This window comes from Pseudomonas sp. LBUM1659, assembly GCF_059716045.1.
Map to the genome: position 1 here is coordinate 2,921,009 of NZ_CP166797.1, position 115,343 is coordinate 3,036,351.

Annotated in this window: 83 protein-coding genes and 4 pseudogenes (2 of these 87 running past the window's edge); 34 read left to right on the forward strand and 53 right to left on the reverse strand. The window is 58.7% G+C overall.

Going from position 1 to position 115,343, the window contains the following annotated elements:
• Positions 1 to 129, reverse strand: partial view of an antibiotic biosynthesis monooxygenase family protein gene (locus ACA048_RS13255; protein ID WP_497629513.1) — the beginning only. Its footprint begins 165 nt before the window's first position; only the first 129 of its 294 coding nucleotides appear in the window; its start codon is at positions 127 to 129; the stop codon falls past the left edge of the window.
• Between the two features lie 123 nt (positions 130 to 252).
• On the reverse strand, positions 253 to 1,686 hold the full coding sequence (pdxR, locus tag ACA048_RS13260) for a MocR-like pyridoxine biosynthesis transcription factor PdxR (protein ID WP_497629514.1): 1,434 nt from the start codon (positions 1,684 to 1,686) through the stop codon (positions 253 to 255).
• Between the two features lie 205 nt (positions 1,687 to 1,891).
• Here pdxR and ACA048_RS13265 point away from each other — a divergent pair, with 205 nt between their 5' ends.
• The 3 genes from ACA048_RS13265 (at position 1,892) to ACA048_RS13275 (ending at position 3,963) form a co-directional block, all read left to right on the forward strand.
• Complete coding sequence (locus tag ACA048_RS13265; RefSeq protein ID WP_497629515.1) at positions 1,892 to 2,332, forward strand: carboxymuconolactone decarboxylase family protein; 441 nt, start codon at positions 1,892 to 1,894, stop codon at positions 2,330 to 2,332.
• A gap of 87 nt (positions 2,333 to 2,419) precedes the next feature.
• Positions 2,420 to 3,340, forward strand: coding sequence for a LysR substrate-binding domain-containing protein (locus ACA048_RS13270; RefSeq protein WP_497629516.1), 921 nt, complete (start codon positions 2,420 to 2,422; stop codon positions 3,338 to 3,340).
• A 101-nt stretch (positions 3,341 to 3,441) separates the two neighbouring features.
• Positions 3,442 to 3,963: a GNAT family N-acetyltransferase gene (locus tag ACA048_RS13275; protein ID WP_497629517.1), complete on the forward strand. Its 522-nt coding sequence runs from the start codon at positions 3,442 to 3,444 to the stop codon at positions 3,961 to 3,963.
• Position 3,964: 1 nt separating this feature from the next.
• Here ACA048_RS13275 and ACA048_RS13280 read toward each other — a convergent pair whose 3' ends face one another.
• From ACA048_RS13280 to ACA048_RS13290, 3 genes are all read right to left on the reverse strand, one after another.
• Positions 3,965 to 4,657 carry an aspartate/glutamate racemase family protein gene (locus ACA048_RS13280; protein ID WP_497629518.1) on the reverse strand — a complete coding sequence of 231 codons (693 nt, stop codon included), beginning with the start codon at positions 4,655 to 4,657 and terminating at the stop codon, positions 3,965 to 3,967.
• A gap of 100 nt (positions 4,658 to 4,757) precedes the next feature.
• Complete coding sequence (locus ACA048_RS13285; protein ID WP_497629519.1) at positions 4,758 to 5,693, reverse strand: halovibrin HvnC; 936 nt, start codon at positions 5,691 to 5,693, stop codon at positions 4,758 to 4,760.
• A 98-nt stretch (positions 5,694 to 5,791) separates the two neighbouring features.
• Positions 5,792 to 7,144, reverse strand: a complete 1,353-nt coding sequence (locus tag ACA048_RS13290) for a hypothetical protein (RefSeq protein ID WP_497629520.1) — start codon at positions 7,142 to 7,144, stop codon at positions 5,792 to 5,794.
• A 254-nt stretch (positions 7,145 to 7,398) separates the two neighbouring features.
• Between ACA048_RS13290 and ACA048_RS13295 the strand changes: the two genes are divergently transcribed.
• The gene (locus tag ACA048_RS13295; protein WP_497629521.1) at positions 7,399 to 7,908 is read left to right on the forward strand and encodes a hypothetical protein; all 510 of its coding nucleotides are present in this window, start codon (positions 7,399 to 7,401) and stop codon (positions 7,906 to 7,908) included.
• A gap of 124 nt (positions 7,909 to 8,032) precedes the next feature.
• Here ACA048_RS13295 and ACA048_RS13300 read toward each other — a convergent pair whose 3' ends face one another.
• From ACA048_RS13300 to ACA048_RS13335, 8 genes and pseudogenes are all read right to left on the reverse strand, one after another.
• Entirely contained in the window at positions 8,033 to 10,387 is a 2,355-nt protein-coding gene (locus ACA048_RS13300; RefSeq protein ID WP_497629522.1) for a tetratricopeptide repeat protein, read from the reverse strand.
• Between the two features lie 134 nt (positions 10,388 to 10,521).
• On the reverse strand, positions 10,522 to 13,023 hold the full coding sequence (locus ACA048_RS13305) for a fused MFS/spermidine synthase (protein WP_497629523.1): 2,502 nt from the start codon (positions 13,021 to 13,023) through the stop codon (positions 10,522 to 10,524).
• A gap of 190 nt (positions 13,024 to 13,213) precedes the next feature.
• Positions 13,214 to 14,748 (reverse strand): annotated as a pseudogene (locus tag ACA048_RS13310) (arylsulfatase).
• A gap of 127 nt (positions 14,749 to 14,875) precedes the next feature.
• Positions 14,876 to 15,898 carry an HAD family hydrolase gene (locus ACA048_RS13315; protein WP_497629524.1) on the reverse strand — a complete coding sequence of 341 codons (1,023 nt, stop codon included), beginning with the start codon at positions 15,896 to 15,898 and terminating at the stop codon, positions 14,876 to 14,878.
• Positions 15,895 to 17,117: pseudogene (locus ACA048_RS13320) on the reverse strand (BatD family protein). Before ACA048_RS13320 ends, ACA048_RS13315 begins: the two are co-directional and overlap by 4 nt.
• Positions 17,118 to 17,140: 23 nt before the next feature.
• Positions 17,141 to 17,485, reverse strand: a pseudogene (locus tag ACA048_RS13325) (hypothetical protein); the annotation flags it as partial.
• 1 nt (position 17,486) lies between these two features.
• Positions 17,487 to 18,473, reverse strand: a complete 987-nt coding sequence (locus ACA048_RS13330) for a vWA domain-containing protein (RefSeq protein ID WP_497629525.1) — start codon at positions 18,471 to 18,473, stop codon at positions 17,487 to 17,489.
• Positions 18,460 to 18,684 (reverse strand): annotated as a pseudogene (locus tag ACA048_RS13335) (DUF4381 domain-containing protein); the annotation flags it as partial. The gene ACA048_RS13330 and the pseudogene ACA048_RS13335, both read right to left, overlap by 14 nt.
• A gap of 138 nt (positions 18,685 to 18,822) precedes the next feature.
• On the opposite strand from ACA048_RS13335, the gene tpx reads away from it, so the two are divergent.
• From tpx to ACA048_RS13370, 7 genes are all read left to right on the forward strand, one after another.
• Entirely contained in the window at positions 18,823 to 19,323 is a 501-nt protein-coding gene (gene tpx / locus ACA048_RS13340; protein ID WP_477801307.1) for a thiol peroxidase, read from the forward strand.
• A gap of 179 nt (positions 19,324 to 19,502) precedes the next feature.
• Positions 19,503 to 20,819 carry an MdtA/MuxA family multidrug efflux RND transporter periplasmic adaptor subunit gene (locus ACA048_RS13345; RefSeq protein WP_497629526.1) on the forward strand — a complete coding sequence of 439 codons (1,317 nt, stop codon included), beginning with the start codon at positions 19,503 to 19,505 and terminating at the stop codon, positions 20,817 to 20,819.
• Positions 20,816 to 23,920 (forward strand): MdtB/MuxB family multidrug efflux RND transporter permease subunit, encoded by a 3,105-nt coding sequence (locus ACA048_RS13350; protein ID WP_497629527.1) that lies wholly within the window; start codon positions 20,816 to 20,818, stop codon positions 23,918 to 23,920. The genes ACA048_RS13345 and ACA048_RS13350 overlap by 4 nt, the downstream gene beginning before the upstream one ends.
• On the forward strand, positions 23,917 to 27,024 hold the full coding sequence (locus ACA048_RS13355; RefSeq protein ID WP_497629528.1) for an efflux RND transporter permease subunit: 3,108 nt from the start codon (positions 23,917 to 23,919) through the stop codon (positions 27,022 to 27,024). The genes ACA048_RS13350 and ACA048_RS13355 overlap by 4 nt, the downstream gene beginning before the upstream one ends.
• Positions 27,021 to 28,502, forward strand: coding sequence for an efflux transporter outer membrane subunit (locus ACA048_RS13360; RefSeq protein WP_497629529.1), 1,482 nt, complete (start codon positions 27,021 to 27,023; stop codon positions 28,500 to 28,502). The genes ACA048_RS13355 and ACA048_RS13360 overlap by 4 nt, the downstream gene beginning before the upstream one ends.
• Before the next feature lie 201 nt (positions 28,503 to 28,703).
• A complete protein-coding gene (locus tag ACA048_RS13365) occupies positions 28,704 to 30,785 on the forward strand; it encodes a putative bifunctional diguanylate cyclase/phosphodiesterase (protein ID WP_497629530.1) in 2,082 nt (693 codons plus the stop codon).
• Positions 30,786 to 30,900: 115 nt separating this feature from the next.
• On the forward strand, positions 30,901 to 31,647 hold the full coding sequence (locus ACA048_RS13370; RefSeq protein ID WP_497629531.1) for an SDR family oxidoreductase: 747 nt from the start codon (positions 30,901 to 30,903) through the stop codon (positions 31,645 to 31,647).
• 63 nt (positions 31,648 to 31,710) lie between these two features.
• Here ACA048_RS13370 and mapR read toward each other — a convergent pair whose 3' ends face one another.
• The 3 genes from mapR to ACA048_RS13385 all read right to left on the reverse strand — a co-directional run bounded on the left by mapR (position 31,711) and on the right by ACA048_RS13385 (position 35,078).
• Positions 31,711 to 33,120: a GntR family transcriptional regulator MpaR gene (gene mapR / locus ACA048_RS13375; RefSeq protein WP_497629532.1), complete on the reverse strand. Its 1,410-nt coding sequence runs from the start codon at positions 33,118 to 33,120 to the stop codon at positions 31,711 to 31,713.
• 99 nt (positions 33,121 to 33,219) lie between these two features.
• On the reverse strand, positions 33,220 to 34,650 hold the full coding sequence (ccoG, locus tag ACA048_RS13380; protein WP_497629533.1) for a cytochrome c oxidase accessory protein CcoG: 1,431 nt from the start codon (positions 34,648 to 34,650) through the stop codon (positions 33,220 to 33,222).
• Between the two features lie 194 nt (positions 34,651 to 34,844).
• Entirely contained in the window at positions 34,845 to 35,078 is a 234-nt protein-coding gene (locus ACA048_RS13385; RefSeq protein WP_497629534.1) for a DUF3203 family protein, read from the reverse strand.
• Between the two features lie 122 nt (positions 35,079 to 35,200).
• On the opposite strand from ACA048_RS13385, the gene ACA048_RS13390 reads away from it, so the two are divergent.
• Positions 35,201 to 35,704, forward strand: a complete 504-nt coding sequence (locus ACA048_RS13390) for an MgtC/SapB family protein (RefSeq protein WP_497629535.1) — start codon at positions 35,201 to 35,203, stop codon at positions 35,702 to 35,704.
• Here the strand turns inward: ACA048_RS13390 and ACA048_RS13395 are convergent.
• From ACA048_RS13395 to ACA048_RS13410, 4 genes are all read right to left on the reverse strand, one after another.
• Positions 35,701 to 36,408, reverse strand: a complete 708-nt coding sequence (locus ACA048_RS13395; protein ID WP_497629536.1) for an ATP-binding cassette domain-containing protein — start codon at positions 36,406 to 36,408, stop codon at positions 35,701 to 35,703. The two genes, ACA048_RS13390 and ACA048_RS13395, sit on opposite strands and share 4 nt — an antisense overlap.
• Before the next feature lie 901 nt (positions 36,409 to 37,309).
• Positions 37,310 to 38,170: an McbB family protein gene (locus ACA048_RS13400; RefSeq protein WP_497629537.1), complete on the reverse strand. Its 861-nt coding sequence runs from the start codon at positions 38,168 to 38,170 to the stop codon at positions 37,310 to 37,312.
• A 47-nt stretch (positions 38,171 to 38,217) separates the two neighbouring features.
• On the reverse strand, positions 38,218 to 38,358 hold the full coding sequence (locus ACA048_RS13405; protein ID WP_497629538.1) for a hypothetical protein: 141 nt from the start codon (positions 38,356 to 38,358) through the stop codon (positions 38,218 to 38,220).
• Positions 38,359 to 38,941: 583 nt separating this feature from the next.
• A complete protein-coding gene (locus tag ACA048_RS13410) occupies positions 38,942 to 39,106 on the reverse strand; it encodes a hypothetical protein (protein ID WP_497629539.1) in 165 nt (54 codons plus the stop codon).
• 195 nt (positions 39,107 to 39,301) lie between these two features.
• On the opposite strand from ACA048_RS13410, the gene ACA048_RS13415 reads away from it, so the two are divergent.
• The 3 genes from ACA048_RS13415 to glgB all read left to right on the forward strand — a co-directional run bounded on the left by ACA048_RS13415 (position 39,302) and on the right by glgB (position 46,980).
• Positions 39,302 to 41,299: an alpha-1,4-glucan--maltose-1-phosphate maltosyltransferase gene (locus tag ACA048_RS13415; RefSeq protein ID WP_497629540.1), complete on the forward strand. Its 1,998-nt coding sequence runs from the start codon at positions 39,302 to 39,304 to the stop codon at positions 41,297 to 41,299.
• Between the two features lie 105 nt (positions 41,300 to 41,404).
• Entirely contained in the window at positions 41,405 to 44,746 is a 3,342-nt protein-coding gene (gene treS / locus ACA048_RS13420; RefSeq protein WP_497629541.1) for a maltose alpha-D-glucosyltransferase, read from the forward strand.
• Between the two features lie 2 nt (positions 44,747 to 44,748).
• Positions 44,749 to 46,980 (forward strand): 1,4-alpha-glucan branching protein GlgB, encoded by a 2,232-nt coding sequence (gene glgB / locus ACA048_RS13425; RefSeq protein WP_497629542.1) that lies wholly within the window; start codon positions 44,749 to 44,751, stop codon positions 46,978 to 46,980.
• A gap of 125 nt (positions 46,981 to 47,105) precedes the next feature.
• Here glgB and ACA048_RS13430 read toward each other — a convergent pair whose 3' ends face one another.
• The 14 genes from ACA048_RS13430 to ACA048_RS13495 all read right to left on the reverse strand — a co-directional run bounded on the left by ACA048_RS13430 (position 47,106) and on the right by ACA048_RS13495 (position 65,966).
• Positions 47,106 to 48,173, reverse strand: coding sequence for an autotransporter domain-containing protein (locus tag ACA048_RS13430; protein WP_497629543.1), 1,068 nt, complete (start codon positions 48,171 to 48,173; stop codon positions 47,106 to 47,108).
• 316 nt (positions 48,174 to 48,489) lie between these two features.
• A complete protein-coding gene (locus tag ACA048_RS13435) occupies positions 48,490 to 49,278 on the reverse strand; it encodes an endonuclease/exonuclease/phosphatase family protein (protein ID WP_497629544.1) in 789 nt (262 codons plus the stop codon).
• Between the two features lie 95 nt (positions 49,279 to 49,373).
• Positions 49,374 to 50,132, reverse strand: a complete 759-nt coding sequence (locus tag ACA048_RS13440; protein WP_497629545.1) for a PIG-L deacetylase family protein — start codon at positions 50,130 to 50,132, stop codon at positions 49,374 to 49,376.
• A gap of 221 nt (positions 50,133 to 50,353) precedes the next feature.
• On the reverse strand, positions 50,354 to 52,513 hold the full coding sequence (gene glgX, locus ACA048_RS13445) for a glycogen debranching protein GlgX (protein ID WP_497629546.1): 2,160 nt from the start codon (positions 52,511 to 52,513) through the stop codon (positions 50,354 to 50,356).
• A gap of 103 nt (positions 52,514 to 52,616) precedes the next feature.
• Positions 52,617 to 52,940, reverse strand: coding sequence for a DUF2934 domain-containing protein (locus ACA048_RS13450; RefSeq protein ID WP_497629547.1), 324 nt, complete (start codon positions 52,938 to 52,940; stop codon positions 52,617 to 52,619).
• A gap of 21 nt (positions 52,941 to 52,961) precedes the next feature.
• Positions 52,962 to 55,739: a malto-oligosyltrehalose synthase gene (locus ACA048_RS13455; RefSeq protein ID WP_497629548.1), complete on the reverse strand. Its 2,778-nt coding sequence runs from the start codon at positions 55,737 to 55,739 to the stop codon at positions 52,962 to 52,964.
• Entirely contained in the window at positions 55,736 to 57,814 is a 2,079-nt protein-coding gene (gene malQ / locus ACA048_RS13460; protein ID WP_497629549.1) for a 4-alpha-glucanotransferase, read from the reverse strand. Before malQ ends, ACA048_RS13455 begins: the two co-directional genes overlap by 4 nt.
• Positions 57,811 to 59,607, reverse strand: a complete 1,797-nt coding sequence (gene treZ / locus ACA048_RS13465) for a malto-oligosyltrehalose trehalohydrolase (RefSeq protein ID WP_497629550.1) — start codon at positions 59,605 to 59,607, stop codon at positions 57,811 to 57,813. Before treZ ends, malQ begins: the two co-directional genes overlap by 4 nt.
• Before the next feature lie 13 nt (positions 59,608 to 59,620).
• A complete protein-coding gene (glgA, locus tag ACA048_RS13470; RefSeq protein WP_497629551.1) occupies positions 59,621 to 61,207 on the reverse strand; it encodes a glycogen synthase GlgA in 1,587 nt (528 codons plus the stop codon).
• 566 nt (positions 61,208 to 61,773) lie between these two features.
• Positions 61,774 to 62,727 carry a D-2-hydroxyacid dehydrogenase family protein gene (locus ACA048_RS13475; protein WP_497629552.1) on the reverse strand — a complete coding sequence of 318 codons (954 nt, stop codon included), beginning with the start codon at positions 62,725 to 62,727 and terminating at the stop codon, positions 61,774 to 61,776.
• Between the two features lie 13 nt (positions 62,728 to 62,740).
• A complete protein-coding gene (locus ACA048_RS13480) occupies positions 62,741 to 63,766 on the reverse strand; it encodes an alpha/beta fold hydrolase (RefSeq protein WP_497629553.1) in 1,026 nt (341 codons plus the stop codon).
• An 85-nt stretch (positions 63,767 to 63,851) separates the two neighbouring features.
• The gene (locus tag ACA048_RS13485) at positions 63,852 to 64,286 is read right to left on the reverse strand and encodes a YqaA family protein (RefSeq protein WP_497629554.1); all 435 of its coding nucleotides are present in this window, start codon (positions 64,284 to 64,286) and stop codon (positions 63,852 to 63,854) included.
• Positions 64,286 to 64,732: a DUF411 domain-containing protein gene (locus ACA048_RS13490; RefSeq protein ID WP_497629555.1), complete on the reverse strand. Its 447-nt coding sequence runs from the start codon at positions 64,730 to 64,732 to the stop codon at positions 64,286 to 64,288. Before ACA048_RS13490 ends, ACA048_RS13485 begins: the two co-directional genes overlap by 1 nt.
• Positions 64,733 to 64,970: 238 nt before the next feature.
• On the reverse strand, positions 64,971 to 65,966 hold the full coding sequence (locus tag ACA048_RS13495) for an aldo/keto reductase (RefSeq protein WP_497629556.1): 996 nt from the start codon (positions 65,964 to 65,966) through the stop codon (positions 64,971 to 64,973).
• A gap of 118 nt (positions 65,967 to 66,084) precedes the next feature.
• On the opposite strand from ACA048_RS13495, the gene ACA048_RS13500 reads away from it, so the two are divergent.
• The gene (locus ACA048_RS13500; protein ID WP_497629557.1) at positions 66,085 to 67,011 is read left to right on the forward strand and encodes a LysR family transcriptional regulator; all 927 of its coding nucleotides are present in this window, start codon (positions 66,085 to 66,087) and stop codon (positions 67,009 to 67,011) included.
• On the opposite strand, the gene ACA048_RS13505 is transcribed toward ACA048_RS13500, so the two are convergent.
• The 5 genes from ACA048_RS13505 to ACA048_RS13525 all read right to left on the reverse strand — a co-directional run bounded on the left by ACA048_RS13505 (position 67,000) and on the right by ACA048_RS13525 (position 74,087).
• A complete protein-coding gene (locus tag ACA048_RS13505; protein ID WP_497629558.1) occupies positions 67,000 to 67,935 on the reverse strand; it encodes a GNAT family N-acetyltransferase in 936 nt (311 codons plus the stop codon). The genes ACA048_RS13500 and ACA048_RS13505 overlap by 12 nt on opposite strands.
• Positions 67,935 to 69,224, reverse strand: coding sequence for a phenylacetate--CoA ligase family protein (locus tag ACA048_RS13510; RefSeq protein WP_497629560.1), 1,290 nt, complete (start codon positions 69,222 to 69,224; stop codon positions 67,935 to 67,937). The genes ACA048_RS13505 and ACA048_RS13510 overlap by 1 nt, the downstream gene beginning before the upstream one ends.
• 65 nt (positions 69,225 to 69,289) lie before the next feature.
• The gene (locus ACA048_RS13515) at positions 69,290 to 71,692 is read right to left on the reverse strand and encodes an aldehyde dehydrogenase family protein (RefSeq protein WP_497629561.1); all 2,403 of its coding nucleotides are present in this window, start codon (positions 71,690 to 71,692) and stop codon (positions 69,290 to 69,292) included.
• A gap of 1 nt (position 71,693) precedes the next feature.
• Positions 71,694 to 72,824, reverse strand: a complete 1,131-nt coding sequence (locus ACA048_RS13520) for a LuxE/PaaK family acyltransferase (RefSeq protein ID WP_497629562.1) — start codon at positions 72,822 to 72,824, stop codon at positions 71,694 to 71,696.
• 21 nt (positions 72,825 to 72,845) lie between these two features.
• A complete protein-coding gene (locus ACA048_RS13525) occupies positions 72,846 to 74,087 on the reverse strand; it encodes an MFS transporter (protein ID WP_497629563.1) in 1,242 nt (413 codons plus the stop codon).
• A 447-nt stretch (positions 74,088 to 74,534) separates the two neighbouring features.
• On the opposite strand from ACA048_RS13525, the gene ACA048_RS13530 reads away from it, so the two are divergent.
• Positions 74,535 to 74,723: a hypothetical protein gene (locus ACA048_RS13530; protein ID WP_497629565.1), complete on the forward strand. Its 189-nt coding sequence runs from the start codon at positions 74,535 to 74,537 to the stop codon at positions 74,721 to 74,723.
• On the opposite strand, the gene ACA048_RS13535 is transcribed toward ACA048_RS13530, so the two are convergent.
• The gene (locus tag ACA048_RS13535) at positions 74,713 to 75,114 is read right to left on the reverse strand and encodes a fe2+ zn2+ uptake regulation protein (protein WP_497629566.1); all 402 of its coding nucleotides are present in this window, start codon (positions 75,112 to 75,114) and stop codon (positions 74,713 to 74,715) included. The two genes, ACA048_RS13530 and ACA048_RS13535, sit on opposite strands and share 11 nt — an antisense overlap.
• Positions 75,115 to 75,340: 226 nt before the next feature.
• Here ACA048_RS13535 and pvdQ point away from each other — a divergent pair, with 226 nt between their 5' ends.
• Positions 75,341 to 77,686: a bifunctional acylase PvdQ gene (pvdQ, locus tag ACA048_RS13540; RefSeq protein ID WP_497629567.1), complete on the forward strand. Its 2,346-nt coding sequence runs from the start codon at positions 75,341 to 75,343 to the stop codon at positions 77,684 to 77,686.
• 55 nt (positions 77,687 to 77,741) lie between these two features.
• Here pvdQ and ACA048_RS13545 read toward each other — a convergent pair whose 3' ends face one another.
• A complete protein-coding gene (locus tag ACA048_RS13545) occupies positions 77,742 to 78,743 on the reverse strand; it encodes a FecR family protein (protein WP_497629569.1) in 1,002 nt (333 codons plus the stop codon).
• Positions 78,744 to 78,839: 96 nt separating this feature from the next.
• Entirely contained in the window at positions 78,840 to 83,690 is a 4,851-nt protein-coding gene (locus ACA048_RS13550) for a dermonecrotic toxin domain-containing protein (RefSeq protein WP_497629570.1), read from the reverse strand.
• Positions 83,691 to 83,915: 225 nt separating this feature from the next.
• On the opposite strand from ACA048_RS13550, the gene ACA048_RS13555 reads away from it, so the two are divergent.
• Entirely contained in the window at positions 83,916 to 84,956 is a 1,041-nt protein-coding gene (locus ACA048_RS13555) for an Ldh family oxidoreductase (RefSeq protein ID WP_497629571.1), read from the forward strand.
• A 72-nt stretch (positions 84,957 to 85,028) separates the two neighbouring features.
• Here the strand turns inward: ACA048_RS13555 and ACA048_RS13560 are convergent, their stop codons facing one another.
• Positions 85,029 to 85,346, reverse strand: coding sequence for an ElaB/YgaM/YqjD family protein (locus ACA048_RS13560; protein ID WP_497629573.1), 318 nt, complete (start codon positions 85,344 to 85,346; stop codon positions 85,029 to 85,031).
• 165 nt (positions 85,347 to 85,511) lie between these two features.
• Here ACA048_RS13560 and ACA048_RS13565 point away from each other — a divergent pair, with 165 nt between their 5' ends.
• Positions 85,512 to 85,766: a hypothetical protein gene (locus tag ACA048_RS13565; protein ID WP_007947642.1), complete on the forward strand. Its 255-nt coding sequence runs from the start codon at positions 85,512 to 85,514 to the stop codon at positions 85,764 to 85,766.
• Positions 85,767 to 85,775: 9 nt separating this feature from the next.
• On the opposite strand, the gene ACA048_RS13570 is transcribed toward ACA048_RS13565, so the two are convergent.
• A complete protein-coding gene (locus ACA048_RS13570) occupies positions 85,776 to 86,684 on the reverse strand; it encodes a LysR family transcriptional regulator (protein ID WP_497629858.1) in 909 nt (302 codons plus the stop codon).
• A gap of 268 nt (positions 86,685 to 86,952) precedes the next feature.
• On the opposite strand from ACA048_RS13570, the gene ACA048_RS13575 reads away from it, so the two are divergent.
• From ACA048_RS13575 to ACA048_RS13640, 14 genes are all read left to right on the forward strand, one after another.
• Positions 86,953 to 88,380, forward strand: coding sequence for a DUF1254 domain-containing protein (locus ACA048_RS13575; protein WP_497629574.1), 1,428 nt, complete (start codon positions 86,953 to 86,955; stop codon positions 88,378 to 88,380).
• A gap of 250 nt (positions 88,381 to 88,630) precedes the next feature.
• The gene (locus ACA048_RS13580) at positions 88,631 to 89,113 is read left to right on the forward strand and encodes an outer membrane protein transport protein (protein WP_497629575.1); all 483 of its coding nucleotides are present in this window, start codon (positions 88,631 to 88,633) and stop codon (positions 89,111 to 89,113) included.
• Between the two features lie 344 nt (positions 89,114 to 89,457).
• Positions 89,458 to 89,679: a hypothetical protein gene (locus ACA048_RS13585; RefSeq protein WP_497629576.1), complete on the forward strand. Its 222-nt coding sequence runs from the start codon at positions 89,458 to 89,460 to the stop codon at positions 89,677 to 89,679.
• A 51-nt stretch (positions 89,680 to 89,730) separates the two neighbouring features.
• Positions 89,731 to 92,397 (forward strand): LuxR C-terminal-related transcriptional regulator, encoded by a 2,667-nt coding sequence (locus tag ACA048_RS13590; protein ID WP_497629577.1) that lies wholly within the window; start codon positions 89,731 to 89,733, stop codon positions 92,395 to 92,397.
• A 167-nt stretch (positions 92,398 to 92,564) separates the two neighbouring features.
• Positions 92,565 to 93,728 (forward strand): thiolase C-terminal domain-containing protein, encoded by a 1,164-nt coding sequence (locus ACA048_RS13595; protein ID WP_497629578.1) that lies wholly within the window; start codon positions 92,565 to 92,567, stop codon positions 93,726 to 93,728.
• Positions 93,729 to 93,796: 68 nt separating this feature from the next.
• Complete coding sequence (locus ACA048_RS13600; RefSeq protein ID WP_497629579.1) at positions 93,797 to 95,626, forward strand: DUF1302 domain-containing protein; 1,830 nt, start codon at positions 93,797 to 93,799, stop codon at positions 95,624 to 95,626.
• A gap of 33 nt (positions 95,627 to 95,659) precedes the next feature.
• Positions 95,660 to 97,021, forward strand: coding sequence for a DUF1329 domain-containing protein (locus ACA048_RS13605; RefSeq protein ID WP_497629580.1), 1,362 nt, complete (start codon positions 95,660 to 95,662; stop codon positions 97,019 to 97,021).
• Between the two features lie 77 nt (positions 97,022 to 97,098).
• Complete coding sequence (locus ACA048_RS13610) at positions 97,099 to 98,157, forward strand: WD40/YVTN/BNR-like repeat-containing protein (RefSeq protein ID WP_497629582.1); 1,059 nt, start codon at positions 97,099 to 97,101, stop codon at positions 98,155 to 98,157.
• A 35-nt stretch (positions 98,158 to 98,192) separates the two neighbouring features.
• Positions 98,193 to 100,631 (forward strand): efflux RND transporter permease subunit, encoded by a 2,439-nt coding sequence (locus ACA048_RS13615; RefSeq protein WP_497629583.1) that lies wholly within the window; start codon positions 98,193 to 98,195, stop codon positions 100,629 to 100,631.
• Between the two features lie 17 nt (positions 100,632 to 100,648).
• Entirely contained in the window at positions 100,649 to 101,131 is a 483-nt protein-coding gene (locus ACA048_RS13620) for a hypothetical protein (RefSeq protein ID WP_497629584.1), read from the forward strand.
• A 26-nt stretch (positions 101,132 to 101,157) separates the two neighbouring features.
• Positions 101,158 to 101,544 carry a cupin domain-containing protein gene (locus ACA048_RS13625; protein WP_497629586.1) on the forward strand — a complete coding sequence of 129 codons (387 nt, stop codon included), beginning with the start codon at positions 101,158 to 101,160 and terminating at the stop codon, positions 101,542 to 101,544.
• A gap of 4 nt (positions 101,545 to 101,548) precedes the next feature.
• Positions 101,549 to 102,949, forward strand: a complete 1,401-nt coding sequence (locus tag ACA048_RS13630; protein ID WP_497629587.1) for a DUF1254 domain-containing protein — start codon at positions 101,549 to 101,551, stop codon at positions 102,947 to 102,949.
• Positions 102,950 to 103,065: 116 nt separating this feature from the next.
• Positions 103,066 to 103,899, forward strand: a complete 834-nt coding sequence (locus ACA048_RS13635; RefSeq protein ID WP_497629588.1) for an SDR family NAD(P)-dependent oxidoreductase — start codon at positions 103,066 to 103,068, stop codon at positions 103,897 to 103,899.
• Positions 103,900 to 103,908: 9 nt separating this feature from the next.
• On the forward strand, positions 103,909 to 105,576 hold the full coding sequence (locus ACA048_RS13640; RefSeq protein WP_497629589.1) for a long-chain-fatty-acid--CoA ligase: 1,668 nt from the start codon (positions 103,909 to 103,911) through the stop codon (positions 105,574 to 105,576).
• A gap of 3 nt (positions 105,577 to 105,579) precedes the next feature.
• Here ACA048_RS13640 and ACA048_RS13645 read toward each other — a convergent pair whose 3' ends face one another.
• From ACA048_RS13645 to ACA048_RS13685, 9 genes are all read right to left on the reverse strand, one after another.
• Positions 105,580 to 106,848: an anaerobic sulfatase maturase gene (locus tag ACA048_RS13645; RefSeq protein ID WP_497629590.1), complete on the reverse strand. Its 1,269-nt coding sequence runs from the start codon at positions 106,846 to 106,848 to the stop codon at positions 105,580 to 105,582.
• Between the two features lie 112 nt (positions 106,849 to 106,960).
• Complete coding sequence (locus ACA048_RS13650) at positions 106,961 to 109,324, reverse strand: arylsulfatase (protein ID WP_497629591.1); 2,364 nt, start codon at positions 109,322 to 109,324, stop codon at positions 106,961 to 106,963.
• An 80-nt stretch (positions 109,325 to 109,404) separates the two neighbouring features.
• Entirely contained in the window at positions 109,405 to 109,881 is a 477-nt protein-coding gene (locus ACA048_RS13655; RefSeq protein ID WP_140668826.1) for a 2,4'-dihydroxyacetophenone dioxygenase family protein, read from the reverse strand.
• 97 nt (positions 109,882 to 109,978) lie between these two features.
• Positions 109,979 to 110,374 carry a hypothetical protein gene (locus ACA048_RS13660; protein WP_497629592.1) on the reverse strand — a complete coding sequence of 132 codons (396 nt, stop codon included), beginning with the start codon at positions 110,372 to 110,374 and terminating at the stop codon, positions 109,979 to 109,981.
• 11 nt (positions 110,375 to 110,385) lie between these two features.
• Positions 110,386 to 111,180: an SDR family NAD(P)-dependent oxidoreductase gene (locus ACA048_RS13665; protein WP_497629593.1), complete on the reverse strand. Its 795-nt coding sequence runs from the start codon at positions 111,178 to 111,180 to the stop codon at positions 110,386 to 110,388.
• A 61-nt stretch (positions 111,181 to 111,241) separates the two neighbouring features.
• A complete protein-coding gene (locus ACA048_RS13670; protein ID WP_497629594.1) occupies positions 111,242 to 112,480 on the reverse strand; it encodes a thiolase family protein in 1,239 nt (412 codons plus the stop codon).
• A gap of 69 nt (positions 112,481 to 112,549) precedes the next feature.
• The gene (locus tag ACA048_RS13675) at positions 112,550 to 114,106 is read right to left on the reverse strand and encodes an AMP-binding protein (RefSeq protein ID WP_497629595.1); all 1,557 of its coding nucleotides are present in this window, start codon (positions 114,104 to 114,106) and stop codon (positions 112,550 to 112,552) included.
• A gap of 20 nt (positions 114,107 to 114,126) precedes the next feature.
• Positions 114,127 to 115,260 carry a saccharopine dehydrogenase family protein gene (locus ACA048_RS13680; protein WP_497629597.1) on the reverse strand — a complete coding sequence of 378 codons (1,134 nt, stop codon included), beginning with the start codon at positions 115,258 to 115,260 and terminating at the stop codon, positions 114,127 to 114,129.
• Positions 115,261 to 115,308: 48 nt separating this feature from the next.
• Positions 115,309 to 115,343, reverse strand: partial view of an acyl-CoA dehydrogenase family protein gene (locus tag ACA048_RS13685; protein ID WP_497629598.1) — the 3' portion only. It continues 1,255 nt past the right edge of the window; the window shows 35 of its 1,290 coding nt (coding positions 1,256-1,290); the start codon falls outside the window, past its right edge; its stop codon occupies positions 115,309 to 115,311.

The following is a 115,343-nucleotide window of genomic DNA, read 5'->3' on the forward strand; positions in this document are numbered from 1 at the left end:
GACCATGTAGGAGTCGCAGCCCGGTAGTTCGCGCAGGGTGTCGACAATTTTTTGCAGTTGCTTACCCAGTTCATCCGAGCGGCCAGCGGCAGCCTGCACTTGTACGGTATTGATCACTTCGTTAGACATTGCTCACACTCCTGAATCAGGCCGGACGAATCCTGCTCATTGAGGGATAACGCTTAGGAAGGATAGGCCTGCTGCCCCGGACCGCCAATAGCCAAACGCCCGGTAAAGCCGCAGACCAATCCGTCAGGCCACCTGCCGCAGAATGTCGCGCAAACGGTCCAGAGCGGTGTCGATGTCCAGGGTTTCAATGGCGCCAAAACCCAGCAACAGCCCGGCCAGCGGCGCTTGCTGGAAGTAAAAGGCTTCGATGGAATAGAGCCCGACTTCCATCTTTTTGGCCAATTCGATCACCAATGGGAGATCGATAGGCACTTTGCACATCACTACCAGGTGGAACCCGGCCGTGGTGGGCACCGGCTCGAACCATGGCGAAAGGTCGCCCGTCATGCGCGCCAGAATCCGTTCGCGACGCCCGGCATAGATCGTATGGCAGCGGCGGATGTGCTTGAGCAGGCAGCCTTCGGCGATGAATTTGGCCAGCGCCCACTGTGGCAGTGTGGAGGTGTGCAGGTCGGTAAGTTGCTTGGCGCGGATCACCGCTTCGAGAATCGCCGGTGGCAAAATCGCATAGCCGAGCCGCAATTCCGGCAGCAAGGTTTTCGAGAAGGTCCCGACGTAAGCGACGATCCCGCGCTCATCCAGGCTTTGCAGCGAATCGGCAGGGCGGCCCTCATAGCGAAATTCGCTGTCGTAATCGTCCTCGATGATGATCGCGCCCAATTCATAAGCCCGCTCCAGCAGCGCCACCCGGCGTTCCTGGCTCATCGGCAGGCCGAGCGGGAACTGATGGGACGGTGTGACGTAGATCAGCCGCGTGCCGAGGGGGATTTTGTCCACCTGAATGCCTTCGGCATCCACCGGTACACCAATCACCCTGGCGCCGTGCGAGCCAAACAACAGGCGTGCCGGCGGGTAGCCGGGGTCTTCCATGGCGACAATGCTGCCGGGGCGGGTCATCACCCGGGAAATCAGGTCCAGCGCCTGTTGCGCGCCATTGCACACCACCACGTCTTCGTCCTGGCAAATGACCCCGCGGGAAAACGCGATGTGCCGGGCGATGGCATTGCGCAACGCCGGCAGGCCTTCGGGCAGGTTGTAGAGGCCTTTTGAGCCGGCCATCTGGCGCAAGGCGTGGGACGTGCAGCGACGCCAGTCATCCTGCGGGAATTGGCCCTTGCTGACGGCGCCGCCAATGAAGTCATAGCGCAACGACCCTTCCAGTGTCGGATGACGCAGGAACACCGGCAGATTGCGCCAGGATTCGATGACCTCAAAACTCGCCAGCTCGGAATGGCTTTGTTTACGGGTGATTTTGGACGGCCGGGCATTCACGTAGGTGCCTTTGCCGATCACACCAGTGAGGAAATTTTCGTAGGTCAGTTGCGAGTACGTGTCGGAAATGGTCTTGCGCGAAATCCCCAGCTGTTCGGCCAGCAAGCGGCTGGGCGGCAGCTGTGTGCCGGCGGCCAGGCGCCCGGATTCGATGGCGCTGCGCAGTTGGTTGTACAACTGACCTGCCAGGTCCTTGCGGCCGTTGATGACAACATGAAGTTCCATACCGGCGAGGCTCCTGCAACGGTTGAGGCGCGTGTGCGTCGCGCCAGATTACCCGCAAGAATGGCTGTGCAGAAGTTGCGTGGGCCAAATACCTCAGATTGGTCTGTTGCCGAATGGTCCCTGGCTTTTTCGTTGAATTGGCACTGTAACGTGCGTGCATCACCGCCTAACGTGGAGGTCACCATTCGATCCCCGAGGTCGCCCCATGAGTTCCCGCCTGGATTACTACAGCGCTTCGCCAAAAGCGATGAAAGCGATGATTGCCATGGAGGCCTTGACCAGCAACCTCAGTATCGAGCCCGCGCTGCAGCACCTGATCAAGATCCGCGCCTCGCAGCTCAATGGCTGCGCCTTCTGCACCGACATGCATTCGGTGGACGCACGGCGCCTCGGCGAGACCGACCGGCGCCTGTACTCGATCGTTGTATGGCGCGACAGCGGCTTTTTCACCCCGCGCGAGCGCGCTGCGCTGGCCTGGACCGAAGCCGTGACGCTGCTCTCCGAAAGCCACGTGCCGGATGACGTGTTCGCAATGGCCCGGGAGCAATTCAGCGAAGCGGAGCTGGTCGATTTGACGATTGCCGTGACCACCATCAACAGCTGGAATCGCCTGGCGGTGAGTTTTCGGCAAACCCCTGGCGGCTGAATCGATTATCCGCGCCCAGTGTCACGTCAGGTTCATAAACGCTGCGCAGGATGAGGGTTTCAAGGATAGATCGACAAGGAGTCATTGATGTCATTCAGGGAATCCACTTGCGCTGCCGGTATCGATCCGGTGCTGGCGCATTCCTTCCGGGTGAGCGCCCGTTGCGGGTGCTTCATGCAGGCCGCTCGCAGCCTCAATATCAAATCCACCCAGTTACGCAAACACCTGGCGCAGCTTGAGGCGCAATTGCAATGTTCGCTGTTCAATCATCAGGACAATGGGCTGGCCCTGAGTCGTGAAGGGTTGGCGCTTCAGGCGCATCTGATCGCTTTGGCCCATGAGCGCGATGCGCCAGTGATCGAGCAGCCGCTGATTCGCCTGGCGGTGGCCGAGTCGATCCTGCACGACATTCTCGGTCGTGACCTGATCGCGTTGTTGCGTCGTAACGCCAGCGTGCGGCTGGACATCATTACTCTCGACAGTGAGCTGAGCCTGCAAGCGATCAGCGCCGATGTGGTGCTGTGGCTGGCCGGCACGGATTCGCCACTGCCGGGGCCGAGTTTTGCAGTGAGCGAACCGCAGCGTCTGGCACGTCTGGAGTACCTGCCGCACATCGCCAAGCGCTATTCGCGAGTCGCGGCCCGGCCGGACAGCCTCGACGACCTGGCCGACTTCATGCTGGTGCAATGGCAGCACGATCGTCAGGTCGAAAGTTTTCGGACGTGGAACAGCGTGGTGGATCGGCGTTTGGCGGGCGTGGTGCAATTGCATTCCTATGCGCTGATGCTCGAGATGATCCGTTGCAGCGCCTGCATCGGGTTGTTACCGCGTTACATGAGCCAATTTGACCGCGGACTGATTGCGTTGCCCCGACTGTTCGACCAGCCGATGCAACGTCAGGTGTGGATGGCGGTGAATGTCGAATCTCAAGGGCAGGCCGGTGTGCAGATGATCGTTGAGCTGATCCATAACACCTTCCATGAGCGCCGGGAGTGGTTCGAAGGCTGAATGCGCTCCCACATGGGTTCTCCTCAAAGTTGGGTTCTGGTCACAGCGCAAGAGCGCGCTGTAGAGTAAGCGGCCATGTCTGCATCAAGGAAGAATCACCCATGCGCACCACCGAATCGGTCATCACCCTCGAACGTTTCAACGAATCCCATATCGATGGCATCACCGCGCTCTACAACGACCCGGTGATTACCCGTCAGGTGCTGCAAATGCCGTTTCAATCCACCGAAGTCTGGCGCAAACGCCTGGCAGGGGATAACGAACGTGTGGTGCAACTGGTCGCGCTGCATCAGGGCACGGTCATCGGCAACATTGGCCTGGAGCAGTTCTCGCGGATCCGCCGCAGCCATGCCGGCAACCTCGGCATGGGCGTCGCGGTGGCGTGGCAGGGCGAAGGTGTGGGTTCGACATTGCTGGCGGCGGCGCTGGACATCGCCGACAACTGGATGAACCTGCAACGCGTGGAGCTTTCGGTGTATGCCGACAATGAAGCGGCCATCGGTCTTTACCGAAAATTCGGTTTCGAGACCGAAGGCCTGTTTCGCGATTACGCCGTGCGTGACGGCCGACTGGTCGATGCCTTGAGCATGGCGCGTCTGCGTCGCACGCTTAGCGCCGATTGACTCAGTCGCCCAGTGCGAATGCCACCGCCGCCTGTGCATGCAGTTCGGTGGTGTCGAGCAAGGGCAGGGCGCTATGCTCGGGTTTGATCAGCATGCCGATTTCTGTGCAGCCGAGGATGATCGCCTGGGCGCCTCGCTGGGCCAGCGACTCGATCACCTGCTGATAGACCTTGCGCGACGCCTCGCTGCTCACCCCGACGCACAACTCATCGTAGATGATCCGGTGCACCGCTTGGCGTTCTTCGGCTTCAGGCACCAACACGGTCAGCCCCATCGCGCTCAAGCGATCCTTGAGAAAGTCCTGTTCCATGGTGAACGCGGTGCCGAGCAAACCGACCTTCAACGCATCGGCATCCACGGCTGCCTGACCGGTCGGGTCGGCGATGTGCAGGAATGGAATAGTGATCGCAGACTGAATCTGCCCGGCCACCTTGTGCATGGTGTTGGTACACAGCACCACACACTCGGCGCCGCCAGCTTCCAGTCGTCGCGCCGCATCCACCAGAATCGCCGCCGCATCGTCCCAACGCCCGGCATGCTGGGCCTGTTCGACAGGCCCGAAGTCGACACTGAACATGAGCAACTGCGCCGAACGCAAGGGCCCGAGCCGGTCACGAACTTGCTGGTTGATGAGGCGATAATATTCGGCGCTGGACTCCCAGCTCATGCCGCCGATAAGGCCGATGGTGCGCATTGAACACTCCCTTTGTTATCGCCTGTATTGACGTTGCAGGCGGGCAAAAGAGTTTCGAATTCTTTCGCCATGTATGCCAGTGATAAATGCACTGGGTCGTTCATTGCGTCACTGCCTGATCCGCTGCGACATATTCAAAGGTGGCAGTCCCCGTGGGGCTATTCGCCGGGGTCAGACGAATAATGGGCACCACAATTTTGGGGTTGGTCGAGTTGTAGTAATCCCGCTGGTTGTATTGCGCGTCGGTCAGTGGTTTCGGGTCTGTACCGCCGTAAACGTAAAAGAACGCCATGATCGGAAGCATATTGGGGCGACCGGGTGTCCAGGTTTTGATGATGACTTCGTTATGCCCGTTGAACCCCGTCGCACCCAATAGGGTTTTTGCACGAAGGGATTGGTAAAATGCCGGCCCTGCCAGATAGTTGCGATCATCGGTAATGTCGAAACCGCATTGGCGCAGATTTGGATTGCCGCCTGGTGTATTCCACACCGCCAGCCATTGTTCTGCCGTGGTTACGCCCGCGCCTTGGCAAAGTTGACTCTGAACGGGATAGTCACGATAGGGAACGCAGACGGACGTTTCACTTCGGTACCACGTCCATCCATCCATGGGATAAGAACACAGATATTCCAGATCTGTTTTGTCGGTCGGTGTCTCGAATATGGGGTACAGGATATAACCGTTGCCATAGCCCCATGCCAACCGTCCAAAATTTGCATCTGCCCGCAGAAAAGAGAAGGAAATACCGCCGCTTTTAATGGAGGCAGGGCTTGGGTCCCAGACTTTATAGGTGTTGGCGGGGTCTTTTACCGTCACTCTCAATGTGACACCTGAACACAGGAAAGCAGGTTGAGAATCGGATTTGTTGCAGTTCGCTACTGTGCTGCCATAAAGCGTCGTTAGTTGAGCCGCAATAGCGGGCCCATCTTGAGTAGTTCCCCCGCTGAGTACTCCGCCTACATCGGCTGGAGGTTGATCGATCTGGCTGCATCCCACCATCAATGCGAATAGAACAAATCCAATTATTTTGTGCATGACGAAACTCCCTGTCGATTGTCGTGTAATGACTTGGTTGGGTGATCTGTTTTGGGGATTGGTGAACTTGACTAAAATCTGCCGTAATAGCCGCTCAGCTATAAAGCGACTCTTAAACACCATGAGAAAATAATGGGGTCATCGGTGTCTGTTTTTTTCAGGGTGTAATTGAATATCACGTCAACCCCACGATTCTCCGTTAGCCATGCTTGTAAGACCGGAAGATTGGTAAAAGAAGGTTGTGTAATAGTGACTTCTTCACCGTATCGAGCCACTCGTCCGAACAGCGCAAGGCGCACTTTATAACTCCCCTCCAACGCGGGGTAATAGGCCCTGAGATTAAGTTTGTCCGAGGACAGTGTGGGTTCTGGAAGATGGTGTTTCTGCCCGGTGATTCGAATGCCCAGCGTTTTGGATGGCAGGTCCTCAGTGGTGCCCGGTAACCGGACGGTGTAGCTGATCTTCGCACCGCTGCTGATGCAGTCCACAACTTCCAGTCGGGGAACTTGAAATCTCAGCGTCTGCCCCGCCTGGGTGACCGTTTGAATCTCGCTGCCATAGGTCGAGTTGCGACCGAGCCAATAGACTTTGACGGTTTGTCCACGAGCCGAGCCGAGGAAATTGACCTCGACCGTTGCAAACGGGGCCTCATAGAAATCTTTTTCAAAGTTCAATACGGTGCCGTTCTGTTCCTTGGCTTCCAGCACTTTGGGCGGTTTCAGATCCAGAACCGGTTGTCTGATGTGCACGTCAATGTGAGTGGTGGGCGACCAGATCGCCTGCGGTCCAGATGAATTTCCGATTTGATCCACGACCCTGAAGCGCATGGCAAATCGAGGGTTATCCGTTTTGAACGCATCTGCCAAAAGCTTCAACACGATTGTGCCGGCAGCGGCTTGAGCCTCTGTCACTGTGTGCAGGACCGTGTGGCCATCACAATAGAGCGTGATTTTGTCGTGTTCTCGTATGTGAATGTAATTCAGTTTGACGTCTACCCCTTTGGCGACGCGATCGGCATCCAATCCTTTGTCTATGACATCAGCGGGAAGTGTCATTACAAGGTTGGGATTATCCCCTGTCCCCGTCACTTCGCCACCGGGGCGAGGCGTGTTAAAGAGAACGACCAGGTCCTCTGAGGTTACCGCTTCCTGACTGACACGTTTGACCCTCAAACGGATCCGGTTGATACCGTCCCGCAAGCGGGAGCCCGGCAAAAACAGTGAGAACCTTTTGTTTTCTTCGCCCGGCTGAATGGTTTTGTCGGCGACAGGTGTGGATTCGTTATTCACCAGCAACTCTGCTGTGTCGAACGCACTCATGTTGAGCCAAGGATCGACCACTGCTTCAGCGTCGGAAAGCCGTATGCCACCCTCGGGATTGCCGGAATGAAATACCGGCGTCGTCCACAGCAGTATGGTTACTTTATCTATCTTAAAAATCTGGCTGCTCATGTGGTGCGATCCTTTGCTGACGGCAGTGGGTTTTTCGTTGTGTCGACTGCCCGATCATCAAACACCTGATAGGTGAGTGTCGGCTACTGTCACATCTGACAGGTCGAAGGGAGTCTCCCACCGAAAATGCAGCCGTTCATCGTCTTCACTCGTAATAGTAGGGCGCACCCACCTGGCGGCTTTGTCGTACGTCGGCGGTCGTCATCTGCCATGATGAAAATCCGCAGCACCGCTCTAACCAAAGGAACACCGCAATGGACGACGTACAACAACTGGGCGAGATGCTTCGCCACTACGCAGAAAGCGAAGCGCACAAAAAGCAAACGTTCGAGTCGCAATCGGCCGTGTGGGCGACGCGTATCAGTGAGCTGTTCGATCAGATCCAGCAGTGGCTGGAACCGGTCCAGGCGCCGAATCTGCTGGAGGTGACCCGCGAGGCGTATGTCGCTTCAGGGCCGAGCGTGCCGGTTGAGACGTCGACGTTCAAAACCGAGAAACTGTCCATTGTCATTGCCGGCAAGCCGGTGGAGTTCGTGCCGGATGTGATGGGCGCTGGCGGCCAGATTTCCTTGGCGGTGATGGGACTTACGGCTGCGCGCTATGGCAGCGTTTCGCTGGTTTGCCTGCCGCCGTCGAGTAGCTGGCAGTGGCGCAAGACCAATGGCTTGAAAGACCCGGACACCTTTGCGTTCGATGCGAACTTTCTGGCGCAGCAGTTGCAAAGCCTGATCCCCCGCGATCGCGGTCAAGTTCTTCAGGATTGACCCAAAACCCGATGTAGGAGCGGGCTTGCTCGCGAATGCGGTGTGTCATTCAACATCGATGGTGACTGACACACCGCATTCGCGAGCAAGCTCGGCTCCTACAGGTCTCTTCTGTTGTTCAGGGTTATTTCAGCGCCGGGTCGCCCATGTTCATTTTCTTCCAACCCTGCAACAGCACCTGCGCTTTCGGTTCCTGCCCATTGCCCAGGTAGTACTGGATCAACGTCAGCCGCGCATTGCGGTTGGTAGGCTGCACTTTCAGCAACCGCTCCAGCACTTCGCAGGCCTCTTCAACCTTGCCGCTGTCATGTAATGCCACCGCCAGCACATAGCCGTACTGGCCGTTCTGCGGTTCCAGTTGCGCGGCTTTGCGTAGAGACGACATCGCCTGATCCGATTTCCCCGCACGTACCAGCGACAAGCCTTGGGTGTACTGCAATAGCGCGGCGTCCGGGTGATCCTTCACACCTTGTGCCAGCAGCGTCTGCGCCTCCTGGTGTTGGCCATTGGCTTCAAGCCATTGCACCAGCGACACCAGCGCGGGGAAAAAATCCGGATCGCGCTTGAGGGCCGTGCGCATGTACTTTTCGACCTCATCATTGCGGCCACTGGCCTGATAGAACATGGCCAGGTTGAGGTTGGCTTCGGCCCGTTCCAGCAGGCTCATCTGTGCCGCTTCGTACTCGGCAATAGCCGCATTCCAGCTTGCCTGGGCGCTGCCCAAACCCGTGCGGGCGACACTCAGCAGATCCCGGGCCGCAGCGATCCGCACAGCCAGCACCGGGTCGGCCAGCAACGGTGTCAACAGCGGCGCACGTTCGGGTGGCGGCAGGAGCGCGCTGATGGCCCTCACAGCACTTTCACGTACCTGAGGTACCGGATTGCTCAAGTCCTTGGTGGCCAGTTTCAACGCCTGTTCACTTGGGTACAGCACCAGCTCGGCGAGCAAAGTAGCCCGCTGAATCGCCGGCAAATTGCTCCGTTGCAGCTGCTCATACAAGGCTTGCGCCGCACCCGGCTGGCCGTTGCGAATCAGCCACAGGCTTTCGTCATAACGCGCGGCCTGTAAGGTTGGCGCGCTGTTCCACAATTTGAACTGCTCGGTGACCTTGTCGCCATCCTTGCCTTGGTGGCAGGTCAGACAAGCGTCCGGCGTGCCGAGTTTTTTTGCCCGTTCCGGGTTGGGAATACTGAAACTGTGGTCATGCCGGAAGTCGTTGCCCATGTAGAACTTGCCGGGCATATGGCAGTCCACGCACTGCGAACCCGGTTGGCCCATGGTGTGGCGAGTGTGTTCGACGGCGTCGTAGTTTTTCGCTTGCAGGCCTTTGCCGTCGACGCCTTCTACCGCCGTTTTGCCCGCCGTGTTGTGGCACTGCAGGCAAACGCCGTTGCCCGGCGCCTTGAGCTCGTTGCTGTGCGGGTTATGACAGTTGCTGCAGCGCACACCTTTGTCGAACATTTTGCTTTGGGCGAAGGAGCCGTGTTCAAACACTTCGTCCTTGATCTTGCCGTCCAGTGCATACAACTCGCGGGTCAGGACGCTTGGCAGGTAGTCATCCATCAGGCGTTTGCCGGGGGTGTAGCCATCGCTGAGCGGCGCGCGGCGCGAATGGCAGCGGGCACAGGTCTCGAGCTCGACGGTCGCATTCTTGTCCTTGAGATCGACGGTAAAACCGGCATGAATCAAATCACCTTTTTTCGCCGTCCATTCCAGGTGATTGGAAGCCGGGCCGTGACACGCCTGGCAGCCGACACCGAGGCTGTTCCATTGGCTGTCGAAGGTGTTTTTGGCGGCATCGAAATTGCGTTTATAGCCCGTGGTATGGCACTCGACGCACATGAAGTTGGCGTTCTGGCTCGGCTTGCTCCAGTGCAACGGGTTCTTGAAGTTCACGCCCTGGCCCGCATAGAGGTGGAACCAGCGGTGTTTTTCGGTATCCCAGGCCACGCCCAGAGGTTGCAAGCGACCTTCGCCGACCTCGATCAGGTATTGCTGCAACGGCGCGATGCCGAAGGTATAAGCCACCTTGAAGTCGGCGTTCTTGCCGTCGATGCCCGGTGTGTTGACCCAGAATTCGTCGCCCTTGCGCGAGAAAACGGTGGTCTCGTTTTCGGCTTTGAAGGTGACGTTATTGAAGTCGCCCAGCATCGTTTCGGGATTGGCTGGCTGCATCGCCAATTGGTGATGGGAGCCTTGCCAGTCCTTGACCTGCTCGCTGTGGCAGCCTTGGCATTGTTGCTCATCGACCATCTTCGCCGGAGCCACCGCTACCGGTTGGGGTTTGGCCGGTTGCGTGGCGGGGGCGCTGACAGGCACGGGTTTTAGCGGTGCCGGTGTACTGCTGAACAGAAACCAGCCGATAGCGATTACCGCCAACAGCAATGCACTGATGGTCACAGGAAAAAGGTAACGATTGATCAGGTTCGGTTGCGAATCAGGGTTTGGGTTTGCTGCGTTGTTTTTATGCTTCGGCATTGCGACTTCCGTGGTCCAGGTGCGTTTGCCTTAAGGCGCGCGATCAATCTGAGTGCAGCTTTGACGGATGCCGTGCATCTGTCAAATGAGGGTTGTGAAACGGTCCTCGAGTCTTACTCTCCGCCACCCACAAATCAGCGGTAATACGGGTTGCCGCCATCGCCCATCATCACTTCACGGATATCCCTGGCCCATGCGTCCCGGTCACCGTCATACGCGTGCAAACTCGCCCGATAGAACTGCATCAGGCGTTGTTGATGGGCATTCATGCGGTCGGTGAACCCGGCATCGGCATTCAGCAGCGGCACTGGCTGCCGCAAGTCGAGTAGGGCCGGTAGCACGCGGCTGATTTCCTTGGCGCGCACCCATGGAGCGTATTCGATACGCGGCTGATCATCGGTCACTGGTAGTGCATCGGCGGCGAAACGTTCCAGGCCGGCGCGGTCGGTCACCCACGTGGCGAGCAACGCAGCGGCTGAGCCGATGCCCACATCCTGCAGGATGCTGCGCACACTATCCTGCTGGAAACGTTGGCTGATTTTCGCAGCATCCAGTTCGATAGGCTCCATCGAGCCCACCAGCAGCATTTCGTGGAACTCGCTGGTCCACAACGTCGCGTAGGGGAAGACGTCGAGGAAGCTGCGCACCAGCGAGCGCGAATCGTCGATGTTCTGGGTTGGCAGCGGCAACCATTGCGCGACCAGGCCATTTTTCTCCAGACGACTGGCGGCCAATTGGTAGAAATCGCGGGAATACAGATTCACCACGCCGGCAGCGGAGGGCGGTGGCGGTTCGAGGGTGATCAGGTCGTAGTGCTGCGGGCTGCGCAGCAATTCCTGGCGACCGTCGCGCAGGCGCACATCCACCGTCGGGTCGGCGGCGGCATTGAAGTTGCCTTTGAATAACGGCGCGGCTTTGACCACCGACGGCAGCAATTCGGCGACGACGCGACGTTCCAGCCCCGGATAGCGGGTCAGGGCGCCTGCGGTGATGCCAGTGCCGAAACCGATCACCCGCGCCGAGCGCGGTTCGCCGTTATGGATCAGCAGCGGCAACAACGCCTGAATCCGCATGTAGCGCAGCGATGGCATGGCATCACCAGTGTTCGAAACACCCTGGATATACAGGCGCTGAAAGGACTTCTGACTCTTGCCCTGCGTGACCACGGCCACGGTGCCGTCGCGTCCTTCTTCATAGAATGCCAACGTGCCGTTGCGGGCGCCGGGCAGCAGGCTGGCGAGTTTGTCTACCGGGGTGAATATCGCCACGGTCACCGATAGCAGGCCAATGGCAACCACGCCCTGACGCCGCCTTTTGTTGACGTGATGACCCTTGCGCACCGCGAAATAGCCAATCCCGGCAGCGACAATAGCCAGCAACCCCAAGGTGCGAACCAGCCCCAGCAACGGGATCAGCAAAAACCCGCAGAGCATCACGCCGACAATACCGCCCAAGGTGTTGAACGCCACCACCGCGCCAACGTCCCGCCCGACCCGTTCAGGGCCGACGCTCAACCGCAGGGCCAACGGGAACGCCGCCCCCAGCAGCAAGGTCGGTACAAACACGATGCTTAGCGCCGCCACGGCAAACCGTGCGCTCATGCCCAGCAGTTCGCTACCGCCGATGGCCAGTGCCACGTTTTCGGCCTGGGATTGCAAAAACACCATCCAACGCCCGAGAAAGGCCACTTCCAGCAGCGCAATCAAACCTGCGCCGGCAATCAGCAAGCCAAACACGCCCCAGGGATCACGAAGGCGATCAACCCGTCGGGCCAGCAGGGCGCTGCCGATGAACAAACCCGTGAGGTAGGTCGCCAACACCACGGCAAACGCATAGGTACGGGTACTCATGAATTGCACGATGGATTGCGACCAGACCACTTCGTAGCCCAAAGCCACACCGCCCGCGATGGAGTACAGCCACAGCGCCAGACGATCCGGCGCTTTTTCCGCGTGGTGTTTGACCACAGTTTCGACCGGCGCCGGGCGGTGACGTTGAAACCACAAGGCACCAACGGCAGCCAGTAAGTTCAGCATCGCGGCGGCGAGGGCGCTGCCGCGCACGCCGAGGGTGGCGATCAGCACGAAGGCGGCGAGCAGGGTGCCGGCAATCGCGCCAGCCGTGTTGGCGGCATAAAGTTGGCCGCCAGCCTTGCCCAAGTGTTGCGGGTCGCTGGCCAACGAACGAACCAGCACCGGCAGCGTGCCACCCATCAACAGCGCGGGAATGCCCACCAGCGCAAACGGCAACACCCATGCCAGCCATCCGACGTGCTGTTCAAGCCAGGCGAATGGACTGGCGGCCATGCTCATCGCAAACGTCGCGCCAACACCCAGCACCGCCACCAGCACTTCCAGCCCCGCATACAGCAGAACCGGCTGCTGCACGCGATCAGCCCAACGCCCGAACAGCAAACCACCCAAGGCCAATCCGGCAAAAAATGCACTGATGCCGGTGGTGATCGCATACACCTCGACGCCGACCACCAGCGACAACTGCTTGATCCACAGCACCTGATACACCAGCGCAGCAGCGCCGGAGACGAACAGCAGCAGGGCAGGAATCAGCGGGGCCGGGGACGCGGCGCTGTGAGGGGCGGGTATGGCCGACGACTTGCTGGCGACACGTGAGGACATTGCGGGTTGCCTTGTTCCAATTCCAAAAAACCAGTGACTGTACTGGCCTCATCGCGAGCAGGCTCGCTCCCACAATGGATCTGCGGCATGGCACAAATCCCTGTGCGAGCCTGCTCGCGATGAGGTCGATACGGTCTCAAGTTGAAAATAAGGCCGCTCGCTGGTGAGGACGAGCGGCGGTCACGCGATCTTACTGTGCAGCCTGTTGAGCTCTCAATTTTTCAGCGATCTTCGCATCTATCTGAGCGCGGATCTGGTCAATGCTGAAGCTGGCTGGTTTCTGGCTTGGCGGATAATCAATGAAGGTCTGCAAGAACTTCGCTGACTTCGTGGTGGCGACCGCGACAAGGTAGACGTTTTTCATCATCCAGTCGTAATACTGGTCGGAAACCACGTCAGCGCGTTCGTACGGGTCCATCCGCAAGTTGAAGATTTTCGGCACGCGCAGGCAAACGAATGGTTCACTCCATACCTTGAAGCCGCCTGGTTCACGTTGTTCGCAGAACACCGCTTTCCAGTTGTCGAAACGCATGGAAACCAGCATGCCGTCGTCGTTGAAGTAGTAGAACTCGCGACGTTCACCTTTTGGCGCTTGGCCAGTCAGGTAAGGCAGTTGATTGTAGCCATCCAGGTGCACTTTGAAGTTGGTGCCACCCGACGTTGGCGTCCAGCCTTTGAGGAGCTTTTCCTTGACCTCGGTATCACCGGCGGCGGCCATCAGCGTCGGGAACCAGTCCAGTCCGGAGAACATCTCGTTGGACACTTCGCCCGCTTTGATCTTGCCTGGCCAACGGATCATAGCCGGTACGCGGAAGGCACCTTCCCAATTGGAGTTCTTTTCGTTAGGAACGGCGTGGTGGCCGCGTCCGGCCAGGAGAACTGGTTCGGGCCGTTGTCAGTGGTGTAGACGACGATGGTGTTGTCGGCGACTTTCAGGTCGTCGATTGTTTTGAGCAGCTTACCGATATCCCCGTCGTGCTCAATCATGCCGTCGGCATACTCGTTACCCGGCATCCCGCTTTGCCCGGCCATCGATTCGCGTACGTGAGTGAACGCATGCATGCGCGTGGTGTTCATCCAGACGAAGAACGGTTTGTCCGCCTTGACCTGTTTCTCAATGAACGCTTGCGCGGCGGCGGTGGTTTCGTCGTCGATGGTTTCCATGCGTTTTCTGGTCAACGCACCGGTGTCTTCGATTTTGCCATCCGCGAAACTGTGGGTCACGCCACGCGGAGAGTTAGCCTTGACGAATTCCGTGTCGTCTTTTGGCCAATAGGGGCGCTCAGGTTCCTCTTCTGCGTTGAGGTGATACAGGTTGCCGAAAAACTCATCAAAACCGTGATTGGTCGGCAGGAACTCGTCCTTGTCGCCCAAATGGTTTTTGCCAAACTGGCCAGTCGCGTAGCCCAGGGGCTTGAGTGCCTGAGCGAGGGTGATGTCACGTTTCTGCAGGCCTACCGGCGCGCCCGGTACACCGACTTTCGACAGACCGGTACGCAGCGGGGTCTGACCGGTGATGAACGACGATCGTCCTGCCGTGCAGCTGTTCTGCGCGTAATAGTCGGTGAACATCATGCCTTCCTTGGCAATCCGGTCGATGTTGGGAGTCTTGTACCCGACCACGCCCATTGAGTAGGCACTGATGTTGGTTTGCCCGATGTCATCGCCGAAGATCACGAGAATGTTGGGCTTTTCAGCGGCCCCGGCAGTTGCCGAAATCGCCATGACCGAGGCTGCCACCGGGGCGAGTTTCGGTAGTCACTTGTGTATGCGAGTCATCTGACTCGCTCCTTTTACTTACTACGTCGCTGATTGCGACAAACGTTTACTGCTGTCCTTCGTCACGCTTTTGTTACTGCTGTTGCTCGGTTGTGGGGGTGTTGTATGGATAAATCACGCGCCATTCGGTGGCCATGTTCACGACCGTCCAGCCAAGGGAATCGGCTACGTCCAGTGCCTTGTTCAAACGGCCGATGTCTGAATCGCGGTCATAGGCCCATTCGCGTTTGGCATCGGTGTGATGCACCAGCCCCATGAATCGTTTGCCCGGACCTGCGGCGGTCCATTGCAGCATCTGCAAGTCGCCATCGGAGTTGCCGAAGGCGAGGATCGGACGCTTGCCGATGATCGCGCTGATGCTTACCGGTTTGCCCGGACCGTCATCGTAGTGGGCAAATTTCGGTTCGCGCAGGATCGAGGTGTTGCCGTCCTTATCCTGGAAAGTTGTGACAAATGAAGTGCCGATCACTTGTTCCGGTGGAACGCCGTAGACCTTCTGGGCGAAGGTACGCATGAAATCGGTATCGCCACCCGAGACGATAAAGGTTTTGAAGTTCTCGCTACGCAAATAGTCGAGCAACTCCAGCATTGGCTGGAAAACCATCTCGGTGTACAGCTTTCCGGTCGTCGGGTGCTTGGCCTGGCTGAGCCAGGTCTTGGCGTAGTCATCGAACGTTTCGGTGGTCATTCCGGTGTGGGTTGCAATGAAGATTTTTATCATGCCTTCCATGCCGGAAGCCGCCAGCGCCTTGTGATCGTCTTCCAGCACGGCCTTGAACGGCTGGGTGGTTTTCCACTCAGGGTGTTGCGGCGCCGTGCGCTTGACTTCTTCGAGGGAAAACAGGAATTCGAAGTACATCGGCTTTTCGCTCCACAGGGTGCCGTCATTGTCGAATACCGCGATGCGGTCTTCGGGTTTGACGAAGTCCTTGCTGCTTTGGTCGGTGACGGCCTTGACGAACTCGACGATGTGTTGCTTCGAAGGACCGTCATTCCAAGAGGGCAGGGGTTCGGCAGCCTGCGCGAGCAGGGGCAGTGCCAGCGCAAAAAGCAGGGCCAGCCCGAAGCGGTGGCGGATCGATATCGGGTTCGTCATGGGAATTCCTTTTTGTGAACAGGATTTAGGGGGCGTAAGGCGACAGGGCACTCGGCGTTGCGATGTCCGGTCTGACTATGCAGCGTAGCCAAGGAACCCTTGAGCTGCCGCAGCGCCTGATCTTTTGTCGGAGCACGGCCGTAACAGTCGCGTAACAGGGTTTGCAGGCGCGGGCCGAGGTCGCTCAGTTTCAAGCCCATGCGGCTGCGTCGGAGCCACAGGTACAGCGCGCTCAGTTGCGCGGGTTTGCCGTCGATTTGCGCAGGTATTTGACGCCAGGCGTAGTCGGCGGATTCCAGCCAGGCTGCGTACCGAGCCTGGCGCCGGGCCTGCGCTGCCACACACGCGCGGTGGACGAATGGGCGGGCGAACCAGCCGAGCAACAGCACAACCAACAGCAATGCCGAAAGAACCAGCCAGTGCCCGGAAAGATGCACGCGACTTTGCTGGCCAAATTTTTTCAGGTCTTCGGTGATCGAGAACACCGGTTTGTAAGCACTGTTGGCGGCGGCGTCAAAGCTCACGGCCGGGACTTGCGCGGTCCGGATTTGCTGGCTGCTGGCGTCCCACCATGTCAGCTCGATGGCCGGCAGGTTGTAGCGGCCATCGGTGTCGTTTCGGTAGGTCACGGTGTCGATGCGCTGGCCGCCGTTGAAATTGCCCCGACCGTCATCCAGATTGCTGATCTGCGGGCTCTTCGGGTAACGGCTCAAGCCACTGACATCACCCAGTGCCGGTGCCGGCAGCGGCATGGCCATGGCGTTGTCGGCCTGTAAGGTCAACTGACGGGTGATGCTGTCACCGACCTTAAGCGGCGTCGCTGAGTTGATCACTTTCTGCGTGAAACGCAGCCCTTGTGCCACCACTACCGGCTCGCCGGGTTTGAACCCTGGCGGTTGCGCGGCGGTGAAGTGCAGCGGCTGGCTTTCGGCGCTCAATGGCGCGCTGGCCTGACCGGGTGTTGCGTGAACGGTCAGCGACGGGATGTCGAACCCCTGCGCCAGATTCGGCGTAATCCGATATCTGTAGCGCATGCCGTTGAAGGGTTTTCCGTCCAGCGTCTGATTGATGTGTTGGCGTGGCCGTCCGGTGGCAGGACCAGTGCACCCGGCAGTTTCAGGTCGGGCAAGGTCGGGGCGCCGGTGAACCAGCTGTCGGTGAGGACGTCGAGTTGAAGTTCCAGCAGGCCGCCGACCATGACGGAGGTGGCGGGTTGCAGGTGGGTCTGGACTCGGAGGTCGGGTTCGGCGGCACGTCGTTGGCGTCCATCGACGGCGACAGGTCAATGGCGATGATCAGCGGCGCACGGTTTTCCAGGAAGTCCGGGCGGTCCTGTTCCCAGGTCGGGCCGGCGGCGGCAACAGCGCCCAGAATCAACACGGCACAGACCAAATGCACCGGTCGCAAGCGGTGTTGATCCTGCGGGGTGATCAACAGGTGCGGCAGCAAGTGCTCGGCAATGTTGCTGCGCAAGCGTCGTTGCAAGTCGCGGCTGCGGCGCCAGAGTATCGGCAGCAACGCGGCGAACGGCACGAGTAATAGCCAGAGCGGGCGCAGGAAGTGGAAGTCGCTGAAATTGATCTCCATCTCAAGCCTCCTGCCGCTGACGCGCGAGCGTCAGGTGCGGACGGAGCAGGGCGCCCAGGTGATACAGCGCCAGCAGGCCGATGGCAGCACCGAGCGGCCACCAGAACAGGTCTTTCTTCGGTTGATGGCTGAGGGTTTTCACCTGGTGCGGGGTCAGCGTGTCGAGGGTACTGTAGACCTGATCCAGCGCGGTGCGGTCCTCGGCGCGGAAGAACTTGCCGCCGGTGGTTTCGGCGATCTGTTGCAAACCTTGCAGGTTGACCTTGGCTTCGCCCTCGGCGGTCGGGTCGCCAATGCCTATGGTGTGAATCACCACGCCTTTGGCGGCGGCCATTTGTGCCGCGTGGTCCGGGGCGCTGCTGGTGTCGTTGCCGTCCGTCAGCAGGATCACCACTTTCTCTTGTTCATGGGCTTGGTCGAGCAGTTTCAGGCTCAGGCCGATCGCATCGCCGATGGCAGTGTTGGGGCCGGCCATGCCGATGCCGGTGTCGTCCAGCAGCAGCGACAGGCTGGCGTGATCCAGGGTCAATGGCGCCTGCGGGTAGGCGCCGCTGCCGAACACGATCAGGCCCAGGCGATCGTCCTTACGCTTGTCGATAAAACCATGCACCACCTCTTTGACCGCCGCCAGACGATTGATCTTCTGACCGTTGGCGTCGGTGAAGTCGGTGGTTTCCATGGACTGGGAAATGTCGATGGCGAGCATCAGGTCGCGCACCGGTTGTTGGCGTTCGATGGGTTTTTCGACGAACACCGGACCCGCGGCGGCCAGCAGCACCAGCGCCCAGACCAACAGGTTCAAGGCGAGCTGCCAGCGATTATTGCGAGTGCCGGCCTGGCTTGGCGCTTGACCGACCGCGCGGCTCATGGCGCCGAAAAACGGCACGCGCACGGCGCTGCGGGCTTCGCGGTAATCGGGCAGGAAGCGGTAGCCGAACCACGGCAACGGCAACAGGAGCAACAGCCACGGGTAATCAAGCTGCCACATGATGATGCTCCACCCAGAGTTTGCAGGTGTTGAACAGTTGCTCGCGCTTTTCGCTTGGCAACGCGAGCAGCGTGGCATCGGGGGCATAGGCTAACTGGGCCAGTTGCTGACTGAAGTCTGCGGGTAACGGCTGGGCACTATGGCGCACCAAAAATGCCTGCCAGTCTTCACCCCCAAGCGCACCGATATGCCCCTGTGGGAGATTGCTCGCACCCACAGGGTTCTGTGCTTATTGCTGTTGGCGGCAACACTTCACGATTTGTATCTGGCCATAGGTCGCCGGGCCATTTCGTGGTTAACTTTGACCTCTTCGAGATTCTTTACATCAACGTTCAGAAGGACTCCGTTCATGGCTCAAGTCACTCTTAAAGGCAACCCGGTTCAAGTCAACGGCCAATTGCCTCAAGCCGGTTCCAAGGCACCAGCCTTTTCCCTGGTTGCCGGCAATCTGTCCGACGTGACCCTGGCGAACTTCGCCGGCAAGCGCAAAGTGCTGAACATCTTCCCAAGCATTGACACCCCGACCTGCGCGACCTCGGTTCGCAAGTTCAACGCCCAGGCCAACGATGTCGCCAACACCGTTGTGTTGTGCATCTCCGCTGACCTGCCGTTCGCTCAAGCCCGCTTCTGCGGCGCCGAAGGCCTGGAAAACGTGCAGAACCTGTCGACCCTGCGCGGTGCCGAGTTCATCGAGAACTACGGCGTTGCCATCGCTGACGGCCCGCTCAAAGGCCTGACCGCCCGTGCCGTCGTGGTGCTGGACGAAAACGACAACGTGCTGCACAGCGAACTGGTCAGCGAAATTGGCCAGGAACCGAACTACGACGCAGCGCTCGCCGTTCTCAAGTAAGCGACGTCATTACAATTGTTAACGGCCTGGCCCTCTCCAGGCCGTTTTCATTTGTGCTTCAGTGTCTTAGACAAAACTCCTGATACGTAAGCCGAAGGTAAATTGCCGGTAAAGCCGCTTTGCTTAATGCCCGCCAGTGCTTATCGTTCAGCCTCATGTAAAACAAGCCCACGCGCCCAATGGTTGATCATTCAATGCAATCCTCCGCCTCTCGTAGTCCTCGTCGCTGGCTTCTCGGCCTGCTTGTCCTGTTGGTCATCGCTGGCGTGTGCTGGAAATACTGGCCCACCGGTGCTGCTCACACGGAGGGTGCAGGGCAGAAAGCCGTGGCCGGGCGTACCGGCAAGACGGGGGGGATGCGCCCGGGTTTCGGCGGGGCGACCGGCCCGGTGCCTGTGCGCGTGGCGCCTGCGGTCAAGGGTGACTTCCCGCTGTATTACAAGGCGCTCGGGACCGTCACCGCACTGAACACCATTAATGTGCGCAGCCGGGTGGGCGGTGAACTGATCAAGATTTCCTTTGAAGAAGGGCAGATGGTCAAGGCTGGCGATCTGCTGGCTGAAATTGACCCGCGTCCGTACCAGAACGCCTTGCTCCAGGCTGAAGGCACCTTGCTGCAGAATCAGGCGCAACTGAAAAACGCCCAGGTCGATGTCGAGCGTTATCGCGGGCTGTACAAGGAAGACAGTATCGCCAAGCAAACCCTGGACACCGCCGAAGCGTTGGTCGGTCAGTACCTGGGCACCGTCAAGACCAATCAGGCGGCAGTCAACGACGCCAAGCTCAATCTCGAATTCACCAAGATCCGCGCACCGATTACCGGGCGTGTCGGCCTGCGTCAACTCGACGTCGGCAACCTGGTTGCCGCCAACGACACCACGGCGCTGGCAATCATCACCCAGACCCAGCCGATCAGCGTGGCCTTCACCTTGCCGGAAAACAGCCTCGACGTGGTGCTGGCCCGCTACCGAACAGGTGCCAAGCTGCCCGCCGAAGCCTGGGATCGTAGCGACACCAAATTGCAGGCCACTGGCGTGTTGCAGAGCCTGGACAACCAGATCGACGTCACCACCGGCACCTTGAAATTCAAGGCGCGCTACGAGAACCGCGATCAAACGCTGTTCCCCAATCAATTCGTCAACGTTCACTTGCTGGCTGACACCCTCAAGGGCGTGGTGCTCGCGCCGTCGGCGGCGATTCAGTTCGGTACCAACGGCACCTTCGTCTATGCGCTGGACGGCGACAAGAAGGTCACGATCCGTCAGTTGAAAGTCGGCGCCAGCGACGGGCTCAATACCGTAGTCACCGAAGGCCTGGCCCCCGGGGACCGTGTGGTGCTGGAAGGCACCGACCGCTTGAAGGAGGGCAGCGAAGTCGAAGTGGTCAATGCCCCCCAGGACGTGCCGACTACTCCGACCGGGCACCTGCAAGGTAAACCGGCAGCGGATGCATCGGAGCCGGCGACCGCCGACAAGGCGAAAAAGGGCGGCGCATGAACATTTCGCGGCTGTTCATCCTTCGCCCGGTCGCCACGACCCTGAGCATGCTGGCCATTGTGCTGGCCGGTTTGATCGCCTATCGGTTGCTGCCGGTGTCGGCGTTGCCTCAGGTCGATTACCCGACGATTCGCGTCATGACGCTCTATCCCGGCGCCAGCCCGGATGTCATGACCAGCGCGGTCACCGCGCCACTGGAGCGTCAGTTCGGGCAAATGCCCGGCCTGACCCAGATGGCGTCGACCAGTTCGGGCGGCGCGTCGGTGCTGACCCTGCGCTTCAGCCTCGATATCAACATGGACGTCGCGGAGCAGCAGGTGCAAGCCGCGATCAACGCCGCGACCAACTTGCTGCCCAAGGACCTGCCTGCGCCGCCGGTGTACAACAAGGTCAACCCGGCGGACACACCGGTGCTGACCTTGGCGATTACCTCGAAAACCATGTTGCTGCCCAAGCTCAATGACCTGGTCGACACGCGCATGGCGCAGAAAATCGCCCAGATCAGCGGCGTCGGCATGGTCAGTATTGCCGGTGGCCAGCGTCAGGCGGTGCGGATCAAGGTCAATCCCGAGGCCCTGGCGGCCAATGGCCTGAACCTCTCGGATGTGCGCACGCTGATAGGCGCCTCCAACGTCAACCAACCCAAAGGCAACTTCGATGGCCCGACCCGGGTGTCGATGCTTGATGCAAACGATCAACTGACCTCGCCGAAGGACTACGCCAACCTGATCCTGGCTTACGCCAACGGCGCGCCGTTGCGGCTCAAGGATGTCGCGGAAATCGTCGACGGCGCTGAAAACGAACGTCTGGCGGCATGGGCCAATGAAAACCAGGCGGTGCTGCTGAACATTCAGCGTCAGCCGGGTGCCAACGTTATTGAAGTGGTCGACCGGATCAAGGCGTTGCTGCCGAGCATCACCGACAACCTGCCGGCCGGCCTAGACGTCACGGTACTCACCGACCGCACCCAAACCATTCGCGCCTCGGTCAAGGATGTGCAGCATGAATTGCTGATCGCCATTGCGTTGGTGGTGATGGTCACGTTCCTGTTTTTGCGCCGCGCCAGCGCCACGATCATTCCATCGGTTGCCGTGCCGCTGTCGTTGATCGGCACATTCGGCGTGATGTACCTCGCCGGCTTCTCGGTCAATAACCTGACCCTGATGGCCCTGACCATCGCCACCGGTTTTGTGGTGGACGATGCGATCGTGATGCTGGAGAACATTTCCCGATTTATCGAAGAGGGTGACAGCCCGCTGAATGCGGCGCTCAAGGGCGCCAAGCAGATCGGTTTCACCCTGATTTCCCTGACCCTGTCGCTGATCGCGGTATTGATTCCGCTGCTGTTCATGGCGGACGTGGTCGGGCGTTTGTTCCGCGAGTTCGCGATCACGCTGGCGGTGGCCATTCTGATTTCGCTGGTGGTGTCCCTGACGCTGACGCCGATGATGTGCGCGCGTTTGCTCAAGCGTGAACCCAAGGCAGCAGAGCAGGGCCGTTTCTACCGGGCCAGCGGCGCGTGGATTGACTGGATGATCGCGGCCTACGGGCGCAAATTGCAGTGGGTGCTCAAGCACCAGCCGCTGACGTTGCTGGTGGCTATCGGCACGCTGGCGTTGACCGTGGTTCTTTACCTGGCGGTGCCCAAGGGCTTCTTTCCGGTGCAGGACACCGGGGTGATCCAAGGCATCTCCGAGGCGCCGCAGTCGATCTCCTTCGCGGCGATGAGCGAGCGTCAGCAGGAGCTGGCCAAGGTGATCCTCGCCGACCCAGCGGTGGAAAGCCTGTCGTCCTACATTGGTGTGGACGGTGATAACTCGACGCTGAACAGCGGTCGTCTGCTGATCAACCTAAAGTCCCACAGCAACCGTGACCTGAGTGCCACCGAAGTCATTGCCCGCCTGCAACCGGAACTGGACAAACTGGTCGGCATCCGCCTGTTCATGCAGCCGGTGCAGGATTTGACCATCGAAGACCGTGTCAGCCGCACGCAATACCAGTTCAGCATGTCTTCGCCAGACGCCGAGCTGCTGAGCCTGTGGAGCAATCGTCTGGTCGATGCGCTGGCCCAACGGCCAGAACTGACCGATGTTGCCAGCGATTTGCAGGACAAGGGATTGCAGGTCTATCTGATGATCGACCGCGATGCCGCTTCACGGGTCGGGGTGTCGGTGTCAAACATCACCGATGCGCTGTACGACGCCTTCGGTCAGCGGCAGATTTCGACCATCTACACCCAGGCCAGCCAGTACCGCGTGGTCCTGCAATCGCGGTCCGGGGAGAAGATCGGCCCGGATGCGTTGAATCAGATTCACGTAAAAACCACCGACGGCGGGCAAGTACGCCTGTCGAGCCTGGCGCATATTGAGGAGCGTCAGGCGCAACTGGCAATCACCCACATCGGCCAGTTCCCGGCGGTGATGATGTCCTTCAACCTGGCACCGGGTGTGGCGCTGGGGCATGCGGTCGAGATCATCGATCAGGTGCAGAAAGACATCGGCATGCCGATTGGCGTGCAGACCCAGTTCCAGGGCGCGGCCGAAGCTTTCCAGGCGTCGCTGTCGAGCACCTTGCTGCTGATTCTTGCGGCGGTGGTCACCATGTACATCGTGCTCGGCGTGCTGTACGAGAGCTACATCCACCCGATCACCATTCTCTCGACCTTGCCCTCGGCGGCGGTCGGCGCGTTGCTGGCGTTGATCCTGAGCGGCAATGACCTGGGCATGATCGCGATCATCGGCATCATTTTGTTGATTGGTATCGTGAAAAAGAACGCGATCATGATGATCGACTTCGCCCTCGACGCAGAGCGCAACCAGGGCGTGGACCCGGAGACGGCGATCTATCAGGCGGCACTGTTGCGCTTCCGGCCGATTCTGATGACCACCCTGGCCGCGTTGTTCGGCGCCGTGCCGCTGATGCTGGCCACCGGTTCCGGCGCGGAATTGCGCCAACCGTTGGGTCTGGTGATGGTCGGTGGTTTGCTGGTGAGTCAGGTGCTGACCTTGTTCACCACGCCCGTCATCTATTTGTACTTCGACCGCCTTGGTCGGCGCTGGGGCCACAAGTCTGACGCCGTGGAAGCGGTAGAGCAGCCATGAACCTGTCCGGACCTTTCATCAAGCGCCCGGTCGCGACGATGTTGCTGAGCCTGGCGATCATGCTGCTGGGCGGCGTGAGCTTTGGCCTGTTGCCGGTGTCGCCGCTGCCGCAGATGGATTTCCCGGTTATCGTTGTGCAGGCCAGCCTGCCCGGCGCGAGCCCGGAAGTCATGGCCTCGACCGTGGCCACGCCGCTGGAGCGATCCTTCGGCACCATCGCCGGGGTCAACACCATGAGCAGCCGCTCCAGCCAGGGTTCGACCCGGGTGATCCTGCAATTTGACCTCGATCGCGATATCAACGGCGCCGCCCGGGAAGTGCAAGCCGCGATCAACGCCTCGCGCAATCTGCTGCCGAGCGGGATGCGCAGCATGCCGACCTACAAAAAGGTCAACCCGTCCCAGGCGCCGATCATGGTGTTGTCGCTGACATCGGATGTGCTGGAAAAAGGCCAGCTCTACGATCTGGCCTCGACAATCCTGTCCCAGAGCCTGTCGCAAGTGCAGGGCGTGGGCGAAGTGCAGATCGGCGGCAGTTCGTTGCCGGCAGTGCGTATCGAGCTTGAGCCGCAGGCACTGAACCAATACGGCGTGGCCCTCGACGATGTGCGCAACACCATCGCCAATGCCAACGTGCGCCGGCCCAAGGGCTCGGTCGAAGACAGCGAACGGTTGTGGCAGGTCCAGGCCAACGATCAACTTGAAAAAGCCAAGGATTACGAGTCGCTGATCATCCACTACAACGGCGGCGCAGCCCTGCGCCTCAAAGATGTGGCCAAGGTCAGCGACGGCGTCGAGGACCGCTACAACAGCGGTTTCTTCAACGACGATGCGGCGGTGTTGCTGGTGATCAACAGGGCGGCGGGCGCCAACATCATCGAGACGGTCAATGAGATCAAGGCTCAGCTGCCGGCGTTGCAGGCGGTGCTGCCGGCCAGCGTCAAGCTGAACCTGGCGATGGACCGTTCACCGGTGATCAAGGCGACCTTGCACGAAGCGGAAATGACCCTGCTGATCGCCGTGACGCTGGTGATTCTGGTGGTCTTTCTGTTCCTCGGTAACTTCCGCGCCTCGCTGATTCCGACGCTGGCGGTGCCGGTGTCGCTGGTGGGCACCTTTGCGGTGATGTACCTCTACGGATTCTCGCTGAACAACCTGTCGCTGATGGCGCTGATCCTCGCCACCGGGCTGGTGGTCGACGACGCCATCGTGGTGCTGGAGAACATCTCCCGGCACATCGATGAAGGCGTGCCGCCGATGAAAGCCGCGTACCTCGGTGCTCAGGAAGTCGGCTTTACCTTGCTCTCGATGAACGTCTCGCTGGTGGCGGTGTTCCTGTCGATCCTGTTCATGGGCGGGATCATTGAAAGCCTGTTCCGCGAGTTTTCCATCACCCTGGCAGCGTCCATCGTGGTGTCGCTGGTGGTCTCGCTGACCCTGACGCCAATGCTCTGCGCCCGTTGGCTGAAGCCGCATACGCCGGGTCAGGAAAACCGCGTGCAGCGCTGGAGTCAGCGCGCCAACGACTGGATGGTCGGCAAGTACGCGACCAGTCTCGACTGGGTATTGCGCCACCGTCGACTGACCTTGCTCAGCCTGTTCGTGACGATTGGCGTGAACATTGCGCTGTATGTAGTTGTTCCTAAAACGTTTTTACCACAACAAGATACCGGTCAGCTGATTGGTTTCGTGCGCGGCGACGACGGTCTGTCGTTCAACGTGATGCAGCCGAAAATGGAAACCTTTCGCCGTGCCGTGCTCAAGGACGACGCGGTGGAAAGCGTCGCGGGGTTCATTGGTGGTACTAACGGCACCAACAACGCCTTCATGCTGGTGCGCCTGAAGCCGATCAAGGAACGCAACATTTCCGCGCAGAAAGTTATTGAACGCCTGCGCAAGGAAATGCCCAAGGTTCCCGGCGCACAGCTGATGCTGATGGCGGACCAGGACCTGCAATTTGGCGGCGGCCGCGAACAGACCTCGTCTCAGTATTCCTACATCCTGCAAAGCGGTGACCTGGGGGCGTTGCGTGAGTGGTACCCGAAGGTGGTCGCCGCGCTCAAGGCGTTGCCGGAATTGACGGCGGTTGACGCCCGGGAAGGTCGGGGTGCCCAGCAGGTGACGCTGATTGTCGATCGCGATCAGGCCAAGCGCCTGGGTGTGGACATGGATATGGTCACCTCGGTGCTGAACAACGCCTACAGCCAGCGGCAGATTTCGACGATTTACGACAGCCTCAACCAGTATCAGGTGGTGATGGAAGTCGACCCGAAATACGCCCAGGACCCGATTACGCTCAAACAAGTGCAAGTGATTACCGCCGACGGCGCCCGGATTCCGTTGTCGACCATTGCCCACTACGAAGCCAGCCTGGAAAACGATCGGGTCAGCCACGAAGGTCAGTTTGCCTCCGAAAGCCTGTCGTTTGACATGGCCGAAGGCGTGACGGTGGAGCAGGGCACAGCGGCCATCGAGCGGGCGATTGCCAAACTCGGTTTGCCCGAAGAGGTGATCGCGAAAATGGCCGGCACCGCCGATGCGTTCGCCGCGATGCAAAAAAGCCAGCCGTGGATGATTCTCGGCGCGCTGCTGGCGGTTTATCTGGTGTTGGGTGTGCTGTATGAAAGCTACATCCATCCTTTGACCATTCTGTCGACGTTGCCATCGGCCGGGGTCGGTGCGTTGCTGTCGATCTATGTGCTGGGCGGTGAGTTCAGCCTGATCTCGTTGCTCGGGTTGTTTTTGCTGATTGGCGTGGTGAAGAAAAACGCCATTCTGATGATCGACCTCGCGCTGCAACTTGAACGCCATCAAGGCCTGGCGCCGCTGGAGTCGATTCGCAGTGCCTGTTTGCAACGTTTGCGCCCCATTCTGATGACCACCCTGGCGGCGATCCTCGGTGCCTTGCCGTTGCTGCTGAGTCGTGCCGAAGGTGCGGAAATGCGCCAGCCACTGGGCCTGACCATCATCGGCGGGCTGATCTTCAGCCAGGTGTTGACCCTTTACACCACGCCGGTGGTTTACCTCTATCTCGACAAACTGCGCCATCGCTTCAATAAATGGCGTGGTGTGCGTTCCGATGCTGCTTTGGAAACTCCGCTATGACTGACCGTTCGCTTATCCATCTGGCCTCCCCGCTGGCCGCCGCCCGAGGCTCGCGCCTGCTGAGCCTGGCGCTGTGCGTGGCGATGCTCAGCGCTTGCGCTGTCGGCCCGGACTATCAGCGCCCGCAAGCTGCCGCGCCGGTGCAATACAAGGAAGCGGCAGGCTGGCGTCAGGCCAGTCCCAGCGACTCCCTGGCGCGCGGTGCCTGGTGGGAGTTGTATGGCGATCGGCAGCTCAATGGCCTGATCGAACAACTCAACCGGTCCAACCAGACAGTTGCCCAGTCCGAGGCGCAATACCGCCAGGCCCAGGCGCTGGTGCGCAGTGCGCGTGGGGCTTTTTTTCCGACGGTGGATTTGACCGTTGGCAAAAACCGCTCCAGCCAGGGCACCGGCAGCAGCAATTCGAGCCTGACCAGCTCCTCCAGCGGTATTCGTGACACCTACACCGCCCAGGCCGGGGTCAGCTGGGAAGCAGACGTATGGGGCAAACTGCGCCGGGGCCTTGAAGCCGACACCGCCAACGCCCAGGCAAGCTTTGCCGACCTGGCCGCGATGCGCCTGAGTCAGCAGTCGGAACTGGTGCAGAACTACCTGCAATTGCGAGTGATCGACGAACAGAAACGCTTGCTGGAAGCGACGGTCGAGGCGTATCAGCGCTCGCTGACCATGACCGAAAACCAATACCGCGCCGGTGTTTCCGGGCGGGACGCGGTGGCGCAGGCGCAGACTCAACTCAAAAGCACGCAAGCGGACATGGTTGACCTGATCTGGCAGCGCGCGCAGTTCGAGAACGCCATCGCCGTGCTGATCGGGCTACCTCCGGCCGAGTTCAGCCTGGCGGAAACCAACACCATTCCGACGTTGCCCGAGGTGCCGGTGGGCCTGCCTTCGCAGTTGTTGGAACGGCGTCCGGACATCGCCTCCGCCGAGCGTTCAGTGATCGCGGCCAACGCCAACATCGGCGTGGCCAAGGCCGCCTATTACCCGGATTTCACCTTGAGCATGAACGGCGGATATAGCAGCAGCACTTATTCCAACTGGATCAGCGTGCCCAACCGCTTCTGGTCGGTGGGGCCACAAATGGCCATGACCTTGTTTGATGGCGGCCAGCGTTCGGCAGAAGTCGATCGCAGCGAAGCGGCTTACGACGAGACGGTGGCCAAGTACCGCCAGACCGTGCTCGACGGTTTCCGCGAAGTTGAAAACTTCCTGGTGCAGCTCAAGGTGCTGGAAGACGAAGCCGGCGTGCGCCAAGAGGCACTGGAGGCGGCACGTATCTCGTTGCGCCTGACTCAAAACCAGTACAAGGCCGGTTTGATTGCGTATCTGGACGTGGTGGTGGTTCAAGCCACGGCATTGAGTAACGAGCGTAACGTGCTGGATCTTTTGCAGAGCCGGTTGATTGCCAGCGTGCAGCTGATTGCTGCGTTGGGTGGTGGTTGGGACGGGGCATTGCAGGTCAGCGAAAACAAATAACCAACACAACCCCTGTAGCAGCTGACGAGCATCGCGAGGCTGCTACTGGAATGTAGGGGCTGAAGGGCATCAAACAAGCGTTTCATCGGCTTGATGGCCATTTGCTTATTTTATCAGTGCGTTCTTTTGCGCAATCAGTACAATCGCCCGCATTTGCCCCCGAGTAAGAACGCTCTACGGCGGGCGTTCACGAGAAGTCTCATGCTGATCGGTAGCTATTCACCCACCCTGGTTATCATTTCACTTTGTGTCGCGATTCTCGCTTCCTATACCGCGCTTGACCTCACCGGACGCATTGCCACGGCCAAAGGCCGCACGGTGCATTTGTGGACGGCGGGCGGTGCTTTTGCCATGGGCATTGGGGTGTGGTCGATGCACTTCATCGGCATGCTTGCGTTCAAATTGCCGATTGATCTGGGTTACGACCTCACCATCACGTTGCTATCGCTGCTGACCGCGATCCTCTCTTGCGGCTTTGCCCTGTGGCTGGTCAGCCAGCCACGGTTGCCCGCCTGGCAACTGGCGTTAGGCGCGCTGGTGATGGGCGCCGGGATCAGTGCGATGCACTACACCGGCATGGCCGCCCTGCGCATGCAGCCGGGCATCGATTACGACTCGACGTTGTTCGGCACCTCGCTGCTGATCGCCGTGGGCGCTTCGGGCGCGGCACTCTGGATCGCCTTCCGCCTGCGACAGCACTCGCCGCATGTCACCTTGTTCCGGTGCGGTGCGGCAGTGATCATGGGCATCGCCATCGTCGGCATGCACTACACCGGCATGGCGGCTGCGCGTTTTCCGGACGGCAGTTTCTGTGGTGCGGCTGTCAGCGGCTTGAGCGGTAAAGGCCTGGACAATCTGGTGCTGATCACCACGCTGGCGGTACTGAGCATCGCCTTGCTGACGTCGGTGTTGGATGCGCGTCTGGAAGCGCGCACCGCTAACCTCGCGCGCTCACTCACCGAGGCCAACCGCGAGTTGACCCAACTGGCCTTGCACGACCCCCTGACCGGTTTGCCCAACCGCGTATTGCTGGCCGATCGCATCGAACAGGCAATGTCCAAGGTGCAGGAGCAGGGCGGCTGTTTTGCGCTGATGTTCATCGACCTGGACGGTTTCAAACCAGTCAATGACGCCTTTGGCCACCACATGGGTGATCAGTTGTTGCGTGAGGTCGGGGTGCGCCTGCGTGAGGATTTACGCAGTCAGGACACGTTGGCGCGCATTGGTGGCGATGAGTTTGTCCTGCTGGTGCGGCTCGCCGAGCCGGATGATGCGTTGGGCCTGGCGGCGCGTCAGGTAGGGTTGATCGCGCGCTCGTTCCGGGTGGCTGAACATGACCTGCAGATTTCTGCCAGCGTCGGCATTGCGCTGTATCCGGGCAATGGCCAGACCGCCCAGGACTTGCTGATGAACGCTGACGCGGCGATGTATCACGCCAAGGGTTCCGGGAAAAACGGCTACAGCTTCTTCGACGCCTCGATGAACAGCAACGCGCGCAAGCAGCTGCAATTGCTGCAAGACCTGCGCAATGCGCTCGATCAGGAACAGTTCAGCCTCTATTACCAGCCTAAATTTGACGCGAACAATGGCCGGCCGGTGGGCGCCGAAGCGCTGCTGCGTTGGGAGCACCCGACGCGGGGCATGATGCTGCCGGACACGTTTATCGACATCGCGGAAAAGACCGGGCTGATCATTCCTATCGGCGAGTGGGTACTCAACGAAGCGTGTCGGCAGATGCGCGAATGGTACGTGCTGGGCTACACCGACTGGCGGATCGCAGTGAACCTGTCGGCGTTGCAGTTCTGCCATGCCGGCCTGGTTCAAAGCGTGGCCAAGGCCCTGAGCACCCATCGGCTGCCGGCCAACAGCCTGACCCTGGAAATCACCGAAACCACCGCCATGAGCGACGCCGATGCGAGCATGACGGTGCTGCAGGAGCTCTCGGCCATGGGCGTCGATCTGTCCATCGATGATTTCGGGACGGGCTATTCGAGCTTGATGTACCTCAAGCGCCTGCCGGCCAATGAGTTGAAGATCGACCGCGGTTTCGTCCGTGATCTGGAACACGACAGCGACGACGCCGCGATTGTCTCGGCGATCGTCGCGCTCGGCCAGGCGCTGGGCTTGCGGATCGTTGCCGAAGGCGTCGAAACCGGTGTGCAGCAGGACTTCCTGACCAAACTGGGGTGTGATTCGTTGCAGGGTTATCTGCTGGGGCACCCACTGCCGGCTGAACGCTTCATGGTAGACATACATCGCGCAGAACAATTGGCAATAGCCTGAAAATCCCTTGTGGTGAGGGGGCTTGCCACAGTCATCACACTGTCCATGCAAAAGCCGGCAATGGCAGTTACTCTTGACCCAGACTGCTTACGCTGGGAATGGGGAGAACGCTCGCATGGACAAAGTCATCGTCATCACCGGTGGCGGCCGCGGTATTGGTGCCGCCACCGCCCTGTTGGCCGCCGAACAGGGTTATCGGATCTGTATCAACTACCAGTCAGACGAATCCGCCGCGCAACGCGTGCTGGAGCAAGTTCGTGCACTGGGCGCTCAAGCCATTGCGGTGCGCGCCGATGTCAGCATCGAAGATGAGGTGATCGCTCTGTTCCACCGTGTGGACACCGAGTTGGGTCGGGTCACGGCGCTGGTGAACAACGCCGGCACCGTCGGGCACAAGTCCCGGGTCGACGAAATGTCCGAATTTCGCATTCTCAAAATCCTCAAAACCAACGTCCTGGCGCCGATCCTCTGTGCCAAGCACGCGATCCTGCGCATGTCGCCCAAACATGGCGGGCAGGGTGGCAGCATCGTCAACGTGTCGTCGGTGGCCTCGCGTTTGGGCTCGCCCAACGAATATGTGGATTACGCCGCGTCAAAAGGTGCGCTGGACAGCTTCACCATTGGCCTGTCCAAGGAAGTGGCGGGCGAGGGCATTCGTGTCAACGCCGTGCGGCCGGGATTTATTTTCACCGACTTCCATGCGCTGAGCGGGGATCCGGATCGGGTCAGCAAGCTTGAATCGGCGATACCGATGGCGCGGGGCGGGCGACCGGATGAAGTGGCGGAGGCTATTGTGTGGTTGCTGTCGGACAAGGCTTCTTATGCGACCGGGACGTTTGTTGATCTGGGTGGTGGGCGTTAATTGCTGAGATTTGTATTGATCCGACTTGCTCGCGAAGGCGTAAGTCGGAACGCCATAATATTTTCAGAACGACCGCACAATCCGCCCCAACGTCTCCATCGCCTTCTCCGAATCTTCGGTCCACGGGCTGCCGTAATTCAACCGAATACAGTTGCGAAACCGCTGCGTCGGCGAAAAGATCGGCCCCGGCGCAATGCTGATGCCCTGCGCCAACGCCATCTGGAACAACTTCAGCGAATCCATCTGCGGTGGTAGCTCCAGCCACAAAAAGTAGCCGCCGGCCGGTTGACTGACGCGCGTCTGTGCCGGGAAGTAGCGGGCGATGGCGGCGAGCATGGCGCTTTGCTGTTCTTCGAGGGCGTAACGCAGTTTGCGCAGGTGCCGGTCGTAACCGCCGTGCTGCAGGTAGTCGGCAATGGCCGCTTGCGCCGGCATCGAGGCGCAGAGTGAGGTCATGAGTTTCAAGCGTTCGATCCTTTGTGCGTAACGCCCGGCGGCCACCCAGCCGATGCGATAACCGGGGGCCAGGCTCTTGGCGAATGAACCGCAGTGCATCACCAACCCTTCTGTATCAAACGCCTTGGCCGGTTTCGGCGCCTGTTGGCCGTAATACAACTCGGCATAGACGTCGTCTTCGATCAGCGGCACCTGATGGCGGCGCAGTAACGCCACCAGTTCCTGCTTTTTCGCCTCGGGCATGGTCGCGCCCATCGGGTTCTGGAAGCTGGTCATGCACCAGCAGACTTTGATCGGATGACGCTCCAGTGTCTGGGCCAGCACCCCCAAGTCGATGCCGTCGCGAGGGTGCACCGGGATCTCGACGGCCTTGAGTTTCAGCCGTTCCAGTATTTGCAGGCAGGCGTAAAACGCGGGCGCTTCAATGGCCACCAGGTCGCCAGGCTCCGTGACCGCTTGCAGGCACAGGTTCAAGGCTTCCAGGGCGCCGTTGGTGATCAGCAGCTCTTCCATCGGCAGCATCAGCCCGCCGACCATGTAGCGCAGGGCGATTTGCCGACGCAATTGCGGGTTGCCCGGCGACATGTCGGTGACGACCATGCGCGGGTCCATGTCCCGGGAAGCGCTGGCCAGCGAGCGCGACAGGCGCTGCAGCGGGAACAGGGTCGGGCTGGGAAAGGCCGAGCCGAACGGGACGGTGTTCGGGTCCTTGATCGAGTCGAGCACCGAGAACACCAACTCGCTGACGTCGACTTCGGTGGACTCGTTGACCTGGCTGCTGATCACCGGCTCCGAGAACGGGCTCGGTGCGTGGACGTTGACGAAGTAGCCGGAGCGCGGCCGGGCGCGGATCAGGCCGCGGCGTTCGAGCAGGTAGTAGGCTTGGAACACCGTGGACGGGCTCACGCCATAGGTCTGGCTGGCGTAGCGCACCGAGGGCACACGCTGGCCCGGGCCGAGGACACCGGAGCGGATCAGTTCAGCGATGTCGTCGGCGAATTTTTCGTAGCGTTTCATCAGCATCCCGCAATCGAATTCAATTAGCTGTTGTGGCGGGGGGGCAAGCCCCCTCGCCACAAGAAGCCTGCTTTCTACAGGGCACAGCAGTCTAAGGGATCAACGGTTCATCGGCGCAACAAACCGGCTCTTGGCCTCGCTGTAGATGTCCGGCTCATCGCTGTCGACAATCCTGAACGTGATCGTCTGCGAGCTTCTGCTCGGCCGTTCCGTGATCATCGCCACCGACACCGGCACATCGACAATCTCGCCGGGCGCCAGGCTCAGCTGCGTCTTGCCTTGCAACTGGAAGCCGTCGCCCTCCACCAGACTCAAACGATAGTCCTGGCGCAGCTGGGTTTTGTTGATGACCTTGAGGCTGTAGATGTTTTCGATCTGGCTCTGGCTGTTCTCGCGGAACAAGCCACGGTCCTTGCTGACGTCCAGCGACACCATTGGCCGCTCCACCAGCGCAAAGGCGAGGGCGCCGATCATCACCAACAGCACCGCCGTATAACCCATAAGCCGTGGCCGCAGCAGGTGAGTCTTGCCACCTTGCAATTGATGCTCCGAGGTGTAGCTGATCAACCCATGGGCATAGCCCATTTTGTCCATGATCGAGTCACAGGCATCGATGCACGCGGCGCAGCCAATGCATTCCATCTGCAAACCGTCGCGGATGTCGATGCCGGTCGGGCAGACCTGCACACACAGTTGGCAGTCGATGCAATCACCCAGGCCGACCTCGGCCGGTTTCACCTCACGTTTACGCGGGCCACGGTTTTCGCCACGGGCCGTGTCATAGGAAATGGTCAGGGTGTCTTTGTCGAACATCACGCTCTGGAATCGCGCATACGGGCACATGTGCATGCACACCGCTTCGCGCAGCCAACCGGCGTTGATGTAAGTGGCGCCGGTAAAGAACAGCACCCAAAACAGACTGACACCGCCCATTTGCCAGGTCAGCAGTTCTTCGGCCAACGGCCGGATCGGGGTGAAGTAGCCTACGAAGGTCAGGCCGGTGAGCAGGCTGATCGCCAGCCAAAGCGTGTGCTTGGCCGAACGCCGCAGCAGTTTGTTCAAGCCCCACGGCGCGGCTTGCAGCTTGATGCGCTGGTTGCGCTCGCCTTCGGTGATTTTCTCGCACCACATGAAGATCCAGGTCCAGGAGCTCTGCGGGCAGGTGTAACCGCACCACACCCGGCCGGCGAACACGGTGATCGCAAACAGGCCGAATGCGGCGATGATCAACAGCGCCGAGAGCAGAATGAAATCCTGCGGCCAGAAGGTCGCGCCAAAGATGTGGAATTTACTTTCGGAAAGGTCCCAGAGGACCGCCTGGCGGTCGCCCCAGTTCAGCCACACCGTGGCGAAGAACAGCAAAAACAGAAATCCCGCGCCGCACAGGCGCAAGGTGCGGAACAGGCCGGTGAAGCTTCGGGTGTGGATCAGGTTATCGCTGGACTTGGCCTTCATCTTCGGTCGCGAAGGCTCAAACGTCTGTACCGCAGGGGTGCTTTCAACTAATCGGACGGGGATTCTATCGCTCATGGTCTGTCGCTCATCAGCCTCCATCAGGCCAGCGCACTATGAGCGTCGATCTGTTTGCGTAACAGACTCAGGTATTGCAATAAAAAGCGGATCAGATGAGCGCTGATCCGCCCCTGCGACAACTTGAAGCACCTGCCCTGGCGGGACGTAAAAGCCTATATCACGCCTATGCAGGTCTTGTTGATCAGCGTCAGTCAAATCACCGAATCACTGTCCGTGGCCTTCAAATGCCGGCGACCGTCGACGGCGCCTGCTACGGTCAATGCATCGGCTTCTGCTTCGGTGATGTAGATGCGTTGGCCGTCGAGGTCCACCGCTGACATGGATTTTTCAGAGTCAGTGATGATAGTGACGTCAGGGCACAGGCGAATTTCTTCGCCGTTTTCGGTGGTGAAGAAGCAGGTCTTATTTTCGATGCGCACGGTCATGGCGAGGTCCTATCTTTCTGCGAGTACGTACGCGTTAGGACGCAGTCAACGACCATCGTTCGGTGCAACCGATTAATGGTCGGCGCGGTCCATCCTTTAACAACGCGCGCAAGGACAACAGCATGAACGCCTGGTGGCATGAGGTTTGGGTGACGCTTCAAGCGGAGTTCGCCGATATCGGTGACGCGTCCCAATTGACGCGCATTACCGTTCGCCTGCTGATGGCAGCCGTGTTGGGCGGCATCCTCGGTTTCGAGCGAGAGCACAAAGGCAAAGCCGCCGGGGTCCGCACCCACATGCTGGTGGCGTTGGGGGCGGCGCTGTTTGTGCTGGTGCCGCAGATGTCCGGCGCTCAAGCCGACGCGATGAGCCGGGTGGTGCAGGGCGTCATCGCCGGGATCGGTTTTCTTGGTGCCGGGACTATTCTTAAAAACACCGAGGGCGATGAGGCCCAAGTCAAAGGCTTGACCACCGCCGCCGGGTTGTGGATGACCGCCGCCATCGGCGTGTCGGCCGGGCTGGGGCGGGAGGCGACGGCGGTGGTCAGTACGTTTCTGGCGTTGGCGATTTTCAGCGTGATGCCAAGGATCGTGCGGGTTTTCGAAAAGAACAAACTGGACAACTAGAAATTCCCAGATGCGCGGATAAATGCGTCATCCAGATTTTCTGCACCATAGTGGTCGATAAACTCCTCGCTATGAATGAACTGTTTGAAACTATGGTTGCTAATCATATAAAAACGATCGCAGTTGTAGGCAATCTCTTCGGTAGTGTGAGATGAAACTAACACTGCAACTCCTTCTTTGGCTGCTCCGTGCAAGCACTTCCAAATGTAATGCCGAAACTCAGGGTCAACGCCAGCAGTAGGTTCGTCAAGAATGATGAAGTCAGAACTTAATGTTAGTAATGCTAGAGTGAAAAACCAACGTTTTTCGCCATAACTGCAAGTTGATGATTTTTTATTCCATATACGTTTATAGCGATCAACGATCTCTGGGCTCCAGGCGTGAAGTTTTGCCAGTGATTGGCGTTGTAAGTTTTTTTCTGACGAGCAAAGCAGGGTGGTGATGTTGAAGATGTCAAACATTCGGAGTGTGTGTGGTGTGGTTATAGTTTGTGATAGATAAACCTGATTTTGAAACGTATTGATGATTTCGGCGTTTTTTCTGTCTTGTATGTCGCAAATTATATCAAAAAATGTTGTCTTTCCGCTGCCGTTCGGCCCTAACAATCCAACAATATTACCTGGATTGATATTCATCGAAGCATTAATAAATAGAAGATCTTTTGAGTGGCTGAATGTCAGGTTGTTGACGTTTAATGAATGCATTAGTATCGACTCCAAACCGGATTTATTCTTAGGTGGCGAAGGGTAATAAAGAAAGTGCAGGAGAAAAATGATAATGTGCAAATAGCAATCTGAGGGCGCTGCCACAGCCCCTTGGACATAATTCCACTAGCAATCCATAAGGGATTTAATAATTGAATAAAGCTATTCGAGGACAGTTGTGCACTGATTCCGTATATGCCAGCAATTAACATTGCAAAAGAGATAATTGAGAATAGTGTGTTCGCAGTCTGAAAGCTGGTAGGTAGTAGCGTCAATAGCAGTGCTGGAATGCTAAATAAGAGAAAGCAAAAATAAAATCTGGCAATTATCTGGAAAATTTCGTTTGTGTTGGGGGAACCAAATGCCGCACGTGTTAGGCAGTAGAATACAGCGCAGTAGAGTATTGATATGCAAGAGTAAGATATGAATTTTGCGAGAAGAAAAATCAGTTTTCCCTCAGGTTTGTAAATGAATGATCGGGTAAATCCACTTTCCCTTCTGTCGATGATATAAAAGCTCAAACCAAAAAAAGCCACGTTTGAAGAGATATACGCGTAAAACCAAGAGGTGGATTCCACATAGTTTAAACTGTAGGGTGGTATTTGGCCTCTGGAATAATTGAGTAAATAAAATACTGCGCTAGGGGATAGGAGTGTCCAAAAAAAAGCGGTGGGCTCTTTTAGTTGTTCTTTTGTGAAAATCAAAGCGAGTTTTGACGCTCGGTAAGCGATGTGATTAGACATTTCGATACTCGCTTTAAGGGAATGGGACCATGGTGTTTCTGCGATCGCTGTATATTGGATGTCTGAAACTGCTGGAATAAGTATTGTCTGTATTTATGTTTTGTGAGTTGTTCACTGAAGATCTATGAACCTAAGGTAGTAATCATGAGGTAGTTTTTTCATGGGTTAGCCCTTAGGCAGTCACACATACACCAGTGTGCAGTACAGGATTCTTCGATTTTTCCATTGTTCAATGATATGGAAGTTTCTTGTAGGATGTTGTCTTGGTATCGATAGATGTCATCCTTGCCAGTCATTAATTTCATTTTTTGTATCAGTGCGCCGATAATTATACTTTTCTGATACAAGGATAGGCGCGGAGTAGGAGTGAATGTTTTTTTGCTACGACAAAAATGGAGAAGCCGAGACCACGTGTTGGAACTGGGGTGATAGGATTCATTTTCGATAAGCCGATCTATCGTGCAGAAATGGCAAGGACTTCCAATGTTTGGCAGATAAGGTTGGCTAATAATAAAATGGTCGCCCGCTGCGTAGGCGACGCTAATTGCGCTTTCAGGATAATTTGTCGAAAGTTTAAAGTAATGTATTTTTATTTTTTCGTAGTCATAATTTTTACACAGTAGTACAAAGAAATTTTTAGCGTTGAGTTCAAGGTTCAGGGTTGATTCTGAAGTTTGGTGGGTGACAATAGCTTCAGGTAGTTCGCTGTTTATTAGTAACTTCAATTCCTCGTGATTTTCCCAGTCATGAATCACGAATGTTTTTTTGAAGTAGGTGTTCTCTTTTTCTATCTCGAGTCCTAATAGCGTCTTCAGTGATAGGTAGGCGTCACCTTTATTTAGATGATGTTCGTGAAACAGCTTATAAAGCTCGTTTTCTGTAATCGTTGGTTTGTCTTTGAGCTTGGCAATTACTTTGAGCAGCGAGGGTGACTTTACTCGGGCCACTCCTCTCTCGGAAATCAAGATATCTTGGTTGTCAAAATTCAGAATGTTGTAATTGTTTATTTTCAAATTCATGATTGCGCCAATGAGGTTTTTTCGTTGCTAAACGAAAAAACCTCTAATCAACTTGCGATAAATTTATTGTTCAATGAGTGATCCGTCGATATTCCGTGTAACAGCGTTACCGCCGGATCCACCTGAACCACCACTACCGTCACTGCAACCACCGCCACCGCCGCAACCTCCACTTCCTCCGCATCCACCTGCCCCTCCAGAACCACCCGCTATATGAGGGGTCGAGTTTTCGCCAAACTCATGTTTAAAACTAAGGAGGATTTCGATCATGTTTTCGTCTTTTATTTTGTTACTCCAATTTGGAAGGAAGTCACTTTTAAGCAAGTGACGTTAAAGGTTTGGTTTTTTGTAGCTTGGAATGCAAGTTAGACATTTTTTTGGTGTGGAAATACTCCGACTACAAGAAGTAATCATTCCTACGCATGAGGTTAAAGATACGTACTTTATGAGATTGCGTAGCAAACGATAAGATTTGCAGTCTCGTGGTGTTGGATTTCGTTGCTGGCAGTGTTGTCGGCGGGAAATAGATTCGGTTTTGTTTAAGTGGTTGCGATTAATCGTCTGAGGATGGATGTAGTATTTTTCTCGAATGTTTGTGGGATCAGTTTTATTATTTTTTGATCATCCACCAGGTTGTCCGACGAACGGCAGATTTATTAAGAAGACTTTCGCGTCGCTAAACAAAAAATTCAGCGATAAGGTTTGTCTCTACACATCTTTTGCTTTGGCGCTCCCACGCAAAGCGAGGGAGAAACCAAAGCGGTGGTAACACTAGGGCTTCACAATCACCGGCGGCATGGTGCTCGGTGGTTCCTCCCGAGGCGGTGGTTGAGTGCCCGGCGGGTCCTGCTCGGGCACGGGTTCCGGCTCGGTCGGTGGAATGACCGGGCTGTCGATGTTCGGATCAGGCGTTTCGGCAGGGATTGGAATACTCATATCAAGCCTCCAGTGGCACATGGCGTAAGTCGTGCTTAAGTGAATTGACCCCCCGACGCGGGAATTGATTCCCCGCAAATGCCAAGGCAAATCCCTCTGAACTTTTAGCCAATCCGGTAGCTCCCAACCTAAGTGAATCTATCCAGGGAACACCCGGTACAAGAGCGTCCATGGGGCGTAAAGGAGAGATGCTCGATGACTGCTGCAAAACCGACAGAGCTCAATTACAACCCTCACATGCCGCTGTCGCAGGCGTTATTAATGCCGCGAATCGCGATTGAAAACACCCAGCCGACCCTTGATGGCGGACAGTTCGCCGTCAAATCCGTCGCGGGCCAGGACGTGGTGGTGACCAGCAAAGTGTTTGCCGACGGTCACGACAAACTGGCCGTGCGGGTGCGCTGGCGGGCCGAGGGCGATGACATCTGGCAAAGCGAAGTCATGGCGGACATGGGCAATAATGGCTGGCAAGGCCAGTTCCGTGTCGAGCGTCAGGGGCGTTATCTGTTCTGCATCGAAGCCTGGATCGATCCGTTCGCCAGCTTCTGTTATGAACTGGAGAAGAAGCACGCCGCGCGTGTCCCCGTCAGTCTTGAATTGCAGGAAGGACGCACTCAGGTCCAGCAGGCGGCCGAGCGCAGCGAAAGGGCGTTGAGTGAACAACTGACGGCGCTGCACCATGAGTTGTCCGGTCTGCTCGAAAACGAGCAGGTGATGCTGTTTCTGCACCAACGTAGCGCCGAGCTGATGGCGCAGGTCAATCATCACGCCTTTGTGAGCCTGAGCCCGGAGTACCCGTTGGATGTTGAGCGGGAGCTGGCGCAGTTCGCCAGTTGGTATGAGCTGTTTCCGCGCTCGATCACTGATGATCCGGCCCGTCATGGCACGTTCAATGATGTGCATGAGCGATTGCCGATGATTCAGGACATGGGGTTCGACATCCTGTACTTTCCGCCGATCCATCCGATCGGCCGCAGTTTCCGCAAAGGTCCGAATAACTCCCTGACCGCCGGTCCCGAAGATCCCGGTAGCCCCTATGCGATTGGCAGCGAAGAGGGCGGGCATGAGGCGATTCACTCGCAGCTCGGCACCCGCGAAGACTTTCGCCGCTTGGTCGCCACGGCGGCGGACTACGGGATTGAAATCGCCCTCGACTTTGCGATTCAGTGTTCCCAGGACCACCCATGGCTGCAACAGCATCCGGGCTGGTTCAACTGGCGGCCGGACGGCACGATCAAGTACGCCGAGAACCCACCGAAAAAATACCAGGACATCGTCAACGTCGACTTCTACGCCACCGAGGCCATTCCGAGCCTGTGGGTAGAGCTGCGCGACATCGTGGTCGGTTGGGTCGAAGAGGGCGTAAAGATCTTTCGCGTCGACAACCCGCACACCAAACCGCTGCCGTTCTGGCAGTGGCTGATTGCCGATGTGCGCGCCCTGTATCCGGAGGTGATCTTCCTCGCCGAAGCCTTTACCACGCCGGCGATGATGGCGCGTCTGGGCAAGGTCGGTTATTCGCAGAGCTATACCTATTTCACCTGGCGTAACACCAAGCATGAGCTGGCGACGTATTTCACCGAGCTCAATGAATCGCCGTGGCGTGAATGCTACCGGCCGAACTTCTTCGTCAACACGCCGGACATCAACCCGTTCTTCTTGCATGAATCCGGGCGCGCGGGCTTTCTGATCCGCGCGGCGCTGGCGACGATGGGCTCTGGCCTGTGGGGCATGTACTCGGGTTTTGAACTCTGTGAGTCGGCGCCGATACCGGGAAAAGAGGAATACCTCGACTCGGAGAAGTACGAGATTCGCCCAAGGGATTTCAACGCGCCGGGCAACATCATTGCCGAGATCGCGCAGCTCAACCGCATCCGCCGGCAGAACCCGGCCCTGCATACGCACCTGGGCCTCACGGTTTACAACGCGTGGAACGACAACATTCTGTATTTCGGAAAACGCAGTGCGGACGGCAGCAACTTTATTCTGGTGGCCATCAGTCTGGATCCGCATAACGTCCAGGAAGCCAATTTCGAGTTGCCGTTATGGGAAATGGGCTTACCCGATGACGCCAGCACCCAGGGCGAAGACTTGATGAACGGCCACCGCTGGACCTGGCATGGCAAGTACCAGTTCATGCGCATCGACCCGGCCTACCAGCCGTTCGGGATCTGGCGGATTACCACCCCTTGATGACACCGCGAACCTTGTGGCGAGGGAGCAAGCTCCCTCGCCACAAGGCACCTCGCCACGGTGAGTGTTTAGCCCGCGGCTTCACTGATTCAACAGGAGTTTCAAATGGCGAAGAAACCCAAGGCAGCCACCTTCATCAAAGACCCGCTCTGGTACAAGGACGCAGTGATCTATCAGGTTCACGTCAAGTCGTTTTTCGACTCCAATAACGACGGAATCGGCGACTTCCCCGGCCTGATCGCCAAACTCGATTACATCGCCGACCTCGGCGTCAATACCATCTGGCTGTTGCCGTTCTACCCCTCGCCACGTCGTGACGACGGATACGACATCGCCGAGTACCGTGGCGTCCATGCCGATTACGGCACGATGGCCGACGCCAAGCGTTTCATTGCCGAGGCGCACAAGCGTGGCCTGCGGGTGATTACCGAACTGGTCATCAACCACACCTCGGACCAGCACGCCTGGTTCCAGCGTGCGCGCAAGGCCAAACCCGGATCGGCGGCGCGGGACTTCTACGTCTGGTCCGATGACGATCAGAAGTACGACGGCACGCGCATCATCTTTCTCGACACCGAAAAATCCAACTGGACCTGGGACCCGGTGGCTGGCCAGTACTTCTGGCACCGTTTCTACTCCCACCAGCCCGACCTGAATTTCGATAACCCACAGGTCATGAAAGCCGTGCTGTCGGTGATGCGCTACTGGCTCGACATGGGCATCGACGGTTTGCGGCTGGACGCCATCCCGTACCTGATTGAACGTGACGGTACCAATAATGAAAACCTCCCCGAGACCCATGACGTCCTCAAGCAGATCCGCGCCGAGATCGACGCCAATTACCCCGACCGCATGCTGCTGGCTGAAGCCAATCAATGGCCGGAAGACACGCAACTGTACTTTGGTGACACCGACAAAAAGGGCTTGAACGGCGACGAGTGCCACATGGCCTTTCACTTTCCGTTGATGCCGCGCATGTACATGGCGCTGGCTCAGGAGGATCGCTTCCCGATCACCGACATCCTGCGTCAGACCCCGGAGATACCGGCCAATTGTCAGTGGGCGATTTTCCTGCGCAATCACGATGAACTGACCCTGGAAATGGTCACCGACAAAGAGCGCGACTACCTGTGGAATTACTACGCGGCGGACCGTCGGGCCCGGATTAATCTGGGGATCCGCCGCCGACTCGCGCCCTTGGTGGAGCGTGATCGGCGTCGCGTGGAACTGCTCAACAGCTTGCTGCTGTCGATGCCGGGTACGCCGACCCTGTATTACGGCGATGAAATCGGCATGGGCGACAACATCTATCTCGGTGACCGAGATGGCGTGCGCACGCCGATGCAGTGGTCGATTGACCGCAACGGTGGCTTCTCCCGCGCTGACCCGGCCAGCCTGGTGCTGCCACCGATCATGGACCCGCAATACGGCTACCTGTCGGTCAACGTCGAAACTCAGGCCGGCGATCCGCATTCGCTGCTCAACTGGACCCGGCGCATGCTTGCCGTGCGCAAACAGTCCAAGGCGTTCGGTCGAGGGACACTGAAAATGCTCTCCCCGAGCAACCGCCGGATTCTGGCCTATACCCGTGAATTCACCGGGGCCGATGGCAAGCACGAAATCATCCTGTGTGTGGCCAACGTCTCGCGCAGCGCACAAGCGGCGGAACTCGACTTGTCGGCGTACGTCGGCATGGTGCCGGTGGAGATGCTCGGCGGTAACGCCTTCCCGCCGATTGGCCAGTTGAATTTCCTCCTGACCCTGGCGCCTTACGGCTTCTATTGGTTCGGGCTCGCGGCGGAAAACCAGATGCCCGCCTGGCACGTGGAGCCGGCGCAAAGCCTGCCGGACTTCACCACGCTGGTGTTGAAGCACCGCATGGAAGAACTGCTCGAAACGCCGTCCCGTGGCACGCTGGAGCAAGGCATTCTGCCGACCTGGCTACAGAATCGCCGCTGGTTTGCCGGCAAGGACGCGGCCATCGAACAGGTCAACCTGGCCTACGGCGTGCGCTTCGGCGATCCGCTGCACCCGGTGCTGTTGAGCGAAATTGAAGTCACCAGCGCAGGCCAGACTCACCGCTATCAGTTGCCATTCGGCTTTATTCCCGAAGATCAGGTCGGTGCCGCGTTGCCACAGCAACTGGCCTTGTCGCGGGTGCGCCGTGGGCGTCAGGTGGGTTTGATCACCGATGCCTTCAGCCTCGAAACTTTTATTCATGCCGTGTTGCAAGGCATGCAGAACGTCACCGTGTTGCCCTCGAGCGCGGGCGACATCCGTTTCGAGCCTACGGCAGAGCTGGCGAAACTGGGCCTGACAGAGGAGTCACCGGTGCGTTATCTGTCCGCCGAGCAATCCAACAGTTCGGTGGTGATCGGCAACAGCCTGGTGCTCAAACTGATCCGCAAACTCGCCTCGGGCGTGCACCCGGAACTGGAAATGAGCGCTTGCCTGACCCGCGCCGGGTTCCGCAATATTTCGCCGCTGCTGGGCTCGGTGGTGCGTCGCGACGAACAGGGCGAGGACACGTTGTTGATGATCGCTCAGGGCTATTTGAGCAATCAGGGCGATGCCTGGGAATGGACCCAGAACAACCTCGAACGCGCGCTGCGTGACGAGTTGGCCGATGCCATGTCCGAGCAGGAACAGCACTACAACGCACTCGGTGAGTTGAAGGATTTTGCCGGCATGTTCGGCCAGCGTCTGGGGGAAATGCACCAGGTCCTGGCCGCTCCGACCAAAGACCCGGACTTCGCCCCGCAAGTCACCACCCAGAAAGAGGCGCAGGCCTCGGCCAAGGACGTGGCGGCGCAGCTGGAGCACGCACTCAAGTTGCTCAAGCAGCATCTAAACGAACTGAGCCCGGCGGACCAGACCTTGGTCAGTCGTTTACAGGACCACAAAAAAGCCATCCTCAGCCATGTGCAGGAACTCGGTAAGAAGGCCGCCGGTGGCTTGCGCATCCGCGTTCATGGCGACTTGCACCTGGGCCAGGTGCTGGTGATCAAGGGCGATGCCTACCTGATCGATTTCGAGGGCGAGCCGGCGCGGCCGCTGCGTGAACGACGGGGCAAGCACAGCCCGTACAAGGACGTCAGCGGGGTGTTGCGTTCTTTCGATTACGCCGCCGCGATGACGATCAATGTGTATAACGTCGACAACACAGCCGAGGCCCAGGTTGCCCGTCAGCGGGTCGCCGAGCGCTACCTTTTTGAAGCAAAACAGGCATTTGTTGACGCTTATCGGCTGGCGGCAGCTAGTCTTGCTCATGCGTGGCAAGATCCGGAGGGCGAGGACGCCGCGCTGGCGTTGTTCGGTCTGGAGAAGGCGGCGTATGAAGTGGCGTATGAGGCCGAAAATCGGCCCACTTGGCTGCCGGTGCCTTTGCACGGCTTGTATGGATTATTGAGTGGGCTTAAACCCTTTTCCGAACTTGGTGGAGAGTAGTCATGAGTTTCTCGAACAAGGAACAGGGTCACGCTAAAGAGGCGTTGCTACCCAGAGCGCGGGACATCGACGCGTTGGTGCGCGCCGAACATCACGACCCTTTTGCAATTCTGGGGCCCCATGGCGATGGCGCCAACGGGCAATTCATTCGAGCCTATTTACCCGATGCGTTGAGCGTGCAGGTGGTGGCCAGAGACTCCGGGGAAGAACTCGGCAATCTGGAAGCCACCCAGACACCGGGGCTGTTTGTCGGGCACTTCGAACGGGCCCGGCCGTATCTGCTGCGCACCCGTTGGGCCGGCGGCGAACAAATCAGCGAAGACCCCTACAGCTTTGGCTCGCTACTCGGTGAGATGGACTTGTACCTGTTCGCCGAAGGCAATCACCGCGATCTGAGCAGTTGCCTCGGCGCTCAGCTGAAGACGGTCGAGGGTGTCGACGGCGTGCGTTTTGCCGTGTGGGCACCCAATGCCAAACGCGTGTCGGTGGTGGGTGATTTCAATAACTGGGACGGTCGCCGCCATCCGATGCGTTTGCGTCACCCGACCGGGGTCTGGGAGCTGTTCATCCCACGCTTGCGAGCAGGGGACGCCTACAAATACGAAATCCTCGGTACTCACGGCATTTTGCCGCTTAAAGCTGATCCGATGGCACTGGCCACTACCTTGCCGCCGGACACCGCCTCCAAAGTCGCGTCACCGCTGACCATCGACTGGCAGGATCAGGCGTGGATGCAATCGCGTGGCGAACGTCAGCGACCGACCGCACCGCTGTCGATCTACGAATTGCACGCCGGTTCCTGGCAATGCGAGCTGAACGATCTGGGCGAAGTCGCCCGCCAATACACCTGGCCCGAGTTGGGTGAGCGCCTGATTCCGTATGTGAAGGATTTGGGTTTCACCCACATCGAACTGATGCCGATCATGGAGCACCCGTTCGGCGGCTCGTGGGGTTATCAATTGCTTTCGCAATTTGCCCCGAGCGCCCGATACGGTTCACCGGATGACTTTGCCGCGTTCGTCAACGCCTGCCATCAAGCGGAAATCGGCGTGATTCTCGACTGGGTGCCGGCGCATTTCCCCACTGACGTCCATGGTATGGCGCAATTCGACGGCACCGCGCTATACGAATATGGCAACCCGCTGGAAGGTTTTCATCAGGACTGGGACACGCTGATCTACAACCTGGGCCGCACCGAAGTGCACGGTTACATGCTGGCGTCGGGGTTGCACTGGCTCAAGCATTTTCACGTCGATGGCCTGCGCGTCGATGCCGTGGCGTCGATGCTCTATCGCGACTATTCGCGTAAAGCGGGCGAATGGGTGCCGAACCGCCATGGCGGTCGGGAAAACCTCGAAGCCATCGATTTTTTGCGTCACCTCAACGACGTGGTGGCGCTGGAGGCGCCCGGTGCGCTGGTTATCGCCGAAGAGTCCACGGCGTGGCCGGGTGTCAGTCAGAGCACGCAACAGGGCGGTTTGGGTTTTGCCTACAAATGGAACATGGGCTGGATGCACGATTCGCTGCATTACATCCAGCAGGATCCGGTGTACCGCGCCCATCACCACAATGAGCTGAGTTTTGGCCTGGTGTACGCGTGGTCCGAGCGTTTCATCCTGCCGATTTCCCACGATGAAGTGGTCCATGGCAAGCATTCGCTGATCGACAAAATGCCTGGCGACCGCTGGCAGAAGTTTGCCAATTTGCGCGCCTACTTGAGCTTCATGTGGACGCACCCTGGCAAGAAGCTGTTGTTCATGGGCTGCGAATTCGGCCAGTGGCGCGAGTGGAATCACGATCAGCAACTGGACTGGTATTTGTTGCAATACCCTGAACACAAAGGGGTGCAGAAACTGGTCGGTGACCTCAATCGGCTGTACCGCGAAGAACCGGCGCTGCATGAGCAGGATGACGCCCCGCAAGGCTTCCAGTGGCTGATCGGCGACGATGCGATCAACAGCGTTTACGCGTGGCTGCGCTGGAGCAAGGAGGGCCGGCCGGTATTGGTCGTGGCCAACTTCACCCCGGTGCCGCGTGAGGGTTATCGCGTCGGCGTACCGTTTGCCGGGCGCTGGACCGAGGTGATCAACAGCGATGCGGCGATGTATGCCGGTTCCAACTATGGCAACAGTGGCGGGGCGTTGACCGAAGAGGCACCGAGCCATGGGCAGGCGCTTTCGCTGGTTCTGAATCTGCCACCGCTGGCGGTGTTGATCTTGCGGCCGGAGGGCTGAGCCAAGACCGAGTCGCTGCCATCGCAGGCAAGCCATGCTCCTACAATTGGAATGCATTCCTCTGTAGGAGCCTGGCTTGCCCGCGAAGGCGTCAGCCCTGAAAAGCATCTTTTGAGGTCGGACGCTCACCACCGCATCCGCACCCCCAAACTCCCAATCAACCCATTCAAATCATTGTCATCCACATCACTGCTGTAATCCGCGCTGACGTACAAGCTCACCGCAGGCGTGACCCTGGCCACCAGCCCCAACCCCACTTCAACCGTCGATGAGTAGCGACTGCTGCTGATCTTGTCGACCTGGTCGAGGGTCACGATGTTGCCGGTGTTCACGGTGCGCCACAAGTTAGTCCGAACGTAGGGTTCGACGCCCAGGCCATTGAAGTCGTAATTACCTTTCAAACGGGCGCCGACCCGTCCGCTCCACGACGTCACGTCGTTCGATGACGCATTCCCCGAGCCGGCATATGGCGTATCCAGCGTAATGCGCTGATTAATCAACTGCGCCTGGGGTTCGACCACCCAGTTCTCGCTCAGGCCAATCGGGAAACCGCCTTCCACCGACAATGTCATCGCCGTGCCTTCAGTGACCTGCCGCGCGCCCTGGTCGTTACGGCTAAAGCCGTTGACCCGGCCACCGCTGGCGGTCAAATCCACATGCCAGCCTTGAGGGCCGGTCAGGCTCCAGTAAGCGCCGAGGCTCTGGCCTTGGAGGTTGAGGGTGTCGTGGTCGGGGTTGGCCAAGGCTGGATTGGCCAGCAAGCCGTTGCTGTTGCCTTGTATGTGGGTGGTGCCGCCGATCAGCCCGACCTTTTGGGTATGACCACTACCGCTTTGCAAGGTGAGGATCGCCGGGCCTTTGAATTCTGTGGTGCCGGGGATCGAAGATCCCAGTGCCAGGTAGTCGGTCTGCGCTTGTCGCGACGGTTGGCCGTACACCTGATCCCAGGCTGAAGGCGCTTCGTCTTCGATGGTGAGGTGTGAGCTTGTTGTATCGGACGCGGCGCCGAAGTAGCCGGGAGAGGTGATGGCGGTGGTTTTTAGGGTGAGTACCGAAACATCCTGGCGATACCACGGGGCGATTTCTTCTTCCGTCGGTCCCGCCTGGGTCTCCAGGGTCGAGCACAGCAAGATAGAGCTGGTGACAGTGCAAAAAGTGACTTTGATCTCTTGTTGGGTGAATGACGTTTTCATGGGGGTCTACCTTGCAATCGCATGGGGTCTCTCGCTATGGCGTCTCTCCTACCCCGAATGAGGGGCGACCGAGTGGATTAGGGGCAGGCCTTTGGGCGCCCGTATTGGCGGGTGTCTGGGGGGTGCCCCCTGATGGTACTTCGGGGGTAGTAAGGTGTAGCTAAGAAGACCGTTGACAGTGCGTCAAGAACATGTTCGATAAGTGGTACTGGTATTTGAAGTGTTACAAGTGACTGATTTACGGCGCGGATCTAAGTGCTTGTTTGTTAGAGGATGCGTCAAAAAAACCGCGATCCAGAGCCTTTTGACTCGGTTGCTAGAGGTGCACTTCGACGGCCAACGGCAAATGATCCGACAAGTGCGTCCAGGGTTTATGACTGAGAATTCGCGGTTCATGGCTGCTGGCGTTACGCAGGTATATTCGGTCCAGGCGCAACAATGGAAAGCGTGCCGGATAGGTTTTGGCCGGGCGCCCGTTATGGCGTTCGAACGCCTCATGCAGGTAGTTTCGTTGGGCGAGGGTGGCGTTGCCTTGCAACTGCCAGTCGTTGAAGTCGCCAGCGATGATCACCGGGGCGTCGTCGGGCAGGGATTCGAGCAGTTGGCAGAGCAGCTGCAACTGCAACTGGCGATGACTTTCGAGCAGGCTCAGGTGCACGCAAATCGCATGAACTTCAGCGTGCCCCGGCACTTCCAGCACACAGTGCAGCAAGCCGCGCCGTTCGGGGCCAGTGATCGACACATCAAGGTTACGAAATTCGCGGATCGGGTATTTCGACAGCAGCGCATTGCCGTGGTGGCCATCGGGGTAGACCGCATTGCGCCCATAAGCGAAATCGTTCCACATGCTGTCGGCGAGAAATTCGTATTGAGAGGTCGGCGGCCAATTGTTGTAACGGGAAGAATGCCGATCGTGTTCTCCCACCACTTCCTGGAGGAACACCAGATCCGCCGCTGTACTGCGCACCGCCTCGCGCAGCTCCGGGAGGATGAAACGCCGGTTGAAGGCGGTGAAGCCCTTGTGAGTGTTGACCGTCAGCACCCTCAGGCGATGTATCGCCGGGGACGGGGTCAGCGCGGCCCGTTGCTCGGAATCGCTGGTCACGTGTGCTCCTCTGAATCTGAACTGCTTATGCATGCGACTGATGGCATGGCGGGCAGTTCAGTCTTTGCAACACCAAAAACCCTGTGGGGATAGTGTCAGACGAAGACTATTTCATAGGGCAATCGCATGCGGTCCAGGAGCACTCGGGGCAGCAGCGGTGCGATGCCGATGGTGGGTTCGCCGTCGAGCTGGCTGGCGTAGGCGTGGACGGCGTGGCTTTTACGCGCGACGGTCCAAGTGTCCAGGCGCAATTTGCGTGCACGGTGCCAGGGCACGAGTCCCTGGTCGCGAGCCGGCCAGTGCCAGGCCCAGATTGGCACTTCATGGAACGCTGCACCGACCTTGCTCGCAGCAACGGCGCTGGCACGGCCGACGGCGTCGTGATCGGGCGTGCCGTCTTCGCGCCAGGTGCTGAACACCACATCGCCAGGCCGCAAGTAGCGGGAGATGAACTGGGTCAGTTGTGTCTCTTGCTCGGCCAGGGCGAAGTCAGTGAAGCCACCACGAATCCATTTCAGGCTGTGCATTGGCAAGCCGAGCCTACGCAAGGCCTCGACGCTTTCCTGGCCGCGAAATACGCTCAGGCGTTTCTCCGACCATTGTTGTGAGCCCGGTTGGCTGGCACTGCCATCGGTGACCGAGATCAATTGCAGTGGATGACCGAGGCTGGAGAGCAGCTGCAGCAGGCCGCCACAGCTGACCACTTCGTCACCGGGATGCGGCGCGATCACCACGGCGCGTGCGCCGGTGGGGACCAGGGTATGGGTGTTGATGACGGGGATGTTGTCCAGTTGCAGCGCACTGTTCCAGATTTGTGCTGGCTGGCTGCTGTCGATGAGGGTGAGGGGTTTCATCGGCCTACGTCCTTGTTTTGTTTGATAGCAATGTGCAACGTTCCGTACCTTGGATTGTTGCGAACGGAGTATTGCTCAAGTCTCGCTGTTCGTCGCGTGGCGGTTTCTTCTGAGTCGGTTTTTTTTAACCAATTCGTACCAAATCGCGCAAATAGTTGCCGAAACCACCGCGTGCCGGGCTGTTCAGGCGGGCACGCGGTGCGCACGTGCGCAGCTCCATTTCACTCGTCTTCCTCATGTTGCAATTCAAACAGCAGCAACGAACGGCCGGTCACCGAATATTCGTGATCGAGTTCAAAGCGTTCCTGTCCTCGAATCGACGGTTGATTAGTGTCGATCATGCAGGTCCAGAACCCACCATCGGGCACTTGCGGCAGCGTGAAGTTGACGATGTCGTGGTGCGCGTTGACCACCAGCAACAGCGTCGCGTCAGCGCCCTTGCGGCGGATCCCGGTTTCCTGGGCGCGACCGTCGAGCAAGATACCGAGGCAACGACCGTGGGCTTCGCTCCATTGTTCCTGGGACATTTCAGTGCCGTCCGGTGCCAGCCAGGTCACGTCCTTGACCCCAATGTCTTCGTTGTAATTGCCCACGAGAAAGCGGCCACGACGCAGGATCGGGTACGCCAGACGCAACTTGATCAGGCGTTTGACGAACTTGAGCAGGGCCTTGCCGTCCTCGCTGAAGTCCCAGTTGACCCAGCCAATCTCGCTGTCCTGGCAATAGGCGTTGTTATTGCCTTCCTGAGTGCGGGCGAATTCGTCGCCGGCCACCAGCATCGGCGTGCCTTGGGACAGCAGCAGCGTGGCGAAGAAGTTGCGCATTTGCCGCTGGCGCAACTCGTTGATCTCGGGATCGTCGGTCGGGCCTTCGACACCGTGGTTCCACGACAGGTTGTTGTTGCTGCCGTCCTGATTGTTCTCGTCGTTGGCTTCGTTGTGTTTGTCGTTGTACGACACCAGATCGTTGAGGGTAAAACCGTCGTGGGCGGTGATGAAATTCAACGAGGAATATGGGCGTCGGCCACGCTGGTTGAACATCTCGCCGGAGGCGGTCATGCGGCTGGCGAAATCGGCGAGTTGGCCGTCGTCACCTTTCCAGAACGCGCGCACGGTGTCGCGGAACTTGTCGTTCCACTCCACCCAGCCCGGCGGAAAGTTGCCGACCTGATAACCGCCGGGGCCACAGTCCCACGGTTCGGCAATCATCTTCACCTGACGCAGTACCGGGTCCTGACGGCAGGCCACGAGGAAGCTGTGACGCTCATCGAAACCGTCGTGGTAGCGACCGAGAATGGTCGCCAGGTCGAAGCGAAACCCGTCGACGTGCATTTCAGACGCCCAGTAACGCAAGGAGTCGGTGACCATTTGCAACACGCAAGGGTGGCTCAAATCCAGGGTGTTGCCGGTCCCGGAATCGTTGATGTAGAAGCGTTTGTCTTCGGGCTTCAAGCGATAGTACGAGACGTTGTCGATGCCGCGCATGGACAGGGTCGGTCCTTGTTCATTGCCCTCGGCGGTGTGGTTGTAGACCACGTCGAGGATCACTTCCAGATTGGCTTCGTGCAGGTGCGCGACCATTTCCTTGAACTCGGCGATCTTGCCGCTGGCCAGGTAGCGCGGGTCCGGGGCGAAGAAGGCGATGCTGTTGTAGCCCCAATAGTTGGTCATGCCTTTGTGCAGCAAGTGCTGATCGTTGACGAACGCGTGGATCGGCAACAATTCAACCGACGACACACCGAGTTTGCGGATGTGGTCCAGCATGTCATCGACCATCAGCCCGGCGAACGTACCGCGCACATTCTCGGGAACGGAAGGGTGACGCATGCTGATGCCGCGCACGTGGGTTTCGTAGATGATCGTTTTATCCCACGGCACGCTGACGCGATGGTCATGGCCCCAGGTGTGAGCCGGGTCGATGACTTTGCATTTGGGCACGAAGGGAGCGCTGTCGCGTTCATCGAAACTGAGGTCCGCGTCGGGGTGGCCGATGGTGTAGCCGAACAGCGCTTCGGACCATTTCAACTCGCCAACCAATTGCTTGGCGTAAGGGTCGATCAACAGTTTGTTGTGGTTGAAGCGATGTCCGTTGGCCGGGTCGTACGGGCCGTAGACGCGATAGCCATAAATCAGTCCCGGATGGGCATCGGGCAAGTAGCCGTGGTAGATCTCGTCGGTGTATTCGGGCAGCTCGATCCGTTCCAGTTCCACCTCGCCCGAGTCATCGAAGATGCACAGTTCGACCTTGGTGGCGTTGGCGGAAAACAAGGCGAAATTGACCCCCAGGCCGTCCCAGGTTGCGCCCAGCGGGAAGGGCAAGCCTTCACGGATTCGCGACGCCTCGGCGTGAGGTTCTGGCGCGGTTTTTTTTGGCGTGGTCATAAGTGCTCCTGCAAATGGGGATCAAGGGGTTTTCGAGGACGAACGCGGCCCCAGTGGCGAGCGGACTCGCCACGTCTTTGATCAAAACCAATAGTCCTGGACGTCAGGTGATAGGTGGCTTTTTCGCCGCACGAGGTTTCTTCTCGACGGCTTTTTCCCCCGGCGGGATCACTTTCGACGCCGCAGCAGGTTTAGCCTTGGCTTTGGGTTTTTCTTCGCTGGCTTTTCCGTCCAGTCCGCCATTGGCCTTTCCGGCCGCAGGTTTAGTGGCGGCGGTGCTACTGGCGCTGGCTTTCGGTGACAGGGCTTCCGCTTCGGCCAGCTTGCGAGCCATCTCCCAGTGGCGAGCTTCCTGGCCCACCGGTTTGCCCTCCGATTCCCAGATCTGATAGGCAAATTCGCGAACGCGTTTATCGTCGGTACTCATCGCAATGCTCCTGAACTGAACTCAAGCTTGGGTAAAGAGTTGGATAAAGAGATTGACCGGGACAATCCCCAGCGCAGCGCTGATGTTCAGCTCCCTGTGTTTTGTGACTGCGACGCTGGAAAAAAGTCCCTTCAGATTTTCATCAGAGGCGGTGAACGGTAATTTGACCCGTGTATCGCCCCACTGCAGCGCATCTATCCTTGGTTCGGCACTGTTTATCAGCAGTTCGGCGCAGCGTATCGGTACGATCACGATGGCGCGTTTTCCCTCCAGCGAGCGGGCAAATGCCAACACTCGATGCGCCTGGCTGCCGACCACTTCAAGGGCTTGATAGGTCCCTCGCGAAAACAGCTCGGCATGCTCGGCCCGCAGATTCAGCACCTCGGCGATCAGCGTCTGCTTGATGCACCCGTCACGCCAGTTCGCCAACAACTCGGGCACGTCCGGTGTGGCTTGAAGGGCCCGTTGACGGCTGGCGTAATCCACTGGCCGGCGGTTGTCTGGATCCACCAGGCTGAAGTCCCAGAAGTCGTCGCCCTGATAGAGGTCCGGCACCCCCGGCACGGTCATTCGCAGCAAGGTTTGCGCCAATCCATTGATGGCGCCGGGTGCGGCAATGGCCTGAACCGCTTGGCCGAGGGTGGCGCGCAACTGCTCACCTTCGGGGGCCAAAAACAGCCGCTCGATAAACACCTGCATCGCGTGTTCATAGGTTTCGTTCGGCGCGCTCCAACTGCTTTGCAGCTTGGCTTCGCGCAGGGCTTTTTGTTGCCACTGCCAGAGGCGTTTGGCGTAGTCCTCAAGTGCAGGCTGATCGTCAATCCGCAGGGTCAACGACCAGCTGCCGAGGATCGCCTGGTACAGGATCAACTCATCGCCCGCCGTCGGCATCTGGTCGTCATCGCGCAGCGGCCGGGCGAGCGTTCTCCAGAGCGGGACTTGCTCGGCGTACCAGGCGCTGCGTTCACTCAGCACGGCTAAACGGGCACGGGTGTCTTCGCCGCGTTTGTGGTCGTGGGTGGCGGTGGCCAGCAGGTTGTCCGGGAATTCGGCTTGGCGATTGATGCAAGCGGCATGAAAGTCGGACAGCGGGGCGCTGAACTGTTCGGTGCTGAAACCGACGTCATTGCGCGACAGCAACACCGCCGAGCGATAGAACGCGGTGTCTTCGACCGCTTTGGCGGCGGCCGGTGACGTCAGTTGCTGAAAGCGTACGCAGGCATGCTTGAGGATCTTGCGCTGGCGACCCACCGGGCGTTTGCGCCAGGGGGCACCACCGAGCCAGCCAGCCAGGCAATCGAGCACCGGCCAGTCGGCTTCGCTCAGGGTTTGCCGCGCACCGTCCATGGCCTGCTGGAAAAACACATCGTCTTGGGTGGAGCGGCCACGGGGGCCGATGTACGTGCGGTACACCGGGAAGTGCACGATCAATTCCTGCAACGCCCGGCGGATCGCACCGAGGGTCAGGTCGCGCGTCATCAAGTCGTCCCGGGCCACTTGCAGCAAAGCCTGGGCAACGCTTTCGAAATCACCGGCCAACGAGCCGTTGAGGATTTGCTGGCGTGCCAATTGGGCTTCCTGGCGGAAGTCGGCAGGTCGCTCGCTGAAGCGCTGCCAGAGTTCACCCAAGGTCTGGGCGCCTTGCGGGTCGTGTTGCAGCAGCGACAGCTGGTTCATGAATTCGTAACCGGTGGTGCCGTCCACCGACCAGTCGCGGTGCAGGGTTTCGCCTTCGCCGAGGATCTTCTCGACGTAGATCGGCAGGTGTCGACCCGGTGACAGGCTATCGACCCGGCGTCGAAGTTTGCGGCAGTAGCCACGGGGATCGGCGAGGCCGTCGATGTGGTCGATACGCAAACCGTCCACCAGCCCTTGCGCCACCAGTTCGAAGATTTTCGCGTGGGTGGCTTCGAACACGGCCGGCCGCTCGACGCGCAAGCCGCCCAGTTCATTGACATCGAAAAAACGCCGCCAGTTGATGTCATCCGCCGCCGTGCGCCAACTCGCCAGTCGATAACTCTGGCGTTCCAGCAGGGGGTGCAAGCGCTGGAAACCATCGGGGGTGAGTGAGTCGTAAGTGCTGAGGTGATGCTCAATGGCCTGGTGCATCGCCGGATCACAGGCCAGTTCGCGCAACCCGGCTTTCAGCGGCACCGCCAGACTGTGAGCGTCGGTCTGATAACTCAAGGTGGTGAAGCGCTCCGCCAGCGATTTGAGCGGTTCGACATCCGTGGGCAGCAATTCGCCAAAATGCATCGGGCAGATCGGGAAGCGGTGATCGTAATGCTGCACGTAAAAGCTGCCGTCCTGCGCATCGAAGTGCAAGGGCAGGGTGCCGTCCTGCAAGGCGATGCCGTAGTCGCTCCCCAGGAATGGCAGCAATAACTGACCTTCCATCAACGGGTCCGGCGAGTGCCATTGAATGTCGAAGAACTCGCCGAACGGGCTCAAACGCCCCCATTCCAGTAAGTCCAGCCACCAGGGGTTATCAGCGCCGCCGACGGCCATGTGGTTGGACACGATGTCGAGGATCAGCCCCATCCGCTGCTCGCGCAGGGCATTGACCAAACGCCGCAGCGCGGCTTCGCCACCCAGTTCGGGGTTGACGGTGGTCGGGTCCACCACGTCGTAGCCATGCATGGAGCCGGCGCGAGCGGCCAGCAGCGGCGAGGCATAGACGTGGCTGATCCCCAGGCGGGCGAAATACGGCACCAGTGGCACCGCTTGATCCAGGGTGAAGCCTTTATGAAATTGCAGGCGCAGGGTCGCCCGCGGTGATTGGATAAACGGAGCCGTCATTGGTCACGCTCGCCCGCTTGAAGCCGCGCGCAGGCAAGCAGTTCCAGGCGCCGGGCCGCATCAGGGTCATCGAGCAGGGCTTCGCTGTCGCCGGGCAGGCGCCGTGACCAGTTGGGGTGGGTGTCGATGGTGCCGGGCAGGTTGGCCTGCTGTTCGATGCCCAAGGCATCTTCCAGTGGCAGCAGCACCAAGGGCGCGCGGGTATGCCCGAGGAACCGGACGCTGGCGTCGAGCACCTGATCGGTTTCGTAGGACTCCTCGCGAAAGTTCTGCGGGTCTTCGCTCAACACCCGACGCAGGCCTTCACGTTCGCGCTCGCGATGTTGGCGCCATTCGATTTCGCCGCTGGCGTCCGTCAGGCCGAGCCGGGCGTGCCAGTCGATGTCGCGACCATGCCACCAGCCATTGAGCGTCGGCAAGTCATGGGTGCTGGTGGTCGCGAGCGCGTTGTCGGGCCAGTCGAGAATAGGCTTGAAGTGGGCGTTGTCCTGTTCAAACAGCAACACGCGCATACCGAGGATCGAGCGTGCGATGAGTTTTTCCCGCAGGCCGTCAGGCACGGTACCGAGGTCTTCGCCCAGCACAATGGCTTGATGACGATGGGATTCGAGCGTCAGCAGACGCAGCAAATCGTCGACGGGGTAGTAAAGGTAGGCACCATCGCGGGGAGGTGCGTCGTTGGGGATCACCCATAGCCGTTGCAGGCCCATGATGTGGTCGATCCGCAAGCCGCCGGCGTGGGCGAAATTGGCGCGCAGCATTTCGATAAACGCCCGAAACCCGTTGCGCACCAGACCTTCGGGCGAAAACGCGGAAATGCCCCAGCCCTGGCCGGTGCGGTTGAGAATGTCCGGCGGCGCACCCACTGTCAGCGAGGCGAGCAGTTCGTCCTGGCGACTCCAGGCCTGACTGCCGCCGCCATCGGCACCGACGGCGAGGTCGGCAATCAGCCCGATGCTCATGCCGGCACTGCGGGCCGCGGTTTGCGCACGCTCAAGACAACGGGTGATCAGCCACTGGCAGAAGGCGAAGAAGCCGATGCGTGCGGCGTTCTCTTCAGCGAACTCGGCAAGGGCGGCGCTGCGCGGGTCGCGCCACTGCTCGGGCCACTCGCGCCAGTCGAGGCTTTCACCCTGGGCGGCACGGGTTTCTTGAAGGGCTTCGAAGCGGCAGTGATTTTCCAGTGCTTCGCCCGAGGCATGACGGAACCTGCTGAAATCTTCGTGCAATGGATGTTCACCGTGGACAAAGCCCTCGTACAACGCCTGCAAAATGCGGTGTTTGGCTCGCGCGGCCACGGGCCAGTCAATCAACGGCCGTTCTTCAAGCTGTTGCAGTTGGGCAGCAAGTCCCGTGGCGTCAATCGCCGCGCGCATCGCACGCTCACCAAGGATGGCACCGGGCGCGGCATACAGGCTGTTGAGAAACAAACGGCTGGAAGGCGAGTAAGGGCTGTAGCGCTGGGTGTCGCTGCCGAACATGGCGTGCAACGGACTGATCGCCAACGCTTCGGCACCGCGTTCACCGGCCACCCTGGCGAGGTCCTCCAGTGCCTGGGTATCGCCGAAACCGCCATCGCCGGTACGCCGCAGTGAGTACAGCTGCACGCTCAGGCCCCACGTGCGCGGGATCGGATTGTCCACGGCGTCGCCGACGCTATAGCAGCGTTCAGGTGCCACGGCGAGGGTGAACGATTGCCCATCGATGCTGACATGCTGGTACCCGACCGGAATCAACCCCGGCAGCACCGCCTGTGCATCGAGTTTCAGGTAGATCCGCGAGCCGTCTTCGAGATGAACGTCGCAGGGCGTTTCGGGTTCAAAATAGCGCGCCAGATCGAGACCGACACCGACGTCAACCGTCATCAGCGGCGGCAGACGGTGGGTCTGCTGAGCGGCTTGCAGCTCCAGCAGGCTTGCATCGATTTCCTGGGCACTGCCGGCCGGATGACCGAGGCCCGTGAGCACGGCGCGTAAGACTGACGGGCCGACTTTCTGCGGGCGGCCATTGGCGTCGATCCAATCGACGGCTAGGCCTGCGCGGCTGGCCAGTATTTCAAGTTGCGCATCGCTCATGGGCGCTCTCCATCCGGGGGTAGCAAAGGGGCTGCGGCCGTGAGGCTGACTAGCGCGCAATACGGGGCAAGTTTGCCCTGGCGTAACAGGTCGGCTGAATGGGGCGGGTGTTCGAACAGCAAGAGGGTGTCGGCCTCAGGGGGGTGGACCACCGGCGTGTCGCTGAGGTTCAGGTCAATGCGCAGCTCACTCCCATCGCCCAGCCGCCAGCGTGCGCTCACGGCCGCGTGGCCAAGCACGTCGGCGCCGAGTGCCTGGGTGCCGGGCAGGCGGGGAATGAGGTGCTGGTGGCGCAGCTGCAACAGGCGCCGATACAGGTCGTGGATGGCCGGCAGTGCGCTGACACCCAGCTTCGGTTGCGATGCGTCGAAGCTCTGGGGCGCATTCGGGTCGGGAATCTGTTCGCGCTTGTGCGGATCGGCAAAGGCGCTGAATGCCGCGAACTCGTTGCGTCGACCTTCGCGCACCTGTTCTGCGAGTTCACCGTGGTGGCTGGTGAAAAACAGGAACGGTGCCTGCGCCGCGAATTCGTCTCCCATGAACATCAGCGGGATCATCGGCGACAACAGCAGTAATGCGGTGGCGGCGTAAAGTGCATCAGGATGGGTCAGTTGATGCAGCCGTTCGCCTAACGCGCGGTTGCCGATCTGGTCATGGTTTTGTAGAAACAGCACAAAGGCAGTCGGCGGCAAATGACCACTGGGCTCACCTCGTGGCGTGCCGTGACGGTTGAGTTGGCCCTGAAACACAAAACCCTGGCTCAGGCAGCGAGCGAGTTGTTCGGTGGGCTGTTCGGCGTAATCGGCGTAGTAGGCGTCGGTTTCGCCGGTCAGCAACACATGCAGGGCGTTGTGACCGTCATCGTTCCACTGCGCATCGAAGCCTTTTTCCAGCAGGCTGGCCTCATTGTGTTCGTTTTCCACCATCAGCCACACATGGCGTGTGGGCTCGGTTTGCTGGCGAACACGTTGGGCCAGTTCTTCAAGGAAGTCCGGGCTTTCAATGGCGTGCACCGCGTCCAGGCGCAAACCGTCAAAGCGATATTCCAGTAGCCACATCAACGCGTTGTCGATGAAAAAGTCTCGCACCTCACGCTGCCGGAAGTCGATGGCCGCCCCCCATGGCGTGTGCTTGTCTTCGCGGAAAAAACTATTGGCGTAGTGGTGCAGGTAATTGCCATCCGGGCCGAAGTGGTTGTAAACCACGTCGAGAATCACCGCCAGGCCGAGGCCATGGGCGGTGTCGATCAGGTGTTTGAGTTGTTCGGGCGAGCCATAGGACGCCTGGGGTGCGTAAGGCAGGACGCCGTCGTAACCCCAATTGCGCTCACCGGGGAATTGTGCCAGCGGCATCAGTTCAATTGCCGTGATGCCGAGTTCGACGAGGCGCGACAGGTGTTGCTCGACGGCACTGAAACCGCCGAGCACACCGACGTGCAACTCGTAGATGATCGCCTCGTTCCATGGCCGACCGTACCAGGTGTTGTGTTGCCATCGATAGGCCAGCGGATCGACCACCACGCTGTGGCCGCCGATGTCGCCGGCTTGCGCGCGGGAGGCCGGGTCGGGCACCTCCAGCTCGCCATCGATGTTGTAGCGGTAGCGGGTCCCCGCGGGGCAGCGGGCCTTGATCACGAACCAGCCGTCAGCCTGAGGCAACAGCGGCAAGGATTGTCCATTTTCCAGTTCGACACTGACGTAAAACGCATCAGGCGCCCACAAGGCAAAACGCGTGTGCTCTGCGTCCAGCATGATTGCGCCGTGGGGCCAGGTCTCAAGGGTCCGTAACGGCATCGTTGAAAACCTCTTACTGTCGGCCCGATTTACCCAAAGCCTTAGCCACAAGCTGTTCGTAGAGCTCGGCGTAGGGTTCCACCGCCTTGCACCAGTTGAAAGGCGCGGCCATGGCCCGGCACCGCATGGCATGGAGCAGGTCGGGGAAGGCGAACACCTTGAACGCCCGGCTCAGGGCTTCCTGGTAACTTTCGACGGAGGATTCATCGAAGAGGAAACCGGTCACGCCGTTTTCAATGGTGTCGGCCAGGCCGCCGGTATTGCGCGCCACCGGCAGTGAACCGAAGCGCTGGGCGTACATCTGGCTCAGGCCGCAGGGTTCATAACGCGAAGGCATCAGCAGGAAATCGCTGCCGGCGAACATGCGTCGGGCGTCGGTTTCGTTGAAGCCGATGCGCACGCCGATCTGCCCTGGAAAACGCAGGGCCAGTTCACGCATGGCTTGTTCTTCTTCCGGCTCGCCACGGCCGATGATTGCAATCTGGCCACCGGATTTGACGATGTATTCGGAGACCGCTTCGGTCAGGTCCAGGCCTTTCTGATAGACCAGGCGCGAGACCACGGCAAACAGCGGACCTTCGGATTCGGCAAGGCCGAACAGCTCGCGCACATGTGCGGCGTTCACTGCCTTGCCGTCCCAATCACCGATGCTGAACGGGCAGAACAAGTGCGAATCCGTGGCCGCGTCCCAGCTTTCATCGATGCCGTTGGGAATGCCGCTGAGCAGGCCTTGCTGGGTCTTGGCGGCGAGAAAACCGTCGAGACCACAGCCGAAGGCCGGTGTGGTGATTTCCTGGGCGTAGGTGGCGCTGACGGTGGTGATGTGGCTCGAATAGGCCATGCCGGCCTTGAGGAACGACATCTTGCCGTAGAACTCCATGCCTTCCTGTTGCAGGGCGTGCGCGGGAATGCCCAGTTCGGGGCACGAGCCGAGGCTGGTCACGCCCTGGTAGGCCAGGTTATGGATGGTGAACAGGGTCGGGGTGCGCTGCCCACGCCAGTGCATGTAGGCAGGTGCCAGGCCCGCCGGCCAGTCATGGGCGTGCACCAGATCCGGGCACCAGTGAATTTGTGCGAGATTGGCGGCGATATCCGCGGCAGCGAGGCCCAGTCGGGCGAAACGGATGTGGTTGTCTGGCCAGTCGCGGCCATTGTTGGCGCCGTAAGGCGAACCTTCGCGCTCGTAGAGCTCGGGGCAGATCAACACATAGATGACCAGACCGTCCGGCATGTCCATACGGCCAATCTTGCAGGGTGGCAGTGCGGCGTGCCCACCCAGTTCACCAATGATGTGGATCGGGTTTTCGCTATGCAGCACTTGCGGGTAGCCGGGGATGAGGACCCGTACATCGTGCAGGTGCGACATGGCGCGTGGCAGTGCGGCAGAAACGTCGCCCAGACCGCCGGTTTTCACCAGATCGGCAATCTCGGAGGTGACAAACAACACTTTCTTTCTATTCGGATTCTGACTGGCAGCCGGTGTCAGCGTCTTGGTGCCAGGTACGCTGATCGACTGTGTGCTCGGTGCATTGACGACGCTCGATTCGCCGACCTGCTGATGAGCACGTTCTCCCTGAATATCTAAAGCCGCACTTATCATATGAATCTCCCGTGGTGTTGATCTAATGCTTAGGTCTGGCACAAACGGTGTGGCCAAATCCTGTGGCCATGCGCAAACGCGCACGCATCGCGGCAAATGCTGCCCAATGCGGTGAAGCAGATGGGTGGAGGGGCCATTGCAAGGAATGCACCAGTCGCGTTGGCCCCACCTTTACCCTGACCCATCGCCAGGACTGAAAGTTTCGAGTTTTTGCCGCCAGATGACCGACCGGTTTTACCTCGCGAAAATGAGTCTAGGCCAGATCCTAGAGCGGGGCGGGTCATCTGGTGAAATTGTTCGACAATCAGTTTTCAGAGGGTAAAAGAACCGCGTGACGAAGGGGTGACCGCACCGACGAAGTGCAGGTTTATTTTTGGGGTTGGGTCAAAACGGGACTGGCTAGTCACAAAAGCGGGCAGGTTGGGAGGTGGGGTTGCACTGTTGTGGTGCGTTTAGTGCGGAGGGTTGGTCGTTATTGCTGGCCTCATCGCGAGCAGGCTCACTCCTACAGGGATCGCGTACACCCTTCAGGAGTGAGCCTGCTCGCGATGAACGATAACTCGGTATCAGGTGAGCAACCGGATCGGGCTACCCGCCGACCACGCCTGAATGTCTTCGATCATCTGCGAAAAGAACATCCGGTAGTTTTGTTGACTTACATACCCGACATGCGGCGTCGCCAACACATTTTCCAGCGCCCTGAACGGATGATGTTCAGGCAATGGCTCCACTTCAAACACATCCAGCGCCGCCCCGGCCAGCCGATTTTTCTGCAACGCCTTGATCAGCGCCGCCTCATCCACAATCGGTCCACGGGCGGTGTTCACCAGCAGCGCCGTGGGTTTCATCCAGGCCAGCGCCTGCGCATCGACAAGGCCACGGCTGCGATCACTGAGTACCAGGTGCACGGACAGCACGTCGGCCTGTTCGAACAATTCCTGCTTGCCGACATAGGTCACGCCGACTTCGGCCGCCGCTTCGGCGGTGAGGTTTTCGCTCCAGGCAATCACCCGCATGCCGAACACTTGCCCGAACTGAGCGACGCGTTTGCCTATGCTGCCCAGGCCCAGAATCGCCAGTGTCTTGCCATACAGATCACCGCCGAGTCCTTGCTGCCACTGGCCGGCGCGCAAGGCGTTGGCTTCGACCACAAGATTGCGGGTGGCGGCCATGATCAGCGCCCAGGTCAGTTCCGGTGCCGCGTGTTTGTAGCTGTCGGTGCCGCAGACTTGAATCCCCAACGCAGCGGCCGTTTTGAAATCCAGCGCCGCGTTGCGCATGCCGCCGGTGACCAACAGCTTGAGATTCGGCAACCGACGCAACAGGTCCTCATCGAACCGGGTGCGTTCACGCATCACACAGATCACTTCGTAGCCGCCCAGGCGCTTGGCCAGGGTTTCGTTGTCGGCCGGGTAGTCGTGAACAAAACTGACCTCGCCAACGCTATCCAGCATTGACCAGTCCACCACGTCGCGCGCGACGTCCTGCCAGTCATCAATCACCGCAATCTGCACCGCCATCAGCCTTACCTCATCAATAAACGGGGTTGGTTTTGTTCAGCCAGTCGAGCAAGGCCTTGTGGAATTGCGCCGGTTCCTCCATTTGCGGTGCGTGGCCCTTGCCGGGGAATTCGACCAGGGTCGACTGCGGAATCAGTTGGGCCACTTGCTTGCCGAGTACGTCGTAGTGACCGAGCTTCGCCTTGACCTCGGGCGAGGCAATATCACTGCCGATCGCCGTGGTGTCGGACGTTCCGATCAGCAACAGCGTGGGCATCTTCAGGTCTTTGAATTCGTAGTACACCGGTTGGGTGAAAATCATGTCGTAGATCAGCGCCGAGTTCCACGCGACTTGCGTATGCCCCGGGCCTTTGTTCAGACCGGCCAGCATGTCGACCCAACGCTCGAATTCCGGCTTCCAGCGGCCACCGTAATAGGTGTTGCGTTCATAGGTGCGGATGCCGTCGGCGTTGAGTTTCAGCTCGCGCTCGTACCATTGATCGACAGTGCGGTAGGGCACGCCGAGGGCTTTCCAGTCCTCCAGGCCAATGGGATTGACCAGCGCCAGTTGTTCGACTTGCTCGGGGTATTGCAACGCGTACCGGGTGGCGAGCATGCCGCCGGTGGAGTGACCGAGGAGGCTGGCTTTTTGAATGCCCAGGGCCTTGAGCAGTTGTTGGGTGTTAGTCGCCAGTTGCTGGAAACTGTATTGATAGTGGTCGGGTTTGCTAGAGGTGCAAAAACCGATCTGGTCCGGGGCGATGACCCGATAGCCGGCTTCGCTGAGGGCTTTGATCGAACTGTCCCAGGTCGCGCCGCAGAAGTTCTTGCCATGCATCAACACGACGCTGCGGCCGTTGGCCTTGCCATGGGCGGCGACGTCCATGTAACCCATTTGCAAGGATTTGCCCTGGGACTCAAAGGCAAAGTGCTTGACGGTGTAGGGGTAGTCGAAGCCCTGCAGTTCAGGGCCATATTCCGGCCCTTCGGCGTGGGCGACGACGGGCAGCGCGGCGGACAGTAACAGGCTGGGCAGCCAGCGGGAGAGGGCAAAGGGCATGGGTGAACTCCGTAGGAACCCGGCCGATGCTGGATCGGCTTGATTAGGTCGGCGTTAAACACAGGCAATCGCCGTGCGTGATCGTTCAACCCATCCAGCCCAGCGTGGCCAACGCCAGCACGCCGTAACGGGCGGCCTTGGCCAATGTCACGATCAACAAGAATCGCCCCAGGGGTTCGCGCAAGACGCCGGCCACCAGCGTCAGCGGGTCACCGATGACTGGCACCCAACTCAGTAGTAAAGACCAATGGCCGTAGCGCTGATAATGCTTTCGCGCTTGTTCCAGATGACTTGGGCTGACCGGGAACCAGCGCCGGTCGCGAAACCGTTCGATCCCGCGTCCCAGCCACCAGTTCACCAACGAACCGAGCACGTTGCCCAGCGTGGCGACAGCCAACAACGACCAGAGCCAATACTTGTCGCTGAGCAACAACCCCACCAGCACCGCTTCGGACTGCAACGGCAGCAACGTCGCTGCACCGAACGCTGCGAAGAACAGCCCGAAGTAAGCACCGGACATCAATGGGCGGGGTAGTCCGCCACCACGACATCAGTGCCGTCTTTTTTCAGGCCGATCACTTGGTAGGCGTCGCTCATGCCGTCCATTTCCATCCCCGGCGAGCCCATGGGCATGCCGGGCGCGGCAACACCGAGAAGGTCGTCACGTTTGCTCAGGGCCAGCACCTGGTCTGCCGGGACATGGCCTTCGACAAACTTGCCGTTAATCAAGGCGGTGTGGCAAGACGCCAGACGCGGCGGTACGCCGTGCTGTTGCTTGAATTCGCTCATGTTGGTTTCGACATGGTCCTCAACCTTGAAGCCGTTGTCTTGGAGGTGGCTGATCCATTTTTTGCAGCAGCCGCAGTTGGCATCGCGGTGGACTTCGATGGGGATGAGGTCGGCGGCCTGGGCCAGGGATGAAATGAGGAGGGCGCTCAGGGCGGCTAGACGCAGGTGGGTTCGCATGGGGAATCTCGACTCGGGTGGCGGTCAAAAATGGGCATTTTGACCCGTTTAGCCACGGATGAGGGAGGAGATTGTTTCCAAGTGATGCAGAAGAACCCTGTAGGAGCCGAGCTTGCTCGCGATAGCGGCGTGTGAGTCAGCATCACTGTTGACTGACACGCCGCTATCGCGAGCAAGCTCGGCTCCTGCAGGGGGCAGGTATTCACTGAACCTTGAACGGCCCCTTGCTCGCGTGTTGCTAGCGGTCGAGCAACTTCATGACTTCCTCAGGGTAACGCAAGCCAGCGGTGGCATTCGCCGGGAATATCGCTTCCAGCGCTTGCAACTCGTCGCGGCTGAGTTTTACCTCCAGTGCGGCGATGTTCTCTTCAAGGTATTTACGCTGTTTGGTCCCTGGAATCGGGATCAGGTAGTCACCTTGCGCCAGCACCCAAGCCAATGCCAGTTGGCCTGCGGTCACACCCTTGTCCGCCGCTAATGCCTGCACCTGCTGCACCAGCAGCAGATTCTTCACAAAGTTTTCCCCTTGAAAACGCGGGCTGAAACGACGGTAATCATCCGCCGCAAAGTCATTCGGGCTTTTCAGTGCGCCCGTCAGAAAGCCGCGCCCCAATGGGCTGTAGGGCACAAACGCCACGCCCAGTCGCTGGCACGCGGCGAGGCAGCCGTTCTCCTCCTGATCGCGGCTCCACAACGAATACTCACTTTGCAGCGCACTGATGGGATGCACCTTATGCGCCCGCTCCAGCGAGGCGGCCGACGCCTCGCTCAAGCCCAGGTAACGCACCTTGCCGGCCTTGACCAACTCGGCCATGGCGCCGACGGTTTCTTCGATGGCCACCTGTGGATCGATACGGTGCTGGTAATACAAGTCCAGGGTTTCAACGTTGAGGCGTTTGAGCGTGCCGTCGATGGCCGCGCGAATGTACTCCGGACGCCCATTGACGCCTCGGGCGCCGGGGTTGGACGGGTCGCGGACAATGCCGAACTTGCTCGCCAGAAACACCTGGTCGCGTTTACCGGCAATGGCTTTGCCGATCAATTCTTCGTTGGTGTTTGGGCCGTACATGTCCGCAGTGTCGAGCAGGTTGATCCCGAGTTCGAGCGCGCGATGCAAGGTGGCGATGGCCTCGCCGGTGTCCACGCCCGTGGTATAGAAATCGGTCATGCCCATGCAGCCCAGACCGATGGCGGACACTTGCGGGCCGTTTTTGCCCAATTGACGTGTTTGCATGAAATCAACTCCCTGTGGTGTGAATGCACAGTGTTGACCTTGGTAAAAACAAGATAAACCGGCTAAAACTGCTATCACTGTTCGTTATTTCTAAATAATCACTAGAGACGCCTTCGCAATGGACCGTTTCAACGCCATGCGCGTGTTTGCCCGAATCGTCGAACTCGGCGGGTTTGCCAAAGCCGCAGACAGCCTGCAATTGCCCCGAGCGTCGGTCACCACGCTGATCAAGCAGCTTGAAGCGCACCTCGGAGTGCAACTGCTGCAACGCACTACGCGACAGCTCAGCCTGACCCTCGACGGCGCTGCCTATTACCCCCGTTGTGTGCGGTTATTGGCGGACCTGGAGGAGACCGAAGCGGTGTTTTCCGCCGCACGACACAACCCCAAAGGCCTGCTGCGCGTGGACATGCCGGCAGGGGTCGGGCGTTTGATCGTGATTCCGGCGCTGCCGCAATTCACCCGCCGTTATCCTTTGATAGATTTGGAAATCGGCTTGAATGACCGCCCCATCGACCTGATCCGAGAAGGCGTCGATTGCGTGCTGCGCGGTGGCCTGGCGCTGGATGATTCATTGGTGGCACGGCCATTGGTCAGGCTGGATCAGGTCACGTGTGCCAGCCTTGACTACTTGCAACGCCACGGAACACCTCAATGCCTGGCTGACCTTGCGGGGCACCGAATGGTGGAATATTTCTCCGGCAGCACCGGTAAGCGTTACGGGCTCGAATTCAAGGTCGATGGCGAGGTTCAGCTCATGGATTTGCCCAAACAGGTCGCGGTCAACAGCGCCGACGGTTACCTGGCGGCCTGTGAGGCGGGGTATGGACTGATTCAGACTCCGTACTACCACGTTGCCCGCCAGCTCGAGGAAGGCCGTTTGTGTGAAGTACTTGCAAAGGTGCCGCCACCGGTAATGCCGCTGACGGCGCTTTATCCACCTCACCGCCAGTTGTCCCGGCGGGTGAGGGTGTTTGTCGATTGGCTGGTGGAGCTTTGCGCGCAGCCGGGTCTTAACGTTTACAGAACGGATTCAAGCGGCTGAACACGCGCTGTCCAGTGCCCTGATATTGCGCTGCAAGTCATCGTGCAACTGTTGCATGTCAGGGCAATGCAGGTTGAGGTTGCGCGGCTGCGCCCCACGATGAAACAGGGCGAACCATCCCTGGTGGCGGGGCGCAGGCATCAAACCGGTGAAGGTGAAACCGCGCATCGTCAAACGGTGCAGGTCTTCGGCAAAGTGCCGTGACAACGAGAGTTTGACTGAGATAAGCCAATGGCGGGGCAACCCCGAGAGCTGGTCGAGCAGTCGGTCGTTCAGGCGGTGAATGTCGATGGCATAGCGCTGATGGTGTTGCCTGATGTGCAACGGTATCGAGGCTGGCGATGTCGCGCTCCGAGAAGTCCCGAACACAGCGCTCAAGCGCTGCATCAACTTGCGGCAACTCTCGGGCCACTGAATGTCAGGTAGCGCGCGCGAGTTCCCTTGGGCCATATAACAACCGATCACGATGGATTCCGGTAGCGGCTCGGCGAAAGGCGACGGTACGTAATCGGGGAGCAATCCGGTGCTATGGAAGCCAATGCTTTGCGCCATGCGTTGCGTGTAGGGATGGTGGGTGACCTGTTTGATCAAGACACTGTTGAACCCCGGCGACCCCGCCTGCATCAGTAATTTCCGACTCAGGTTCGTCGCGATATTTTGCCTTTGTGCGGCGGGATGGACCACGCTGAGAGCCAGTTCCGTGGTATCCGTCAGTGTGTCGTTGCATAACGCGGCATGCCCCAGAACACGTTGGCCGTCTACTGCCAGCATCGAGGTCCAGCGGCCATCGGCATTGTGCTGGCTGATCATGTTCGGCATATAAACATCCGGTTGAACGTAATGATCCCCATAGACCACGCGAAACAACTGGCTCACGGCGTGTGCATCACCCGGCTGGTAGCGGCGATAAACAAGGTTCGACATCACGTACGCTCCGCTGAAGGTGTGTCATACACACGCAAGTCCAGGACGCGCATCTGCTTGCCGGATCGCGGGTGAAGTTGCAAATCGGTGACTGCGCAGGACAACACGCGCAACTCCAGTAGCCCCTCTCGATTCAGTTGCCCAATGCCGGGATAGTGCATGGCCAGCGCTTCATACAGCGCGCTGCAGACGGGGACGGTGGCGGTTGATGGCGTATCAGGCACCCACTTCACACTCACGATGTCCTTGTATCCCTCTTGCTCGATCAACAACTGCCATTGATCGCTGTGAGCGATGCGCTGCACGATCAGCAGGATTTCATCGACCAGCAACGACAGCGAACCCACTCGGACCCGTTGGCTGTGGGCGCTGCGTCCCTTGAGTGCGAATTTGCGCTTGGGCGTTGTACCCGGCTCACGCCAGCAAGCGCGGTCGCCCACCGGATAACGCAGCAGTGGCATGAGCCGGCGAGTCAGGTTGGTGACCACCAGCAAACCGGTGCGATCACAGTCTTCTATGACTTCCCCGGTGAGCTCATCGACAATTTCCAGCAAGGTGTGTGGTTCAAACACCCGATGCTCACCCAAGGCGCAATCACGACTGCTGGCGCCGATCAGGCCGGCATCGACACTGGCGTAGCCGATGGAGGCAATGCGCACATTGGGCAACACCGTCTTGAGAATGGCTATTTGCGCGGGGAAAAGGCTTTCGCCGCCGTACAACAACGTTTCAACCTCCAACAGCACGCGTTGATGCTGGTGCAGGTAGGCGGCGAATCGCAACAACTGCGCCGGTACGCCGACCAGCACGTTGATCCGATGCTGACCCACCGCATCGGCCAACACGTCCATGTCGACACTGCCCGTGAACGGGAACTCACAGATGGACTTTTTCACGTGCGCCAGTGAGTCATGGATGAACACAAAGCTGGCGTAAAGATCGCCGGAAAAAAACAGATTGGCGACCCGATCGCCGTCCTCCAATTGAGAAGTAACACTGTCGCCGAATGTGCTCACCAGTGTGAGCCATTCATTGGACGTATAAACACTAAGCTTTCCGTGGCTGGTCGATCCGCCGGTTTTAAATACCAGCCCGTTCCCGACTTGCCCCGTCAGCACCGGCCAATGATTCAAGTCGTTACTGTCGGTCCAATAATCAACCACGTTGGTCAACGGTAGATCTTTTAAAGTAATGCCTTGTGCCTGTAAGTGTTGCAGGTGTCTACGGTAGAAGTTTGAGTGTTGCCTTATATAAGGCACGAGTTGTTCAAGCGAATAAATTGAATTCACTGGGTTCTCTTTTTTATCAGGCGTTTCGACGGTTAAAAACAAGCTGTTGCAAACAAATGGTCTATTTATATTCGGTTATCAATGACCAATGGGGTTTTACCGCTGTGTGGATTTCTTGTGAACGCTGATTCAGCGCACTCGTGGATTTCCACCGTTAAAAAGCTATCGTTCACCGCATGCGCCAGTGCTTCATCAGTCAATAGGGATTGGTGGACGTCGCCAGCGTTTGAATTGACTAAAACGCGCAGACGCTCCATGCCATCCGGCGCATGGTCCAGGACCATTTGAATCGGCCTGCTGACACTGTCTTGCAGAGCCTGTGGTGAAATGAATTGTGTGCCGACCCGTAGCAGTTTGCCGTGGCGTTGCAGCAACTCGAATCGCGGCGAGTCGAGTCCACAAGGGCAGGGGCCGGGTACCCATCGACCGGTGTCGCCAACGTCATACCGGCGCACCTCCTGGCCTTGCCGTGCCCGGGAGGTGAACAGCAAACGACCGACCTCATCGGCCTGAACCGGCACATCCTGTTCCATGTGCACTATTTCCAGATGCTGGGTATCGCACATCAAATGAAACACCCCATTGGCCGTCGCCGAGCAGGCATGCCCAAGGGGGCCGGCGTCTACCGAGCCATAGATCGCCGAGCGAATCTGCGATACGCCACAGCTTTCCATCAGGCGCAGGCTGGCCTGTGCCGGATGTTCGCCACCGAGGAACACTTTGTGGATGCCGCCATAAGTGTGAAGACGCTCATGCTCGTTGAAGAACAGGCGGTGCAAGGTACTCGGCATGCCGATCAACACAGTGACGCGGTGGTCCGCGATCATCTGGGCTATTTCGCTGAAGTCGTCATTCGGCGGTGCCCCCATCGGGAAATGGGTCACACCCATCTGCTCAAGAACCTTGGTAAAACTGGAAAACCCACCGTACAAGCTGCCGCCGTAAAACAGGTTCATTACCCGGTCTGTCGAAGGGTCGAGGCCGGCGGCGAACAGACCGTCGGCCGCCGCGCGCATCTGCCGCTGGAAGTCGCGATAACTGAACCCCGCCAGCGCTGGCGTGCCGCTGCTTCCCCCCGAACGAAAATGCAGCTGTGCTGCGGCACTGATGGGCTGGGTCATGAACGCGTTTTTATCCATGATCGGCGCTTGGCGTGTATCAGGTGCGGCGGGTAGCGCGTCGAGTGTTGCCCGGCCAGTCACCGCATTCGGTGGCAAACTCACCGAGAGGCGGCGACTCAGGCGCGCCAACGCGTAGACACCGTCATGCGGTTCACCGGCGTAGCCATCATGAATAGACCCGCAGGGCGCAATGCGCGTGACTCCCGCGTTGACCAACGTGCGCACCAACGGCGGCGTTTGTGTCGCAGAACAAATCAACGCGCAGCTTTGTAGTACGGTACGCCAAGGCAATAGTGTCTGGGCGATCAAGTGGTGTGGTACGGGTTTGAGCAGCAGCGTACGAAACAGCGGAGCCGGTGCCAGCGCTTGATGGTGCTCCCAGATAATTCGCCATCCGGAGCCGGTCCAGACCTGGCCGACCTGGTTCGCAAAGCAATGTTCCAGTCGCGCCATGTCGCTACGGGTGGTGATTTCCGACGCTTCCTGATCGGTCGGTACCAGCGCCGGCCACTGGTTGGCGCGGCGTTTGAACGACTCGGCCAGTCGCTCCCCCAAATCCTGTAAAACCGCCGGATCGTCACTGTCGACCAGCAACCATTGCGGGCTGGAGCAGGCTTGTTGATCCAGACTGCAGACCTCATCCACCAATGCATCCAGCGTTGACGCAGTGGCCGCATCCGGCGACAGGTAAGCGAAACTGATTCTGTGGCCCCAATCGATCCAGCGACAGCCGGCCGGGATGTGCTGACGAATGGCTTTCAGGGCCTGTTCGCCGCCCCAGGCCGATACGCCATCGGCGTGAGCGCAGAGTTGAGGGATCTGTGCTGTTCTGACAGGCAACACCGCGATGAAATCGGCCAGCCTCTCGCTGGTGTCGCACTGCACGAGGGCCGCGAGTATCCGTGCGGTCAATCCTTCATCGCTGGAGCTGGGGCGAAGCCATTTGATGTTGCCAGCCAGCAGGCTTTCAACGACCGCGCAAAACGCCAGCAGTGGTGCATTGCCTGGCGTCACATGCACTACCAGTCCCAAAGGATGCCAGCTTTCAAAGCTCGCTTGCTGGTAGTCGATACGTCTTAGCGAGCGGGGTTGTACACCGAGTTCTCGCTCAAGCTTTGTGCTGAGGGTACTGCGCTGGCAAAAGTCGATAAGCCCCTGGCGTTGTTCATCGTCGAGGGGTAGATCGAATCTGTTTGCCTGCAATTGCACAGCAAATCGCACGGCGGTTTGGATAACGGTATCGCTGTCGATCGGCGCACTCAGCAGGCTGGGAAGTTGTTGGTGCAGCCCTTCAAGGGTTGTCTCAAGGTTCACATCGGTGTGCAGTTGGCCATTGATCAAGTACATGTCATGCCCCTCCAATCAGTTCGGACGCAGCCATCGCGCAGCTTCGGCTGGCAGTGGTGCCGGCGCGTCCATGCAGTTCAAACCAGTCGGTTGCCAGGCCGCACCCGCAGGTTGCGCCGGGGTGCAACGTTGCCAGGTCACCCATCACCACGGCATGCGCCGGGCTTGAAGAAATGTACGGGGAGACGAACTCCAGCAAGCCACGCTGGCCGTAGGGCTGGACACTGAAATTGGCGGGATTGCGCACGAAAACCTTCGAATAAATCGGCACATGGAAGTGCTGGTGAGCACATTGGATGTAAGGCACGGCGTGCTCCACGGCACCATAGCCATCCCGGCAGCGGGACAGCGCGATACCCAATTGACGGTTGAGGCGTTGATACAACTGCGACAGAGAAATCTCCTGTGCCGCCTGGGTTTTCCAGCCGCCTCCGAGAAACACCAATGACTCGGCCGGCAGCTTGAGGTCCGCGAGGCCCGTGTCGTCCATGTGTTGCAACGCCTGGGACAGGAATGCTGGAAAGCCGAGAATGCGCACGGGTAAACCTTCTTCGGCGAATTCCTGCAAGGCGCGGACAACCCCGAACAGGTCGAACGCGTGTCCTTTGCCGGTCAGGCGCAATCCGTAGGCGATTCGGTTGACGGGCGCATATCTACACAGAAACTGATCGGTGTAGGCGGTCCCCAGGCTAATGGCCGCTTCGGGTTCATAGCTCAGTAGCAAGTAGTTGCAGGGGCTGTCGGGGGTGTCCCAGCCGTAGTGCCGGAAAATGTGGCTGACCATGCCTTGGGCTGCGACCATGCTGCGTGCGTCATAGCGCATGCGACTTTTCTGACCGCTGGTGCCGGACGATGTCAGCTCCAGAGCGCCTTCACCCGAAGGACCCGACAATAAACGGCGTTTGAAATAGTTGGCGAAAATCGGCGGCAGTCTTGACCAGTCATCCATTGATTCCAGCGCCTTGGCATCAAGCCCATTGGCGTGCAGCCAGCGTTCATAGCCCGGCGTGTGCTGAAAATGGAACAGGCTGATTTCGCGCATCGCCTGATCGAACAGGCCGTCGGGCACTGAATCCGGGCAATAGGGTTTCGCTAACGCGCAAAGCGCATCAGTGTGGGGTAAGTGGATCATCAAAGGACCTCTGCTCAGGGATCAGACGGCAAGCGCGACAGGCTGGCGTCGCAGAAAAAATCGTAAGGGAAGCAGGCACATGAGCCCTGCAATACCCGCCATCAGAGAGAAGGATTCATGGCTATTGCCGGCGTCGGCTGCCGCGAGAATCGAGCCGCCACCCCCCATGACAACGATCGAGATCATGCCGATCATGGCCGAGACCAGCCCCTTGCTGTCATCGCTTGTAAACAACGCAAGGCGATACAGCGCGGCATTGCTCATGCCAAGACCGACGGCGTAAAGCCCAAGGCAACCGATCAGCAAAGGTGTCGAAGCGCCGCAGACACTGAGTGTGACCAATGCAATGAGCCCACCGCATAACGGCCAGAGCGCGTATCGAATCAGTTGTGGCAGTTCAGTGTGGGCGATCAATCGGTTGAGTATCAGATTGCCAACAATCACGGAGGCAAATACCGGGATTTGCCACAGGCCGTACTCAAGCGCGGAGAACCCCAGGTTTTGCATCAACAACAGCGGCGCGAGCCCGATCCAGGCAATCAATGGCAGGCTCATCACACCCAGCGCGACTGTGGCGCTCAGGAATCGCGGGTTGGTAAGCAACGCGGTGTAACGGCGCACGGTGCCGCGCCATTCAAACGGCACAACCATCAGGCGCTGACCGTCATGGCGCAACGCACCCACGGTTTCGGGCATGTACACGTAAAGTGCTGACCAGACTCCCATGCCGCCCAGACCCAGCAGTAAAAACAGCTCCCGCCAGCTCAGCCACTCCAGCAGCAGGCTGCCAAGCAATGGCCCGAGAAGGGGAGAAAGCAGAGCAACGTTCCCCAGCAGCGCCATGATTTTTACCGCGTCCGCTTCACAAAACACTTCTTGCAAGGCCGGGTAACTAACGGCAATCACAAACCCCAGACCCATGCCCTGAATCAGTCTTAATCCGTTGAACGTATAAATGTTTTGCACACTGAACGCCGCGCTACAAGCCACGGTAAATATCGCACAACCAATGAGTAACATCTTGCGGCGGCCCACGTGATCGGAGATCGGTCCGATAAGCCATTGCAAAAGTACACCCCCCGCCAAATACAGATTGAAGGCAAAAGGAACATGCTGCGCACTGGCATTCAGTTCATGGGTGACGGTCAACATCGCCGGCATGATCATGTCACTGGCCATATAAGTCAGTAGTTCGAATAATGTTATTGCGAGGCAAAAGCCAAGCAAATGATGCGGGCTTATGTTGATTAAAGGCTTGTCCATGACATCCCTGTTTTTTGCGCGAGGTTAAGTAACGATATTGTTGTGGCGCGGTAAGAGTATTCATCGAAGAGCCATAGCTCCATTGAACGATTGAGACTCAAAGCTTCAATAATTTTCGCTATGTTTCGATGCGCGGCATCAGGAATGGAAGAAGTAACCGAGCCTGTACAAAAATGCCCGCGGCAGGGCGGGCATTTGTTCAGCAGAGAGGGTCGCCGTGGGGGAATACGATGCAGCCACTCAAGGCCAGGAGTGCCAGCAGGGGAATCAGCGGTGTGATTGGACGAAACGATTCAAAATCCTCAGGGCAACGCCGCTATGAAGCCAAATCTCTTCATCGGCTGTAACATGAAAGCCCGTTTTCAGCGCGCCATCCCCGTAGAAAGGTAGGGGGTTGGCATGCATTCGGATACAAAGTGGATACTTTTTCAGGCTCAGGAACTCGCAATGACTCAATCGCAACGTTTGAAATACTCGATTCTGATCTCCCTGGTCGTGCTGGGGATCATGTTCGGCCTTTCGTATCTGCAAAACCAAGGTGTCATCAGCGAGAAGCTGTTTCAGTACATCGCCATCGGTGTGGCGGTGATCGTAGTGGTGATCAACGGCATGATGCGCCGCAAGGTCAAGCCTTGAGCGACGCCCCTTGAGCTGACGGCTCGCGATGGAGCATGGCTACAGCGTGCGGATGCAGGCTGTAGCTTTTGTCTGGATGGAGCATGATCACGCCTTCGCTGCACAACCGTTTCAACACTTCCCGCACGCTGAGAAAGGACAGGGGTATATCCAGGTCCAGCAACTGGCTGTGTACACCGCGCACGCCAAGGCTGCGTTCGCTTTCGGCGGCGGCCAGCAAGGCGTCAATGACTTTCAGGCGAACCAGACTGGTTCGCAGGCCAAAGCTTTTGAGCAGCAATCGGATGCGCTCATTGCCATTGCGCTCGACGCGCTGATCGAAAATGGCGGAGCCCATGGCAGGGCCCGTTGGCGCGTTGCTACCGTCCGTTGGCAGTTGCGAGTTGTACATGCAAAAACTCCTTTTCCGAGCCAGCCAGAAAATGTGATGGGTGCTCTCCATCATTAGACGTACGAGCGCGAGTAATAATGAAGGCCTGAATGTAGAAAATTTGTCGACGCCATGTGAGCGGCATGTCATGAACGCCATCTGGAGTGACTTTTCAGGCTTAAATTTTTGTCTTTTGTTTCGTTTCAGAGAGAGGGCCGAGTGTTTGTCTTTTCGATCAGGAGCGAGCGTGATTATTTCCAGGCAGTTAACCAGCTTAAGCCTTGCAGCGTTTTTAGTGGGGCTGAGCCTTGCGGCCAACGCGCGCAGTCAGCCAGAGCAGGCGAGCGCTGATATTCGCCGCACCGGTTTTGGCGTGCCACACATTCGTGCCGACAACGAGCGAGGGCTCGGTTATGGCATCGGGTACGTTTACGCCCAGGACAACCTGTGTTTGCTGGCCAATGAAATTGTCACCGTCAATGGTGAGCGTTCACGGTATTTCGGCCCGGAGCAGCTGACGGTCGAGGAGCGCGAAAACCTGGTCAGCGACCTGTTTTTCACCTGGTTGAATACCCCTGAAGCCGTCGCCGGTTTCTGGCAGGCGCAAACGCCTGAAGTACAGCAACTCATGGACGGCTATGTGGCCGGCTACAACCGTTCGCTGGCGGAACGTCGTGCACAGGGCTTGCCGGCGCAGTGTCAGGGGTCGTGGGTGCGCGAGATTAGCGCCCAGGACCTGGTCAAGTTGACCCGGCGTCTGCTGGTCGAAGGTGGAGTAGGGCAGTTTGCCGAAGCGCTGGCCGGTGCCACGCCACCCAACGCTGTCACGCAGGTGAGAGGTGAACCATCGTCCTTCCAGGTGGCCGCGTCGCGCCTGCAACGGTTTGCGCTGGATCGCGGCAGTAACGCCGTGGCTATCGGCAGCGAACGCTCGTTCAATGGTCGCGGGATGTTGCTGGCCAATCCGCATTTCCCTTGGGTTGGCGGGATGCGCTTCTATCAGATGCACCTGACGATTCCCGGCAAACTGGATGTGATGGGCGCGGCGCTGCCGGGGTTGCCGATGATCAACATCGGCTTCAACCAGCACCTGGCCTGGACCCACACGGTGGATTCGTCCAGGCACTTCACGCTGTATCGACTGCAGCTTGATCCCAAGGATTCGACCCGCTACCTGCTCGACGGCCAGTCATTGCCAATGCAGAAACAAATCCTGACGGTGAAGGTGAAACAACCCGATGGCCGGATCACTCAGGTGGAGCATGTGGTGTACAGCTCGGAATTTGGCCCGGTCGTGCAATGGCCGGGAAAACTGGATTGGGACCATCAGTTCGCCTACAGCCTGCGCGATGCCAACCTGGGTAACGACCGGGTCTTGCAGCAGTGGTATGCGATGAACCAAGCGACCAGCCTCAAGGATTTACAGGTCTCGGTGCATACCCTCCAAGGTATTCCGTGGGTCAATACCCTGGCCGTGGATGATCAGGGGCAAACGCTGTACATGAACCTGTCGGTGGTGCCCAACGTCAGTGCCGAGAAACTGGCCAAATGCAGTGATCCGCGGGCTGGGTTACAGATGATCCTGCTCGACGGTTCCAACAGCGCGTGTGCCTGGGACATCGACCCGCAAGCGGCGCAAAAAGGTATTTTTGCCGCGGACAAGCTGCCGCAGTTGTCGCGCAAGGATTTTGTGCAGCACTCCAATGATTCGGCCTGGATGGCTAACCCGGCGCAACCGCTCACCGGGTTTTCGCCGCTGATCAGCCAGGAGGGCCAGCCGCTGGGCTTGCGCTCGCGTTTTGCACTGGATCGATTGAGCACGCTGAACAAGGTCGGGCCTTTGACGGCGGCGGATTTGCAGCGGATGGTGATGGACGATCAGGTGTATCTGGCCGTTCAGGTCATGCCCGATCTGTTGCAGTTCTGTGCCGGTGACCTAGGGACCGATGCCGTGGCGCTGAAACCCTTGTGTACCAGCTTCAAAGCGTGGGACCGTCGGGCGAATCTGGACAGCGGGCTGGGGTTTGTGCACTTTCAGAATGTCATGGAACCGTTGCAACAAATTCCCGATATCTGGCGTGTGGCGTTTGATCCCAACGATCCGCAAAACACCCCGCGTGGTCTGGCCATTGAACGGGCGGATGTCGCCAAGGCGCTTCGCGATGCCATGCTCGCTTCGCTAGAGCAAGTGAACGCCCAGGGTTTGAAACCTGACACGCGCTGGGGTGATATTCAGGTGGTCAGCAGCGGTGGCCGGCAAACGCCGATTCATGGCGGGCCTGGCACACTGGGCGTCTACAACGCCATTCAAAGCGTACCCATAACAGACGGCAAACGTGAAGTGGTCAGTGGCACCAGCTATTTGCAGGTGGTGACTTTCGATGACAAGGGGCCGCAAGCTCAGGGTGTACTGGCGTTCTCGTTGTCCAGCGATCCGGGTTCGAAGTATTCGCGGGACCAGACGCAGGCTTTTTCAAACAAACAACTGAGCGTGCTGCCCTTCACTGAGCAGCAGATCACGTCAGACCCGCAGTACCAGGCAAAAACGATCCGCGAGCAGGATGAAAAGGCCGGGAAGGTGGTTGTGCAGTAACAGCCAAGACACCTGGCCCCGACATGAAGGCCGCACTCCGCCAGGGTGGCGGCCTTCAGCTTTTAGGCGTTTGGGTCGGAATTGAATTGAGGACCGGATTACCGTCTTTGTTGCGGGTCAGGTAAACCGGCAGCACCTTGGGCAGGGAAGCCACCAGGCTGTTGAGCTCCTTGATGTTGTAGACACCGCCGAGGCGGATCTGGCCGGTGCTGTGATCGGCCACCATCACCGGTTTGCTCAGGTAACGATTGATCAACGGCAAGGCATCGGTCAGTGACAGGTTATCGAGGACCAGTTTGCCACTGCGCCAAGCCAGCGAATTGTCGTTGGCATAGGTCTGACTGATTTGTGGTGTGAAGTCACCGTGCTTGAAGCGTGCCTGCATGGCGGGGCCGAGACGTAAGCCATCGCCGGGAAGGTCGTCATTGCTGGTGACCAGCACAGAGCCTTCGATCAGGCTCACGCGAACCTGATCTTCGTACATCCAGACATTGAATTGGGTCCCGGTGACGCGAATTCTGCCGTCTGCGGCCCTGACGATAAAAGGGTGAGTCGTGTCATGGCTGACGCTGAAGAACGCTTCGCCTTTTTTCAGCGTCACCCGACGCTGATCCTTGTAGTTGCTGAACGTCAGCTCACTGCCGAGGTTCAGCTCTACCTGGCTGCCGTCGCTCAGGGTGACCTGACGGACAGTGTCACTCGCTTCAAAGTGCTGGTACGAATTCGGCAGCCAGCCCATGTTCCAGCCGCTGAAAGCCGCGAGCGGCAACGCCACTGCGCAAACGGCGGCGGCAATGCCGACACTGCGCCAGGATTTAGCCGGTTTGAAACGCACAACGGGTTCGACCACTTCGGGACGTGGCAGATCCCCTGCAACCTCCCAAATCTCCAGCATGACTTCATATTCGAATGCATGCAGCGGATGAGCGTCACGCCATTGTTCGAAGGCTACCCGTTCTTCGGCGGTGCAGTCGACAGCATCCAGACGCATGCACCAATGCGCAGCGGCATCGGTGATCGCGTCATACTCGGCTGGCGATAGAGAGTTGTCGGTCATTGACTCATCCTGATTTCCGGCATTCTAACCTTGCGGGGAAGTCTGCGAGAACTGCCATCATGGCAATTAACCATCAATTGCACGTTAATTTTTCGGTCAGGGGGTATTGACGTGCAGTTCGCGTCCCAGATGGCCGATCAGCCAGGCGACGCTGTCGGCGTTCCCAAGCTGTACTTTCAGCCTGATCAGAGGGTCTTTCTTGAAAGTGTGGCGGGCCCCGCTCAGGTTTTCTGCGCCGGTCCACGTCAAAACAAGATCTTTCATCCGTTCTGTATCCTCATGAGTTGAATCACCCAATTCCTGCCATTCTCCGGTATCAGGGTCCTCAACCTTGAACAGCTGGGTATAGGGGGTCTTGAGCGACAGTGCGGTGCTTTGAAGCGTCGTCAATTCGTTTTTGAGGGCATTGGCAACCGGGTTGGACGTTTTAATCAGATCAGCGAATGGGCGGCCGGGGTCGAGGTAGGAAATGTCTTCGGCTTTACAAGCGATGTGTGCAAGCTCATGAATAATCGTCATCGCTCTGCTATGGGCGCCGATAGGGAATTGCACGTCGCTCAGGTGCTGGCGGTAGTTTTCGAAGTTGGACGCAAAAAATTTATCGGCCAGGTGAATTTTTTTCTTCGCATCCTTGGGAACGATGAAGGCGAATGTATGCTCCGCGCCCGCAATCACCCTGCCGACCACAAAGCGATTGGAATCGGGCTTTCTGAGTGTTGGGTTCAGCAAGGCTGTAAGAATCTCTGTCACGACTTTTTCAAGATGCTCGACATGCGCGGGCAGTACTTGCGATACGCCCATGAAGTCGGCGATGAGTTGATGCACTGGGGTCACTGAATCGTCGGAAGTCTTGAGCAATTGCAGGTTTCGGTAGCTGTTCCAGGCATAGGTGGTGGCCTGGTCCAGCGCTTCGTCGATCTGACGGGCCTTGTGCGGAAACAGTCGACGGATCCGCGGCATGCCACTGGCGTCGATGTTCATGCCTCCCCACACCGCCAATGCGGTATCCAAACGATTGACAAGGCTGAAGTGGGGTACTGTCGCTCCCCGGTTCAGAACCCATTGTTTCGCCAGGTTTTGGCGCAGCGCAGGGCCACGGTTTTTGGTGCCTGCAATGCGCCAGCGGGTGCCGTGCTTGTGGACCGGATACACTTTTCCTTCAACCGCTGCGTAGCGTTTACTGGTTTTGGGGTGGGTGTAGAGCCCGAGCGTCGAGTCTGATGCCAGTGATCCCAGATCGACATCGATGCTTTCATGGCGGCTTAGCTGTGTGCGTTCGGGAGCGGTGATGTCAACGTCATGCCAGTTGACTCGGCGGGCGGGGGCCTGCGGCACAGCAACCTGTGGCGTCGAAGTCACCAACGTTTGCCCCCCAGGCGATCGCCGTAGCATAGCGAGCTGAGCAATACCGTTAATGAATTCTTTTAGCGCGGGGCCCCACTTATGCGTCTGAAGGTCTTCGGCGGATTGCTTGATATGGCGGTAACTGCGCCAGACCGTAATAGGGTAGGCGAGTTTACCCATGAAAAATGAGTAGGCTTCGTGGAGGTCTTCGCCCAGCACATGCTTGATGATCGCCCATTCACTGTGTTTTTTGTCGTCCGACTGATAACCCAGCAATCGGCCCAACAGCGCGGCGTTGTCATTGAACAACTGACTGAACAGGTGCCCCTTGATTGGATTGGATGCCAGTGTGACCTCGCTGACGTGATTGTTGGAAAGCGTCGTTGTCGCTCTATTGGCGCGGTCATGGGAGATTGCCATCCGGTATTCCAGCAGTGTCCGGTCGGGCTGCGGCAGGTGGGGGAGTATCCAGTCGAGCAGAGGTCCCCGCGCTTTCAACTCTGTCAGCAGTTGCGCTTCGTTTTCATATTCCTTGATCCCGTGACGCGGGCTGTGCGGCGCAAGCAGGACTTGCGGCGCTGCGCTATCAGTGTTTGAACCGATCAGGTAGACACCCGGAACTTTGATCGTCTGTGCGCTCTTGACCCCCAGGAATTCAAGAGGGCGAATGATGGCGTGGGCACCGTCGACTGCCGCACGGGCGATAGCGTCGGGCATGTCCACGATTTGCCGGATCAGATCAAGTCCCGTTTCGCTCAGGCGTTCCTGCAGCTTTTCGGTGTGGGCGTAATGCATCAGTTGCCAGGGCAGTTGTCTATAAAACCGCGTTCTGCGATCTGCGTTGGTGGGGGTGTCCGCGAGGGCTTCGCTCAGTATTTTCTGTTGGTGCTCGCCCGGTTTCAGGTTTCGTATCAGGTCTTTGATGTAGCGTTCGTCCATTTCTTCGGGAATCACGCTGTTATCAAGTGATTGCAGTGTGAACCGGGCCTGATCCAGATCCTTGAATGGCGTCAATGCAAAGTCGGTGAGGGTTTCAGTCCGGGCTGGTGACGTCGGGCGTGCGCTGATCTGGATCAGAACCTGGTCCGGATCAATGTCGAAGGCGTCAGCCTTGAGCTGTTTTTCAAGTTCAGCGTGAGCGGTACACCGCAGTGACCGTATGCCGGACAGGTAGTCCTGGTCATCTTTGACGTTATCAAGGTACTGCTGAAGCAATTCGCCATGCAGCACCAGATCTTTAATGGACGCCTGGGTCAGCCATGCCGGCAGTGTTTCCTGTGTCGCCAGGGACTGGGCAATGTCCGTTGCGGTGCGTAACCCCGTCAGCGGGGCCCGTAATGACACCAGATTCAGAAGGTCCGCCAGCAGCGCGGGGGAGACCGGCGTCGCCAGCGCGCGGGTGACGCATGTCTGGTCAAGATGGACATAGGGTTTTTGAAGGTGATCGAAAAAATCCCCGTGTATCCGTTGCAGGGGCGCCAGCGCATAACTTCTACCAGGCAAACGCTCGCTGCGGCCAAGGTTCTCCAGAAGTGTTAAACGCAGAACGTCATGCTTGAGGCGATGATCGAGCACGGCCTGTAATCGTGACACTGTCTCGAAAGCTTCAAATCCCGATGCAGGCGTCCACAAAATCGCCTTGCCCGAGTGCTCGGGGTCCAGGCCGCCTCGTTCAGTCAGCACAAAACAACTGGCCAGCTGCACCGGGTCTGCCGCGCCAGCGGCCTTCAATGCCAACGCAAACACGTCCGGTAGAAAACCGTTCAAGGCGGCTCGCTGCAAGTGTATCGGGCTATCGAGCACGGTTTTGATGATCGCCTGAGCCGTCGAGTCCAGGCTGCGCGTGACCGCGCACAGCTTGAATTCACTGCGCAATGCGGTTGACAGGGTATGGGTAAAACTCGATTGCAAGTTATCCACGGATGAACTGACGAGGCTTTGTAACTGCTCGAAGGTGTTGAGGCCTGCGGGAATGGCCGGGTGCTGTTTTATCAGTTGATCGAGTGCCTGTTCAACCGAGTCGAGCAGCGCCAGTTCCGTTTTGGCGAATTCGGCTCGTACGGTCGCCGGTTGCCCACTCCTGCGCTGGTCAACCCGTGTACTCCAGCGGCCCGCTGAATCGGTGGTCAGTAGTCGATCATCGAGCAGTCCACGGACATCCAGCGCATTATCAAGCAAGGCATGGGCGGACAGCGTGCCTTCGCTTTCCCGGTAACGGCTCAAGGCATGGCTGAGGTTGTCCCGTTGCTTGCGCAGGATGTCGGCCATGACTTCTTCAAACACCGACCCTACGACGGGGGCGCCTTCAACCTGGCGCTCGTCCGGCTCCAGGCCCAGAAAGGTGATGCGTTCATCCAGCGACATGAAATTGAGCAGCGTGTCTTCGTGACCTTCGCTTTGCAGCATTTGCAACACGATCTTTTTGACCGCTGACAGCGTGTCAGTCGCTTCTATGCCTCGGGACGGGGTGTACAAAAACCCCAATGTGTCGGCACCTCCGATCATCAAGGTCGAGGCCAATTGCGCGAAATGCTTGAAAGGCGCAGAGACCCGCACTTTTTCGATGCGTAGTGTAGTGTCCGTGGGTGCGAGGCTGACATTCATCAATTGCAAGTACTCCTGCGTCGTCAACACGCCCTCCTGGCGCTGGAGCAGAAGCTTGAGGTGGAACGTATCGCGCAAGCCCTCAGTGAAAAACGCCCTGCGTGAAAGACCATTGCTCATCTCGGTGTTCCAGAACACATCGAGCAGGCTGTGCAAGTGAGGGGTAAAGCTCTGGGCGATCTCTTTTACGGCACTTTCCCAGGCCAGGTTATCGGCGTCGCTGCTGACAACATGCCCAGGATGGGCAAACACTCTGGAGTCGCCCGCAGGCCACTGGTTGGTCAGGTAAAAATGGAGGAGGGCATCGCTCAGTGAAAGCGAAGAAATCGTGTGTTGGTAGGCTTGCTCGTCGAAGGCTGAAACTGTACTGACAAAACTCTTCAGTCGGGTGAGACGTTGGTCCAGTTTTGGAAACGGCTTGTGCAACGCGTTTTTCAGGGCGTCGTCCAACATCGATTGCAATGACGGCATCTTGAGCAGCTCAGTCATCATTGTCTTGATGTTCTGAGCCTGATTGCTTTCAAGGGTGAACTGCTGGTCCTGGAACACCGCGCCTGCGATTGCTTTTGTGGACAGGTCAGGTGTTTCGGCGGCTAAAGCGCAGCGTTGTTCGATGGAGAGAAAACGCAGCAGCTCACGCTTGCCGGTGTCCGACGCCAACCACTCCTTGAGCTTGCTTTTGAGGTCGTTCATGTCCGCGAATTTGGTCAGGCCTTTCCATGGTGTGTAGAGCGTGACCTCTCCATCCTGGGGGCAACCCATGGCGAAAGTGCCGGCCAGTGGGACATCGTCCTTGCCCGGCACGCTGAGCAACAGCTGCGAAACATCCATGGGGTCTTTTTGTGTGGTGCGGGCTGTGTCGGTCGCCAGATAAACGTTCGTGATCCATTTCAGGTCATCAAGCGTGAAGCCCAGCGCTTTTTCGCGGTCGCCGAGCTGTCGGGCACCGGCGGCGCGTTGTGCCTCGTCGAAAAAAAACGGGATTGGGGGAACAGTCATGGTTGTCCTCGATGTGCTGCGATCGATTGACCGCAGTCGTTAAGTCGAGGAAAAACAGTACGGCCGCTGGAAGGCTCATGTGCGGTACATATTGCTTGAGCCGATCTTGCGGTTGAGGCTTGACAGGACGCTGGTACAGCAGCGCTTAATCGGTGACTTTTCAGGTTTCCCTGCAGCTTCGCTTCACGCTGTTGCCCGTACTCAATAATAAAATTGGAGCTTCAGATGACCGAATCGCCCGAAATGGCCGTCAGTTCGAACACCCAAACGCTTGATTTCGATGCGCTCGTTCAATTGCTCGAACAGATTTTTCTGCTTCATGGCACCTCTACCGAAGTCGCACGGACGCTGGCCCTCAATTGCGCTGGTGCTGAGCGCGACGGTGCTCACAGCCACGGTGTGTTCCGTATTCCCGGTTATGTCTCGACGCTGAACAGCGGCTGGGTCAATGGCCAGGCCGTGCCGGTGGTTGAAGACGTAGCCTCGGGGTTTGTCCGGGTTGATGCCGGCAATGGTTTCGCCCAGCCGGCCCTGGCGGCAGCACGCGCCCTGTTGGTGGAAAAGGCTCGCAGCGCCGGCATTGCGGTGCTGGCGATTCGCAATTCACACCATTTCGCTGCCTTGTGGCCAGACGTCGAACCCTTTGCCTACGAAGGGCTGGTGGCACTGAGTGTGGTCAACAGCATGACCTGCGTGGTGCCGCACGGCGCCGATCGTCCGTTGTTCGGCACCAACCCGATCGCATTCGCTGCCCCTCGGGCTGGCGGCGAGCCGATTGTCTTCGACCTTGCCACCAGCGCCATTGCCCACGGCGATGTGCAGATCGCCGCACGCAAGGGCGAGCGCTTGCCGGCAGGCATGGGCGTGGACAGCCTTGGCCAGCCGACACAGGACCCGAAAGCGATTCTCGAAGGCGGCGCCTTGCTGCCGTTTGGCGGGCACAAAGGTTCCGCCTTGTCGATGATGGTGGAACTCTTGGCGGCCGCGCTGACCGGCGGCAATTTTTCTTTTGAGTTTGACTGGTCGAACCATCCGGGCGCCAAGACGCCCTGGACCGGTCAACTGTTGATCGTGATCGACCCGAGCAAGAGCGCGGGGCAAAATTTTGCCGAGCGCAGTCAGGAACTTGTGCGGCAGATGCACGGCGTGGGGCTCAAGCGTCTGCCGGGTGATCGCCGTCACCAGCAACGGGCCAAGTCCGGTGCTCAAGGCATTGCGCTCGACGCCGAGACGCTGGCGAACCTGCGAGAACTCGCGGGGCTCTGAGGCCTGTACAAAACGCAGGCAAGAAAAAGGCGAGCCTGTGGCTCGCCTTTTTACTATGTAGAACAGGACTGCTTAACGCCGACCCAGCAACAACCCGACCACCAGCCCGAAACCGGCGGAAACGGCCACGGTTTGCCATGGGTGACCACCAATGTAGGTTTCGGTGGCATCGACGGCGGGTCTGGTGCGGTCACGCACACTGCTGACTGAATCCCGTGCCTGCTGGAGTTTCAGGGCGATTTGCTCGCGCAGGGTCTCTGCTTCCTCGCCGACCAGCGCGGCGCTGCGGGTCAGCAGTTTTTCCGACTCTTCGATCAGCGTTGCCAGCTCACTGAACGCCAAATCCTTGAATTGGTCTTCGGCGACTTGTGCTGCGGTTTTCCGAGCCATTGAGGTACTCCTTGCAGGTAAGTAGGCGGTGAACAATGGAGTCTAGCGTCGGCGAAAAAGTTGCAGCGAATTTTCGCGTTGACCCCGTGAGGTGGAAAATTCCTGAGTCGGACATTTCGTCCTACAGTGTAAGATGTCGCCTATTTTACGCAGCAGGAAATTCCCATGAGCTTCAATCTGGCCGACAAACCTCTCGCCGAGCGCGCTGCGCTTGAAGATGAAAAATCCCGTCTGTTCGACCTCTGGCAAAGCAACCTGGGCAAATCCAAGGGCGAGGCCGCGCGCTTGTTCGGTGAGCGCGCCAAGCGCAAAGGCAAGTGGGCTGAATGGGTCCGTGCCGAACTCGACGCGATGTCGCCGCCGGAATTCGCCAACATGGTGCGCAGTGAAGTCAACCGCCTCATGGCTGCCAACAAGTAAGTCCGGACTTCAGACGAAACACGCGACAATCGCTTCGCGAACTTTTAGTACCACCGGATCGAGTTGGGTACTGGTGCGCCAGCCCAGTTCGATCGGGTATCGCGGCAAGGCCAAAGGGCAGGGCAGCAGCGCCAGGCCACTGAGCGCCGCGATGCTTTGCGCGGCATGCGCCGGAATTGTCGCCACCGCCTGACTGCCCTTGAGCAAATGCGGTAACGCGGCAAAATGCGTGGTCGACGCACACACCTGACGACTCAGCCCAAGCGCCGCCAGCCCTTCATCGGTGATGCCGATAAAACCGCCTGACGACACCAAAATGTGTTCGCGGGTGACGAACTCTTCCAGGCTGATGACCTGTTGCCCTACGGTCAGGCTGGCGCGATCCACCAGGCACAAATACCCGCCTTCTCCCAACACCTGACGACTGAGCAAGCGTTCGGCAAATCCGCCGGCGGTGATCGCCAGATCGATACTGCGCTCCATCAATGCGTGGGCGACGATCTGGCTGTGGGTTTGCCGGAAAATCAGCCGCAGTTTCGGTGCTGTGCGGGCGATTTCTTCGATGAGTCGACGGCCATAGGCGATCTCAAAGTCATCCGACATCCCCACCGACACTGAGCGGCCGTCATACTGATGGGCCGCCGGATCGACCATCGCCAGGCTCTGGCGGCATTTGTTCAGGGCGTCGCTGACCACCGGTTTCAATTGGTTGGCTTTGAGCGTCGGTGCAAGGCCACGGCCGGTGCGCACGAACAACTGATCGCCATACACCTCGCGCAGCCTGCGCAGCGCGGCACTGACCGCCGATTGCGTCACGCCCAGGCGCAAGGCCGCACGGCTGGCGCTGGACTCTTCATGCAGCGCTTCGAAGACTTTGAGCAAGTTAAGGTCAATGGAGGCGATATTCATGGTGTTCATATCATTCATCAGCGATTCGGGTTTTATTCATAGTCCTGTGGCGCCGGTGAATGAGCAATACCTGATGCTAATGGAGTGGCTTCGACACCCAGAACTTCTAATCCCACTCTTCATATTCCCTCAATGCTCTTCGCCCCCCTCGTCAGTGGGGGGGCACCCATTCCTGAAACAGTCAATCTGACCAGGAATCGGCGATTCCAAGCAGACAAGCGCCTGAAGAGCCGGCGTCGGAAAAAGCGCGACTTCCCATATCCACTGAGAACACACCATGAATCATCGCCCTACCATGCTACGCAGTGCGCTTGCTGCCACCGTCTTGCTACTGGCCAATCTGGCCGCTGCGCAAACGCCTGCGCAGGAGCATAACTCCGTCGAAGCCTTGCGCATCCAGAACATCGCCGAAGAAGCCTATATCTACGGCCTGCCCATCGTAATGAATTATGGCGTGATGTATTCCTACGCAGTCGATAAGGACTCGCCACAGTACAAAGCCCCCTTCAATCACTTGCACAACATTGCGCGTGTATTTACCCCAGAGGACAAGGCCGTGGTCACGGCCAACAGTGACACTCCCTATTCCTTCGCCTGGCTGGACTTGCGCGCCGAACCCATCGTGTTAAGCGTGCCGCCGGTGGAAAAGGGGCGCTACTACTCGCTGATGCTGTGTGATGGCAACACTTACAATTACGGCGTGATTGGCAGTATTGCCACCGCAGGTGTCTCCGGTGATTACCTGGTGGTCGGTCCTGACTGGAAAGGGGAGATGCCCAAGGGCATCAAGAAAATGTTTCGTTCGACGACACAATTCTCGATGGTCGGGTACCGCACGCAGTTGTTTTCGCCACAAGACATTGAAAACGTCAAGGCGATCCAGGCCAGCTACAAGGTGCAACCGCTGTCGAGCTGGTTGAAGGAACCTGCGCCGCCGGCAGCTCAAGCCGTCACCTTCCCGGCAGCCGACAAAGATTCAATCAAGAAAAATTTCTTCGCGTATCTGGACTTTGCATTGCGCTTTGCCCCCGCCGCGCCTGAAGAAAAAGCCATCCGCGACAAGTTGGCGAGCATTGGTATCGGCAATGGCGAGATGGACCACTTCAAGACCGTTGCCGCCGTCTATGGCGAGGAACTTGCTGCTGGGGCCGCCGCCGGTGACAAGTTGATCACACAGAGCATTAGCCAACACGGTCAGAGCATCAACGGTTGGACCCTGATGACCGAGGGTGGTGGCGATCGCAAGCGTTACAGCGGCGACTGGCAGGCACGCGCGGCCGTGGCCAAGGCAGGTATCTACGCCCTGGATTCCTCCGAAGCGCGCTACGCGCTCACCCGTACCCTGCCCGATGGCGAAACCCTCGACGCCAGCAAACACAATTACACCTTGACCTTTGCTGCCGGCGAGCTACCTCCAGCCGATGCGTTCTGGTCGGTAACGATGTACGACGGCGCCACCCAATTGCTGGTAGCCAACCCGATCCAGCGCTATCTGATCAATTCGCCAATGTTGCCAAACATGCAGAAGAACGTGGACGGCTCGCTGACGATTCATATCCAGAAAGACTCTCCGGGCAAAGACAAGGAAAACAACTGGCTGCCTGCGCCCGACGGTCCAATTTACCTGGCGCTTCGTATCTACGGCCCGCAGGACACGATGAACAAGGGCCAGTGGCAGGTGCCACCGCTGGTGCTTGTCGACTGATCCATTGACCGAGAAAAATTTTGTTTCAAATGTACTGGGCCGCCCCCCTCTTGAGTGGGGGGGTGTGAAGTGGTTCGACACTCTCTACTGCACCGTCTGTCCGGTGAAACCACGATTGGCTTTTGGGTTGCGGTCATGACAGGGCTCAAATGGACAATGTCGACTCATCGGCAACTTTCACCTCGCCATGAGAGCCCGGTTGCGCTGTTACTTGATCGATAGTGATTGAACATCATTAGAGAGGGGCGTCATGCAGTCGAATAAACGTGCACGGCTTGTTACTGCCCTTGGAATGCTGACGTTTCTTGTCTGCGGACGAGGTGTTGCCGGTGGACTCATGTTGTATGAGGTCGCCACGGACAACGCCGGGCTGGCCAATGCGGGTGCCGCGGCCCGGGCACACGGCCCCTCGACGATCGCCAGCAATCCCGCGGGCTTGAGTTATCTGGGCGGTTCTCACATCTCGGCTGGCACGCAGATTCTATTCGGCAACCTGTCGTTCGACAGGGACGATGAAACCAACAGCCCCGGGACCGGCAGCGGCAATGTACGCGATCCAATACCGGGTGGCAGTTTCTGCGCCGGTCATCAACTCGATAATCAGTGGTCGGTAGGCTTTGGCGCCCATGGCGATTTCGGCCTTGCGCAACACTACGGCAACGATGGGTCCGGGCGTTTCTTCGTGCCAGAACGCGCGCATCGCCGGTTTGTCACATGGTCAATGTTGGCGTGATCAATGCGCAGCACCCCGGCACCAGCCAGGTCGACCTGGACTTTCGGTGGCTATGGGGGTGGCCCGGCGCTTTGCCGCCGGCCTTACTTATGCGCTGGACAAATAGACCTATCTCAACTTCAGTTGGGTAACGGTATGGATGGACGACATGTCTGTCGACCAGCAGAAATCCTCGTCTGGCGATCGTACGTCAGGCGAGTTCGACAACGCCAGGATTCTAGACCTGCAAACCCCGTCAGCAGATCACCGCGAATGATTTCAGGCGACTATCAAGGCCATGACCAGCGAACTGCAGACCTTGCTCAAGTAAATCTGTTCATTGATGGCTGGCACTGGAGACTGACATGACTACATTTCGACACTGGAGCGGTTTAGCGGCGACGTTGACTCTGGCATTGGGCTCGGCTCTCGCTCACGCGCAGACCGTTCCGACGATGAAAATGACCACCCCCCTTCCCGAGTCCATCACCACGCCCGGCAGCGTCGAGACACGGCTGGGTACGCTGAAGTTTGTCGACGGTTCTGTTCCCCAAATAATAGGCAGCGCTACTGAGTTGCTTGAATAACGGCGGTCCATCGCCGAGTCTTCATCGTTTTGTATAAAGGCCTCAAAGAAAATGGATCATATAGCGCCCCAACTGATCCTCAAAACGACACCGCCGCGCAGCCAGAAATCTGCGCGTATTCGCAGTCGACTGGCGCTCGATACCCCGGGACTGACCGATAAGGTGGTGATCGCGGTTCATGCGCCAGCAGGCTTCGGCAAGACCTTTTTGCTGACCCAGTGGCGCCGCGAATGTCTGTCCCTCGGGGCCGTGGTGGCCTGGCTGACGCTGGATGCGCATGATGACGGAAGCCGGTTTGTCCAGGGGTTGGGAACGGCCATGGCGATTGGCAGCGGCCGCCCGACCTTTGCCCGAGCCTTCGAAGGGGCTCCGGGACGGGCTCGAGACGATCTCGAAGGCCTGACTCAATGGTTGGCGGAAGTCGCCGATCTGGGCAGCGAAACGGTGCTGATTCTGGATGAGGCGGACACCCTGCCCGAGATAACGGTCCGTCATGCCCTGACTTACCTGCTGCACAATGCGCCGGCCAATTTGCGCATCATCATGGCCTCCCGAGCGCGCTTGAATTTGCAAGTGGCCGACCTTGCCGCGAGGGGCCGCTATGCAAACATCACCACCTCGGCACTTAGATTTTCTGTCGACGAATCAGTGGCGTTATTGAGTAGCCGCTTTGGCGCAAGGATCGATGCCGACCTTTGCGTGCGCTTGCACGAGATCACCGAAGGCTGGCCCCTCGGCTTGCAGTTGGCGATTTCGGCGATGGAGAACAGTCCTGATTTGAGTGCGGCGATCAAAGAACTGTCGACATGCTCCGGTGATATCCAGCGCTATTTTGTCGACAGCCTGGTCGCTCGGCTTACTCAAGAACAGGTTGAGTTTTTAACCGGTATCGCGCTGCTCGACATGGTTCAGCCTTCGTTATGCCTGGCGTTGACGGGTAATCCGCGCTCCGCCGATTTGCTCAAAGAACTGTGTGTCTCGACGCCGATATTTGTCGAAAGTGTCGAAAGCGATTGGGTGCGCGTTCATCCGTTGCCCCGGGAGTTTTTGTTGCGCCGTTTTGCCAAATTGCCCCTGGAACAACGCCAGGGTTTTCATGAACGAGCGGCAGTCTGGCTGGAACAAAACGGGTTCCTGGAACAGGCCGCCCGGCAATACCTGTCGGCCGGTCTGACTGGGCCGGCCTATGCCATGATTGAAGAGTGCCTGTACGAAGTCATGTTGCTGGGGCAGTTCGGTCGTGTGCTGGAGTGGGTCGAAGAGCTTGGGATTGAAGACGTCATGGCGCATCCGCGCATCTGCCTGGCGGCGGCCTGGACCTTGGCAATGGGTGAGCGTCAGGCAGAAGCGGCGCGGCTGATTGCCGCTATCGAACAACATCCGTCGGCCGATGAAGCTACGCGATGTGAAGCGGCTGCCATCGCCACCGCAGCAGTCTATTTTGGTGATCGACCAGACGAGTCACTGGCGCTGATTTCGCCTTGGGCCGAAAGAATGCCGTTGTTCTCGATCAAGCTCCAGGCCATTGTGGCCAATCAATTTGCGCGCCTTACCCTGTTCGAGGGGCAGCCAGAGAAAGCCCGGCGTATCTTCCAGCGAGCACCGCATTACGCCTGGAATCCGGGGCTGGACGCCATTCGCGGGATGGGCGAGTGGATAGTAGGGCTATCGTATTTGTGTGAAGGACGGATGGAATCCGCACAAGCGTCCCTGCATGACAGCCTGTTGCGCGCCGAACGGGACATTGGTCGTCGTAGTCCTGTGGCCGTCATGTTGGCAAGCACTCTCGCCGCGGTGTTGCTGGAGCATGGTGATGTACAGGAGGCGAGTACCGTGCTGGCGAACAGGCTGGATATGGTCGAGCGACTGACTTCGCCGCATGCGATTGTCCTGGGCTACATCACCGCCTCACGCCTGGCTTCAATACACGGGCAGGCGCATCGCGTGCAGGATCTGCTTGAGGCGTTGTTTTCCCTTGGGGAGGAGCGCCGCATTCCACGGTTTTGCATCGCGTCGCTGGGAGAGCAGATTCGCTTGCATGCGTTACAGGGGCGTGGCGAAACCTGTCAGGCATTGTGGCTACGCCTCGACGCTGTCTTGCCGGTCAATGCCCGCGAAGAATCAGGTTTGCTCGGCCCGGAACTGGCGTTGCTGGCAGGCGTGGCAAACGCGTATTCCCTGCTGGCCATGCGTGACTGGCAGGCCATGCTTGTGGTGCTGGACAAGGTCAGAGCCACCGCCGAGCACCTGCGCCGTGGCCGGGACATTGTGCAAATCAAACTGCTCAGAGCCCTGGCGCTCAAGGCGACAGGCGAGGATGGGGCGGCCTCTTTGCTGGAGGCAGTCAGCCTTGCGCAAGAGTACGGTATGCAGCGCGTGGTGCAGGACACCCACCCGAATCTGGTCAAATGGGTGCAGACGCTCAAGCGTGAAATTGTCCAGCCAGTCGCGGCGGCAGCTGTACCCGCACCCGTTCCACGCCCGGAGTCCGCGACATCAAGCGTCTCTCCCAGCAGGCTACTCACGCCTAAGGAGCGTGAGGTATTGCAGCTATTGGCCCGTAATCTTTCCAACAAGCAAATCGCCCTGGCCCTGAATGTCGGCGAGGAAACGGTGAAGTGGCACCTGAAAAACCTGTTTGGAAAATTCCAGGCGGGTACCCGGCAGCATGTTGTCGCGCGTGCGTACATGCTGGGGATTCTCGAAACAGCGGGCTGATGCCCATCCACGATTGAGGGTGATCCGTTCGGCTCATCGTTCAATCCCACCCCGCATCTGATTTCCGGTCGCCCCCCCCTGTCAATGGGGGGTTGTGCTGTTCGGCTTCGCCATAGTCTGGCCCCAACAAGAGCGCGACGCGCATCGGTTGGTGGGGAGCAGGGTTTATGTCTGAAAGAGTGCTGATCGCCGGCGCGGGAATGGCGCCGTTTCTGCCGCTGGGTGGCTGTGACAGTCATGCAGCGTTGGCGGGACAGGCCATTTGTGCGGCGCTGGCTGATGCGCGAATCGACTATGACCTGGTCGACCAAGTGTTTACTGCCTGCGTCCACGGTGAATCCGGTATCGCCGAGCAGATGTTGTCGCAGATTGGCTACTCCGGTGTGCCGGTTTTCAGTCTCGCCGAGGGTTGTGCCTCCGCCAGCAGCGCGTTTCAGTTGGCCCGCAACAGCGTGTTGTGCGGCCAGGCTGAGTGTGTGTTGGTAGTGGGTGTCGAGTGCATGCCAGCGCGCATTTCCAATCGTGAGTTCTTCGGCTTGAAAGAGCTTGCTCGCGATGAGTCGCCTATGGTCGGACAGGGTGACAGTGCCAGCGCTTTTATCGAGCGTCGACGGCAACCGGCGTTGCTGTTCGCGGCCCAAACCAGTTGGTTGCTGACGCGGCTGGGCGTTGCCGAAAACAGCTTCGACCACGTGTTGGAGCGGGCGCGAATTCAGGCCGGACTCAATCCGTACGCCGTATTGAACCGTGTGCCGGATCGCGACGGCTGGCTCCCGCCTTATCTGTCCCCACCGGCCTGCGGTGCGGCGGCGGTCGTGATCTGCACCCCGGCCTTCGCTCAGCGTTTCGGCGCCCGGGCGGACATCACCGTGCTGGCGAGCGCCAGGGGCAGTGACAGCACCTCGGAGCAGGAATCGGGTTGCGTGCTGGATGTGCTGGGGCGGGCGACCACTCGGCGTGTGGCGCTGCAGGCCTATCAGCAAGCGGGACTCGCCGCGGAAGATATCGACGTGGCTGAACTGCATGACCAAAGCGTCGGTGACTTCATGATCAGCAGTGCCGCACTGGGCTTTTGCCGGGAAGACGACATCGACCGTTTTGTGCAACTCCACGGCCCCTTGAAGGGGCAGAAGAATGCAGTGAATCCGTCGGGTGGCTTGCTGGGACGCGGACACGCTCCAGGGGCCACTGGACTTGCGCAACTGGTTGAGCTGGTCTGGCAACTGCGCGACATGGCTGACGGGCGGCAAATTGCGGGAGCCCGCACGGCGCTCCAGCACAGCACCGCTTTGGGCCGGGCGGTGTCGATCACCATTTTGCAGCGCACGTGAGAGGAGGCTCAGTGCGCCGTGATGTAACCCATGACTTTTCGTAAACCATAGAGCAGGTGGCACGTTTGATGAACAAAAATAATAAGATCTGCCATGCAAACCTTCACAAGTGCTTGTTGACTTCCGCCATTCTCACCGGCCTGGGCATCGCGCCCGTGCAGGCCGTCGAGATCAACACCGGGAATGAAGACTTTGCGGTGCGCTTCGACAACACGGTGAAGTTCAACTACGCCCAACGGGTGGAGTCGCCCAACAGCAAGCTGGCTAATTCGTGGAACAACAACGACGGGGATCGCAACTTCTCTTCCGGCAGTCCGGTTGCTCAGCGGCTGGATGTGCTGTCCGAGTTGGACGTGGTTTACAAACAGAAGGCTGGTTTCCGGGTCAGCGCGAATTCCTGGTACGACCACGCCTATGACGACATCGGCAGCGATAACGCGTCGACCAACCAGCTCAACAGTGGCCGGCCGGACTCCCGTCACCAGAGTGGTTATGCCGATCGTTACTACAACGGGCCGTCTTCGGAAATTCTCGATGCCTTCGTGTTTGGCAGTACGGAAGTCGGCGATGAATCGCTGCTCAGCGGCAAGCTGGGCAAGCACACTGTTTACTGGGGCGAAACCATTCTCGCCTTTGCTCACGGCAACAGTTACGGCCAGTCTGGCCTGGATATTTCCAAGGCGTTGGCTGTACCCGGAACAGAAGCCAAAGAGCTGTTCATCCCGCGCAACCAGTTGTCCGCCAGCTTCACGCTTAACCCGGAGCTGACCGTCGCCGCGCAATACTTCCTGGATTGGAACGCGGCGCGACTGCCGGAGTCGGGTACTTACCTGGGGTTCAACGATGGCATTCAAAATGGCGGGCATAATCTGTCGTTGATTGTTGCACAAAATCCTCGTTTCGGCACGCCAGGTCCGTTGGGCGCCAATCAATTCTTGAGGCTCAACAACGGCCACACCTATACCCCGGACAACCAGGGTGACTTCGGCCTGATGACCAAGTGGAGTCCGGAGTGGCTGGAGGGCACGCTAGGTGTCTACTACCGCAAAACCTCCGACATCTTGCCCAACCTGGTGTTGCAACCCACAGCGGTCGGTCCGGCGCAACTGATCTCCGGCAACATCGGCAGCTACAACCAGTTCTACGTCGACGATATCGATGTTTATGGCCTCAGCCTGTCGAAAAACATCGAAGGTGTCAGCGTCGGCGTCGACTTGAACTACCGCCACAACATGCCATTGGCCAGTGTGCCGGGCACCGTCAACCCAGCGGCAGGCGCTGCCGGTTTGCCGGGCTTTATCAGCAGTTTCGACGGTGAAAACGGCGTGGCTCGCGGCAACACCGTGCATGCCGTCGTCAACGGCTTGACCACTTTCGGTGCGACCCCGGTGTGGGACAGCTCGACCTTGCTGGTTGAGCTTGCCTATAGCCGCTGGCTGGACGTGACGGAAAACAAGCAGTTGTTCAAGGGCGAAGATTGGTATCACGGTGTCGACAAGGTCACCAAGGACAACTACGTCCTGGGGGTCAACTTCAACCCGACCTGGTACCAGGTGTTCCCCGGCATCGATATGTACTTGCCGGCCACCTACAACGTCGGGTTATCAGGCAACTCTGCTGTTCAATTGGGGGGTAACAAGGATTCAGGCAGCTACTCGGTGGGCGTTGGCATGGATGTGCACAACCAGTACCGGTTTGACCTGAAGTACGTAGACAACTTTGGTCCGTTCGACACCTGCGATTCCGCCGGTAGCGCGGGTGCACAAGGCGCGGGCGCCGCACCCGGGGCCAATGGTCAATACAACTGTGTACCGGGGCAGACCACTGCTTTCGGCGGCACGCCATCTCAGCTCAAGGATCGGGGCATGGTCACGTTTACCTTTAAAACGACCATTTGATCGAAGTCTTTGCTTGATAGCAGGAGTCACTCCATGAAGTTCGTCAACACGCTTTTATTCACTGCCTTGACCGTTGCCATCGCAGGCGCGGCCCACGCAGCCGTTTCCCCCGATGAAGCGGCAAAACTGGGCAGCAGCCTGACCGCGGTCGGCGCGGAGAAGGCCGGCAACGCCGACAACACCATTCCGGCCTACACCGGTGGTATCACCACACCGCCGGCCAGTTTCCAGACCGGCAGCTCCTTCCGTCCGGACCCTTTCGAGGCTGACAAGCCACGTGCAGTTGTCGACGGTAAAAACGTCGGTCAATTCGCCGACAAACTGACCGCGAGCACACAAGAGTTGCTCAAGCGTTATCCGACATTCCGGGTCGATGTGTTCCCGACCCATCGCAGTGTCGCACTGCCGCAGCGCCTGCTGGATAACACCGCGAAAAACGCGGTCGGCACCAAAACCCTCGAGGGTGGTGTAGCCCTTGAAAACGCGCTGCCGGGCGTACCGTTCCCGATCCCGAAAGATGGCTATGAGGCCATGTGGAACCACCTGCTGCGCTATCAGGGTTACGCCACCAACTTCAAATACGACTCCTGGAACGTCGACGGTTCCGGCACGGCGATTCTGGCTACGTCCGGTAACGCCTACCTCGAATACCCGCTCTACGATCCGAAGCGTACGGAGCCGGCGAAAGAGACCGATCTGTTCTTCAAGACCAAACTCTACTACCAGGCGCCGGCCCGTCGCGCAGGCGAAGCCATCCTGGTGCAGGATGCGGTCAACCCGCTGAAAATGGAGCGTCGGGGCTGGCAATACCTGCCGGGTCAGCGCCGCGTGAAACTTGCGCCGGACATCGCCTACGACACGCCGAACCCTGGCTCGGCCGGCGCCTCGACTTATGACGATGCCTGGGTGTTCAACGGTGCCATGGACCGTTACGACTTCAAGCTGGTCGGCAAGAAGGAAATGATCGTTCCGTACAACACCTACAAGCTGAACTATCACAAGGTAGCGGCGGACATCACCACGCCGCACTTCGTCAATCCTGACCTGACGCGCTGGGAGCTGCATCGCGTGTGGGTGGTCGAAGCCACGCTGAAACCGGGCAAACGCCACATCTACAGCAAGCGCACCTTCTACCTCGACGAAGACAGCTGGATCGCCCTGGCTTCGGATGAATATGACGCCAGCGGCAAGTTGTACCGCGGTTCCTTTGCTCACCTGGCTTACAGCTATGACGTGCAGGCTCCGAACTCCGACAACCACATGATTTATGACTTCGTTTCCGGCAGCTACAACATCACCGGCATCTACGGTCCGTATGGCGGCGTCAAGTACATCGACCCGCTTTCGAAAGCGCTGTGGGCACCCGAGTCATTGGCTGGCACCGGTATTCGCTAAGCCATAACCGCAGGTGTTTTTTGTCGCCGACAGTGTGCCTTGCACTGTTCGGCGGCTTTTTTTGCCGAGTAAACCTTATGAATGCATTTAGATGGATAACGCTGGCAGCGCTCGGCGTGGCATTGGCCGTGCCATTTACCCGAGCGGTGTTCGCCGCGGAGTTTGTCGATCCGCTGTCGAGTCCGGCGATTCAGAGTGAAAAAGCCGTTCACGGGATGTTCACCGGATTGGCCACGGCGGGTAAACGCCTGGTCGCCGTGGGGCAGCGCGGTCACATTTTTTACTCCGATGACAACGGTGTCCGCTGGCATCAGGCGCAAGTGCCCGTGAGTTCCGACCTGGTGGCCGTGCAGTTCCCGACGCCGACTCAGGGTTGGGCAGTGGGACACGACGGCGTTGTGTTGCACAGCGACGACAATGGCAAAACCTGGACGCGCCAGCTCGATGGCCGTCAGGTCGGGCAGATCATGCTCGAACACTATCAGCAGCAAGCGGCGCCGGACGAGGCGTTATTGGCTGACGCTCAACGAATGATCGATGAAGGGGCGGATAAACCCTTTCTGGACGTGTGGTTTGCCAGCGAGAAAACTGGCTACGTGGTCGGCGCGTTCAACCTGATTTTCCGCACCGACGATGGCGGCCGGACGTGGCTGCCCTTGATGGACCGCACCGACAATCCGGGCGCACTGAACTTCTACGGAATGCGGGCCATTGGCGATGAACTGTTCATTGTCGGCGAGCAAGGCCTGGTGTTGAAACTGGACCCGGCCACGCAACGCTTCGTCAACGTCGCGACGCCCTACAGCGGCAGCTTTTTCGGCATTACGGGCAAACCGGGCGTCGTGCTCGTTTATGGCCTGCGCGGCAATGTGTACCGCAGTGTCGATTACGGATCGAACTGGGACAAAGTGGAGCTGGGCCTGTCCTCAAGCATCACCGCGAGCACGGTCACGGCAGAGGGTCGAATCATTCTGGTCAGTCAGGCCGGCCACGTGCTGGTGAGCGCCGACGATGGTGCAAGCTTCACGCAAAAGCCACAACAACGCCTGGGGCCCGCCGCCGCTGCGCAAGACGTCGGGGCAGGCTCTGTAGTGGTCGCGGGCGCGCAGGGCTTGCGTCAGTTGCCCTTCGAATAAGCCCACTCACACAATAAAAAGAGACGAGCCACGTCATGGGTAATAACTACAACCTCGATACGATGCCGGTGATCCGAGAGCTCAAGGGCTTCGATGCACGCTCCGGCAATTTCCTGGAACGCCTGATTTTCAATAACCGCCTGCTGGTGGTCCTGACCTGCCTGCTCGTCACGCTATTGCTGAGCTATTTCGCCGTCACCCGGCTGACGCTCAATGCCAGCTTCGAAAAGATGATTCCGCAGAGTCAGCCGTACATCAAAAACTACCTGGAAAATCGCCAGTCACTGCGCGGGCTGGGCAATACGGTGCGGGTGGTGGTGGAGAACACCAACGGCGATATCTACGACCCGAAATACCTCGACGTACTCAAACAGGTCAACGACGCCTTGTTTCTGACGCCTGGCGTGGACCGGGCGTGGATGAAATCGTTGTGGACGCCAGCCGTGCGCTGGACCGAAGTGACGGAAGAGGGCTTCCGTGGCGGCCCGGTGATGCCGGACTCTTACGACGGCTCGGCTTCAGGTGTCGAGCAACTGCGCCTGAACATCGCCCGCTCCGGGATCATCGGCAGTCTGGTCGGCAACAACTTCAAATCGAGCATGATCGTGGTGCCGCTGCTGGAGAAAGACCCGGTCACGGGCGCGGCCATCGACTATCACCAGTTCTCGCGCCTGCTCGAAGAACAGCTGCGCAACAAGTTTGAATTTGCAGGCTCCAGCGCGGAACACAAGGCGGGCGAAGAGGGCAAAGGCCCGCTCAAGATCCGCGTCATTGGTTTCGCCAAACTGGTGGGCGATCTGATCGATGGCCTGCTGCTGATCATGCTGTACTTCGGCGGGGCCGCGCTGATTGCCACCGCCATCATTTATGCCTTCACCCGTTGTGTGCGCAGCACCGCGCTGGTGATTCTGTGCTCGGTGGTGGCCGTGGTCTGGCAACTGGGTTTGATCACCTTGTTCGGCTACGCACTTGATCCGTTTTCGATCCTGGTGCCGTTTCTGGTGTTCGCCATCGGCGTGTCCCACGGCGCGCAGAAAATGAACGGGATCATGCAGGACGTCGGACGCGGCACCCATCAACTGGTCGCCGCGCGTTACACCTTCCGCCGCTTGTTCCTCGCCGGCCTGACCGCGTTGCTGGCCGATGCGGTGGGCTTTGCGGTGCTGATGCTGATCGACATCCCGGTGATCCAGGATCTGGCCGTCACCGCAAGCATTGGTGTGGCGGTATTGATCTTCACCAACCTGGTGCTGTTGCCGGTGCTGCTGTCCTATTGGGGCGTGAGCCCGAAGGCGGCGGCGCGCAGTTTGCGCCAGGAAAACGAGGAATTGAAAGGCAAAGGGCTGGGCAGTCTGTGGAGTCTGCTTGACCGCTTTACCGAACGACGTTGGGCGACGGTGGCGGTGGTGGTTGCCGGGTTGCTGGCGGTCGGTGGGTTCATGGTCAGCACGCACCTGAAGATCGGCGACCTCGACCCGGGCGCACCGGAGCTGCGTGCGGATTCGCGCTACAACCGCGACAACGCTTACATCACCGCCAACTATTCGCTGTCCAGCGATCAGTTTGCGGTGATGGTCAAAACGCCCAGCGAAGGCTGCCTGAAGTACGAAACCCTGGTGGAAGCAGACCGCCTCGGCTGGTTGCTGCAACAACAACCGGGCGTGCAGACCACCGTTTCGCTGGTCAATGCGGTGCGGCAGATCACGGCGGGTTCCTATGAGGGCAACCCGAAAATGCTGACCATCGCCCGTAATCAGAATGTGCTCAATTACGGCGCGCAGCAGGCCTCGGTGAACAACCCGGAACTGTTCAACAGCGATTGCTCGATGATGCCGGTGATCGCCTACCTCTCGGACCACAAGGCCGAAACCCTCGATCACGTGGTCAAGGTGGCCGACCAGTTCGCCCGCGAACACAGCAACGACGATCGCCAGTTCATGCTGGCCGCCGGTAGCGCGGGGATCGAAGCCGCGACCAACATCGTCGTGCGCGAGGCCAACCGCACCATGCTGTTCTACGTGTACGGCGCGGTGATCGTGCTGTGCTTCATCACCTTCCGCAGCTGGCGCGCGGTGGTAGTGGCGGTGGTGCCACTGATGCTGACGTCGATTCTCTGCGAAGCGCTGATGGTGTGGCTGGGCATGGGCGTCAAAGTGGCCACCTTGCCGGTGATTGCGCTCGGTGTGGGGATTGGCGTGGATTACGCGTTGTATCTGTTGAGCGTGCAACTGGCGCAACAACGTGCCGGTCTGTCCTTGACCGAAGCCTACAAAAACTCCGTCGCGTTCACCGGCAAAGTGGTGGCGCTGGTCGGGATCACGTTGGCAGCAGGCGTCATTACCTGGGCCTGGTCGCCGATCAAATTCCAGGCCGATATGGGCATCCTGCTGACCTTCATGTTTGTCTGGAATATGGTCGGAGCACTGGTATTGATTCCTGCGCTCTCGCACTTCCTGCTGCGCCGCGTTCATTAAAATAAGGAAAAAACCAAATGAACAATCTGGTCTATCCAACATGGATTAAAGAATTACACGAGAGTGAAGTATTCGGCGAAGCGCTCGCCCTCGCACTGATTGAAGTCGCAAAAAATAAACGCGATCAATATCACTTCAGTACGTTGCTGCAACTTGAAACAGAAACAAAAGCGCGACTACGCCCATTCCTGGTCCGCTACGGCATGCCCCTGAGCGAGAACCCGGATTCGGGTGAAATCGAGGCCATTGTCGGTGTTTACAAGGCGATGAACAGCCTGCAGGAATTTGCCTCTGCGATTAAGCCCACCGTGGAAGCATTCCTGGCGCGCTTTGAAGAAATAGCCCGCATTTGCCCTGAAGAAGACCGCGACGTTACCGAGTCAATGGTTCGCCACGAGGCCGCAATCTTGAAATGGCTGGCAATGGAAAGTGAAGGTGAGTCCGCAGGGTCTCTGGATGAAATGGTCAGGGAGTTGCGCTATCCCTTGCCCAAGCCTTGAAGAATAAATAGAACAAAGGAGCTTCCATGATTATCTATTCAACCTCCAACAGTATTGATGAGCTCAATTACATCGGTACACCCGAGGACTTGGGCGGCAAGACACTGTCTGCCTCCATCGTAAAGTTGTACGCCCGTTTCGATGTCGGCGGCCCGGAGTCACCATTGACCGCCGGCTTGTTTGAGGTCACTAAAGGCCGCTTCAGTTACACGTATCCCTTCAGCGAGCTGGCAACGTTGATCGAAGGTGAACTTGAAATCACCGATCAATCTGGCCAAAGCGCTACCTATATCGGCGGTGATGGCCGCAGCTGGTTTATTCGCAAAGGTGCCACTGTCATCTGGCATGTGAAGTCAGCCACGGCGCGCAAAAGCTTCTTCTCCGCCACCACCGATATTGATGCGAGGGGCTGACTCGATGAACCGTATTCGATTGAAAGCTATGGCGTGTGCTGCAGCTCTGCTGGTTAGCCTTCCAGCTGTTCAAGCCCAGGCAAATGTGAGCCCGGAAGAGGCGCGCGCGATCGCCAAGGAAGCCTACATTTACGCGTACCCGATGGTGGACAATTATCGCGTTCAGTATGGCTACTTCGTGGACCCTCAGAATCCCGAATACAAAGGTACCTGGAATCAAATTCACAACACGCCTCGTGTCTACACCCCGGCGGACAAGGCGATCCAGACGCCCAATTCGGATACGCCCTATTCATGGGCAGGCCTCGATCTGCGCGCCGAACCGGTTGTCCTGACGATGGCTCCCGTGGAGAAAAATCGTTACTACAGTGTCCAGCTGACTGATCTTTACACCTTCAATTCTGACTATATCGGCAGTCGCAGCACCGGTAACGAGGGCGGTAGCTATCTTGTCGCCGGACCGAATTGGAAAGGTGATGCGCCCCAAGGCATAAAGAAAGTCTTTCGTGCTGAAACGGATCTGACTCTCGCTATCTATCGCACGCAGCTATTCAACCCAGTCGATATCGTCAATGTGAAGAAAGTGCAGGCCGGCTACACAGTGCAGACACTATCGGCGTTTCTCGGCCAAGCACCGGCGAAAGCTGCGCCATCCATTGATTTCGTCAAACCGCTCAGCCGTGAGGAGCAAAAAACCTCTCTGCAGCTGTTCAGTACACTGAATTTCCTGCTGCAGTTTTGCCCGACAGATCCTTCGGAAAAAGAACTGATGGCGCGCTTTGCCAAGATCGGTATCGGCGCTGGCAAAGAGTTCGACCCAGCCAAACTCAACCCTGAGATCAAGGCGGCTTTCGAGCAAGGCATTGCCGATGCCTGGGCTGACTTTGCGGGTGGGGTCCAACAGCTCAATGCGGGAACGCTGACCTCGGGCGATATTCTCGGCTCGCGCGAGACAATGAAGAATAACTACCTGAACCGCATGCTCGGGACGATTGGTATTTATGGCGCCTCCAGGCAAGAGGCGATGTATCCGTTTTATCGTGTCGATGCCGACAAGCAAAAACTGGATGGCAGCAAGCGCTACAGCCTGCGTTTTTCGCCTGATCAACTGCCTCCCGTCAATGCGTTCTGGTCACTGACGATGTATGAACTGCCAGGGAGCTGGTTGGTCGACAATCCTCTCAATCGTTATTTGATCAACTCGCCGATGTTGCCCCAGTTCAAGCGCGATGCGGACGGTGGCGTGACATTGTTCATCCAGCACGACTCACCCGGCCAGGACAAGGAAGCCAACTGGTTGCCTGCGCCAAAAGGCCCGTTTGCCATGTACATGCGTTTGTACTGGCCGAAAGAGCAGGCGTTGTCGGGCCAATGGACTGCGCCGCCCCTGGAACAGGTGATGTAATCGGAACGTCTCAGTGATGGCGAAAGTGGTTTACAACAGTGACTTTTTCGCCTCCTGCAACCCAGCGAAAGCAACGAGCATCGCTGGCGCAAGCCCTCCATTCATGGAACATCCCAATGGCCATCCCCGAACTCAAAAACAAGAAAGTCATGATCACCGGCGCCGCGTCTGGCATCGGGCGTGCAGCGGCATTTGCATTTGCCCGCCGTGGTGCGCACATCATCGCCACGGACGTTAATTCGCAAGCGCTGAAACAGCTGCAAACCGACATCGTTGCGCTGGGAGCCATCTGCATGATCCATCAACTCGATGTTTCGAATAGCGATGAGATGCAGGCGTTCGCCGAGCATCCGTACATGAAATTGCGACCGATTGATGTGCTGATCAACAACGCCGGAATTGGTTACCTGGGCCAGTTTCTCCAGAGCGACCTGACCCACTGGCGGCGGGTCATGGACATCAACCTCATGGGCGTGGTCCATGGCTGCTTTTACATCATCCCGCAAATGCTCCGGGCCGGCGGGGTGCGCCATGTGCTCAACGTGGCCTCGGTGGCGGGCATCTATCCGTCACCGACCATGGGTGCATACGCAGCCTCTAAACATGCCGTATTCGGTTTTAGCGAAGTCTTGAAGATGGAACTGGCCAACTCCAACGTCAGCATCACCACGGTCTGTCCCGGCATTATCAATACCGCCATCACCCAGTCCCGCAGCGCTATTTCACCTTCTATCAGTGAAGAGCAGATCGAGCGACTGCAGGCGTACTACAAAGCCAAGGGCTGTGAACCGGAGCTGGTCGCCGAGGCGATGGTTCGCGCCGTGCAAAAAGGCCAGGACCTGGTGTTGGTCGGGCCGTTCGCCAAACTGATCTTCCACCTCAAACGCCTGTCCTTGGGGCTGATGCGCCGGGTGATCCTCAGCGACGCCCGGAAGATCGGCTACCTGTGATTTTCTGCGTTGACTCAAACAAGAATAAAAGGAACTCAAAACCATGCTGGGCTTGATGCAAGATCAACCGCTGTTGATTTCTTCCGTACTCGAACATGCGCTGAAGGCGCATCCCACACCGAAATTGCCTCGCGCACCGCCGATGGCTGGGTCCATCACTGTACCTATGCCGACATCGGCCGCCGTGCCAAACAGGTGGCCAATGCGCTGGTTGCGCTGGGTGTGCAACCCGGTGACCGAATTGGCACCCTGGCCTGGAACGGTTACCGGCACATGGAGCTGTACTTCGGCGTCTCGGGCATGGGCGCGGTGCTGCATACGATCAACCCACGGTTGTTCGCCGAGCAGATCGAGTTCATCGCCAATCACGCCGAGGATCAGTATCTGCTGTTCGATCTGTCGTTCGCGGCATTGGTCGAGCAAATCGCACCGCATCTGAAAACCGTCAAGGGCTTCATTGCCCTGTGTGACCGTGAGCAAATGCCGGCGATCAATGTGCCCAACCTGATCTGCTATGAAGACCTGATCGCCGAACAGAGCAGTGATTTCAGCTGGCCGGAGTTCGATGAGCGCACCGCGTCATCGATGTGTTACACCTCGGGCACCACCGGCAATCCGAAGGGCGTGCTGTATTCGCACCGCTCATCGATCCTGCATTCGCTGGCGCTGTGTACTTCGGACGGTTTTGCTTTGTCTTCGGCGGATTCGGCGTTGCTGGTTGTGCCGATGTTCCATGTCAATGCGTGGGGCATGCCCTATGCCGCCGCGATGTGTGGCGCCAAACTGGTGCTGCCGGGTGCTGCGCTGGACGGCGAGAGCCTGTACTCGTTGATGCGCGATGAACGCGTTACCCTGGCGCTTGGCGTGCCAACGGTGTGGATGATGTTGCAACAACATGTCGAGGCACAGGCGCTGCAACCGGCGACCGAGCTGTGCCTGAACCGGGTGGTCATCGGTGGGGCTGCGGCACCGCGCAGTCAGGTCGAGACGTTTGAAACGTTCTTTGACGCCCGTGTCTTGCATGCGTGGGGCATGACAGAGATGTCTCCGCTCGGAACCCTCTGCATCCCGTTGCCGAAACACCGCAATGCATCACTCGAAGAAGTGCTCGACTTGCAGGCCAAACAAGGGCGGGCGTTGTTCGGTGTGTCGATGAAAATTGTTGATGAAGAGGGCGCTGAACTGCCGCGCGATGGCAAGGCTTCTGGTCTATTGCTGGTCAAGGGGCCGTGGATTGCCAGCCAGTATTACGGCGGCGAAGGTGGGCAGATTCTCGATGGCGAGGGCTGGCTCGACACGGGTGACATTGCAACGATCGACAGTGATGGCTACATGCAAATCACCGACCGCGCCAAGGATGTGATCAAGTCGGGCGGTGAGTGGATTTCCTCCATCGACCTGGAAAACGCCGCCCTCAGCCATTCAGCCGTTGCTGAAGCCGCTGTGATAGGTATCCCTCATCCGAAATGGCAGGAGCGCCCGTTGCTGGTCGTGGTGCTCAAACCCGGCAAGACCGCTTGCAAAGAAGAGTTACTGACAGTTCTGGAAAGCCGCGTGGCGAAGTGGTGGCTGCCTGACGACGTGGCTTTCGTCGACGCGCTGCCGCATACCGCCACCGGCAAGTTGCAGAAAATGACGCTGCGCGAACAGTTCCGCGACTACCGTTTTCCCGGCTAAGGGCTATTTATTCAGCGGCACGATCAGCGGGCCGGAAAACGCCTGCATGATCAAGGCCGCTGGTTGCTTGTGGCTCACTAGTTGGGCCATGGCATTCATGTAGGGCGTCAGGTGGCGGAAGTATTTCTTGTAACTCGGGCACAGGTAATTCAGGCCCGGCTCGCCATTCGGCGCACTCATGAAACGGTTTTTCGGGCATTCGCCATGGCAGGCGAAGCGGTAATCGCATTGCTGACAGTACGTCGGCAGGGTCTCTTCCTTGGCCGCGCCAAAGGCTTGTTGTGCGGGGGAGGCGAGTAGCACGGAGGGGTCATCGGTCTTCAGATTCCCCAGCAGATACTCGGGGTACATGTAGTGATCGCAGGAATAGACATTGCCGTCGTGCTCCACGATTGCCGCTTTGCCGCAGCGCGGGCTGAACAGGCATACCGACGCGGGCAACTGGCACCACGAGGCTAGCGCCCATTCAAAATTCATCACGTGAACTTCACCGACGTCCTGGCGCACCCACTCGTCGAAAACCTTGATAAGAAAATCACCATAGGCCGCTGGCTCGACGGTTTGTTCTGTCACCACTGCGGGCTCTGGCACCGCGTGCAAACGCAGCTCCGGTGGGACGGCAAAGTGCAGGCCCCGACTGACCTGCGGCGCACTCGGCTGGCGCTCTACTACTGGGTTGAACTGGATATGACGGACGCCTTCAGCTTTCAGGAAACGGTAGATTTCCAGGGGATATCGAGCGACATCGCGTGCCACGGTGACCAGCACATTGAAATCGACGCCGTGTTGTTTAAGCAGTCCGAGCCCACGCATGACTTCGTCGAAACTTGAGCGGCCGCGCTTGTCGGGGCGATACAGGTCGTGGACGAAACGTGGACCGTCGAGACTGATCCCGACCATGAAGCGTTCGCGAGCCAGGAACTCGCACCAATCATCACTGAGCAAGGTGCCGTTGGTCTGCAGCGTATTACGAATGACTTTCGTCCCCGCGAACTGACGTTGATACGCGATCGCACGTTGAAAGAAATCCAGGCCGAGCAGCGTCGGCTCGCCTCCTTGCCAGGTGAATTCGACTTCGGGGGTGGTCTGGGCGTCGATGTAGCGCTGCACATATAAGCGCAACACGTCATCGGTCATGCTGAAGCGCTCTCGGGGAGGATAAAGCTGTTCTTTTTCCAGATAGAAACAGTAACTGCAATCGAGATTACAGATCGGCCCGACGGGTTTGGCCATGAGGTGCAAGCCCTGGGGCGGGGTTTCGTGGGTAGGCATGGTCGGCAGGCTACGTTCGGACCGCGTCGCGGATCGGTGCGGTTCCAATGCAAGAGGCTAGGGGGTGAGCGTAGGTTGGCCGCCCCCCATGATTGGGGGGCAGCGCTGAGGGTTAAGGCAAGTAAGTCACGTGAACATCGTTGACCTTGCCATTAAAGGCAAAGGGCGCACGTTCGAAGTAGTCCAGGGTGACCGGCGATCCCAAGTCTTCAGCCACGTCGAAGGTTTCACTCGCGGTGAACGTCAAGGACGGAGTAAACGGCGTCACGCCTTTGGCAACTTCCTTCCCATTAAGCAGCAAGCTCAAGTTGGCGGGTGCACCGAGTTTGGCTGACGACATCGTGGTGAGTACTTCGATGCTGACTTTGCCGGCGGGTACTCGTTCGGTGGACCGGAGTTTGACGCGAGCAATGGCCAGGTCGTTGTATTCGTAAACCAGGAAGCCGTCATCCATATACAAGCTGACCCCGCCACCAATACCGCCCAACGCATACAGCACGCCACTGGCGCTGGCTGGAACATCGGCGTCGACAACAACTTTGCTGTTCTGGCTACGCAGGTTCGGTGCGGCGAACTCAGGGAAGCGCTGGATGCGATCGCTGAAGTGCCACTCGTGCTGCGTGGTGGCAATCCGTGCAGCCGGATTGAGGAACGGGTACAGACCCGCGCCAATCGGGTAAACATGGTTGGCCTTGGCCTGCACGTCGAATTCCGCTTTCAGCTCAGCCAGTTTTTCCGGGTTGGCCGCGGCGACGTCTTTGGCCTGGGAGTAATCATCTTGCAGATTGAACAGCGACCATTGATCCTTCTCAGGATTCCATCCCATGAACTGGGCGAAACCTTGTACCCAAGGTTTGCGCGGGCCGAACACCGAAGCCATCCAGCCGTCCTTGTAAACGCCGCGGCTGCCAAACACTTCGAAGTATTGAGCCGGTTTTTTCGATTTCACCTGAGCGTCATTGAAGGTGTAGCGCATGCTCACACCGTCAATTGGGTCTTGAGCGATACCGTTGACCTCTTTGGGCGGCGTGATCGACAGCACGTCGTAGACGGTCGGGGCGATGTCGTTCACATGGTGGAATTGACCGCGAACCTTGGCATCTGCCTTGATCTGTTTCGGCCAGGAAATGGCCAGCGGCGTGCGAGTCCCACCGAAGTACCCGGCGACCAGTTTGGTGCCGACAAACGGCCCCGAACCTGCCCAGGCCCAAGCCGAGTTGTACATGCTTTCCAGTTTTGGACCGCCGAGCGCCGGCAGGCCACCGTACATGTCGTTAAGGACTTTCAGCTGTTGCTCTTTGGGCACAGGAATACCGTTCTGTGCCAGCAACTCATTGATCGTGCCTTCCATGCCTTCGGCAGAAGCACCGTTGTCGCCAAATACATAGAAGATCAGCGTGTTGTCGCGCTTCCCTTCACGTTCCAGCTCGTCGAGGATCTTGCCGGCCTGAGTGTCGGCGTGTTCCATGAAGCCGGCATACACTTCCATCAAGCGTGCCTGATACTGTTTCTGCTCAGCCGACAAACTGTCCCAGGCGGGCATTTCCGCTGGGCGCGGCGTGAGGACGGCATCCTGCGGAATAAACCCGAGGGCTTTCTGGCGCTCGAATGTCTGTGCGCGATAAGCATCCCAGCCACCGTCAAACTTGCCTTTGTATTTGTCTGCCCACTGCGCGTTCACCTGGTGGGGGCCGTGCACGGCACCCGGTGTCCAGTACATGAAAAACGGTTTGTCCGGTGCGTAGGTCTTTTGATCCTGCAGCCAGTTCACCGCTTGATTCGCCAAGTCTTCACTGAGGTGATATTTCGGGTCTCGCGGTGGTTCGATAGGCGTGGTGTCGCGGTACAGGCGCGGCTCGTACTGGGAAGTTTCGCCGGCCAGGAAACCGTAGAAATGTTCGAAGCCGTAGGCGGTCGGCCAGCTATCGAATGGGCCGGCAGCCGTCGTTTCCATCGGCGGGGTGTTATGCCATTTGCCGAACGCAGCGGTGCTGTAGCCGTATTGCTTGAGCACTTCGGCCATGGTCGCCGAGCTTTTCGGAATCTTGCCGGTGTAGCCATCCCAGTCGGTGGCCAGTTCGGCAATCACGCCATTGCCGACGCGATGGTGATTGCGTCCGGTCAACAACGCGGCCCGGGTGGCGGAGCTGATCGCGGCAGTATGAAAGGCGTTGTAGCGCACGCCGCTGTCGGCAACCCGGCTCAGGGTCGGCGTATGGATCGCACCGCCGACGGTGTCGGACTGCGCGAAGCCGGCATCATCGAGCATGATCACCAGGATATTCGGCGCGTCGGCCGGCAAGTGAGATTGCTGCTGGCGTTTTTGATGCTTCGATGCTTGCAGCGTCGGTTGGGCGTCACTGGCCGAAGGCGTCGGCGGGAAGGGCAGCGAGTCTTGTGCAGAGGCGACCGAGCTGGCCAGCAGCGCGCAGAGTTTTAATGTGAACCGCCCGGCGGGTTGCAGCTTCTGGGACATGGATGTCTCCGTTTTTTCTTGTAATTGCAACAACACAGCCACCTGGTCGAAACCGGGCGCCTGCGACACTGGGAGGCTGATCAGACCGAAAAGCTGGTGATGTCTTTGGGCTCGATATCATTGGCTTTGCAGAACGCCAGATAACGCTCGACACTGGATTTCCAGTTTTCGATGGCGACAAGGTTGTTGTTGTCGTCGAAATACAGCAGGTCACCCACCGTAATGTTCAGGGTGATGATTTCATCGCCATATTCAGTCAACCCGATCGGGGTATGACTGGTGCCGGCGGTTTCGAATACCACGCCGCCCTGTTTCGAAATCCAATCGTGTTCCAGGTATTTCCAGGCACCCTTGATGGTGTAGACGACGACCGTGCCGGAATGATGATGTTTGGCCAGAGGAACGCCCGCCGGAGCCTTGAGCAGGGTGATGGTCTCGCCGCGAATCGGGTCGCACTTCAGGTATTTGATGAAGACTTCATCGCTGTAAGGCGTGAAGGGAACCCACGGCAGGTCATCGGCGTCGATCGAGGCGGTATCGATGTTTTCATAAAACATTTTTGTTGTTCTCTTGTGGGGTGAGAGTGTTCACGGTGTTTAGAGGCATCCTGTATCGCCTGCGCATTTACCACCCCCCCATTGGCGAGGGGGATGATCAGCAGCGCTGTGCCGCAGCCAGTCGGCTGCCGCTCAAGTAACGCCAGAACAACACCGCAAAGAGGATGTCACCCGATGCCAGGGCCGGCAGTTGCAAAGGGATGCTGCCCGCCAGCCAATGCCCAACTACGAGGATGGCTACCATGATTTTCAGGAGCAGCCCGAGCACGATGTAGGGCCTGAAACGAACCGGATCGCGGCTGACCATCCAGTATGCCCAACCAAACATAACCACCAGTCCCATGGTGATTTGAATGAACAGGGCAGACGTCGGCGTGATCTCCAGTCCCATCAGATCGGCAACCGGACGCAGGGCTATCAGCATTGGCAGGCCGGCAAGTACGTTGAAGCAAGCGGCGGACTTGAACAGTCCATTGGAGTATTTGGTTTGCATGATTCGATTCCTCAAGCCATCAGTTTGAGCAGTTTCGGATAGCTGTTCGGGAACAGTCGACTCACCCAGAACACGGTTCTCGACTTGTTCCCGGTCATGATGCGTTTCGAGCCTCTGCGCAGGCCTTTGATGATGTCGGCGGCACACTCCTCGGCAGGGGTCAGCAGCATGCCGGCGGCGAGGGTGGCGAACTTTTCTTCTTCCACTCCGGCGGCCTTGCAGCGGCGGCTGGCTTTTTCGATGTTGGTTTTGATCCCGCCCGGATGCACGCACACCGCGCGTACGCCGGTGTTTTCCAGTTCCGACCACAGGCATTCGGTCAGGCCGCGAATGGCAAATTTCGACATGTTGTAGGCGCTTTGCACCGGATAGCCCAGCAGTCCAAAAATGCTCGAAATGTTGACGACGCAACCTTCGCGCTGCTCCAGCATCATTGGCAAAAACGCCTTGGTGCCGTAGAGGACGCCCCACAGGTTGATGCCCAGTTGCCATTCGTACTCTTCAATGGAGGTGTTGGCGACCGTACCCACGACGGTGGCACCCGCATTGTTAATGACGTAATGCACGGTGCCGAAATCGCGTTTGACCTCGTCGGCATGGGCTTGAAACGCGTCCCATGACGCCACGTCCAGTAAATAACTATTGGCGTTGCTACCGGCGGGCAGGCGCCGCAGGGTTTCGTCGAGACCGGCACGATTGATGTCGGACAGGGCGAGACGCGCACCGGCCTCTGCCAGTTGAATTGCCAACTCCCGACCAATACCGGAACCTGCGCCGGTGATGACCACCACTTTGTTTTGAAACATGTCTTTTTATCCTTCTTGTTTTGATGTTTCGCCTGCCATCGCCAATCGAAAAGCAGGGGACCTATTTACTGAGAATGTGAATGGCGACAGCGGCTTCTTCGATGCCCTGCAATCCGCCACCATTTTCCTGAATGCCGTGGCGCGCGCCTTCGACCTGGCGTTTGCCGGCCTCACCGCGCAGTTGCGTGACCAGCTCGCAAATCTGCCCGATGCCGGTAGCACCGAGGGGATGGCCCTTGGATTCGAGACCGCCAGAGGTGTTGACCGGAATGCGTCCGCCGAGCGTGAAGTCGCCGCGTTCGGCGCACGGTCCGCCCATGCCGGGTTCGGCCAGGCGCAAGTTTTCGACCTGGATGATTTCGCCCATGGCCGAGGCGTCATGCACTTCGGCGACATCGATATCGTCCGGGCTCAGCCCTGCGAGGTCATAAGCGTGGTCGGCTGCACGTCGCGCGATGTTCAGCTCTGGCTGATCGAGGCGACGATGGCTGAAACTGCGGATCACGCTGGCCGCCACCTTGATGCAGCGACTGCGATCCGCGCCGATACGTTTGAGGCCTTCCTCGGTGCAGAGGATTGCCGCCGCGGCGCCATCGGAAAGTGGTGCACACATCGGCAAGGTGATCGGGTAGGTGATCGGTGGTGCTGCGAGGATTTCTTCGATGGTGAACGGCTTGCGAAACTGCGAAAACGCGTTGTGCACCGAATGGGTATGGTTCTTGGCCGAGACCGCCGCGATCTGCCGTTGCGTGGTGCCGTAGGTTTTCATGTGATAGCGGCACATGGCGGCATAGATTGCCATGAACCTGCTGTAGGGTTTGTCCGACTCCGAACCTTCGGGAATCTCGACGCCTTCACCCATTTTGACCAGCGTCTGGTAGTTATCCTCAACGCGAGAGACGTCCCATCCGCCTTCGAAAATCTGGAAGGCCTTCGCTTTGTCGGGAATGTTCATTTTTTCGGCGCCCAGCGCCAGAGCGACATCGGTCGTGCCAGCCTGGAGGCTTTGCACGGCTAGGTTGAACGCCGAGCTGCCAGAGGCGCAGGCGTTTTCCACGTTGTAGACCGCAATGCCCTCAATGCCGATCTTGCTGAACACGACCTGGCCCGGGATGGAAATCTGGCCTTGCAGCGGGCCGTTGGTCATCCCGGCATAAAACGCGATGCCCAAGTCCTGGCGGCTGCAGTTGGCGTCTTTCAGTGCGCCTTCCAGCGCTTCGCGCGCGAGGTCGTCGAGGCTGCGCTCCAGATGACGGCCGAAAACTGTCATCGCGATGCCGGCAATGTAGATAGTGCTCATGCAACTCTCCTGACGGACGCCGCATGACTGCGGCGCCGTTTTACGATGGTGGGGGCGAGGGGCGGTGAATCAGATCTGGCGTTGCGCGCCGTCCCAGTAGCGGGCACGCAGGTCTTTCTTCAGAACCTTGCCCACCGGGCTGCGTGGCAAACTGTCAACGAAGTCCACGGTTTTGGGTGCCATGACGCCACCCAGCCGGGATTTGCACAGATCGATGAGTTCCTGCGACGTAACGGTATGGCCGGGGTTGAGTTCAACCACTGCCTTGACCGCCTCGCCCCATTTCTCGTCGGGCACGCCGATCACGGCGCAGTCCTGTACAGCCGTGTGGCTCCACAAGACTTGCTCGACTTCACTCGGATAGACGTTGAAGCCACCGGTGATGATCATGTCTTTCTTGCGATCAGTCAGGTGCAGGTAGCCTTCGCTGTCGATATGGCCGATGTCGCCGGTGTGCAGCCAACCGCCGACGATGGTTTGCGCGGTCACTTCCGGCTGTTTGTAATAGCCCTTCATGATCAGGTCGCCCTGCACGCAAATTTCACCGGTTTCACCCCGGTCCAGAATCTGCCCGGCATCGTTCATCATTTCGACCCGAATCAGCGGGTTGGGGCGGCCGACCGAGGACAGACGGCTGTCACTGGCCAGTTCACCGTTTACCAGATACTCGTCCGGGCGCAGGTTGGCGATGCTCGCCGGGGCCTCGGTCTGACCATAACCACCGGCCATGATCGGACCGAAGATTTCGATGGCCTTTTTCAGCTTCTCGACTGACATCGGCGCGGCGCCGTACAGCAGGTATTTCACCGAGGAGAAGTCGACCTTTTCGATGCCGGGGATTTCCAGCAGCTTGTAAATCACCGTCGGCGGCAGAAAGAATTCGCTGACCTTGTGTTGTGCAATGGATGTCAGCATCAACGCTGGATCAGGTTTTGGAAGCACGACTACCGTGCCACCTTGCGCGGTGCAGGGCACTGCCAGCAGACCTGCGGTGTGGGTCATTGGCGCGGCGGCCATATTCACCGGTTTAAGCCCGTCGCGATAAGCACACGCGAGCATGAAGTGCGCAATGAAGGTTTGCGCACTGCGATGCGTATTCATCACGCCTTTGGGCTTGCCGGTGGTGCCGCCGGTGGGCGAGAGCATGACCACGTCGTCCATGTCATAGGCGACTTCCGGACGCGTCGACGGCTGGCCTGCGGTCCAGGTGTCCAGCGACGGTGTATCGCCGTCGGTGGCGTCGATGCAGATCCAGTGCTTGATCTTCGGCAGTGCAGGCCGGATGTCGGCCATCGCTGCTGCGAATTCGTGCTGGTAGAACATCACGTCACAATCGAACGCGTCGAGAATGTCGGTGTTTTCCTGGACGGCATTGCGCCCGTTGACCGGAATCCACGTCATGTTCGCGCGCCACAGCCCCAGGGTGCAGGCCCACGCCGTGACGTCATTGCCGGCCCAGATCGCGCCTTTGGTTTCCTTCGGCAGGTCCAGTGCCAGCAGGGCGTTGGCGATGCGGCAGGACAATTCGCCGATTTCATGGAAGGTAAAGGCACGCTCGCCCTGGATGTAGGCGATGGCGGCGGGATCTATGCGCCACCCGCGGTCATAAAAATCGATAATTGCCATTTCGGTTCCTGTACTCCGGATCAGAGCTGGGTAACGGTGGCGCGCGCCAGACCGCGTTCTTCGAGGAAGCCCAACAGGTAGCGATGACCGAAGGCTTTGGAGCCGGAAACGAAACCGACCTTGTTGGTGTCGCCATCGATCAGTTTGATCGCCGCTGCAGTCTGCAAGGCGCCGGTGGCGATGTAAGCGGTGGCGCCGTGAACAGTGGCGCGTACTGCAGAGAGCTGGCCGCGGCCGATGGCGGTATCGACCATGCGCGTAATGGTGGTACGTTCGCGCGGTGGCATGGTCGGCGTGGTCGACTGGACCAATTGCTGGATGACGGCGTCCTGCTGTTCGGGTGGCAGAAACTTGTACTCTGACTCCCACTTCTGGCCCACGGCATGCACCATTTTCATGACGTCGTTGTCGTAGAAGCCAACGCAAGAAACGCAGGAACGCACCCGTGGGTCATTTTCGAAATACACCGGCAGCGACGTGCCGCCCCATGGCAAGGCGAAGACCGGGGTCAAGAAGTCAGGCGAGGCGATGTTGAAGGACGTGCCCATCGCGTGCGGTACGAGCTTTTTCTCCCACAGGTAGCATTGTTCGGAGCGAAACAGCTCGAAAATCGATGCGGTCGAACCGACGGTGACACCGGCTGCTCCGCCACGCGGGCCACGGCAGAGTGTCGAGGTTTCCAGCGCGTCGATGCCCGGGTGTTCCAGGGCCAGTTCGGCGGCGATTTCAGCGTAGGTGTACATGTAGGACAGCGAGGGTGACACCACCAGACCGGCCTGCGCATACAGCTCGCCGAACTGCTCACGGACCTGGCGCATGTAGCCCTGTTCCCCGGTGGTGTCGAGGTGATGGCAACCCGCCTTGAGTGCTGCTTCAACGGTGGTCAGACCGAAGTGGACGAATGGGCCGACGGTGTTGCAAACGACCTTGGCGCCTTTGAAGGCGTGGGTGAGTGCTTCAACGGTGTGGTCGGCTTCGATGATTTCGTAGGTGGCCGATTCCAGACGAACCACGCGTTGCGCCATCATTTCTTGCGCGCGCTTGGCGTTTCGGGCCACGGCTGTGAACGGGATGTTTTGGTCAATCAACCAATCCATTGTCAGCATGCCGGTGTAGCCGCTGGCGCCGTAAACTACTACAGGGTATTTAGCCATTTTGTGAGCTCTCTTGTTTTTGGAGTATTGCTGGATGGGGTGTCGAGGTCAGTGCTGCGACCAGCCTTCGGCATAAAGTTGTT

Coding starts and splice junctions, on each gene's coding strand:
- ACA048_RS13610 (WP_497629582.1), top strand. CDS start 97,099: ATGAATGCATTTAGATGGATAACGCTGGCAGCGCTCGGCGTGGCATTG.
- ACA048_RS13585 (WP_497629576.1), top strand. CDS start 89,458: ATGACTACATTTCGACACTGGAGCGGTTTAGCGGCGACGTTGACTCTG.
- treZ (WP_497629550.1), bottom strand. CDS start 59,607: ATGCCGTTACGGACCCTTGAGACCTGGCCCCACGGCGCAATCATGCTG.
- ACA048_RS13670 (WP_497629594.1), bottom strand. CDS start 112,480: ATGAGCACTATCTACATTGCCGGCATCGCGATGACAGTTTTCGGCCGT.
- ACA048_RS13675 (WP_497629595.1), bottom strand. CDS start 114,106: ATGGCAATTATCGATTTTTATGACCGCGGGTGGCGCATAGATCCCGCC.
- ACA048_RS13485 (WP_497629554.1), bottom strand. CDS start 64,286: ATGTCCGGTGCTTACTTCGGGCTGTTCTTCGCAGCGTTCGGTGCAGCG.
- ACA048_RS13300 (WP_497629522.1), bottom strand. CDS start 10,387: ATGCCGAAGCATAAAAACAACGCAGCAAACCCAAACCCTGATTCGCAA.
- tpx (WP_477801307.1), top strand. CDS start 18,823: ATGGCTCAAGTCACTCTTAAAGGCAACCCGGTTCAAGTCAACGGCCAA.
- ACA048_RS13635 (WP_497629588.1), top strand. CDS start 103,066: ATGGCCATCCCCGAACTCAAAAACAAGAAAGTCATGATCACCGGCGCC.
- ACA048_RS13525 (WP_497629563.1), bottom strand. CDS start 74,087: ATGGACAAGCCTTTAATCAACATAAGCCCGCATCATTTGCTTGGCTTT.
- ACA048_RS13360 (WP_497629529.1), top strand. CDS start 27,021: ATGACTGACCGTTCGCTTATCCATCTGGCCTCCCCGCTGGCCGCCGCC.
- ACA048_RS13560 (WP_497629573.1), bottom strand. CDS start 85,346: ATGGCTCGGAAAACCGCAGCACAAGTCGCCGAAGACCAATTCAAGGAT.
- ACA048_RS13455 (WP_497629548.1), bottom strand. CDS start 55,739: ATGACGGCTCCGTTTATCCAATCACCGCGGGCGACCCTGCGCCTGCAA.
- treS (WP_497629541.1), top strand. CDS start 41,405: ATGGCGAAGAAACCCAAGGCAGCCACCTTCATCAAAGACCCGCTCTGG.
- ACA048_RS13345 (WP_497629526.1), top strand. CDS start 19,503: ATGGTTGATCATTCAATGCAATCCTCCGCCTCTCGTAGTCCTCGTCGC.
- ACA048_RS13295 (WP_497629521.1), top strand. CDS start 7,399: ATGGACGACGTACAACAACTGGGCGAGATGCTTCGCCACTACGCAGAA.
- ACA048_RS13415 (WP_497629540.1), top strand. CDS start 39,302: ATGACTGCTGCAAAACCGACAGAGCTCAATTACAACCCTCACATGCCG.
- ACA048_RS13600 (WP_497629579.1), top strand. CDS start 93,797: ATGAACAAAAATAATAAGATCTGCCATGCAAACCTTCACAAGTGCTTG.
- ACA048_RS13315 (WP_497629524.1), bottom strand. CDS start 15,898: ATGACGAACCCGATATCGATCCGCCACCGCTTCGGGCTGGCCCTGCTT.
- ACA048_RS13515 (WP_497629561.1), bottom strand. CDS start 71,692: ATGTACTTGATCAATGGCCAACTGCACACCGATGTGAACCTTGAGACA.
- ACA048_RS13390 (WP_497629535.1), top strand. CDS start 35,201: ATGAACGCCTGGTGGCATGAGGTTTGGGTGACGCTTCAAGCGGAGTTC.
- mapR (WP_497629532.1), bottom strand. CDS start 33,120: ATGAAACGCTACGAAAAATTCGCCGACGACATCGCTGAACTGATCCGC.
- ACA048_RS13580 (WP_497629575.1), top strand. CDS start 88,631: ATGCAGTCGAATAAACGTGCACGGCTTGTTACTGCCCTTGGAATGCTG.
- ACA048_RS13555 (WP_497629571.1), top strand. CDS start 83,916: ATGACCGAATCGCCCGAAATGGCCGTCAGTTCGAACACCCAAACGCTT.
- ccoG (WP_497629533.1), bottom strand. CDS start 34,650: ATGAGCGATAGAATCCCCGTCCGATTAGTTGAAAGCACCCCTGCGGTA.
- ACA048_RS13645 (WP_497629590.1), bottom strand. CDS start 106,848: ATGCCTACCCACGAAACCCCGCCCCAGGGCTTGCACCTCATGGCCAAA.
- ACA048_RS13570 (WP_497629858.1), bottom strand. CDS start 86,684: ATGAACACCATGAATATCGCCTCCATTGACCTTAACTTGCTCAAAGTC.
- ACA048_RS13530 (WP_497629565.1), top strand. CDS start 74,535: ATGACTCAATCGCAACGTTTGAAATACTCGATTCTGATCTCCCTGGTC.
- ACA048_RS13520 (WP_497629562.1), bottom strand. CDS start 72,824: ATGATCCACTTACCCCACACTGATGCGCTTTGCGCGTTAGCGAAACCC.
- ACA048_RS13285 (WP_497629519.1), bottom strand. CDS start 5,693: ATGCACAAAATAATTGGATTTGTTCTATTCGCATTGATGGTGGGATGC.
- ACA048_RS13305 (WP_497629523.1), bottom strand. CDS start 13,023: ATGTCCTCACGTGTCGCCAGCAAGTCGTCGGCCATACCCGCCCCTCAC.
- ACA048_RS13650 (WP_497629591.1), bottom strand. CDS start 109,324: ATGTCCCAGAAGCTGCAACCCGCCGGGCGGTTCACATTAAAACTCTGC.
- ACA048_RS13565 (WP_007947642.1), top strand. CDS start 85,512: ATGAGCTTCAATCTGGCCGACAAACCTCTCGCCGAGCGCGCTGCGCTT.
- ACA048_RS13505 (WP_497629558.1), bottom strand. CDS start 67,935: ATGTCGAACCTTGTTTATCGCCGCTACCAGCCGGGTGATGCACACGCC.
- ACA048_RS13550 (WP_497629570.1), bottom strand. CDS start 83,690: ATGACTGTTCCCCCAATCCCGTTTTTTTTCGACGAGGCACAACGCGCC.
- ACA048_RS13500 (WP_497629557.1), top strand. CDS start 66,085: ATGGACCGTTTCAACGCCATGCGCGTGTTTGCCCGAATCGTCGAACTC.
- ACA048_RS13665 (WP_497629593.1), bottom strand. CDS start 111,180: ATGTTTCAAAACAAAGTGGTGGTCATCACCGGCGCAGGTTCCGGTATT.
- ACA048_RS13535 (WP_497629566.1), bottom strand. CDS start 75,114: ATGTACAACTCGCAACTGCCAACGGACGGTAGCAACGCGCCAACGGGC.
- ACA048_RS13355 (WP_497629528.1), top strand. CDS start 23,917: ATGAACCTGTCCGGACCTTTCATCAAGCGCCCGGTCGCGACGATGTTG.
- ACA048_RS13365 (WP_497629530.1), top strand. CDS start 28,704: ATGCTGATCGGTAGCTATTCACCCACCCTGGTTATCATTTCACTTTGT.
- ACA048_RS13270 (WP_497629516.1), top strand. CDS start 2,420: ATGTCATTCAGGGAATCCACTTGCGCTGCCGGTATCGATCCGGTGCTG.
- ACA048_RS13265 (WP_497629515.1), top strand. CDS start 1,892: ATGAGTTCCCGCCTGGATTACTACAGCGCTTCGCCAAAAGCGATGAAA.
- glgX (WP_497629546.1), bottom strand. CDS start 52,513: ATGACCACGCCAAAAAAAACCGCGCCAGAACCTCACGCCGAGGCGTCG.
- ACA048_RS13490 (WP_497629555.1), bottom strand. CDS start 64,732: ATGCGAACCCACCTGCGTCTAGCCGCCCTGAGCGCCCTCCTCATTTCA.
- ACA048_RS13475 (WP_497629552.1), bottom strand. CDS start 62,727: ATGGCGGTGCAGATTGCGGTGATTGATGACTGGCAGGACGTCGCGCGC.
- ACA048_RS13275 (WP_497629517.1), top strand. CDS start 3,442: ATGCGCACCACCGAATCGGTCATCACCCTCGAACGTTTCAACGAATCC.
- ACA048_RS13410 (WP_497629539.1), bottom strand. CDS start 39,106: ATGAGTATTCCAATCCCTGCCGAAACGCCTGATCCGAACATCGACAGC.
- ACA048_RS13385 (WP_497629534.1), bottom strand. CDS start 35,078: ATGACCGTGCGCATCGAAAATAAGACCTGCTTCTTCACCACCGAAAAC.
- ACA048_RS13330 (WP_497629525.1), bottom strand. CDS start 18,473: ATGTGGCAGCTTGATTACCCGTGGCTGTTGCTCCTGTTGCCGTTGCCG.
- ACA048_RS13680 (WP_497629597.1), bottom strand. CDS start 115,260: ATGGCTAAATACCCTGTAGTAGTTTACGGCGCCAGCGGCTACACCGGC.
- ACA048_RS13430 (WP_497629543.1), bottom strand. CDS start 48,173: ATGAAAACGTCATTCACCCAACAAGAGATCAAAGTCACTTTTTGCACT.
- ACA048_RS13605 (WP_497629580.1), top strand. CDS start 95,660: ATGAAGTTCGTCAACACGCTTTTATTCACTGCCTTGACCGTTGCCATC.
- ACA048_RS13395 (WP_497629536.1), bottom strand. CDS start 36,408: ATGCATTCATTAAACGTCAACAACCTGACATTCAGCCACTCAAAAGAT.
- glgA (WP_497629551.1), bottom strand. CDS start 61,207: ATGATAAGTGCGGCTTTAGATATTCAGGGAGAACGTGCTCATCAGCAG.
- ACA048_RS13400 (WP_497629537.1), bottom strand. CDS start 38,170: ATGAATTTGAAAATAAACAATTACAACATTCTGAATTTTGACAACCAA.
- ACA048_RS13655 (WP_140668826.1), bottom strand. CDS start 109,881: ATGTTTTATGAAAACATCGATACCGCCTCGATCGACGCCGATGACCTG.
- glgB (WP_497629542.1), top strand. CDS start 44,749: ATGAGTTTCTCGAACAAGGAACAGGGTCACGCTAAAGAGGCGTTGCTA.
- ACA048_RS13660 (WP_497629592.1), bottom strand. CDS start 110,374: ATGCAAACCAAATACTCCAATGGACTGTTCAAGTCCGCCGCTTGCTTC.
- ACA048_RS13350 (WP_497629527.1), top strand. CDS start 20,816: ATGAACATTTCGCGGCTGTTCATCCTTCGCCCGGTCGCCACGACCCTG.
- ACA048_RS13495 (WP_497629556.1), bottom strand. CDS start 65,966: ATGCAAACACGTCAATTGGGCAAAAACGGCCCGCAAGTGTCCGCCATC.
- ACA048_RS13280 (WP_497629518.1), bottom strand. CDS start 4,657: ATGCGCACCATCGGCCTTATCGGCGGCATGAGCTGGGAGTCCAGCGCC.
- malQ (WP_497629549.1), bottom strand. CDS start 57,814: ATGAGCGATGCGCAACTTGAAATACTGGCCAGCCGCGCAGGCCTAGCC.
- ACA048_RS13545 (WP_497629569.1), bottom strand. CDS start 78,743: ATGACCGACAACTCTCTATCGCCAGCCGAGTATGACGCGATCACCGAT.
- ACA048_RS13575 (WP_497629574.1), top strand. CDS start 86,953: ATGAATCATCGCCCTACCATGCTACGCAGTGCGCTTGCTGCCACCGTC.
- pdxR (WP_497629514.1), bottom strand. CDS start 1,686: ATGGAACTTCATGTTGTCATCAACGGCCGCAAGGACCTGGCAGGTCAG.
- ACA048_RS13625 (WP_497629586.1), top strand. CDS start 101,158: ATGATTATCTATTCAACCTCCAACAGTATTGATGAGCTCAATTACATC.
- ACA048_RS13595 (WP_497629578.1), top strand. CDS start 92,565: ATGTCTGAAAGAGTGCTGATCGCCGGCGCGGGAATGGCGCCGTTTCTG.
- ACA048_RS13620 (WP_497629584.1), top strand. CDS start 100,649: ATGAACAATCTGGTCTATCCAACATGGATTAAAGAATTACACGAGAGT.
- ACA048_RS13480 (WP_497629553.1), bottom strand. CDS start 63,766: ATGCCCTTTGCCCTCTCCCGCTGGCTGCCCAGCCTGTTACTGTCCGCC.
- ACA048_RS13290 (WP_497629520.1), bottom strand. CDS start 7,144: ATGAGCAGCCAGATTTTTAAGATAGATAAAGTAACCATACTGCTGTGG.
- ACA048_RS13440 (WP_497629545.1), bottom strand. CDS start 50,132: ATGAAACCCCTCACCCTCATCGACAGCAGCCAGCCAGCACAAATCTGG.
- ACA048_RS13630 (WP_497629587.1), top strand. CDS start 101,549: ATGAACCGTATTCGATTGAAAGCTATGGCGTGTGCTGCAGCTCTGCTG.
- ACA048_RS13615 (WP_497629583.1), top strand. CDS start 98,193: ATGGGTAATAACTACAACCTCGATACGATGCCGGTGATCCGAGAGCTC.
- ACA048_RS13370 (WP_497629531.1), top strand. CDS start 30,901: ATGGACAAAGTCATCGTCATCACCGGTGGCGGCCGCGGTATTGGTGCC.
- ACA048_RS13590 (WP_497629577.1), top strand. CDS start 89,731: ATGGATCATATAGCGCCCCAACTGATCCTCAAAACGACACCGCCGCGC.
- ACA048_RS13450 (WP_497629547.1), bottom strand. CDS start 52,940: ATGAGTACCGACGATAAACGCGTTCGCGAATTTGCCTATCAGATCTGG.